Below are 111,469 nucleotides of genomic sequence, written 5' to 3' on the forward strand. Positions count from 1 at the left end.
CTCGTTCGGACGCGAGAGGCGGATGCCGCTGGGCAGCTTCTCGACGATCGCGCCGAACTTGCGGAGCGCATCCAGGTGGAAGTCGATCGGCCGGTCGCCGATGCGGCAGCCGCCGAGGTCCGGGATGAACGCCTGTCCGAGGCGATGCAGGAGCGGACCGCAGAACAGGATCGGGATCCGCGATGCACCTGCGTGCGCGTCGATCTCCTCGAAGTGGGCGGACTCCACGTCGCTCGGGTCGAAGACGAGAGCACCGGGCTCGTCGCCCTCGCTCACGCGGACGCCGTGCACCTCGAGCAGCGAGCGCACGACCGCGACGTCACTGATGGCCGGGACGTCGCGCAGCACGCTGACCGTCTCTCCGAGGAGAGAAGCGACCATCGCCTTCGTCGCCAGGTTCTTGGCGCCCTTGACATCGACGCGGCCGCGCAGCGGGCGTCCTCCTCGAATGCTGAGGACGTCTCCGGTGAGAGCAGGAACTCCATCCGGAAGAGCATCGCGCACGGGTGTCGTCATTCGGAGCCTCACTTCATTCCACGGATTGCGGCGGTCGCCGCGGGGCGGTCTGCCCCTGACTCACGACCCGGTCCGTGTCACTGCACGGGGAGGGTACGTGGCCGCCACGACTCGCGACGGGCCTCGAACTGCGCGATCTTGTCTTCGTTGCGCAGCGTGAGCCCGATGTCATCGAGCCCTTCGAGGAGCCGCCACCTAGTGTAATCGTCGATCCCGATGTCGGCCTGGATGCCACCGATCGTCGCCGTGCGTGCCTGCAGGTCCACGGTGATCTGCGCACCCGGATTCGCGTCGATCTCCGCCCAGATCCGCTCGAGATCCTCCTCGGAGATCGTCGCTGCGAGGAGACCCTGCTTGCCGGAGTTCCCGCGGAAGATGTCGGCGAAGCGCGGGCTGAGCACGACCTGGAACCCGAAGTCGCGCAGCGCCCAGACGGCGTGCTCGCGGCTGGAGCCGGTACCGAAGTCGGATCCGGCGACGAGTACCGAGGCGCCCTGGAACGGCTCCTGGTTGAGCACGAAGTCCGGATCCTGCCGCCAGGCATGGAAGAGTGCGTCCTCGAACCCCGTCTTGGTGACGCGCTTCAGGAAGACGGCGGGGATGATCTGGTCGGTGTCGACGTTGGACCGCTTCAGCGGTGCGGCGATGCCGGTGTGGGTGGTGAACTTCTCCATGATCAGGCCTCCAGATCGCTCGGGCTGGACAGGGTTCCGCGGATCGCGGTGGCGGCGGCGACGAGCGGCGACACCAGGTGCGTGCGACCGCCCTTGCCCTGGCGGCCCTCGAAGTTGCGGTTCGAGGTCGAGGCGCAGCGTTCGCCTGGGGCGAGCTGGTCGGGATTCATGCCGAGGCACATCGAGCACCCGGCGAAGCGCCACTCCGCACCGAAGTCGGTGATGATCTTGTCGAGCCCCTCGGCCTCGGCCTCCAGGCGTACACGCGCCGAACCGGGCACGACCATCACGCGCACGCCGTCGGCCTTCTTCTTGCCCTGGATGACGGACGCGAAGGCGCGCAGGTCCTCGATCCGGCTGTTGGTGCAGGAGCCCATGAACACGGCATCCACCGGCACGTCCTTGAGCGGGGTTCCCGGGGTCAACGCCATGTACTCGAGCGCCCGCTGTGCGGCCGCCCGCTCATTCGGGTCGGCGATGTCGGCCGGGTTCGGCACGGATGCCGACAGCGAGCTGCCCTGCCCCGGGTTGGTGCCCCAGGTCACGAACGGCTCGAGTTCATCGGCGTCGATGAACACCTCGGCATCGAAGACGGCACCGTCATCGGTCGGGAGAGTCCGCCAGTAAGCGACGGCGTCCTCCCAGTCCTGGCCCTTGGGCGCGTGCTGCCGACCTTCCAGATACGCGAATGTCGTCTCGTCCGGGGCGACCATCCCTGCGCGCGCACCCGCCTCGATCGACATGTTGCAGATCGTCATCCGTCCCTCCATCGAGAGCGCCCGGATGGCGCTCCCGCGGAACTCCAGGACGAAGCCCTGTCCCCCGCCGGTGCCGATCTTCGCGATCACGGCGAGGATGATGTCCTTCGCGGTGACGCCGGCGCGCAGTGTCCCGTCGACGTTGATCGCCATCGTCTTGAACGGCTTCAACGGCAGCGTCTGCGTCGCCATCACGTGCTCGACCTCGCTGGTGCCGATCCCGAAGGCCATCGCGCCGAAGGCGCCGTGGGTCGAGGTGTGCGAGTCGCCGCAGACGACGGTGATACCCGGCATCGTCAGCCCCAGCTGCGGGCCGACGACGTGCACGATGCCCTGCTCGGCGTCGCCCAGCGAGTGCAGACGCACACCGAACTCCGCGGCGTTGCGACGCAGCGTCTCGATCTGCGTGCGGCTGGTGAGGTCTGCGATGGGCTTGTCGATGTCCCACGTCGGGGTGTTGTGGTCTTCAGTGGCGATCGTGAGGTCGAGTCGGCGCAGCGGGCGTCCCTCAGAGCGCAGACCATCGAACGCCTGCGGGCTGGTGACCTCGTGCACGAGGTGCAGGTCGATGTAGATGAGATCGGGCTCGCCGTTCTCGCCCTTGACGACGAGATGGTCGTCCCAGACCTTCTCGGCAAGCGTGCGCGGACCGTGGAAAGTCTCGGTGGCGTCGGGGGTCATGATGTCGCTGTCTCCTGGGATCGAGGTTCGGCCCACGCTGAACTCCGCGACGAGAGAGGCCTAGATCGAGGTCTCGTCGCGGCCGCTAAGAAGGAGAACCACCCGCCGCATGCGGTCAGTTTACACCGCTGCGACGGGTGGTCCGTCCCTTCGTGAACGCTGTTACTCGACGATCGACGCCTTGTTCTCGGCGCGCTTCTCGCGAGAGGACGAGATGAGGCTGGCGATCGTCGCCACCGTCATGGACGCCAGGATCACGCCGAGCGAGACCATGTTGTCGATGTCCGGCACCCACTCGACGTGCTGCCCGCCGTTGATGAACGGCAGTTCGTTCTCGTGCAGGGCGTGCAGGATCAGCTTGACGCCGATGAAGCCGAGGATGACCGCGATGCCGTAGTGCAGGTACTTGAGGCGATCCAGCAGGTCGCCCAGCAGGAAGTAGAGCTGACGGAGCCCCATCAGCGCGAAGATGTTGGCCGCGAAGACGAGGAAGCCGTTGGTCGTGATCTCGAAGATGGCCGGGATCGAGTCGATCGCGAAGATGAGATCCGTCACGCCGATGGTGATGAACACGATGACCATCGGGGTGAACATGCGCTTGCCGTCGACCGTCGTGCGCAGCTTCGAGCCGTCGTACTCCTCGCTGATGTCGATGCGACGGCGCAGCAGCCGGACGATGAAGTTCTCGCGCTGCACCTCGCCCTCATGATCACCCTCTGGCATCGCCTGGCGGATCGCCGTCCAGATGAGGAACGCACCGAAGATGTAGAAGATCGGCGAGAAGTGCTCGATGATGGCGACGCCGACGAGGATGAAGGCGCCGCGCAGCACGAGCGCGATGATGATGCCGACCATCAGCACCTGCTGCTGCAGGCGGCGAGGCACGGCGAACTGCGCCATGATCAGCACGAAGACGAAGAGATTGTCGATGGAGAGGCTGTACTCCAGCGCCCAACCGGTGATGAAGTCTCCTGCGTTCTTCCACCCGCCGACGTTGCCGAGGAGCACGGCGAAGATCAGCGCAAGGCTGACATAGAAGAGGACCCACAGCGTCGACTCCTTGGTGGAGGGGATGTGCGGGCGGAGCCGGACGAGCAGAAGATCGGCGATCAGGATGATCGTGAGCACGACCATCGAGGTGATTTCGAACCAGACAGGAATTTCCAAGGGCGCACTGCACCTTTCGAGGGAGGGTCGGAAATGAGCCGAAAGTCTCTCCCCCGCACAGAGTGCGTCGCGCGCCCGGAGCAGCGAAGATGATGCTCGTGATGACGATGCGCGCGGAAATGGGATACTCCCTCTCGCACGACAATGCTACCGGAGCATCCCGAACATGATGAAATGGTCGTCGTGACACAGACTTCGCATGAACACGTCGAACACGGCATCGCTCCCCTCGAGACCCCGGCCCAGAATTCATGGGCCCGCGCCATCGGCTCTCTCATCTTCGTCAGCCGCTGGTTGCAGGCTCCCCTCTACCTCGGACTGATCGTCGCCCAGATCGTCTACGTCATCGTCTTCATGGTCGAGCTCTGGCACCTGATCGCAGAGGATGTCTTCAGCGACATCACCCACATCAACGAAGCAACGATCATGCTGGCGGTCCTCGGACTCATCGACGTGGTGATGATCGCGAACCTGCTCATCATGGTCATCATCGGCGGCTACGAGACCTTCGTGTCGCGCATCAACACCGAAGGACACCCCGATCAGCCGGAGTGGCTCTCGCACGTGAACGCCAACGTGCTCAAGGTGAAGCTTGCGATGGCGATCATCGGCATCTCCTCGATCCACTTGCTGAAGACCTTCATCGCCGTCGGCAACATGGATGCGGACGGTGTCTCCTCCTCCGAGGTGGATGGCCTCGGCAGCTATACCCCCACCGGCGTGCTCTGGCAGGTCGTCATCCACATGGTGTTCATCCTCTCTGCCATCGCCCTCGCGTGGATCGACCGGATGTCCCAGCAGACGCTGGCCAAGGCTCACGCGCAGCCGGCGCACTGATCCGGACGTCTTCTGAGACGATGGGGCATCCGTCGACACTTTCAGGGTGAGAGACACCGAACGGAACAGGATGCCCCGTGCAGACGACTGATCAGAGATGGGCGGCACAGGCCGCGGCGGGTGACGAGAGCGCCTTCCGGGAGCTGTACCGAGCCCACGTGCGTCCGGTCTACTGGATCGCCCACGGCATCCTCGGCTCGCCCGCCGATGCCGAGGACGTCACCCAGGAGACCTTCGTGGTCGCATGGCGCAAGCTGCCCGACTTCGAGTTGCAGGGGGAATCGATCCTCCCGTGGCTGGCGACCATCTGCCGATTCCAGGCAGCGAATCGTCTTCGGCAGCGCCGTCGCGACCAGGCGCACACCACGGATGCCGCTGATGAGACGCTGCCGGACACGGTCAGCGTCGAGGAGCAGGTCATCACCGCCGCACTCGCCGCACGGATCGCCGAGGAGGTCGGTTCGCTGAGCGAACTCGACCAGGAGATCTTCCGGCTGTGCGCTTCGGAGGGATACGCCTATCAGGCGGCCGCCGAAGAGCTGGGGGTCAGTCATGCGGTCGTTCGGAACCGTCTCTCCCGAGTGCGCACTCAGTTGCGCGGCGCCGTGAAGGAAGCGAGAGACGCATGAACGACCAGACCACCACCGAGACACTGCCGCCGCTGTCGGATGCGACCATCGACCGCATCGAGAACGCGGTTTTCACGGAGATCGCAGCACAGCGGCCGTCGGCGCGCCCGTCTGTCGACCGTGCCCGTACCCGACGCCGACGCTGGCTCACCGGCGGCGGAATCGCCGCGGCGTTCGTGGTCGGCGTGCTCGTCACGCCCCCGATCCTCGGCATCGTCGGCTCCGGAGGAGCCACGAGTACCGCTGACGGCTGGAGCACCGGGACGGAGTACGACAGCGGCGCACAGGACCTTTCCGCCGAAAGCGCGCCCAAGTCCGACGCCGACAGCTCAGGCGGAGCGACCGAGATGGTCCCGCTGGCGGCGGACGAAGCATCCGCCCGCGAGATCATCGCCAACGCGAACGCCACCGTCCAGGTGAAGGACATCGCGAAAGCGGCGGCAGCGATCTCCACTCTCGCCGAGGAGCACGGCGGATACGTGGAGAGCACCGACATCGGCAAGTCGCTCGCGACCGTCGACACGTCGATGCCCGCTCCCCCGAACGCCGGATACGGATGGATCAGCATCCGCGTTCCGTCTGCCGACCTCACCGCCGTGATCGAAGCTCTCAAGAACTCCGGAGACGTGCTCTCCACGTCGATCTCCAAGCAGGACGTGACGTCGACAGCCATCGATCTGCGGGCACGGGTGGAGGCCACCCGGGCATCGGTGGTGCGCCTGACCGAGCTGATGTCGCAGTCGGGCAGTGTCTCTGAGCTCATCGAGGCAGAGGTCGCGCTGACCGACCGTCAGGCCCAGCTGGAGTCGTACGAACAGCAGCTCGCTGCTCTGGAGGACCAGGTCGCCATGTCGACGCTGCAGGTGCAACTCACGGAGACCGCGGCGCCGACGACGGCGGACCCCGCCGGTTTCGGCGATGGACTGCTCGCCGGCTGGAACGGCCTCGTCGTGTCGCTCAATGCCCTGGTGATCGCGCTCGGATTCGTCCTCCCCTGGCTGGGCGTCGTCGGCATCATCGTGCTCGTGATCTGGCTGATCCGAAGGGCTCGCCGTCATCGCAGGGCGGCGGCGACCGCCTCCGATGAGAGCTGAGACGGAACACTGACGAAAAGTCGCTCCCGAGTTCATCTCGGGAGCGACTTTTCATTGATTTTCCGGGGTATACAAGAAGTCTTGTGCTCTTGATCGTCCGTGCATAGCGTTGTCGACGTGGAAGACATCTCCGTGATCACCGCCGTGCACCACCCGCTCCGACGCCGCATCTTCGATTACCTGCTGCTCTACGGGACGTCTCAGGTGACGGCGATCTCGCGCGCGCTCGACAGCCAGGTCGGCAGCATCAGCCACCATCTGCGGATGCTCGAGCGGGCGGGCGTGGTCGAACGCGCGGAAGACCCCGACGGTGACCGTCGGACCAGTTGGTGGGTGCTGTCCCGGCACAGCTTCACCTGGTCGGCCGATGACTACGCCGACGCGCCGGCGGATGCGCTGCTTGCGCGCGAGGCGGAGCGGAACGGCATCCGCGGGCAGATCGATCGACTGCAGCGCTGGCGCCGACGCCATCGCGCGCGTGAGCTGCCGGACTACGACGGTTTCAACATCGAGACACTCGGGTGGGCGACCCCCGCCGAGCTGCAGGATCTCTCCGAGCGGCTGGGCCGCACCCTCGCCGACTGGCGCACATCGATCGACAGGGCCGACGGTCGCGAGCGAACGCCCGTCTTCTTCTTCGCCCACGCCTTCCCGACGGAGCCGTGATGACCGCCACCGAACCACTTCAGCTGCGCGAACCACCGGTGTTTCGTCGCGACATCGCGGTGCACGCCTGGATCGGCGTGAAGGCGCTCTCCGACGCCGGCGACGCTCTCTGGACGATCGCGCTCGCCTGGACGGCCGTGCAGATCACCTCCCCCGCTGTCGCCGGTCTCATCATCGCCGCCGGAACGGTGCCACGCGCGGTGATCCTGCTCTTCGGTGGAGTCATCGCCGATCGGGCGGATGCGAGGCGCGTCATGATGCTGTTCAACGCTCTCCGCGTGGTCGTGCTGGTGACAGTCGCGCTGTGGGTACTCGCCACACCGCCGTCCGTCGCCGTCCTGCTGTTCGCGGCGATCGCGTTCGGGGTCTGCGACGCATTCTACGAACCGTCCGCGGGCACGATCGCCCGGCAACTGGTGCGCCCTTCCGACCTGCCCTCGTACAGCGCCGTCTCGCAGACCGCGTCGCGACTCGGCAGTATGGCCGGCGCGGCGATCGGCGGCATCCTGGTCGCGCATGTCGGACTCAGTGGCAGTGCCTCCGTGAACGCCCTGACGTTCACTCTGGTGGTCGCGTTCATCGCGATCTGGCTGCGGCCTCGGTTCGCCCTCGCGCGTGCCGACCGGGAGTCGGCGCTGCGCGGCATCGCCCGCGGCTTCGCCCATCTGCGTGAAGCACCGACGACCCGAACGCTCGTCATCGCCCTGTCCGGTCTGAATCTCGCCGTGGGCCCGGCAGTCGGAATCGGTCTGGCATTGCGGGCACACGACCAGGATTGGGGCGCGCAGGCACTCGGGCTGTTCGAAGCGCTCCTCGGCCTCGGCGCGGCACTCGGCGCTGTCTCAGTCGCCCGGTGGCGACCCCGGCGCGAGGCCTACGCCGGATTCTGGGCGCTTGTCGTTCAGGGCGCCGGCATCGTGGCGCTGGGTCTCGGGCCGCTCTGGAGCGTCGCCGCCTCCTCATTCCTCATCGGCGCGACCGCGGGCTACGCATCCGTGCTGCTGAGTTCGACCTTCGCGGCCACCGTCGACACCGCCTACCTCGGACGGATGGGGTCGATCACGCGGCTCGGAGACGACTGCCTGATGCCGCTCGCGATGGCCTGCTTCGGCGCGCTCGCAACGGCGACGGCGCTGTGGGTTCCGTTCGCGCTCTACGGAGCAGCCATGGCGGCGATCATGATCGTTCCGCTGCGCAACCGGACGTTCCGCGAGCTGTCCCTCCGTCAGCCGCCAGTCGCTCCGCGCGAGACCGCGGAAACCCGCTGAGCCCCCTCGAACGACCCGATCACACCCCGCTAGAGTCATCGGCATGAGCAGCGCCGCCACTGATTCGAAGGTTCGCACCGTGCCCGCCGGGCGAGATCTGACGCTCGATCTCACCCGGGTCGCGTGCGTGGCGCTCGTCGTGTTCGTGCACATCCTGTTCACCGGCGTCGGCCACCGCCCGGATGGATCTCTCCTCATCGAGCGCACCGTCGAGCTCCAGGCCTGGTTCACCCCGGCGTCCTGGATCGCGAACATCATGCCGCTGTTCTTCGTTGTCGGCGGATACGCTGCGCGGGCCGGCTGGCGCTCCGCCGTCGCCCGCGGGGAGACCGCCGACCGGTTCATCCGGATTCGTCTGGCGCGCCTCGCGCGACCGGCACTCCCCCTGTTCGCGTTCTTCACACTGGTGCTCGCCGCCACGCGGATCATCGACCTCGACCCGGCGCTCGTCGACACGATCGCGATCGGCGTGGGCTCTCCCCTGTGGTTCCTGGCCGCGTACATGATCGTGCAGGCGCTCTCGCCGACCATGATGCGCCTGCACGAGCGCTACCGCGGATGGGTCCCGCTCGCCTTGATCATCGCGGCGGTCCTGGTGGACGCCGTCCGATATGTCCTCGTGATGGGCGTGCTCGGCGTCGGCCCGGTTCCGTCGGCGGGCTATGGATTCGGCGACGAGCTCGTCGGGGTCCCCAACGTCGTCTTCGTGTGGCTGTTCGCTCAGCAGGTCGGATTCTTCCTGTTCGACGGCTGGTTCGCGAAGCGCCGCTGGTGGCAGCTCGCCCTGCTGATGGTCGCGGGTTATGCGCTGCTGTTCGGAATGGTTTCGATCGGCGGCTACTCGTGGAGCATGCTGGGCAATCAGTGGCCGCCGACCGCGACGATGGCGGTGCTCGCCGTCGTACAGGCATCCGGTCTCACGCTCCTGCACGCTCCACTCACCGCGCTCATGCGCACCCGGCCCGCGCGGGCCGTGGTGTTCCTGCTCGGTTCCCGCCTGATGACGATCTACCTCTGGCACCTACCGATGATCATGGTGCTCACCGGCATTCAGCTGCTGCTGCCGCTTCCGATGCCCTCGCCGGGGAGTCCCGCCTGGTGGTGGACGCGTCCGGTGTTCCTGGTCGTCGTGCTGGGCGCCGTATGGTTGCTCTCGCTGTGGCTGGTGCGGTTCGAGGAAGCCCCGGCGTCCGGAACCCCGCGCTTCTCCGCCCCTTCCACGACCGTGGTCGCTGTCGTGCTGTTCGTGGTTCCGGTGCTGGCGATCACGGCCTATGGGCTCGATCTGCTGCTCGCAGCCGTCGCCCTCGTCGGGACGTGGGTGGCGCTGTGGATGACAGGTTCTCGGTGGACTCGCACGGTGGCCTGAAATGACGAAAGCCCTCGGCGAACCGAGGGCTTTCGTGTTGTGTGACCCCAGCGGGATTCGAACCCGCGTTACCGCCGTGAGAGGGCAGCGTACTAGGCCGCTATACGATGGGGCCGTCTGGCGGAACGTTTCCGTGCCGCGACAACCGTTCAAGTATGCCATGCCGATTCTCCCTCCGCAAAATCGTGGCGGCACCGACCGGATGCCCGGGCGTGGCGCGAACGGGAACGGGTTTGCCCCGGGCGCGGGGACGGAGTTGACTCGTCTCATGCGCGTCACGAAATTCGAACACGCCTGCCTCCGGATCGACGAGGCCGGAGGGACCCTGCTGATCGACCCGGGTTCGTTCACGACCCCGCTGAATGATCTCACCGCCCTCGTGGGCGTCGTGATCACGCACGAGCATCCGGATCACTGGACGCCGGAGCATCTCGACCGCATCCTGCGCGTGGCGCCCGGCACGCCGATCTTCGCGCCCGCAGGTGTTGCACGCGCCGCCGAAGGCTACGAGATCACGGTCGTCGCACCGGGTGACACGGTCGAGGCGGGCGACTTCACGTTGCGCTTCTTCGGCGGTGAGCACGCGGTCATCCACTCCTCGCTTCCCACGATCGAGAACCTGGGCGTTCTGGTGAACGACAAGCTCTACTACCCCGGCGACTCCTACGCGGTGCCCGTCGATGTCGAAGTGGACACGCTCGCCGCGCCCCTGGGGGCGCCCTGGCTGCGAATCGGCGACGCGATGGATTTCGTTCTCGCCGTGCAGCCGCGCCGGGCTTTCGGTACCCACGATATGACGCTGTCCGTCATCGGCAAAGGCATGCACCGTCAGCGCCTACAATGGGCGACGGAACAGGGAGCCGGCGAGTTCTTCGCGCTGGAACCCGGCGAAGCGATCGACCTCTGATGCCGGTCCGCCGGCTTCTTCCCGCACCCACCGCACGGCTTCGATTCCGGGAGATGGTGCCGGAGGATCTGGACGCGATGGCCGCGATGCTCGGCGACCCTGAGGTCATGGCCTTCTATCCCGCACCGAAGACGCGGGACGAGAGCGCCGACTGGATCGCTCGGAACCAGCAGCGCTACGCCGAAGACGGTCACGGCTTATGGATCATCGAGACGCACGATGGCGAGTTCGTCGGAGGCTGCGGCGTCACCTGGCAGTCCGCCAATGGCGTCCCTCTCCTCGAGGTCGGGTATCAAGTGCGCGCAGCGATGCAGCGTCGCGGCTTCGCGACCGAGGCGGCTCGCGCCTGTGTCGACCTGGTTCGGCGCGAATTCGCGCCCACCCTGCTGACCGCGATCATCCATCCCGACAACGACGCGTCCCGCGGGGTCGCCGAGAAGCTCGGCATGACGCACATCGCCGACGACCACGCCCATCCCTGGATCGTGCGCACGGTCATGGGCATGCAAGTCGATGCCGCTCCGGCATCCAGCGTCAGTGCGCCGCCCGCACCCTGAGATCGCGCGCCAGGTGATCGCGTTGCTCGATGACCAGGCGACGCAGGGCGGCCGGAGCTGAGGCGTTGCCCTCGAGCCAGGCATCGACGAGTTCCAGCGAGTCCGCAGCCGGGAACATCCCGACCACGAGGCGCTGGGCCAGTTCGATACTGCGCGAGCGCCAGGCCTCGGCGATCAGCGAGAAGTAGGCCTCGTCGAATCCCGCGATCAGGTCCCGGCGCCCACCGGCACGGAACCCCGCGATCTCCGCGTCCAGGTGATCGTTACTCAGAGTGAGGTCGTTCCACGCCGCATCCCACGCGGCCGCGCGGATGGCGGCCACCGGGCGTGCAGCGAGAGCGCGCCGCGCGGCCGTGCGCCCGGTTGCCGTGTCGTCGCGCATCTGCTCGTCCGAGATGTCTTCCGCCGTGGCATTCCCCGTGGTCGCGAGTGCAGTGAGCAGCTGCCAGCGCAGATCGGGATCGACGGTGAGGCCGTCGGGCACGCTCCCGTCGAGGAGGGCGCGCACCTCACCGCTGTGCGTGCCGTCGTACGCGGATGCGGAGGCATATGCGCGTGCCCACGACAGTTGAGCGTCGCTCCTGGCCTCGGCACCCTGCAGTGCGGCCCAGGCCGCCGCCGTCCAAGCCTGCTGTTCGTCGGCGCGCGCATCGTCGGCGACGAAGTGGCGGACAGCGAACGCCGCGTTGGCGAGGATTCCGACGAGCAGACCGATGCTGGATTCACGCGGAGCGTGGTTGCGCACGACGGCGAGATACCGTCTGGCCGACAGCTCCCCGTCGCGAGTGGCGTTCCACAGCGACGACCAGACCAAGGCACGCGCCAGCGGGTCTTCGATGTCGGAGAGGGACTCTTCCACGCACGCCAGCGAACGCTCGTCGAGGCGCACCTTCGCGTAGGTCAGGTCGTCATCGTTGACGATGACGAGGTCCGCCTCGGGGAGATCGACCGGGGTCCGTTCCTCGGCGATGTCGATGGAGATCTGTTCGCGCCGCACGACGCGCCCGTCGGTCCGCTCGTACATTCCGACGCGCAGCCGGTGTGGTCGCGGATCGCTCTGCACGATCGTCCGCTGCCCTGCCGCATCCGTCTCCAGCCGGATCGTGGACATTCCCGTCGTCTCCAGCCACGCGCGAGACCAGGCGCGCATGTCCCGCCCGGATACGGCGTTCAGCTCCGTGAGCAGGTCTTCCAACGTGGTGTTTCCGAATGCGTGGGTCGCGAAGTAGCGTCTGGCACCCTCGAAGAAGGCATCGTCGCCGACGAAGGCGACGAGCTGCTTCAGCACGGCAGCGCCCTTGGCGTAGGTGATGCCGTCGAAATTGAGCTTCGCAGCTTCGAGGTCGATGATGTCGGCGACGATCGGATGCGTCGTCGGGAGCTGGTCCTGCTGATAGGCCCACGCCTTGCGGTTCGCGGCGAACTTCGCCCAGGCATCGGTGTAGCGGGTGGCGGCTGCCGAGGCGTGCGATCCCATGTAATCGGCGAAGGACTCCTTCAGCCACAGGTCGTCCCACCAGCGCATCGTGACGAGATCGCCGAACCACATGTGCGCCATCTCGTGCAGGATCGTGTTCGCCCGGCCGGCGCGCTGCGCGTCGGTCGCCGCGCCTCGGGACAGGTAGGCCTCGGTGAAAGTGACGAGGCCTGGATTCTCCATCGCGCCCAGGTTGTACTCGGGAACGAAGATCTGATCGTACTTCCCCCACGGGTACGGGTAGGCGAAGGCATCCGTGAAGAAGTCGAGACCCTGCCCGGTGACCTCGAGGATCTCGTCCGCCTCGAGGTGCTGCGCCAGCGATCGCCGTGCGAAGACGCCGAGCGCGATGTGCTGTTCGTCACGGCGCCACTCCCCCTCGACCCGGACGTACGGCCCGGCGGCGACGGCGGTGATGTAGCTGGAGATCGGAAGGGTGGGCGCGAACTCGACGCGCTGCACTCCGACGCCGCGATCGACTGTCGCCGGCGACTGGTTGGAAAGCACCTCCCATCCTGCGGGGGCATCGACCACGAAGGTGTACGACGCCTTCAGATCGGGCTGCTCGAAGCAGGCCATGACCCGCCGTGAGTCCGCCGGCTCGTACTGCGTGTAGAGGTAGGTCGCGTCGTCGGCCGGGTCGTGAAAGCGGTGCAGGCCTTCGCCGGAGCGGCTGTACGCCCCGATCGCCTCGACGCGCACGATGTTGCGCTGTTCGAGGCCGGTCAGTGCGATGCGCGCGCCGTCGTAGTCGATGCTCTGATCGACGCCGTTGACGCTGACACGGTCGACGCTCTCGCCGATGAAGTCGAGCCAGGTTGCAGCAACGGTGCTGTCGAACTCGAGCGTGGTCGTCGTCGGGAAGCCGGTGCGGGATCGCTCCGGGGCTCCGGTCAGGTCCAGTTCGACCCGGATGCTGCGCAGGGTGACCGCTGCGGATCGCGCCGCGGTCTCTTCCCTGGTGAGGTTCGCTGAGTTCATGCCTCCATCGTTTCACGGCGGAGGGATCGACTCGGACTGCTGCGCGTATCCGGCGTCCGTCTCACTCGCCTTCGAAGAGCCGGCGGATCGCGGTCTCCGGCGAGACGGTCAGATCGAGCATCCGTCCGCGGGCGTACAGACGGAAGACCCGCGGATCGATGTAGCTGCCGCGGGCGACCGCCGTGGTGTTGCCGAGCGCTGCAGCTGTCGCCTGAACGGCCATCCGCTCCGCCTGCCGACGTTCGCGCGCCGAGTCGAGTGCGCCGATGCGGGCCAACGCGTCGGCAGCGAGGATCGTGCCGTGCAGGGTGCGGAAATCCTTCGCGGTGAACGAGCCTCCGGTCACTTCGCGGAGATAGGCGTTGACCTCACCGGGTGTGATCCGGACGCGGCGGCGCCCTCGCCTGTAAGCGAGCAGGGGGGCTCGCCCAGGACCGGCGGCAAGGTCGGTGAGCGCGTCGGCGAGAACAGAATCGGTGATCTCGATGGCGGCGCGTCGCCCGCTCTTCGCAGGAAACGAGAGTGCGACCGTCGATCCGTCGACCATCACATCTCGCCGCCGCAATGTCGTCAGTCCCCTGCTCCCGTGCCGCACGAGATAGCGCTCCGAGCCGATGCGGAGAGCCGCATCGTCCAGCAACCGGAATGCCGTCGCGAGCACCCGGTCCCGGGATGCCTCCTCGTCTCGCAACCCCCGGGTGACCCGGGCACGCGCTGCCGGCAACGCCTTCGCGAGGGCGAGCGCGCGACTGAACTTGCGTCGATCGCGACGGGCGCGCCAGAGCGGATGGTAGAGGTATTGGCGACGTCCGGCCTCGTCGGTTCCGACCGCCTGGATGTGCGCGAGCGGTTCTGCGGCGATCCAGACGTCCTCCCACGCAGGGGGAATCACCAGATCGCGGATGCGCTCGCGATCGCCGTCCCCGACGGGGGCTCCTGTCTCGTCGAGATAGCGGAATCCGCTGCCCGCCCGGACCCGACGAAATCCCGACTGCTCGCCGGGAACCACACGGATCAGCGATGCCATCCCTCAGCCTCCAAGTTCGCGCGTCAGCAGCCCGCCGACGCGTCGCCTCAGGATGTGGGAGTCGCGCTCTCCTGCGGAAGGGGGTGGCACTCCTTCGCAGCCGGTGATAGAAGCGGGATGCCCTATACCCGGGAGAGCCTGTTGTCCAGGGACTTCTCGCTTGTCGTCGAAAGGACGATGCTCGGATGGAATTCTGGGGAAGGAGACCGATCATGGTTCGGGGTCCCGTGCGGAGCCGCGTCGGCGATTCGGCGGACGACCCGTCGCGCGTGCGAAATCAGCCGGCTCTGCGCACGTCGTCGGGAGCGATCTGGCTCATCGTGGGTGCGGTCTTCACCGCGATCTGCCTGATCCCCCTTGTCGGCATCGTGGCGACCGGACGTTCTGCGGGCATGGTCGCGATCGCGACGATCGTGCTCATGGTCGCCTTGTACGCGGCGATGGTCACTGTGCGTCTCGCTGCGTCGCCCGGACCACAGCGGTTGCAGCGGATGGCCTTCTGCTTCCTGAGCATGGCCGCAGTCACGCTGGTCGGCATGATCGCCTGCGTGCTCCTCCAGTGGGGCGCGCCGGGTTCTCTGTAGTCTCCGTGGACTCACCGACCACCCGCCGCTCCAGGAATCGTGATGAGGCCCCCTTGTCCCGTCAATGAATCCGGAGCAGTCTGAATTCATCAGTTTCGCCGAAATCGCGGAGGCGAGGATCATGAAGGCAAAGGCAGGCGATCGTCTGATCGTGGAGGGCCACACGGACTCCGAGCACCGCCGTGAGGCTGAGGTGCTCGACGTTCGAGGAGAAGACGGCGCACCGCCGTATCTGGTGCGCTGGACCGACGGCCACGAGGGCCTGGTATACCCGGGCACCGATGCCAGGGTGGTCCCGGCTTAGCCCCGACGTCTACATCTCCTGGTCGACCGCGATCGGCGTTGTCTCCGGCTCGGCGCCGTTCGCCGACGCCGGAACGACGCGCTCGAGCACGATCGCGAGCACGCCGACTCCTAGAGCGCCGGCGACCATGACAGCGATGAACCAGCCATCCAGCCCCGCCCCCAGGAGCAAGCCGGCCGCGAGGGGACCGGTGATGGCACCGCCCTGGAACGCCGCCGAGTTGATGGCGTTGTACCGGCCGCGCGTGCGGTCGGAGGCGAGATCGTTGTAGATCGCGGGCACGGTCGGCTGCAGCATGGTCTCGCCGAACGCGAAGACACCCATGAACGCGAGGACTCCGATCGCCGCCGCCAGGGAATCCGGGAGGAAGCCGGTCGCACCGAGCAGCAGCCACGACAGGGCCCAGATCAGGGCCATCACCTGCATGACTCGGGTGCGGCGCTTACCGGTGATGAACCGGAGCACGGCGAACTGCAGCAGCACGATGACCGCGGTGTTCACCGCGAACGACAGTCCGACCACGCGCGTCGAGACCTCTGACACCTGACGTGCGAAGGCGGGGAATCCGGCCTCCATCTGCCCATAGCCGATGAAGACGGCGAGGAACGTCAGAACGGTCAGCCACAGCACCACCGGACGCCGAAGTATCTCGCGGTAGCCGCCAGCGGGTGGGGCGCCCTCTTCGACGTCCGACTCCGTGCGGACGTGGCGCAGCGGCCCGAGAAGCAGAGCCAGCGGGATGAGACAGCTCACGGCGTCGATGAGGAAGATCGTGGTGAAAGTACCCGGATCGGTCACATCGACGAAGAATCCGCCGATCACGCCGCCGACACCGATTCCGAGGTTCACGAGCGCGAAGTTGACGCCGAAGTACTGCTGGCGAACCTCTCCGTCGACCACGGTGGCGATGAGGGCATTGAAGCCGGGCCAGGACACCCCGAAGTTGACGCCGATGAGGATGACGGCGATGGCCGCGACCGCCGGATGCGATGCGAAGGCCAGCAGTGCGCATCCAGCGATCATCGCCACGAGACCCGCGAGCAGCACTCTGCGGGCACCATAACGGTCGATGAGGGTCCCGCCCGGACCGGTGACGATGAGGCCGGTGATCGCGATGAGGCTCATCAGCGCGCCCGAGAGCCCGAGGTCGAAGCCGCGGACCTCATGGAAGTAGATGATCGTGAACGGGAGGGTCATCCCCCGGCCGAGCGTCTGAATCGCGACCGTCGACAGCAGCCATCGCCCTTCAGTGGGCAGGGCATTCCAGAACGTCTTCATACCGGTCACCCGATCATTCTTCCGGATGCCACCGACATCAGGGTCGTGCGGGCAGCCTCGACGTCAGCGGCTCTCCTCGAACACGGTGATCTGCAAGTCCCCCGGCGCGTCGAGCCGAGCATTGAGCGAATCCCACGGCGTGCGCGTCGGCGGCGCGATCACCTCGGCCCCCGCCGCCTCCATGTCTGCGGTCATCGCGGCCGCATCGACGACCTCGAATGCCACGCGCAGACGCGGGCTCACCCGGCGCCCGACCTCGACATCGTCGATGAGGTCGACCTGCTCCGGGGTGCTCAGCTCGAGCGTTGCCCGTCCGACATCCAAGATCGTCACACGAGCGCCGTCCCCGCTGTCGACGAACAGCTCCTCCGGTGCGCCGAGCACGTCACGATAGAAGGCGACGGCCTCGTCGTAATCCGCCGCCTCGACCACCAGCCGCATCTGCAGCACCCGTTCGTTCATCTGAGCCCACCCTCCGGAATTGATCGTTACCGCCCGCTTCTGAGATCATCTCGAGTATGCCGGTGTCATTCAACGAGTTCCATGCCGCTCTGCTGCACGCCGAGACGAGGGACGCGTTGGGCATCTGGATGTCGGATGCCCAGGCGCAGCACGTCCATGCGGATGCGCAGCTTTCCCAGGCGCACTACGCGCACTGGCTCGCCTCGAATCCGGAACCGGTCTTTGCGGCTGCAGGAGCCCACGATTTCTTTCCGACCATGCCGCTGCCGACGCCGTTCGTCAATGCTGCACCGGCGACGATCGTGAACGCCGCACCGGCGCCGGTCTCGACTCCTGCGGCCGGATCCACCCCCGGGAAGAAGAACACCGGGCTCTGGGTACTGCTGTCGATACTCGGAGCTTTGATCCTGATCGCCGTGATCGTCGTCGTCGCCGCGTTCGCGACGGCTCGGCATTGGACGAAGATCGACATTCCTGAGCAGCCGGAGACATTCCACAGCGAGGAGTACGAGACCGGACTGTACGACGTCACCATGGACACCGTGAACCCGTGCTGGGTGGACCAGGGCTGGGCGGACTGCACCAATGCGATGGTCGTCCAGTACAACGCGGCGTGCGCGGATGTCGATCTCACGGCGACCGCAACGGCTCTCTGCGACGACTATCTCTCGTCCATCGACGAGATGAAGGCCGCCGGCGCTGACGGCGTCGTCGCCACGCTCGGCACGTACGGCCATCTGCATCGGACGGCAGAGGTATCGACGCGCGAGGTATCGAACAACGACGCCCGCCCCGCCGTCACGCACGAAGCCGTCTGCTATCTCGGTTTCATCGGCGAGTGCGAGTAGTGCCTCCGACCGGAGCTACTTCTTCGGAGTCACCTCGACGGTGAAGGCGACCTCATCGCCCGAGGCATCGTTGGAGAGGACCACGTCGGTCTCGCCGACCTTCTTCGCGGTCAGGCCCGGATTGAACTGGGCGGAGCCGTCATCCTTGCCGGGTGTGAACGAGACGATGGCCTCGTCGTCGATCTCGGCCTTCCAGTCGAGGTAGTCTTCGTCGTCACCGACGAGATCGATGACGTTTCCTTCGACGACCGTCACCGTCGTGCCGTCGATCTTCGTCAGATCGGCGATGACCGGCGGCAGCGCATTGCCACCGCCGTCGCCACTGGTCGGTGCCGCGCATCCGGTGAGTGCCAGACCGACAGCGAGAAACCCGGCCGCGAGCATCGAGGGACGACGAGTCGAGGGCGACGACGCGAACCACTTCACGGGATACCTCCAGACCGCGTCCGCCGTGCGCAGTCGCTCAGTGCGAATGTAGCGCGTCGACGGGTCCGCGCACAGGGGCGACTTGGACGAGGGCGTTCCCACCGCGACCAGCGAGCACCGCGGGTCATGCCTTCGGTTTCCACAACGAGAGCGCGTTGATCCAGTTGGGGTCACCGACGCCCTGGTAACTCTGCTGGCAGACGAGCTGGAGGCCGTTGTACGTCACGACGTCGCCTTTCGTGTACGTGCCTGTAGGGCTCCACACCGGCACCGTCGGGCCTGTCTCCGTCGCAGTTGTCACCGAGAACACCGCGCTTGCTGGTGACGCGTGGCCTGCGGCATCCACCGCACTCACCCGATAGCGGTACGAAGTCGACGGCGACAGCCCTGTGTCGATGTGGCTGGTGCCCGCGACCTGAACGATCTGCTGGAAGGCTCCGTTGCCGAGTGATCGCTCGATGCGGTAGCCCACGACGCCACGATTGTCGCTCGAGGCTGTCCACATCAGGTCGATACTCGTCGACTTCGTCGCCATGCTGTGCAACCCGGTCGGTGTCGTCGGTGCCGTGACGTCGGGCCCGTTTGTCGGCGTGGGGCGCGGTGTCGGCGTGGGAGTCGGCGTAGGCGTCGGGGTGGGCGTCGGGGTGGGCGTCGGGGTGGGCGTGGTCCCACTGCCCGAAATATTGACGTCGATGACGTTGTAGAAGGCGTTGGCCGTGTCAGCGACCTCCCACACCGCGAGGATGACGTGGTAACCGGTGTGGTCGGACGGGATCGTGATCGTGTGCGCGGGGTTCGTGTTCGCTGCTGTGCCGTTGTGCGGGACCACCGTGAGAAGTTCGAAGTCGCCACGGTCGAGCGGAGCGTTCGGGTTCCAGCCGACCTTCGTGATGTAGTAGCGCCATTCCGCCGCCGGGTGCGGCGCCGTGTAAGCCCAGCCGAACACGTGCGGGCCGGGCGTGACGTTGTTCTTCGCCCATCGCGTCGCGCTCTGAGCGTCGAGCTCTCCGAAGCGCGAATTGCCCGCTGAAGCGATCTGACCATCGGCCGGTCCGGTCACCGGGAACCCACCGGTCCCCTCGAGGCTCTGCGGCTCGTACTGAACCGCGCCGAGGTTCGTGTTCGCGGTGAATGCGGCACGCGCCGTGAGCTCGCTGCCGGCTCCACCGACCCACCCGTGCGCCTGCGCGGCGGAGGTGCCGCCGATGACGAGCGCACCTGCGACCAGGAGTGCGACGACGCTCTTCGCCGTGCTTCTCCTGTGAATCGGATTTCGGGTCTTCGCAGCACTCATGGTGGATTCCCTTTCTCGAGGACGCCGCCACTCGAACGGCATCTCTGGATCGGAGGTGACGCTACTCCACGCCGGGGTACGCCGACATTGTGGATAACCACGTCATCCGAGATGAAGGGATCCGAGAACAAGAAAACCCCCGCCTGAGCGGGGGTTTCAATCTTGCTGGGGTACCTGGACTCGAACCAAGAACAACGGAACCAGAAACCGCCGTGTTGCCAATTACACCATACCCCAAGGGCGAAACCAGGGCCTCGCACCAAGAGTCAAGCTTACCCGAGCGGCGGCCGGAACACCAAAACAGCCCGGTCGGCAGCCCGCTCGGGCGCGTCGTCAGTCCTTTCGGAGCTCCGCGAGGGCCCGGAGGCGTCGCAGTGACTCGTCCTTGCCGATCAGCTCCATCGACTCGAAGAGCGGCGGCGAGATACGGCGCCCCGTGATCGCCACACGCGGCGGACCGTAGGCGACGCGAGGCTTGAGCTCGAGCTTCTCGACCAGTGCGCTGGCGAGAGCATCCTGGATCGCCGCCGGCGTGAAGTCCGTCAAAGGCTCGAGGGCGGCGACGCACGCTTCCAGCACCTCCGCGGCGTTCGCCGGCAGTCCCTTCAGGGCATCCGCCTCGTACGAGATCTCGTCGGTGAAGAGGAAGCCGAGCATCCCCGGCACCTCGCCGAGAAGCTGTACGCGCTCCTGCACCAGCGGTGCGGCACGGAAGGCGAGAACCAGCTGCTCATGGGTCGGCTCATCGAACAGGCCGGCCGCAGCAAGGTACGGGATGCTCCGTTCGGCGAAGTCCTTCACATCGAGCATCCGGATGTGGTCCCCGTTGATCGACTCGGCCTTCTTCTGGTCGAAGCGCGCCGGATTCGGGTTCACGTTCTCGATGTCGAACGCGGCAGTGAACTCCTCGAGCGAGAAGACGTCGCGGTCGTGGCCGATCGACCAGCCCAGCAGCGCCAGGTAGTTCAGCAGGCCCTCGTGGATGAAGCCGCGCTCGCGGTGCAGGAAGAGGTCGGCCTGCGGGTCGCGCTTGGAGAGCTTCTTGTTGCCGGTCTCCCCCAGCACCAGCGGCATGTGGGCGAAGCGCGGCACGAAAGTGGTGACGTCGGCGTCGATCAGCGCAGCGTACAGCGCGAGCTGGCGGGCGGTCGACGGCATCAGATCCTCGCCGCGCAGCACGTGCGTGATGCCCATCAGCGCATCGTCGACGGGGTTGACGAAGGTGTACAGCGGCACGCCGTTCGGGCGGACGACGACAAAATCGGGGAACGATCCTGCCGGGAATGTCACCTCGCCGCGAATGAGGTCGACGTACGTCAAGTCCTCGTCGGGCACCCGCAGTCGCAGCGCGGGCTGACGCCCATCGGCGCGGAACGCTGCCTTCTGCTCATCGGTGAGGTCGCGGTCGAAGTTGTCGTAGCCGAGCTGCTTGGCCCGCCCGTTCGCTTCGTTGCGGGCGTCGATCTCTTCCGCGTTCGAGTAGCTCTCGTACAGAGCACCCGACGCGACGAGCTTGTCGATCACGCCCTGGTAGATATCGTGGCGCTGCGACTGCCGGTACGGCGCATGCGGGCCGCCGATCTCGACGCCCTCATCCCAGTCGATCTTGAGCCAGGTGAGCGCATCGACGAGCTGGCGGAAGCTCTCTTCGCTGTCGCGGGCGGCATCGGTGTCCTCGATGCGGAAGATCATCTTGCCGCCGTTGTGACGGGCGTAGGCCCAGTTGTACAGAGCGGTGCGCACCATGCCGACGTGCGGCAGGCCGGTCGGCGAAGGGCAGAAGCGAACGCGGACGTCAGCGCCGCTTGCGGTCGTGGTGAGGGGGTGAGGGGTAGCCATAGCCCTCCAATCCTACGGCGCGCTGATACCGCGCCGATCCGTCACTGCCCCGTCCGCCTCAGCCGCGCCGGCCGGACGCGATGGCGGCAGTATGTGGGAGGGCGAGGACCCCGTCGACGGAGCGATCGGCACACACTCCATCGAAAGCACGACGGAAGTCGTCACGACCTGCCTCGTCAAGACTCAGGTAGAACGCGCCGGCAGACGCCACACCGCCTTCGGCCGACGCCCACAGCGCGGCCGGTTCGGCGTGCCACGTCCAGCTGAGCTCCGACACGAGGACGTCGCGCCAACCGGCGTCGCGGAGCATTCCGGCGAACCCCTCCGCGGTGCGCTCGAAATCCTTGTCCGGCGCGAGCCGCTCCCCCGCGACAGGTTCAAGGCCGGCACGCGCACAGACCTCGAGCCACAACCAGGATGGCGAAACCAGCCAGATCGTCGCCGCCACCCGGTCCGCACTCACTCGCGCGAGTTCTCGTGCCGACTGTCGTGGATCGTGGACATGGTTGAGGACGAAGTTCGCGATGACGGCGTCGAAGGCGGCCTCGTCGAGCGGCAGGTCAGGGAGGGATCCGGCGACGACGGAGAGTTTCGGATGCTCTCGTGCGGCGACCGCACGCATCGTCGCTTCCGGTTCGCAACCGGTCACGTCCCACCCGTCCGCCGCGAAGCGCGCGGCGACCATTCCGGTTCCTGAGCCGACGTCCAGCAGCGAACGGCCGGATGCCGGTCCGAGTTCTGCTGCGAGAGCATCCGTGGTTCCGGCGCAGAGTGCCGCATATGACGACGCGTACGCCTCACCGACGCCCGCCCACGGCTTCATCGCATGCCCCTCCGAGCGAGCGGCGAAAGGGCGACGATCGCGATCACGATCGCGAAGGCCGCCGTGCCGAGTCCGGCGTACTGGAAGTTGGAGAGGATCACACCGGCGAGCACCGCTCCGGCCGCGGCGGACAGGCTCATCAGCGAGTCACTGCGCCCCTGGCGTGCCGTGCGCACGTCCGGCGCGCTCGCTTCGGTCAGCAGCGCCGCGCCGGCGACGGTAGCGGCACTCCAGCCGAGCCCGAGCAGGACGAGCGCGATCATCACGCCGGCCGGCGAAGAGTTCGCGAAGATCGCGAAGCCCAGCGCGCCGGCCAGCAACACCTGACCGAAGAGCACCACGCGCAGGCGACCCCACCGGTCGGCGAGGATGCCGAACACCGGCGAGAGCGCATACATACCGGCGACGTGCATCGCGATCGTCACACCCACGAGCAGCGAGACGTCTGCCGACGAGGCATGCCCGCCCTGCGCGCCGTGCGCCATATGCGCCAGATGCACCGGCGTCATCGCCATCACCGACGCCATCACGACGTGCGATCCGGCGACGGCGAAGATGGCATAGCGCGCGGCGAGAGGGCGGTCGGCGCGCTCCTGGCCGGTGGCCTCGGCTGCGGCCTTCGCGATGCGCTGAGCCGCCAGGAGCGGGTCCGGGCGCAACGCGATGATGTAAAGCAGCAGGGCGGCGCACTGCGCCACGAACGAGAACACGTACGACCCGGTCAGCGGCGGCATCCCGATCGCCTTACCCACGATCTCGCCCGGCCCGAGCAGCAGCGGACCCGCGACGCCACCGACCGTCGTCGCCCACACCACGACCGACAGGTCCCTGCCTCGATGCACGGGTGCCGCGAGGTCTGTGGCGGCGAAGCGCGACTGGAGGTTTCCGGCGTTGCCGGCGCCGATCAGCAGGATGCCGACGAGCAGCAATGGGAACACGCGCAGGCCCGCTGCGAGGATCACGACGGCGATTCCGACGAGCGCGAAGACGTTCCCGAGCGTGAGCGCACGGCGGCGCCCGACGCGGGCGGCAAGCTTCGCCAACGGAATTGCGCACAGCGCCGCTCCGAGAGTCACCGACGCTGTGGCCAACCCGGACAACGCGTCATCGCCCGAGATATCCGCGGCCAGGAGCGCGCCCAGCGAGACGGTGGCGCCGAAGGCGATGCCGCCGAGCACCTGGCCCATGGACAGCACCAGCACCGTGCGGCGCTGCACGGCCGCCTGCTGCTGTGCCGTCAGCGCGACGACGGTCATGACGCGGGAAGCGCGTCGCGCACGGAATTGCGCAGGATGCCCAGGCCGGTGATCTCGACCTCGACGGTATCGCCCGCATCGAAAATACCCACACCTGCGGGCGTTCCGGTGAGGATGACATCGCCGGGAAGCAGGGTGAAGACGGCCGAGGCGTACTCGATGATCGCCGGAATCGAGTGGATCATGTCGGTGAGCGGCGCGTGCTGGCGCACTTCACCGTTCACCCTGGTCTCGATCGTGGCGGATGCCGGATCGAAGTCGGTCTCGATCACGGGGCCGAGCGGGCAGAACGTGTCGAAGCCCTTCGCCCGCGACCACTGGCCGTCTTTGCGCTGGAGGTCGCGCGCCGTCACGTCGTTGCCGATCGTGTAGCCGAGCACGTAGTCCAGGGCATCCGCCGCCTTGACGTTCTTGGCGATGCGTCCGATCACCACCGCGAGCTCACCCTCGTACTCGGTGCGCTCGGAGAGGGTCGGGCGCACGATGGTGTCGCCGGGGCCGATCACCGCGGTGTTCGGCTTGAGGAACAGCAGCGGTTCCTCCGGCGCCACTCCCCCCATCTCGGCGGCGTGGTCGTGATAGTTCTTGCCGACGCAGACGACCTTCGACCGAGGGATGACCGGTGCGAGCAGCACCGCGTCCGCGAGCGGCACGCGTTCGCCCGTCGTCTCATATCCGGCGAACAGGGGGTCGCCGGCGAGGACGACCAGATCCTTCTCGTCGAGGATTCCGTAGGTGATGGCGTCATTGTGGCTGAACCGAGCGATCTTCACCCGTCCAGCCTAGAACCTCAGGCGTCCAGACGGACCAGCCAGCCGTGCCGGTCCTCGCGGCGGCCGTACTGGATGTCGGTGAGCTCTTCGCGCAGCGAGAGAGCGAGCTCGCCGATCGGCTGCACATCCTCGAAGTCATCGTTCACCAGCGCGCCGATCGGGGTGACCACGGCGGCCGTGCCGCAGGCGAACACCTCGACGATGTCGCCCGATGCCACGCCCTGACGCCACTCGTCGATCGAGATCGGCCGGCGCTCGACCGTGTATCCGCGGTCCTCGGCGAGCTGCAGGAGCGAGTCGCGCGTGATGCCCTCGAGGATGCTGTCGGACTGCGGCGTCACGACGCGACCGTCCTTGAACACGAACACGACATTCATGCCGCCGAGCTCTTCGACATTGCGCTCCTCGTTGAGGAACACCACCTGGTCGCAGCCCTTCGCGCTCGCCTCGGCCTGCGGCAGCAGACTGGACGCGTAGTTGCCGCCGGTCTTGGCCTTGCCTGTGCCACCGCGGCCGGCACGGGCATAGTCCTCGGAGAGCCAGATGCGCACGGGCTTGATGCCGCCGGAGAAGTACGCGCCGGCCGGGCTGGCGATCACGTAGTAGGCGACCTTCTGAGCGGCGCGAACACCGAGGAAGGCCTCTTTCGCGAACATGAAGGGCCGCAGGTACAGGCTCTGGTCAGCGCCGGAAGGCACCCAGCGACCGTCGACGGCGATGAGCTCGCGCAGCGACTGGATGAAGTACTCGGTCGGCAGCTCGGGCAGAGCCAGACGACGCGCGCTCGCCTGCAGCCGAGCCGCGTTCCGGTCAGGGCGGAACGTGTGGATCGAGCCGTCGGCGTGACGGTAGGCCTTGATGCCCTCGAAGATCTCCTGCGCGTAGTGGAGCACGGATGCGGCGGGATCGAGCGCGATCGGGCCGTACGGCTGCACTCGCGGACGGTGCCATCCCCCCTTGGTGGACCAGCAGATGTCGACCATGTGATCGGTGAAGTTGACGCCGAAGCCCGGATTCTCCAGCACCTCAGCGAGACGTGCAGGCGCCGCTGCCTGCAGGTTCTTCATCACAGTGAACTCCAGCGGGGCCACGGCCGCCTCTGCGTCGATGGTCGTCATGTCGTCATCCATTCCTTGTGGGTGGGCGCTCCGTCGCGCCGTTTCAGCCTACGCCCGAACCGCGGATGCGCGCCGCCGTTCAGAACCAGTTGGTCAGAGCAGAGAAGTGATCGCGGAACCGATGTCCGCCGTGGTGCGCGGCGCGCCGTCGCGTGCGGCGATATCGGCCTCGACGGCCTCGCTGACCCGCAGAGACTCCTCCACGAGACCGAGGTGGTCGAGCAGCAGCGCGACCGAGAGGATCGCCGCCGTCGGGTCCGCCTTCTGCTGTCCCGCGATGTCGGGGGCCGAACCGTGCACGGGCTCGAACATCGACGGGAACGCGCCGTCGGGGTTGATGTTCCCGGAGGCAGCGAGGCCGATGCCTCCGGTGACCGCTCCGGCGAGGTCCGTGAGGATGTCGCCGAACAGGTTGTCCGTGACGATGACGTCGAACCGAGAGGGGTCGGTCACGAGGAAGATCGTCGCCGCATCCACATGCAGGTAGTCGACCGTGACATCCGGATGCTCGGCGGCGACCTCGTTCACGACGCGCTGCCAGATGCCACCGGCGTGCACCAGGACGTTGGTCTTGTGCACGAGGGTGATCTTCTTGCGTCGACGCTCGGCGAGGTCGAACGCGTAGCGGACGACCCGCTCGACGCCGAATGCCGTGTTCACCGAGGTCTCGTTCGCGACCTCATGGGGCGTTCCCTTGCGGATCGCGCCCCCGTTGCCGACATACGGTCCTTCTGTGCCCTCCCGGACGACGACGAAATCGATCGCTCCGGGGTTCGCGAGGGGCCCGGGAGCCCCGGGGAACAGCTTCGAAGGACGCAGATTCACATAGTGGTCGAGCGTGAAGCGCAGCTTCAGAAGCAGGCCGCGCTCGATGTTGGCGTCCTTCAGCCGGGGGTCGCCCGGGGTGCCGCCGACGGCGCCCAGCAGGATCGCGTCGTGCGCGGCGATGGCCTCGAGATCAACGTCCGTCAGAGTGTCGCCAGTCTCGAGGAAGCGCGCAGCGCCCAGCGAGAAGCGGGTCTTGTCGAAGCTGACGCCGCTGCCTGCGGTGACGGCATCGAGCACCTTCTCGGCTTCGGCGACGACCTCGGGGCCGATGCCGTCACCCGGGATGACGGCCAGCTTCACGACACGCGACATGACACTCCTTGCATCGGGATCGCCCGCGATCCGACTCGGCGCGGGCGTGCATCCAGCGTACTGGTCAGTGCATACGCCCCGAGCGCAGTGTGACGGCGGCGATCACGCCGGCTGCCACGACGAGCCCGGCCCCGATCAGCGACGTCACAGTCACTCCGGATACGAACGCCGCGGCTGCCGCGTTCCAGAGGGAGTCGCCGAGCTGCCCCGGGAGTTCCTGAGCGGCCGTGTACGCGCCGGCGAGCGTCTCCCGCGCGGCATCCACCGCATCCTGCGGCAGACCATCGGGGATCACCAGCGCTCCACGGTAGAACGCGGTGATGATCCCGCCGAGCACGGCCGTGCCGAGGACAGCGCCGAGCTCGTACGCCGTCTCGGAGACGGCGCTCGCGGCTCCCGCCTTCTCGGCAGGCGCACTGGAGAGGATCAACTCGTTCGAGATGGTCTCCGCGGCGCCGATCCCGATCCCGAGCACCACGAAGGCCACGACGAGGGGCAGCACGCCGTGCTCGTGAGTGGTGAACGCGACGATCAGATATCCGGCGACCGAGAACACCAGCGCCGACGGGACGAGCACATGCGGGGGCACCCGACGTGAGATGGGCACGACGGAGAGCCCTGCGATGATCATGGCGACCATCCCGGGCACGAGCGCGAAGCCCGCCGTCATGGGCGACAGACCCAGCACGAGCTGCAGGTGCTGGGAGACGAAGTAGAGGAAGCCGACCAGGGCGACGACACTGAGCAGATTCACCAGGATCGCGCCGGAGAACGAGCCCCGGCGGAACAGAGCCATGTCGAGCATCGGAACGTCCGTGCGCAGTTGGCGCCGCACGAACAGCGCGCCCAGCAGGATGCCGAGCAGCGTCCAGACGGCGGCGAGCACGGTCGGTCCCTCGACGGCGAGCGACTTGATCGCGTAGACGATCGGAATCATCGCGCCCATCGAGAGCAGGATGCTGATCGGATCGATCCGGCCCGGATTCGGGTCGCGGCTCTCGGGGACGAGCAGGGGTGCCGCGATGAGCAGCGGGATGAGCACGGGGACCGCGATGAGGAACACCGATCCCCAGCCGTAGTGCTCGAGAAGGAAGCCGCCGACGATCGGACCGAGCGCGGCACCGGCCGAGAACGCGGAAGCCCAGACGGCGATCGCCAGGCGGCGCTGATCGCGGTTCTTGAAGATCGAGCGCAGGAGGGAGAGCGTCGAGGGCATCAGCATCGCGCCGAAGAACCCGAGGAGGGCACGAGCAGCGATCAGCAACCCCGCTGTGGGGGCGAAGGCGGCAAGCGCAGACACGGCGGCGAAGCCGGTCGCGCCGATGAGCAGCATCCGTCGACGCCCGAACCTGTCGCCGAGCGTGCCCATCGTGACCAGGAGCCCTGCCAGCACGAGCGGGTAGGCGTCGATGATCCACAGCTGCTCGGCTCCGGTGGGTCCGAGCGCGATGGAGATCTCGGGCAGCGCGAAGCTCAGCACCGTGTTGTCCACCGAGACCAGCAGAACCGGCAGCATGAGGACGACGAGTGCCGCCCAGCCGCGCGCGCCGGCTCGCGGCGCATCCGTCTCGATATGGTTATCGATCGTGGGAATCGACGCTGTGCGCGTCATGGAACACCTCTCAGTATCTTTTGGACGACCCGTTACTAAACCGTCCAGCTGGTACAGTAACAGAATCGGCAGAATTTTTCCCGAGAACAGGACCCCGATGCCCCGACCGCCGCTCGCACGTGAACGTGTCCTCGATGCCTTCGAGGCGCTCGTCATCGCCGATGGAGAGCGCTCAGCCACACTGGATGCCACGGCCAAGGCAGCGGGTGTCTCCAAGGGCGGCCTGCTCTACCATTTCGGCTCGAAGGACGAACTCGTCGCCGGGATGCTCGAGCGCCTGGATGCACTGACGACGGCGGACCTGGAGCGCATGTCGTCCGCCGCAGAAGGCCCGGTCGCGTACTACGTGCGGACCTCGGTGATGGAGGATGACGCGCTCGATCGGGCCCTCATCGCCGCTTCTCGGCTGGCTCAGGCCGGATCATCGGCGGCAGCAGACGCACTCAGAGACGTCCGCAGACGTTGGGCGGATCAGATCCGGCCTCATGTGCGCGACGACGCGAGTCTTGATCTCGTGATGCTCGTCAGCGACGGTCTCTACTTCAACAACTCGCTCGACGTGCATGGGCCCGAGCGACTCATTCCGAACGGCGACGAGCTCCGAGACCTCATCGAGCTGGTGCTGCGGGCAACCGCCTGAGGCGCTCACCTCCCCCGCACGAGAACCCGTCTGGTTCGACGGAGCATCGACTGCACGATCAGCGGATGCAGCAGGCTCACCGGAGTGAAGTACAACCGCCCGCGCCACCCGTGCAGCCGGACCACCGTGGTCACCCTGACGATCCCGGAATGCACGTCCACTCCGACGGCGCATCGGAAATCCAGGTGTTCATCGTCGAACACCATCAGGGCTTCGTCGCCGACCACCTCGCGCACGTCGAAGACACCCGACGGAGCTGGTCGGAGGCCGAGCAGCGAAGCGAAGAGCATCCGCACGGCGAACAGTCCCTGCACGGCGCGCGGCACCGAGGACGGCGAGAACATCGTCTCCGCCCAGAGGCGAGGATCGCTCGGCGCCTGCGGCGGGATCGAGACGAAGAAGACGTCGCCGTGATCGAACCTGCCGTCACCGAAGGCGAGGCTGACGAAGGAGGGCTCGCGGTTCATATGCTCGCCCTCCCCCCGCGTCACGCCTCGGTGATCTCGATCTGACGGAACAGGTCGGCGTCGATCGCGCTCGAGACGTCGTCGAGCAGATCGTCGGAGACGGGCGAGTCCAAGGTGAGGATGCTGAGCGCCTGCGCACCGGCGGCCTGACGCGCGATCTGCATACCGGCGATGTTGATGCCGGCCTGGCCGAACTTCTGCCCGTAGACGGCGACGATTCCGGGGCGGTCCGTGTACAGCATCACGACGTGGTGCTTCTCGATCGGGAGTTCGACGGCGTGGTCGTTGATGCCGACGAGCTTCTCGATCTGCTTCGGTCCGGTCAGCGTGCCGGACACCGACAGCTGCGAGCCATCGGAGAGGGCGCCGCGCAGCGTGATGACGTTGCGGTACTCGTCGCTCACGTCGTCCTGGATGAGACGGACGGCGACGCCCCGCTGCTCAGCGAGCAGAGGTGCGTTCACGTACGAGACCGTCTCGCTGACGATGTTCGTGAAGACGCCCTTGAGTGCGGCGAGCTTGAGCACGCTGACGTCGTAGTCGTTGAGCTCACCGTGCACCTCGACGTCGAGGCTCGTCAGCGGCGAAGTCGCGAGAGCGGCGAAGATCTGACCGAGCTTGTCGACGAGGGAGATACCGGGGCGCACGTACGGGTCGATGACACCGCCGGCGACGTTCACGGCATCCGGCACCAGGTCTCCACCGAGCGCCAGGCGCACGGAGCGGGCGACCGAGACGCCGGCCTTCTCCTGCGCCTCCTCGGTGCTTGCGCCGAGGTGCGGGGTGACCACGACGTTCGGCAGATCGAGCAGTGCGCGCGCGGAGCCACCCTCGGCGGGGGGCTCTGAGGTGAAGACGTCGAGTCCGGCGCCGGCGATCTCGCCGGCGACCAGTGCCTCGTGCAGTGCGACCTCATCGATCAGGCCACCGCGGGCGACGTTCACGACGAACGCGGAGGGCTTCATCGCCTTGAACTGCTCAGCGCCGAGCATGCCGGTGGTCTCCGGGGTCTTCGGCATGTGGATCGTGATGAAGTCCGACTCCGCGACGAGCTCGTCCAGCGAGAGCAGCTGCACGCCGAGCTGCTGGGCGCGTGCGGAGGTGACATAGGGGTCGTAGGCGACGACGCGCATGTCGAAGGCGGCGAGGCGGGCGGCGACAAGGGCGCCGATGCGGCCGAGGCCGATGATGCCGACGGTCTTCTCGAAGAGTTCGGCGCCGGTGAAGGAGCTGCGCTTCCAGGCCCCGGCCGACAGCGATGCGTGCGCCGCGGGAATGCGGCGGGCGAGGCTGAGGATGTGGCCGACCGTGAGCTCGGCGGCGGAGACGATGTTCGAGGTCGGGGCGTTGACGACCATCACACCGGCAGTGGTGGCCGCCTTGATGTCGACGTTGTCGAGACCGACGCCGGCACGGGCGACGACCTTGAGCTTCGGCGCGTGGCTGAGAGCTTCTTCGTCGATCTTCGTCGCTGAGCGGACGAGCACCGCATCGGACTCTGCCAACGCGGAGAACAGCGCCGCGCGGTCGGTGCCGTCGACGTTGCGGACCTCGAAGTCCGGGCCCAGGGCCTCGATCGTGGCGGGAGAGAGTTCTTCGGCGATGAGCACAACGGGCTTCGGCACAGTGGATCCTTCGGGGCAGCGCGACAGGCGGGAGGGGCCGATGCGCCGCACACCGTGGGGGCGCGATCGGTTTCAACTGTACCGGAGCGGTTCAGCGCGCCCCGACGTGTGACGTTCGGCGTCAGCGCGAGACGGTCACCAGTTCGTCCATGTTCAGCACGCTGTATCCGAGAAGACTCAGCCAGAAAACGGCCACCACACCGAGTCCGGTGAGCAGGAGCAGCGCGAGCTCTCCGGCGTTGCGGCGGCGTCCGAGCGCGAGGGCGAGCACGAACACGATGATCGGGAACACCACACCGAACAGGAACGTCACCCAGCCGATCGCGGTGAGACCGCTCGGCAGGAACGAGACCAGATGCGCGACGGCGTTCCAGACGGCGTAGGCGTAGAACAATCCGGCTGCGCCGATGACGGTCCAGGTCAGCCAGCGCGGAGCCCCGTTCCCACCGACCGACTCCGGCACGGAATCTCCTGCAGCACTCACGATCCGATCACCCCCACCGTCACGAAGGGCCATGGCACCAGCAGCACCACGCCGACAAGAAGGACGAGCAGCCGGATCCACGTCGCGCGGCCACGCGTGAGGATCCAGGACGTCAGGAACCAGAGAGCGGGTGCGGCGATCGCCAGCACGAACCACGGCACGAACATCGCGTCCGCGACGATCAGGGCCGTCAGCGGCTTGAGCCGCAATCCTCCGATGACCCACCCGACGGTGTACAGCAGGTAGATGCCCCCGACGATGCCGAGCGTCACGAGCATCGCCGTACTCATCGGCGCGGGCGCATCCGCCGGCGTGACGGTCCCGTCCGCTTCGATCCGCCCTACCTTCGCGCTGCCCTTGCCCACGGCATTCCAGCCGCGCGGAAGCGAGGGGTCGCTCTTCGGCGATTGCTCGTCGCCCGCCCAGCCCAACGCGTCGTCGGAATCGGAGTCGGATGTCATGAGGACAGCGTAGGCCTTCCACTAAGCTCGGCGCTGTAACGATCGGGGAGGCACCGTGGCTGAGAGCAAGAAGAAGGTCGTCCGTGACGATCAGACCGTGTCGAGCGACGGCGGAGTCGTCGACCCGCCGGCGAACTGGAAGCCGACTCCGGAGGCGAAGTCGAAGGCGGTGACCTTCCGTTGGATCGCCGTGGTCCTGTGGGTCCTCGCGATCGCCGGAGAGGCCGTCGGCATCTTCTGGCTGCTGCGCCAGCGTGTCTTCGTCGGCGAGGACGGCGCGCTCGTCCGCGACCCCGACACCGGGCTCCTCGAGGAGCAGGGCGTCACCGCACAGTTCCCGCAGTGGGCGTTCATCGCTCTCCTCGTGCTGCTCGTCGTCATCGCCGCGCTGGCGATCACCGGGTCCTTCCTCTGGAAGAAGGCGCATCGCCTCGATCCCGCGAGAAAGTCCGACACCGTGCGGTTCTTCGTGCAGAACCAGCTCGGTGCGATCATCGCCATCATCGCGTTCGTGCCGCTCATCATCCTCATCTTCCTGAACAAGGACATGGACAAGGGGCAGAAGACGACGGCCGGCATCGTCGGTATCGTCCTGGCCGCTCTCGCCGTCGTGCTCGGGATCGACTTCAACCCGCCGTCGGTGGAGAAGTACACGGCAGACCAGTCCACCGTGATCCAGCTGCTCGGCAAGGACGAAGTCGTCTGGGTCGACGGCGGCGCCGTCTACCACGTGTGCGACGAGGTCTCGGACATCCAGACCGGCAGCGAGAAGCGCACCGGCACCACCGCTGAGGCGGTCGAAGCAGGCAAGACCCGCCTGACGCTCGAGTTCGCATCAGAGCTGAAGACCTGCGGACTGGCTGTGCCGGAGAACTCGAGCGAGATCGTCGAGGCGCTCCGCGCCATCCGCGACGGTTCGACCGACACGCTGCTGCCCGCGCCCGTCTGGGCGGACGCGGCCGACGCTCCGATCGAGGTCGAAGAGGCGCCGTCGGAGTGATCCGCTCCTGCCCAGCTGAGAACGGAGGAGGCCCGGTGCACGTGCACCGGGCCTCCTCCGTTCTCGCGGGCGTCAGATCCCGGATGCGGTGAGCACGGCGACCGGTTCTCCGCGCAGACCAGCGGGAACTTCGACGGACCGGATGCCGTGCGCGTCCCGCTCCGCGCGCGCGGGGGTTCCGTCCCGCCAGCGCATTTCGACATCTCCGAACTCCGCGGGCAGGGCAACCGTACCGACGCTCGGGTCGAGCGTGTGGAGATGCACCCCGTCTGCCGATCGGGTGTAGCGGACCGGCACGCCGGCCTGCTCCCCCATCCGGATCCACGGCCGCGTGCCGTAGATCGCGTCGCCGTTCACACGCAGCCACGCGCCGAGCTCGCGCATCGCATCGCGCTGCAGCTCCGGGATCGATCCGTCTGCAGCCGGTCCCACATTGATCAGCAGGTTTCCGTTCTTCGCGACGACATCCACGAGGAGACGCACCAGCGCTGCTCCGGAGAGCGAATGCCTGGCGTCCTCGTCCTGGTTGTACCCGAAGGAGTACCCGAGTCCTCGCGTGGACTCCCACGGCTCGGAGATGATGTCGGGGATGTCCGTGTATTCACGCGTGAGGAACCCGTGGTACGGCACTCCCCAGCGGTCGTTGACGACGCCGTCCGGCACCGCGTCGAAGTATCTCGACAGGAACGCGGCCACACCGTAGGCCTCCGGCCCTTTGCCGCCGTCCGGCCACTCGATGTCGTTCCACAGCAGATCCGGCGAGAAGCGCTCGACGAGCTCCTCGAGCTGCGCCGCCGAATAGCGGGCGAAATGCTCGTCGGTCCGGCGATATCGGAAGAGGTCCGTATCGGACTCGATGGCCGGGAAGTCACTCACGTGCCAGTCCAGGGCCCCTGAATAGTAGACGCCGAACTTCGCTCCCGCGCGCCGGGTGGCATCGTGGAACTCCGCGATCAGATCCCGGCGGGGACCACGGGCGACCGCATTGAATCCGGTCGTCCCGGTACCCCAGAGACAGAACCCCTCGTGGTGCTTCGTCGTCGGGACGATGTACTGCGCTCCGGCGTCCACCAGCTCGCCGACGAAGGCATCGGCGTCGAATGCCGAGGCGTCCCATCGATCGGCGAGATCCTCGTATGACGTACCGGGGCCGTACAGACGCTGGTGGCGCTCCCAGGTGGGGCTGCCTGCGATGCGGACGGTGTTGCCGTACCACTCCGCGTACTGATGCCAGGCGTACGCATCCTCAGTCGGGATGTTCACGCCGTCACCGTGCTGCACGGCCCAGGCGGGCACCGAGTACAGGCCCCAGTGCACGAAGAAGCCGAGCTTCGCGTCGCGGTACCAGTCCGGCACGCCGTTCGTCGGATAGGTCGGCGCGGCCGCGCCGAAGTCCGGACCGGTGCGCTTCTCGAAGTTCATCATGCTGTCTTCTTCTCCTCGTCGTGCATGCGAGCCGCGGACATCAGCGCCCGCCGAGTCCTGCCATCGCGATCCCCTTGACCAGGTGCTTCTGGAGCACGATCACCAGCACGGTCGTCGGGACCATCGAGATGATCGCAGCGGCCATCTGCAGGTCCCAGCGGGTGCCGGTGAGGCCGGAGAAACTGGCGAGGCCGATCGGCAGCGTGCCGTGCGCGTTGTAGTCCACGGTCACGATGAGCGGCCACAGATAGCTGTTCCAGAAAGACAGGAACGTGAAGACCGAGAGCACGGCGACGGCCGACTTGGCCAGCGGCAGGATGATCTGCACGAACGACCGGACCGGCCCCGCGCCGTCGACGCGTGCGGCTTCTTCGAGCTCGTACGGGATGCCACGGAAGAACTGACGCATCAGGAAGGTGCAGAACGCGGTGAATGCGAACGGGAAGATCAGCGCCTGATAGGTATCGACCCAGTCGAACCATTGCATGACCTGGAACATCGGGATCACGAGGACCTCGGCGGGCACCATGAGCGTCGCGAGGAACAGGACGAAGACGGCATCCCGCCCCTTCCATCGCAGCCGTCCGAAGGCATAACCGGCGGTGGTCGAGACGAACAGCACGACGAGCGTGCCGGCGATCGCGACGAAGAACGAATTGCCGATGTAGGTCAGGAACGGCCCGTAAGCGAACACGTCGAGGAAATTCGTCCAGCGCACCTCGGATGCGACCAGCGACGGCGGCATCGTGAACATCTCGGAGTTCGGCTTGAGCGCCGAGAAGAACGCGTACACGATCGGCGAGACGAAGATCGCCGCGGCGATATAGACGAGCACATGCGCGATGACGAGTCTGGTGCGCTCCGCTGCGCTCAGCGGCGCCCTGGTACGTCCCTTGCGGTCGACTTCGACGTGTTCGCCATCGCCGAGCACAACGGATGAGGTCTGCAGGTCAGTGCTCATAGTGCACCCACTTCTTCTGCGCGCCGAACTGCAGCGCCGTGATGACGATGATGAGAGCGAACAGGATCCACGCGCCCGCAGCGGCCAGGCCCAGCTCCTGGAATTTGAAGCCCTGGTTGTAGATGAACTGGACCAGCGGTTGCGTCGCATTTCCGGGTCCGCCACCGGTGAGCAGTTGCGGCTGCACGAACACCTGGAGCGCCGTGATCATCGTCATGATCGTGGCGAAGAACACCGCCGGGGAGATCATCGGGACGACGATGCTGAGCTGCATCCGCAATCCGCTCGCACCGTCGATCCTGGCGGCTTCCATCACCGACTCCGGCAACTGCTCGAGCGCAGCCGAGAAGATGAGCATGTTGTATCCGACGCCTTGCCAGACGCTCATGATGACGACCATGATCATCGCCCACTGCGGGTCGGCCAGGAAGTTCGGCAGCGTCACCCCGAACCAGCTCTCCGAAGCGCCGTTGAACAGGCCCTGTGGCTGCAGGAGCATCTTCCACACCAGCACGTTGGCGACCATCGGCGTCACCACGGGGATGAAGAACAGCACGCGGAGGGCGCCGCGACCGCGAATGCGCGGCCCCAGCGCCATCGCGAGGACGAGGGAGAGCCCGACGTTCAGCGGAACGTAGAGGATCGTGAAGACCGCGGTGTTCCGCATCGCCGGCCAGAAGTCCGGGCTGGCCGTGAACAGCCGGATGTAGTTGTCGATTCCGATGAAGGTCTTCTCGCCGAACGTCGGCCAGTCGAAGAAGCTCATCACGACGGAGAGCACGACAGGCACGATGGTGAACAGGGCGAGGCCCACCAGGGCCGGGGTTGCGAACCCCAGCGCCTGGCGGCCTTCGACCTTGGCGAGAGACCTGCGACGTGGCACGTTGGCGGTCATCTCTCTTCTTCCTCAGTTCGTCAGTTGGCGAACTGCTGCTGGGCGGATTCGAGGACCTTGGCCATCGTCTCCTGCCCGTTGTACACGCTCACGAGCTGCGGCTGGACGTAGGTGCCGACCTTCGACCAGTTGTCGCTGACGTACTGGCCCTGGACGTTCTCGAACGCTGCCGTGAAGACCTCTTCGACCTGCGCGCGGTACTTCTCATCGATCGACTCGAAGTAGAGCGGCTGGCTCTCGGCGCGCGCCGGGTAGCTGCGGCCGGAGGAGGCGATGTAGTCCTGAGCGTCGGCACTGAGAAGCGAGCCGAGCACCTTGAGGGCGTCTTCCTTGTTCTCGCAGGTCTTGGAGATGCCGAAGCCGGAACCGAGGATGAGGCTGAGCGATTCGCCACCCTCAGACGGAAGCGGCGCCATGCCTGCGGCGAAACCCGACTCGTTGTCGAGGTAGCTCACCGCGTTCCACGTGCCGTCCACTGCCATCGCCGCATTGCCACTCGAGTACTGGTTCTCTCCCCAGCCGGTGTCGGATGCGGACGCGACAGGGAGCGCCACCTTCTGTGCGGAGACGAGGTCCCCGTACCACGTGGCCGCCTCGACGAACTTCTTGTCGGTCAGCTGCAGCTCACCATCGGCGCTGACCGGCTGCAGGCCCGCCTTCGCGATCGGAAGAGCCTGCCACTGGAAGTCGCCCATTCCCACGGCGAAGCCCGCCTTGCCGTTGCTGGTGGCCGCCTTGGCCGTCGCTTCGAAGTCGTCGAAGGTCCAGCCGGGAGCAGGAGTCGCCGCGCCGGATGCAGCGAGCTGATCGGCGTTGAAGTAGACGAGCATCGTGGCGACGTCGAAGGGAAGGCCGTACATCGTGCCCTTGTTCTTCAGGATCTCGGTCGCGCCCGGTGCGAAATCGCTCTCGGCGAGTCCGGCGGTCTTGAGGTCGGCCGCGCTGAGCTCGGCGAAGCCGTCGGTGTAGCTGGACAGCATGCCGCTGTTCATACCGGTGACGCACGCCATGTTGCCGGACGCCATGTTGGTCGTGAGCTTCGTGAAGAAGTCACCCCATGGCGCCGTGCGCAGCTCGATCTTCAGGTCGGGGTTCTGCTCCTGGGCGATCTTGATCTGCGCCTCGAGGGCCTTCGTGTCGTCGGCAGAGCCGGCCCACATGTCGACGACGATCGTGCCGTCGTCACCAGAACCGGACGCTCCACCGGAGCCGGCACATCCCGTCATGGCGACGGCGACGCCGGCGATGGCGGCGACGGCGCCCATGCGTATCTTCTTCATTGAATTACTCCTTGGGAACGGGAAGGTTGTTCCTAAAATCGAAACAACCTAGGAGGGTTTCGTATGAAGTTACCGTTTCATACTTCAGGGGATGGCGCAAGCTGAACATCGGATGTCTGCGCCGAATTGGGGTCACCAAAGAGAGACGCCGCGGCAGCCGGTCCTCTGCACCCGCGTGATGGCTCGACGACGATCGGCGCGCTCCGAGGAGCGCGCCGATCTCAGAATGCCCGTCAGTCCGTCAGGGTGAGTTCGATCACCGGGATGAGGACATCGGGGCGCTGCACCGGGAGATGCACCGTCAGCGTGCCCTCTGCTTGACCGGCCGGCGTCATGAGGTCGGCTTCCTGCCCAGGATCGGACACACTCGTCCGCAGCCACGAGCCATCATTGAGAAGGCGTGCGTACGCGACCTTTCCGGCGAGCTCCGGGAGATGCACGAATCCCATCGGCCAGAAGAAGAGACTCAGGTACAGGCGATTGCCGCGACGCGTGTACACGCCTTCACGAGGCGGGACGAACGAGGAATGCCCGGCCCCGATGACGGCGTCTCGGTGCAACCGCATCCAGGTCCCGATCTCGGAGAGGGTCGCGGCATCACGAGGAACGATCGCTCCACGCCCGTCGGGTCCGATGTTGAGCAGCATGTTGCCGCCCATCGATACGGAATCGACGAGCATCTGAGCCAGCAAGGTCGCCGACTTCTGGTCGGTGTTGTCACGGTGATACCCCCACGAGCCGTTGAGGGTCTGACATGCCTCCCACACCAGCGGGATCCCGTCGCGCACGAGGGGCGCGGTCGGCTGGTACTGCTCCGGTGTGACGAAGTCTGCAGGGATGCCGAGCCGGTCGTTCACCAGCATGTTCGGCTGCAGCTCTCGACACAGCGCGAGCAACGCCTGCGCATCCCAGTCGTCCGGCCCTTTCCCCGGCCAGCCGTCTTTCTCGTCGGGGCTGGTGAAATCGAAGAACAGGTAGTCGATGTCGCCGTATTCGGTGAGCAGTTCACGCACCTGACCGTGCAGATACTCCCGATACACGGCCATGTCCCTGCCCGTGTCGAGGTCACGTGCGTCGTCGTCGTCGCGGCGCGGGTGGGTCCAGTCGAGGGTGAAATGCGGGTGATGCCAGTCGATCAGCGAATGATAGAGACCGACTTTGAGCCCCTCGGCGCGCAAGGCCTCGACGTACTCGCGGACGAGGTCCCGGTCGATGGCGACGGTGGAGGTGAAGTCGGTGAGTTTGGAATCCCAGAGGCAGAAGCCGTCATGGTGCTTCGTCGTCAGCACCACATAGCCCATTCCCGTCTCCTTCGCCGTGCGCGCGAGAGCACGGGCATCGAAGAGATCAGGGTCGAAATGCTCGAAGTACTGCCGGTAGTCGGCATCGGTGAGGCGCTCGAAGCTCTGCACCCACTCGTGTCGGGCCGCCGCGCTGTAGAGCCCGAAGTGGACGAACATGCCGAATCGGGCGTCACTGAACCAGTCCTGTCGCATGGCCTCATCCTAGCCAAAGACATCGGATGTATCCCAGTGAAGGGACGAGAAAGGGCGCCCCTCGCGGGACGCCCTTTCTTCGTGCTTCAGATCAGCGCGCAGCGCTGCCGTCGACGTAGTCTTCGTCCTGCTGCTTCCACGCGAACAGAGCGCGCAGCTCCTTGCCCGTCGCCTCGATCGGGTGCGTCTCTTCCTTCGCGCGGAGCGCGAGGAACTCTTCGCCGCCGTTGTCCTGGTCGTCGATGAAGCGCTTTGCGAAGGCACCCGACTGGATGTCGGAGAGGATCGCCTGCATCGACGCCTTGACCTCGGGAGTCACGACGCGCGGGCCGGAGACGTAGTCGCCGTACTCGGCCGTGTCGGAGACCGACCAGCGCTGCTTGGCGATGCCGCCCTCCCACATCAGGTCGACGATGAGCTTCAGCTCGTGCAGCACCTCGAAGTAGGCGATCTGCGGCTGGTAGCCCGCCTCGACCAGGGTCTCGAAGCCGGCCTGCACGAGGTGGCTGACGCCACCGCAGAGCACGGCCTGCTCACCGAACAAGTCGGTCTCGGTCTCTTCGGTGAAGGTCGTCTTGATGACACCGGCACGCGTGCCGCCGATCGCCTTCGCGTAGGAGAGCGCGAGGTCCCAGGCGTGGCCGGACGCGTCGCGCTCGACCGCGATGATGTCCGGGATGCCGCGGCCGGCGACGAACTCACGCCGCACCGTGTGGCCGGGCGCCTTCGGGGCGACGAGGATGACGTCGACGCCCTCGGGAGCGTCGATGTAGCCGAAGCGGATGTTGAATCCGTGTGCGAACGCGAGCGTCTTGCCCGGGGTCAGCTTGTCCTTGATGGACTCGTTGAAGATGGTGCGCTGGTACTGGTCCGGCGCGAGGATCATGATGACGTCAGCCCACTCGGCGGCATCCGCCACCGTCTTGACCGGGAAGCCGGCTTCTTCGGCCTTCGCGGCGGACTTCGAGCCCTCCTTGAGGGCGATCGCGACCTCGACACCCGAGTCGCGCAGGTTCTGCGCGTGGGCGTGGCCCTGCGATCCGTAGCCGACGATCGCGACCTTCTTGCCCTGGATCAGGGACAGGTCTGCGTCTGCGTCGTAGAAGATCTCGGTGCTCACTGTTTTTCTCCTTGGTAGTGGTTCGTGCGGGACACGGAGCCCCTGAAATTGTGAAAGTTGTCAGCCGCGCAGGACGCGCTCGGTGATGCTCTTGCCGCCACGGCCGATCGCGAGGAGGCCGGACTGGGCGATCTCCTTGATGCCGAAGGGCTCGAGCGCCCGCAGGATCGCTTCTACCTTGCCCTTGTCGCCGGTCACCTCGACGACCAGCGCGTCGGGGGCGTAGTCGACGACCGAGGCCCGGAACAGGTTCACGACCTCGATCACGTTCGAGCGGGTCGCGTTGTCGGTGCGCACCTTGACCAGCATGTGGTCGCGCTGCACGGAGGACGCCGGGTCGAGCTCGACGATCTTGATGACGTTGATCAGCTTGTTCAGCTGCTTGGTCACCTGTTCGAGCGGCAGGTCCTCGACGTCGACGACGACCGTGATGCGGGAGATCCCTGGCACCTCGGTCACGCCGACAGCGAGCGACTCGATGTTGAAGCCGCGACGGGCGAAGAGCCCGGCGACGCGTGTGAGGAGACCCGGCTTGTTCTCCACCAACAGACTCAGTACGTGGGTCGACATGGCTCAGATCTCCTCATCGAACTCGGGGGCGTGCTCCCGCGCGTACTGGACGTAGCTGTTGCTGACGCCCTGCGGCACCATCGGCCACACCATCGAGTCGGCGCTGACCACGAAGTCGATCACGACAGGACGGTCGTTGGTCTCGAGTGCCAGCTTGATCGCGGCATCCACTTCCTCTTCCTTCTCCACGCGGATCGCAAGGCACCCGTAGGCCTCCGACAGCTTGACGAAGTCGGGGATGCGGACCGTGCCGTGCCCGGTGTTCAGATCGGTGTTGGAGTGTCGGCCGTCATAGAACAGGGTCTGCCACTGGCGCACCATGCCCAGCGAGGAGTTGTTGATGATCGCGACCTTGATCGGGATGTTGTTGATCGTGCAGGTCGCGAGCTCCTGATTGGTCATCTGGAAGCAGCCGTCACCATCGATCGCCCAGACCACACGATCGGGTTCGGCGACCTTCGCACCCATCGCCGCCGGTACCGAGTAGCCCATGGTGCCTGCTCCCCCGGAGTTCAGCCAGGCGTTGGGACGCTCGTACTTGATGAACTGGGCAGCCCACATCTGGTGCTGTCCGACGCCCGCCGCGTATACGGCTTCGGGACCGGTGAGCTCGCCGATGCGCTGGATCACGTACTGCGGTGCGAGAAGTCCGTCGGTGGTCGGCGCGAAGCCGAGCGGGAACTCATCGCGCAGTCCGTCGAGATACGACCACCACTCCTCGGTGTCCGGCTTCGTGTCACCGACGGTGCCGCGATACGCCGCGTCGAGGTCGATCAGTACTTCGCGCACATCACCCACGATCGGCACGTCCGCGGTGCGGATCTTGGAGATCTCTGCCGGGTCGATGTCGACGTGGACGACCTTCGCGTTCGGTGCGAACAGCGCGGCCTTGCCGGTCACGCGGTCATCGAAGCGAGCTCCGAGCGAGATCAGCAGATCCGCTTCCTGCAGCGCCAGCACGGCGGGAACCGTGCCGTGCATCCCGGGCATGCCCAGGTGCTGCGCGTGCGAGTCAGGGAACGCGCCGCGTGCCATCAGGGTCGTCACGACGGGAGCGCCGGTCGATTCGGCGAACTCGAGCAGTTCCGCCGATGCGCGGCCGCGGATCACGCCGCCACCGACGTACAGGACCGGCTTCTTCGCCTCGGCCAGCAGTTTCGCTGCGGCCTGGATCTGCTTGCCGTGCGCCTTCGTCACCGGGCGATACCCGGGAAGATCGATCTTGGGCGGCCAGATGAACGGCGCGAATGCCTGCTGCGCGTCCTTGGTGATGTCGACCAGCACGGGACCGGGGCGGCCCGTGGAGGCGATCTCGAAGGCGGCGGCGAGGGCTCCTGGAACGTCCGCGGGGTCCTTCACGAGGAAGGAGTGCTTCGTCACGGGCATCGTGATGCCGACGATGTCGGCCTCCTGGAAGGCATCCGTCCCCATCAGCGTGGAGAACACCTGACCGGTGATCGCGACCAGCGGCACCGAGTCCATGTAGGCATCGGCGATCGCCGTGACGAGGTTCGTGGCGCCGGGACCGGAAGTCGCGATGCAGACCCCGACGCGGCCCGACGCCGAGGCGTAGCCCTCGGCGGCGTGGCCGGCGCCCTGCTCATGGCGCACCAGGATGTGGCGGAGTTGGGAGTCGCCCATCAACGTGTCGTAGAGCGGGAGGATCGCACCACCGGGCAGCCCGAAGACGTCGGTGACACCGAGCAGCTCCAGCGACCGGACGACGGCCTCGGCGCCCGAGAGCTCTGGGGCGGCGGATTGGCGGGCGGGTGGCCTCGGCACGGCCGAGACGGGATCAGCAGTCATGACATTCCTTCTGGTGGTCTGTGGACGACGTCGGATGCCGGAGGCGTGGCCGACGCGATTCAGCCGGTCGTCGCGCCTTCGGCGGCGGACCGCACGAGACGCGAGTACTTGGCAAGAACGCCACGGGTATAGCGCGGGGGAAGCGGCTCCCAGCCAGAGCGGCGGGAGGCGAGCTCTGCATCGTCGACGAGTAGGTCGAGGGTGCGAGCCGCGATATCGACCCGTATCAGATCACCATCGCGCACGAAGGCGATAGGACCTGCGTCCACCGCTTCGGGTGCTATGTGGCCGATGCACAGTCCGGTTGTGCCGCCTGAGAATCGACCGTCTGTCAAGAGTAGTACATCTTTTCCGAGCCCGGCGCCCTTGATGGCGGCGGTGATCGCGAGCATCTCGCGCATCCCGGGCCCGCCCTTAGGTCCTTCGTAGCGGATCACGATGACATCGCCCGCGTTGACCTCGCCGGCAGCGAGGGCGTCCATCGCCCCCCGCTCGCGCTCGAACACCCGGGCCGGCCCCTCGAACACGTCGGCGTCGAAGCCGGCGGACTTGACGACGGCGCCCTCGGGTGCGAGCGATCCGTGCAGGATCGTGATGCCGCCGGAAGCGTGGATCGGGTTGTCGAACGTGTGGATCACGTCGCCATCCACCGGGTCCGGATTCAGGTCGGCCAGGTTCTCGGCAACGGTCTTGCCGGTGACCGTGAGTGCATCGCCGTGGAGGAGCCCCTCGTCGAGCATCGCTTTCATGATGACCGGGATTCCGCCGTGGCGGTCGACGTCGTTCATGACGTACTGGCCGAACGGCTTCATGTCGGCGACGTGCGGGGTCTTGCTGCCGATGCGGTTGAAGTCGTGCAGACTCAGCTCGATCTCGGCCTCACGGGCGATGGCGAGGAGGTGCAGGACGACGTTGGTCGAGCCGCCCAGCGCCATGGCGAGGGCGATCGCGTTCTCGAAGGACTCCTTGGTCAGGATGTCCTTGGTGGTGATGCCCTGGCGGAGCAGGTTGACCACGGCTTCACCGGAGCGGTGCGCGTAATAGTCGCGACGACGGTCGGCTGCGGGCGGGGCGGCTGATCCAGGGAGGCTGAGGCCGAGGGCCTCGGCGACGGATGCCATGGTGTTGGCAGTGTACATGCCGCCGCATGCGCCCTCTCCCGGCGCGAAGGCGCACTCGATGCGCTTGAGGTCCTCCTCGCTCATCCGGCCCGCTCGGCAGGCGCCGACGCCCTCGAACGAGTCGATGATCGTGATCTCCTTCTCGGTGCCGTCCGAGAGTTTCACCCAGCCGGGCGCGATGGACCCGGCGTACAGGAACACGCTGGAGAGGCCGAGACGGGCGCTGGCCATCAGCATCCCGGGGATGGACTTGTCGCAACCCGCGAGGAGCACGGACCCGTCGAGCCGCTCCGCCATCATCACGGTCTCGACCGAGTCGGCGATGACCTCGCGCGACACGAGCGAGAAGTGCATGCCCTCGTGGCCCATCGAGATGCCGTCAGAAACCGAGATGGTGCCGAACTGCAGCGGGTATCCGCCGCCGGCGTGCACGCCCTCCTTCGCACCCTGAGCGAGACGGTCGAGGCTCAGGTTGCAAGGGGTGATCTCGTTCCAGCTGGACGCGATCCCGATCTGCGGCTTCTCCCAATCGGCATCTCCCATGCCGACGGCACGCAACATGCCACGAGAAGTCGTGGCTTCAATGCCGTCGGTGACGACTCGGCTGCGGGGCTTGATGTCGACGGTGCGGGAATCGGCGGGCGCGCTGGCAGAAGGATCATGCGGGGACATGACGGCAGTCTATTCCTGCCGCGCGGCCCGCTCGTCCGCGAGCGTCTCCAGAAGCTGGGCGATCTGTTGTGGGCTGTCCACACGCAGCGCCGCCGCGCTCTCCCCCGGCCCGACCCGCACCCCGAGATCGTCGTCCTGAAGTACGCGCATCGCGTCCTCGTCGGTGACATCATCGCCGGCGAACAGGATCCCGGTGGCATCGAAGTGTTCGCGGAGGGCGGCCATCGCGGCGTCCTTGCCCTCGGTGCGGGAGGAGAACTCGAGTACGCGGTGGCCGGCCCGACGTCGCAGACCCGGGAATCGCTCGGCGACGAGCGCGTCGATCTCGGCGAACACCTGAGCCTCGGTCTCGCGGTCAGCGCGACGGGTGTGCACTCCCATCCCGAAGGTCTTCGGCTCGAACTCAGCCCCCTCGTAACGGTCGATGATCGGCCGGGCTGCCTCCCAGAGTGCCTCGCGTGTCTCTCCAGCCGTCTGTTCGCTCCCGCTGTCGAGCTCACCGATGCCCGGATACCAGTACTGAGCGCCGTGCGAGCCGGCGAGAACTATCGGCGAGGCGTCGTCATGTTCGGTGATCTCACGAAGGTCGTGCAAGCTTCGCCCGGAGACGTAGGCGACGAGGGTGTCCGGCAACGACGCGAGTCGACTCGCCTGGGCGGCCACCTCGGGAAGGGCCCGTGCCGCCATCGGTTCGGCGACCAGAGGCGAAGCGACGCCGTCGAAGTCGAGCGCGACGACCAGTCGGGGCGTCCGGGCGATCGCCGAGAGGTCGGCATCCGGTGTTCCGGGGGTCCAGCTGCGGGTCACAGGGCATCTCCTTGTTCGGTATCCGTGCTCTGCCAGCCTCTCACGCAGGAGCGCGGCCGCACGCGGCGGTCAGCGTGCTTCGCGCGCCGCGGCGAGGGCGGCGAGGAACGAGTTCGACCAGGCGTTCACGTCGTTGTCGAGCACTCGGCGCCGGAGCGCACGCATCCGTCGTGTCTGTTCCCGCGGCGGCATCTCCACAGCGCGCATGATGGCTTCCTTGAGGCCCTCGATGTCATGAGGATTCACCAGGATCGCGTTGCCGAGCTCGTCGGCAGCACCGGCGAACTCGCTCAGCACGAGCACACCACGATTGTCGATTCGAGTGGCGACGTATTCCTTGGCCACGAGGTTCATGCCGTCACGGAGGGCGGTCACGAGCATCACGTCGGCGGCCAGGTACAGGGCCGCCATCTCCTCACGGGGGAATCCCTGGTGCAGGTACCGGATCGCGGTGTGCCCCATCGTGTCGGTGTCGCCGTTGATCCTGCCGACGGAGAGCTCGATCTCGTCGCGCAGGTTCGCGTAGGCATCCACGCGTTCGCGGCTCGGACTCGCGACCTGCACGAGTGTGACGTCCTCGACGGAGAGGTCTCCTGAGGCGAGCAGCTCACCGTATGCCTTGACGCGGTGACCGATGCCCTTGGTGTAGTCCAGGCGGTCGACTCCGAGCAGCACGTACTTCGGATTGCCGAGGTTCGCTCTGATCTCGGCTGCGCGCGCCTGGATGTCCGGGCGCCGGGCGAGCTCGATGTACGGCGCCGTGTCGATCGATATCGGGAAGGCCTTCACCAGCGCGCGGTGCGAATCGCCTCTGTCGTCGATCTCGCCGTTGCCCGACGGCACGGTGACGGTCGACGACTTGATCTCGTACTTCAACCGGCGGCGCACGGCGTTGAGGAAGTTCGTGGCATCGGTCGCCCGCTGGAATCCGATCACGTCCGCGCCGAGGAGCCCGCGCAGCACCTGGCCACGCCACGGCAGCTGCGCGTAGAGCCCGTGTGTCGGGAAGGGGATGTGATGGAAGTACCCGATGGTCACATCCGGTCGCAGCGCCCGCACCATCTGCGGAACGAGCTGCAGCTGGTAGTCGTGCACCCAGACGGTCCCGTCCTGCGCGACCGCGGCGGCAGCGGCGTCAGCGAAGCGCCGGTTCACCGCGACGTACGCGTCCCACCATTCGCGGTGGTACTGAGGAGGCGCGATCACATCGTGGTAGAGCGGCCAGATCGTGTCGTTGGAGAATCCCTCGTAGTACTCCGCGACCTCCTGCTCGCTCAGCGCGATCGGGATGAGTCGGATGCCACCGGATGCGAAGGGCTTCACCTCGAGGTCGGCCTGCCCCGGCCACCCCACCCAGGCGCCGTTGACGCTCTGCATCACGGGCTCGAGCGCAGCCACGAGTCCACCCGGCGACGTGCGCCAGACTTCTTCTCCGTCGGGCCCGGCAACACGGTCGACGGGCAGCCGGTTGGCCACGACGACGAAATCTGCGGCGGTCATGATGACTCCTCACGCCTGCGGTTCAGTGCCCCCAGGCTATCGAGGTTGCCGAGCCTCCGACGCCACGCCCGTCAGGCTGCGACGCGACGACGGCGCGGTCGGGTGCGGCTGAGGGACCAGTTCACTACTCCCGCGGCGAATGCGATGGACGCTGCGACCACCGGCAGCACGAGTGCGGGCGCCGTGCCGACGCTCTCGGCGATCGCACCCGTGACCGCGGCGCCGATCGACTGTCCGACGATGACGCCGGACCCGAGCATCGTCATCACGGTCGCCGAACGTCCGAGCGGACTGCGTGCGGCGCCGAAGCTGTATTGGGTGACGAGGGTCGGTCCGATACCGACGCCCATGATCGCCAATGCGAGCATCATCATCGCGGCGGAATCGACGAATCCGAGCAGCAGCGAGCCGGCCAGCAGGATGCCGGAGAACACCAGCCAGCGTGCGCGGAGCGAGAACGACGGCGGAAGCCAGGCGACGCCGAGGGCGAGCAGCGCCGACCCGACGCCCATCACGCCGTAGAGAAGACCAGCCTGTTCCGGAGCACCCCGATCGGCCATGAATGACGTGAGCGCCGTGAGCATCGCGCCGAAGAAGAGCCCGACACCGAGGATGCCCAGCACCACCACCAGCAGTTGCGGACGGAACAGATCAGCGACGGCAGACGGCGCCCGCCCTGACGCGTCACGGTCCAGCGAGACGTGGCGACCGCTCGGGTGCAGCGCGAACGCACCGACGAACAGGACGGTGAGCGCCGCCGCTCCGACCAACGGAGCCCACGGCGCGATGGCAGAGGCCAGGACGCCGACGAGGAACGGGCCGAACACGAACACCGTCTCATCCGCCGCCGATTCATAGGCCATCGTCCCCGAGAGCGTGCCGGCGCGCTGGGCTGGCGGCATCCGGTCCGCGATCATCGTGACCAATCGCGAGCGCGACATCGGCGCGACCTGGGGTGCGGTCGCGCCGATCCCGACGGCGGTGAGCAGCACGAGTGCGTCGGCGGCGGAGCTGTAGACGGTGGCGGTGAACAGCACCAGCATCGTGCCGTTCGCGATCGCCAGGGTCAGCAGGACGACCCGCTGCCCGAACCGGTCGGCGGCGGCGCCGAGGAACGGCCCGAAGCACGCCGTTCCGAGCCCGACGGATGCCGACGTGAGTCCGCCGAGGGAGATCGACCCGCGGGCGGCGACGACGACGGTGAGGACGCCGACCACCATCATCGCGAAAGGTAGCCGCGCGATGAAGGCGATCAGGAAATACGGGAGACCTGCGAGCTTGAGAAGGCTCTGCCGAGGTGCGATGTGTGTCTGTGCCATGGCTCTCACGCGTCGACGGACGCGGTGATCTGGTGCCGCCGCTGTCCGCCGGAATGCCGGCGGCCGGTAGTTACACGGTGTGCGGCCGCAGTCGAATTGCGGCGACTCCATGATACCGCGACACAGTGGCCGCGTGCGGAGAGCGGCGCCGCTATCCTGGGCGACACGCCCCAGGACGGAGAGACCGACATGACGTCAGCCGCGGACACCACCGACCGGATTCTCACCCTGCCGGGAAGATCGCAGCGCGCGGCCTCGGCGAAGACCTCACCGGTTCGTGATCTTCTCGCGCTCACCGAACGGCCGGAGGTCATCTCCTTCGCCGGCGGACTTCCTGCTCCCGAACTGTTCGACCTCGACGGGATCCGCGACTCCTTCGACAACGTGCTGCGCCAGCCGAACGTGCTGCAGTACTCCCCCTCCGATGGCAACCCCGCACTGCGAGAAGAGGTGGCTCGGCGCTACACCGTCGACGGTCTGGAGACTGCGGCATCCGATCTGATCATCACCACGGGATCGCAACAGGGCCTCGGCCTGCTCGCCACGGCGCTGCTCGATCCCGGCGATCGCATCCTGGTGGAGGAGCCCTGCTACCTCGCCGCCCTGCAGACGTTCGCGCTGGCCGGCGCTCATGTCATCGGCGTTCCGTATGCCGGGGATGAACTCGACCTCGACGCGCTGGAACGCCTCGCCGCCGAACACTCTCCGAAGTTCTTCTACACGGTGCCGACATTCCAGAACCCGACCGGGAGGACCCACGCGTTCCCTGCGCGCGAGAGGATCGCCGAAACGGCGATCCGGCACGGCTTCCGGATCATCGAGGACGAGCCGTACAAGCAGTTGCGCTACTCCGGCGACCCCCTCCCGTCTTTGTCGGCTTTCGCTCCCGACCACGTGCTCAGCCTCGGCAGCTTCTCGAAGGTGATCGCGCCGGGCCTGCGCATCGGCTGGATCCGGACGACCGCCAACGTTCGACCGACGGTCACGATCGCCAAGCAGGCCGCCGACCTGCACACCTCCACGGTCGACCAGGCGGCTGCGGCTCACTATCTGGACTCCGGTCGCGGCGAAGCCGCGCTGGAGCGAATCCGCTCCGCCTACGCCGAACGGCGCGATGCGATGCTCGACGCGCTTCCGTCCGCGCTGCCGGCCGGGAGCTCCTGGAACCGGCCAGACGGTGGAATGTTCGTCTGGGCTCGGCTGCCTGAGGGGCTGGATGCCACGTCTTTGCTCGCCTCGGCGCTGACGCACGACGTGGCTTACGTGCCCGGCGCGCCGTTCTTCGCCGGTCCGGCGGATCGTCGGGCTCTCCGCCTTTCATTCACCACCTACGCACCGGAGCGGATCCGGGACGGCTTGTCAAGGCTCGGCACCGCCTGGGGCGACGCCGGGTAGCGTAGGGGCATGCGCTACCTCTTCAGCACCGGACTCATCGCCGCGATCTCGGCAGGCGTCTCGCTCCTGCGCGGCACGCGCGAGGAACCCATCACCTGGCGGGCCGTGCTCTCCTGGTTGAGCTGGGGCATCACCATGGCACTCGCGGTCGGGGCCGTGGTCGACATGAACCGCGCAAGGCGCGGTGTTCTCGTGGACGCCGACTCCCCCCAGTCCGTGAAGAAGTCGAAGAAGGCGCAGCGACTGCAGTTCCGCTCGCAGAAGGCCATGGCCGACGCCCAGGGGCACGCCAAGGACCGACGCCGCTGACCACGGCTCAGCGTGTGAGGATCAGCGCCTCTCCCTGACCGCCGCCGCCGCACAGCCCCACTGCAGCGGTGCCGCTGCCCCGACGTGCCAGTTCGTGCGCGACATGCACGACGAGCCGGTTTCCGGATGCTCCGATCGGATGCCCGATGGCGATGCCACCGCCGTGGATGTTGACGATGTCGGAGGCCACGCCGAGTTCCTTCTGCGACCGCGCCACAACAGCACCGAAAGCTTCGTTGATCTCCACGAGATCGAGATCGACGGGGGTGATGCCCTGCTTCTCGCAGGCCCGCTCGATCGCGCGCGCCGGCTGCGCCTGCAGGGAGTTGTCGGGACCGGCGGTCTGACCGCTCGCTCCGACGGTCACCAGGATCGGCCAGCCCTTCGCCTCCGCGTTGGCGCGCGAGGTGACGATGACAGCAGACGCGCCGTCGGAGATCTGCGAGGAGTTCCCCGCGGTGATCGATCCGCCCTCGGCAAAGGCCGCGCGCAGCCCGGCGAGCGATTCCGCCGTGGTGTCCGGGCGAATGCCCTCGTCCTTCGTCACCCGTAGCGGTTCCCCGCGCCGCTGCGGAACGGAGATCTCGACGATCTCATCCGCGAAGACGCCCGCCTCCTGCGCCGAGGCGGCACGCTGGTGCGACAGCGCAGCGACCGCATCCTGAGCCTCGCGCGTGAGTTCGTAACGGGCGTTGTGCCGCTCGGTCGATGCGCCCATGCTCTCCTTGTCGTACGCGTCGGTGAGCCCGTCGAACGCCATGTGGTCGAGCACCTCGACGCTGCCGTAGGTCCACCCGTCGCGGGATCCCATCAGCAGGTGCGGCGCCCTCGTCATCGACTCCATCCCGGCGGCGACCACTACGGTCGCATCCCCGACGCGGATCATCCGCGCGGCGTCGATGATCGCGGTGAGACCCGACAGGCAGACCTTGTTCACGGAGTGCGCAGGCACATCCCACCCGATTCCGGCGCCGATGGCCGCCTGGCGTGCGGCGTTCTGCCCGGAACCTGCGGCGAGCACCTGCCCGACGATGACCGCGTCGACCTCGGCGGGATCCACGGAGGCCTGCTCCAGCGCACCGCGGATGGCGAACGATCCGAGCTGCGGCGCGGTGAACGACGCCAACTGCCCCTTCAGTCGCCCCTGCGGCGTACGGGCCGCTGCGACGATGACGATTTCCTTCTCAGTCATGACTGCTCCTTCAATGCTTCGGCCACGATCAGTTGCGGCTCGGTCGCGGCGATCACTTCGTCGACCGTGACACCCGGTGCCGTCTCGACCAGCACGAGCCCGGCCGGCGTCACGTCGATGACGGCGAGATCGGTGATGATCCGATCCACCACTCCGCGTCCGGTCAACGGCAGCGAGCACTCGTCGACGATCTTCGCAGAGCCGTCCTTCGCGACGTGCTCCATCAGCACGATGACGCGGGCCGCACCGTGCACGAGATCCATCGCTCCCCCGGGGCCCTTGACCATCTTTCCCGGAATCATCCAGTTCGCCAGGTCTCCCGCGGCCGACACCTGCATCGCCCCGAGGATCGCGGCGTCGATCTTTCCACCGCGGATCATCCCGAAGCTCATCGCCGAATCGAAGTACGCGGACCCCGCGAGAACCGTGACGGTCTCCTTCCCGGCGTTGATGAGGTCAGGGTCGACGGCGTCCTCCCGCGGGTACGGTCCGACGCCCAGAATTCCGTTCTCCGACTGGAGCACGACGGTGACACCGTCGGGCACATGGTTCGGCACGAGCGTCGGCAGACCGATGCCGAGATTGACGTAGGAGCCGTCCTGCAGCTCGGCCGCAGCGCGTGCGGCCATCTGGTCTCGGGTGAGTGTCATCTCACGCTCCTTCCGTGGCGTCTGCGGCAACCGCAACAGTGCGCCGTTCAATGCGCTTGGGGATGTCGGAGCCGACCTCGACGATGCGATGCACGAAGACTCCGGGGAGGTGGACACGATCGGGGTCGAGCTCGCCCGGCTCCACGAGTCGCTCGACCTGCGCGATGCAGACGCGCCCGGCCATCGCCGCCAGCGGATTGAAGTTCCTGGCGGCTTTGTTGAAGATGAGGTTGCCGTGACGGTCACCGACGAGGGCGTGCACGAGCGAGAAGTCGGTGGTGATCGCCTCTTCGAGGACGAACTCGCGCTGCTCACCCCGGACGTCGAAGGAGCGCACGTCCTTGGCCGGCGAGGCGACGGCGATCGAGCCGTCAGGGTCGTACCGCTGCGGGAGACCACCCTCGGCGACCTGCGTGCCCACTCCGGTCTGCGTGAAGAACGCGGCGATCCCGGAGCCGCCGGCGCGCAGCTTCTCTGCCAGGGTTCCCTGCGGGGTCAGTTCCAGCTCGAGCTCGCCCGTGAGGAACTGACGCTCGAACTCCTTGTTCTCCCCCACATACGACGAGGTCATCTTGCGGATGCGGTGCGCCGCGAGAAGAACGCCGAGCCCCCAGTCATCCACGCCGCAGTTGTTGCTCACGACGCTGAGATCCTTCGTCCCCTGGGCGAGAAGCGCCTCGATGAGGGCGATCGGGTTGCCGGAGAGCCCGAACCCGCCCACCGCCAGCGATGCACCGTCAGAGATATCGGCGACGGCTTCCGTCGCGGACGCCCATTGCTTGTCGATCACGCGTACTCCTTCGCATCGTGTCCTCCCTCCAGCATCCGCTTCGCACCGGCCTGAGGGAAGCCGGGTCTTGCGATGTGGCCGAAGTCGGAGATAGCGTCCATATTATGGAACAGGCTTCGAGAATCGTCCCCGGTGCACAGGCGATCGCTCGGGCGGCACTGCTGCTGCGTCTGGTGACCTCGAGCGGTGCGGACGGCGCCTCGCTGCAGGATCTCGCACGGTCAGCCGACCTGTCGCGCTCGACCGCGCACCGCCTTCTCACCGCCCTGCGCGCGGAGGGCCTCGTCGACCGCGACGGCGAGAGTACGCGCTGGATGCCGGGACCCGAGCTCTTCCTCATGGGATCAGTGGCTGCGGCACGCTACGACGTGACCGCACAGGCCAGGGACATCGTCCGGTCACTGGCCGTGAAGACCGAGGAGAGCGCCTTCTTCTCGGTGCGACGTGCTGACGAGACGGTCTGCCTGCTGCGCGAGGAGGGCTCGTTCCCGATCCGTTCGTTCGTGCTCAGCGAAGGGGTGCGTTTCCCCCTCGGCGTCGCTAGCGCCGGACTCGCGATCCTCGCCTTCCTCCCTGACCACGATGTGGATGCCTATCTGGATCGCCATCCCGACCTGGCGTCGCAGTGGGGGCGTCCGCACGGCCAGAAGCCGTTGCGCACTCGCCTCGCCGAGACGAAGGAGCGCGGCTACGCGATCAACCCCGGCCTCATCGTCGAGGGCAGCTGGGGCATCGGCGCTGCGGTGTTCGATCGCGCCGGTCGTCCGGAATGGGCGCTGAGTCTCACCGGGGTCGGATTCCGCTTCGGCCCGGACCGCATCGCCGATCTCGGGCGAACCCTCCTCGCGCACGCGCATCAGCTCTCCGCTCGGATCGCCGGCGCTCGACGCTGAAGCCATTCCATACCACCTGATATATACTGGATGGTATGAATCGCGACGACATCATCCCCTCACTCGTGCTTTCCGCACACGCCCTCGCCCGGATCGCCGCACAGGACGCCGGGAACGAGGCCCCAGCGGCCCAGTGGCGCGTCCTGAGCCGGCTCGAGCAGGGCGGCGGCCAGCGCGTCGGCGAACTCGCGTCTGCAGCGCGCACGACGCAGCCGGGGATGACCCGGCTGCTCGGCAGTCTCGAACGCGAAGGACTCGTGCGCCGTTCAGCGGACCCGGCCGATTCCCGAGCCGTGGTCGTCGACATCACCGCCGAGGGCGTGACCGCGCTGCGGTCCTGGCGTGAGGAGTTCCGGGACACACTCGCCCCACGCTTCGCTGATCTCGGCGACGACGACTGGAGTGTCCTGATGCGGGCAGCGAAGATCTTGACCGAGCACATCGGCAGCGCGAAGACAGGAGAAGCACGGTGAGCACTCCCGCCCCCTCTGTCTGGAAGCAGCCGGCGCAGGTCTGGGCCGTCGCCTTCGCGTGCGTCGTCGCCTTCATGGGGATCGGCCTCGTCGATCCGATCCTTCCGGCCATCGCCGAGTCGCTGAAAGCGACGCCTGTGGAGACCGAGCTGCTCTTCACCAGCTACCTGCTCGTCACGGGTCTCGCGATGCTCGTCACCAGCTGGATCTCCAGCCGGATCGGCGCGAAAGCGACGCTGCTGATCGGGCTCGGTCTGATCGTGGTCTTCGCCCTGCTGTGCGCGCTCAGCGGCAGCGTCGACGCCGTGATCGGCTTCCGCGCCGGCTGGGGCCTCGGCAATGCGCTCTTCATCTCCACAGCGCTCGCGACGATCGTCGGTGCCGCTTCCGGCGGCAGCAGCGCGGCCATCGTGCTCTACGAGGCCGCCCTGGGCCTCGGCATCGCGGTGGGTCCCCTGATCGGCGGCCTGCTCGGCGAGCAGAGCTGGCGTGGACCGTTCTTCGGCGTCGTCGCGCTGATGGCGATCGCGTTCATCGCGGTGCTCGCTCTCTTGCGCGGCCCGACCGAGACGCGCGAGCCGATACCGTTCACGGCCCCGTTCAAAGCCCTCGGCCACCCGGCACTCGCCGTACTGGCCGCCACCGCGCTGTTCTACAACATCGGGTTCTTCGTGCTGCTCGCCTTCTCGCCCTTCCCCCTGGGCTTCGGCGCAATGGGAATCGGCTTCACCTTCTTCGGGTGGGGCGTCGCGCTCGCCGTGACGAGTGTGTGGGTGGCCCCGGTTCTCATGCGCCGGATGCCGCGAACGCGGATCATCCTCGTGGTGCTGCCGATGCTCGCCCTCGATCTCATCGCCGCTGGGCTGGTCGTCACGAACGCTGCTGCCCTGGTCGTCTGCATCATCGTCGGCGGGCTCCTCCTCGGCATCATGAACACGGTGCTGACCGAAGCGGTCATGGAGGCCACGGATCTCCCGCGCTCCGTGGCATCATCGGCCTACTCCGCGGTTCGGTTCCTCGGTGGAGCAGCTGCCCCTCCCCTGGCAGCACTGCTCTGGCACGCCTTCGACGCCACGGTGCCGTATCTGTTCGCGGCAGCATCCATCGTGCTCGCCGCTCTCATCGTCTTCTTCGGTCGCCGAGTGCTCAATCGCATCGACGATCCCGTCGAGGATGCACTCGAGGACGCGGAGGCTATTCTCATCGGAGATGCCGCTTGATCGGCGGCTCTGAACACTTCTGATGAAAGGACGCCGTCGTGACCGCTGAACAGACCCTTCCGTCGCGGAGCCGCATCGTGCAGGAGCATCTCGCGGCGGCAGGGGTCGACACCAACGTGGTCGTCCTGCCGGATTCCGCCCGCACCGCAGCGGCCGCCGCTGCCGCCATCGGCTGCGACGTCGGTGCGATCGCGAACAGCCTCGTGCTCGTCGTCGACGGCGCGCCGGTGCTCGTCATGACGAGCGGCCGGCATCGGGTCGACTTCGCTGTGCTCGCCGACAGTGTCGGAGCGGATGCCGTCGACATGGCGTCGGCCGCGATCGTCCGCGACGTCACCGGGCAGGCGATCGGCGGAGTGGCCCCTGTCGGCCACCCGGCTCCGCTGCCCACATTCATCGACGAATCTCTCGAGGCCTACCCGCAGATCTGGACGGCGGGCGGCACCCCGCACACCGTGATGCCGCTGACATTCGCTCAGCTCGTCGGAATGACGAACGGTCAGATCGTGAAAGTCGCCGCCGGCTGACCGCCCGAGCGCACGCGGGCCGTGATCACTTGACCGTGACCGCGATCTTCGCCGTCTTCTGGTCCGAAGTCTCCTCAGGCACGGAGCCACGGAACTCGTACTCGAACTCGATGACGGTGGTTCCCGAGCCCACCGGAGCGAACCGGTACGAGAACTCGAGAGGCGCACCGGTCATCCCCTCCTCGCCGAGGTAGCGCGTCTCTTCGTCGCCGGGGCCGAGCACCGCTGCATCCGGCTCCTGCGTGATCACCCACGCATCTCCGACCGAGGGATTGATCTCCCCGAAGTCGACGACGAGCGTCTCCCCCGGTGCGAGGGTCACGGAGTCCACCGTGTAGTCGACGGTCTTCTCAGCGGCGCCTGCGCACCCCGCCAGCCCGAAGCCGACCACTGCGGCCGCTGCCAGTGACAGCACCGTGCGAGTCATCCTGTTCGCCATCTGCCCACCCCTCATGTCGAGGCTCACGGTATCGCACCGTGTCGGTGACGCATGGCATCCTGGGCGCGTGAATGAACTGTCTCTTCGCCGCTGGTCTGTCGACGACTTCGATCTTCTGCGCCTGGCCAACACCGCCGAGATGACGGCGCACCTCAACGGCCCGGAAACGGATGAGCAGCTGGTCGCGCGGCAAGAGCGCTATCTCCGACTCGGCGAGTCGGGTGAGGCATGGATGTTCGTGGTCATCGACGGCGATCGCCCGCTCGGCTCGATCGGATGCTGGCGGACGGACTGGCACGGCGAGGCCGTCTTCGAGACCGGCTGGTTCGTCACGCCGGAGGCTCAAGGGCACGGCGTGGCGTCCACGGCCCTGGCGCTTCTCATCGACGTCATGCGCGAGCACGGCTCCGAGCGGCGCCTCCTCACAGCCTTCCCGTCCGTGACGAACGGACCGTCCAATGCGGTGTGCCGCAAGGCCGGCTTCACGCACGTGGGAACCGTCACCGACGTGTTCCGCGATGCCGCGCTCACCTTCAACGAATGGGTGCTCGATCTGAGCGCTCCACCCGCCTGAGCGCAGCGTTCGGTTCGGAAAATGAAAAAGCCCCGAAGACTGGCGAGAGTCTTCGAGGCGATTCCGTGCACCCCCTCGGACTTGAACCGAGAACCCACTGATTAAGAGAGCGCGGGGATGGCTCCCGACAGCTCCCGCCGCCTGCCTCCTGGTCCCCGATTTCGGCGCAAACTCGTGGCACGACGGGGAACGGACGGCAACGCTCGGGAGCCGTCGTTTGACCTCACGCGCGCTGTTTTCGCGCTGTTCAAGGTCCATGTTTGACCGCCTTGCAAAGTCGTCAGAAGGTTGTCCCACGCCGCACTGAGCGGCACGATGAGAGGACAACACCATGGGCGCCAGGAACACCGACACCTTCACCGCACCCGGTCTCGCCGAGCAGATCGACCGCGAAGCCAGCGCCACCGCCTGGCGGATGCATGCCGCGATCCGCAACGGATTCAACCACCTCGATGCACGACCACCATTCGCCGAGTTCAAGTCGGTCGTGCTGGGGCGATTCGAGCGCAACATGACGGATCCGAACGTGCTCTGAACCACAGCACTGGGCGCTCACACACAAGAACGGCGCAGATGCCATGGTCTGGTGCCGGCCAACCCCTGCGCCGCAGTCAAGAAGCCGCGCGTCAGGATCGACAAACGCCGCGAGTTCCCACTGCACCCTGGCCACGTGATGAAGGTCTCGCGGCTGCTCGACAGCCACGCGCCCTATGGGCTACTGGTGCGGTTCGCGGCGCACACAGGCCTGCGGGAGGGCGAGCTGGCAGCACTCCGAATCGGAGACGTAACCTCGATGGGTGCTGTCGCGAGCGAGGTCCGTGTCGAGCGCAGCATCCGAAGCATCAAGGGCGGCTGGAAGATTGACACTCCGAAGACGGCTGCCGGACGGCGCACAACTCCCCTGCCGCGCGCCCTCCGCGAGGACTTGACGGACTACCTCGCCAAGCACCGCTACCACAACGACCCGTCCGCGCCGCTGTGGCCGGGACGTATCCCTGGTAGTGCATGCGACCCGCGGGGCGTGGACTTCGACCGGCAGTTCGATATCGGTTCAGTCATCCGGTACTACTTCAAGCCCGCACTGCGCGAGCTGGGTTTCGGCAACATCCGCTGGCACGACCTCAGGCACTACTACGCGACGGTGATGATTCCCAGATCGGCAAGGGCGCGCATTACACCCTGTACGAGGTGAGTCGCTGGATGGGCCACGCGAGCTACCAGACGACCGTCGACGTTTACGGTCACTTGCTCGAAACGAAGCCAAACGTGGATGTGCTGGATGACATAATGCGCGCAGCCGAGGCGGACGCCGCGAACGTCCCGCGGCTGCGCCGGTTGAGCTAGAGCTACCAATGCCGAGCCGATCATCCTTGTGACGATATTGTTTTGACAGCGTCGCTCAAGGGGGAATTGATGGTTCCGATTAACACCAAGGTCGAAGACATCCAGAAGCTTCTCGGGTATCTCGGGAAGCAGATCGGTTGGGTTGAGCAGTCCCGCGCCGAGAAGGCGCTGGGTTCGCTTGACGACCGCAAGACAGGGGCCATGGTCGAGTTCGGACTACTCCTCCGGGACGGCGGGAATCTGCGACCAACTGAGCGCGGGCAGCTGTTCAACGCCGATCAGCAAGCGGCATTGCGCGAAGTCCTGGCAGATGTGGAGCTCTACCGGGCGACACTCGAATGGATCCACTACGGCACGAAGTCGGAAGTCACCGTTGCCGAGATCGGTCAGTACTGGGAGTCCTCGCACGTTGACACGATCGGAGATCGGCGGGGATCGACGCTGCGCGAAGGTGCGGTGTGCTTCGGGCGCATGGTCGAGGGAGCCGCTGTTGGCACGTTCACTGTCGGACGCAGCGGCAAGGAAACCCGCGTCTCATTCGTGGCAGCCGAAGTCGACGCCCTCGTGAATGGCGCACCCGTGGTCCCCGTCGAAGAGTCCGCCGACCTCGAAGAGGCCGAAGCGCCTACGCCTACGCACACGTCCTCCGCCCCCGCTGTCGCCGCAGCGCCGACCGTTGGCACTCAGACGCTTTCTGCGCCTGCACCCACGCCAACGGTGTCCGTAGCCACGAGCCCCAGCGTGCATGTGAATGTCGAAATTCATATTGCCGCCGATGCGACCGCTGACACTGTGCGCGAGATCTTCAAGAATATGGCTCGCTACGTGCTCGACAGGCCCATCTCAGATGACGGCGACTGACGGCTGGGAACCAAGCTTCGACCGGCTCCGTGAGTTCCAGGAGGCATATCGACTTCCGGTTTCGGACATCGCCCGACAGGCGCCCGCGCAAGCCCTCCACTCTCTGCGTGATTCCGCGCAGCGCGCTCCGGCCAGCTATCGGCAGTACCTCGAAGAAGCCATCGACTGTTACGAGGCTGGCGCATATCGTGGCGCTGTTCTCATGGTGTGGGCAGCCACGATCGAGCACATGTACTCGGTGATCGCGGGCCACCAACAGGGTTTCAAACTGTTGCAGGCGGAGAACTTCAAGCGGTTCGAGAAGTCCAGCGGTTATCGAAAGATCGGCAAGAAGAACGACCTGTTGTACGTCAACGACGCGAACTTCTTCCTGCTCTGTGAGGACGCGGGCGTGTTCAACAAGAACGCGCGAAGCATCCTCGATGACGCACTGAAGACTCGCAATCGGTGCGGCCACCCGACCGGCTACACGGTTGGTCGCGAGGAGGTCGTCATCTTCATCGAGCGTCTGATCAACAACATCATCAGCGGCGCAATGATCGACTGGATTCCTGCCCGCGCCTAGCGACGCGCGATCGCGCCCGACGAGAACCACTGCACCAGCGGCACTGCTAGCATCACCGCCGCTTCGGCCTCGGCCTGCGTGTTGGGAGCCCAGTCCGGCTGACCCGCGTGACGACCCTGACCTGCCCAGAGCATCTGCACCATGCCCAGGAGCACAGCTGTGCTCGGGTAGTCCTTGTGCTGCTTCTTGATATCGAGCGCCCAGTCTTTCTGATCACGCATCACCGCGAAAACTTTGCCGAGGGTCGCGTTCGGGTCGGATGGAATCACGACCGGGATCGCAGCGGCCTCGACCGCGAGCACCGCTTGACGATAACCCGTCTCAGGCTTGGGGTTCACCCCGAAGACTGAGTGCCAAGCCTCCGACAGCAGCGGGCCAGCGTGCCCCGGTGTCGACATCGCCGTGTCTGCGGCCTCCTGCACTCCCTCTGGAACGCGCTTCTCGAGACCAGCCAATCCGGCGCGTATGCCGATTTTCCACTCTGACCCACAGTCGAGGAGAATCCGCTCCAAATTGCTGAGTGTGGAATCGTACTCAGCAGCCGTGAGCGTGTAGACCATGAAGTCCAGTAATTGGATGTACTCGCTCGGATAGTCGTTGAGGTGTGATTCGAACTGGCGGAACCCGTAGTCCTCCATCATTCCGCTGTACAGGACGCCGGGTATGCGCCGCTTCTGGTCAAAGACGCGCAACACCTTGGCTTCGCGTGAACCCGTCGGCGTGATGAGCGGTTCCAACCACCCGGCGAGCGGGCGACGCATCCACATCGGGATACCAGAGACAAGGGCCGCCTGATTCTCGGGAGTGCTGCCGATTGGATACCAAGCCATACGCCCATCCTGGCCGATGCCTCGGACCCTGCCCCACTGAGACACGCGCTGTTTTCGCGCTGCCGCCAAGGCAGCCGATATACCAGCATCAGGGCCACAAAATGAAAAAGCCCCGGTAGCTGGCGAGAGCTACCGAGGCGATTCCGTGCACCCCCTCGGACTTGAACCGAGAACCCACTGATTAAGAGTCAGTTGCTCTGCCGATTGAGCTAGAGGTGCGTGGCCCGGGATGACCCCGGCCGAGGAATTACATTACCAGTCGATCGGCGCCATGCGAAATCGAGGCCGACCCGCCGACGGAGACCCGGAATGGGAAGGCTATCCTGAGAAGGTGACCGCCTCCCCCGCTGCCGCCGACCTCCGCGACGACCTCGAGCTCGCCCTCCGACTGGCGGATGCTGCCGACGCACAGTCGCTGCCGCGCTTCGATGCGGCCGACCTCGAGATCTCGACGAAAGCCGACAATTCGCACGTCACGGACGCCGACCTCGCGACGGAGCGTGCGCTCCGCGAGATTCTGGCCGCCGAGCGCCCAGAGGATGGCATCTTCGGCGAGGAATTCGGCGCGCAGGGCGACACGCACCGCCAGTGGATCATCGATCCGATCGACGGCACGGCGAACTTCCTGCGCGGAGTCCCCCTCTGGGGCACGATGATCGCGCTCGCCATCGACGGCGTCCCTCAGGTCGGTGTCGTCAGCATGCCCGCACTCGGGCGTCGCTGGTGGGCGTCGACCGGCGGAGGATCCTGGACCGCGACCGACGCCGCACCGCGGAGGATCCGCGCGTCATCCGTGTCTTCCATCAACGACGCGAGCGTGAGCTTCCAGAGCATCACGCAATGGGCTGAGGCCGGCCAACTGCCCGCTCTGCTGAAGCTTGCGGACCACTCTTGGCGCGACCGAGCATACGGCGATGTGTTCGCCTACATGCTCGTTGCCGAGGGACGTCTCGAGATGGTCGCGGAGTTCGATGTGAAGGAATACGACATCGCCGCTGCGGTCCCGATCGTCCGCGAGGCCGGTGGCCGAATGACCTCGTTCGACGGCGTCGAGACGATCTCTGCCCGTTCGACACTCGCCAGTAACGGCATCCTGCACGGTGCCTTCCTCGACCTCTTGCACTGACTCCACCCCAGACACACGACAGGGCCCAGCGATGATCCCCCGCATCTCTACTGCCGCCGCCTCGGCGCTGCTCCTCGCGCTCGTTCTCACCGCGTGCGCCGGCGCGCCGACCGATACCGGGACGACCCCGACGCCCAAGGCGTCGGAGCCCGCCGCGGAGGCGAGCGCCGAACCGGTGACCACGCCGACCCCTGCAGCCACGAGCGCGGCTCCCACCTGCGAGACGATGGTCTCGCAGGGCACGGTCGAGGCGCTCACCGATGAAGGTTGGACCGCGGGGGTCAAGGAGTTCAACATCGGAGGCGTGCCCCTCCCGCAAGGGCTGCTCTGCTTCTGGGCGGACTACACCGTCGCCTCCGATCATGGTCAGCTCTATGGATGGTCCCAGATCAGCGCATCCGACGCTGACAAGGCGCAGGCTGCTCTGCTGGCCGACGGGTGGCAGCGCGAGGATTCATCGGAGGGCGTGTACATCACCGAGGATGCCGAGCACTCGATGGGTACCGACGAAGACGGTTACGGCATGACCTACCTCTTCGGCGATGGTTGGGTGAAATTCGCTGACACGAGGCAGGGACTGATCCTCATCGAGTGGGCCGGCTGATCCGCTGACGTTTCGGGATGCGGCTAGGCTTCGTCGGAACCACGCCCCCATTTCCTGAGGACCCCCATGGCATCACACGACTTCATCATCAACGGCGACCACACCGCCGCCAGGGCGACGATCGCCGCTGCTCTGCAGGCGGAAGGGTACGCGCTGAACGCGCTGCCGAACGGGACGACGATCGTCGCCGCGCGCGGCAGCAAGGCCGCGACACTCTGGATCGGCGCTCTGGCCGGGAAGAACTTCCATGTGTCCTTCGCTGTGGACTACGCGCAGGATGCTCAAGGGCGCCTCATCGCCCGCCTGAATCGCGATATGACCGCCGGCGCCCTCAAGGGCGGTGCGATCGGTGCTGCGAAGACCAAGACCGCATTCGAGGAAACCGCGAACGCCCTGCAGGCGGCGCTTGCGTCCACGGGGACGCTGGCTGCCTCCGTCGCGAACCCCTGAGGTCGGGATCGGCCCGTCTCCGGTTCTTGGAGAGTGCATTTCCCCTACAAACACAGAAAACCCCGACATCCGCGTGGTCACGCGGTTGTCGGGGTTCTCCTGTATGACAGCGGTTCGGTGGAGCTGGGGGGAATCGAACCCCCGTCCAACGCTGAGTCTCCACGCCTTCTCCGGGCGCAGTCTGTGCAGACGTTCTACTCGGCTCCGACCTTTGTCACAGACACCTAAGTCGACAAGCCCAGCCTGGGAAGAGTCCCGTATGACGTCCAGACGCCGTCATACAGCAAGATTCCTAGATGACGCCAGGATCCGTATCGGAATCACATACGGCCTGACGGACTATCGGGCTCGCTTATGCAGCGAGGGCGAAGTCAGTGCGCTTGGTTTCGGCACTTATAGTTTTGCAGGGAGCGTTCACGAGATAACCCTGCATCCTCGGCCCGCTTCTCGTGGATTCACAGGCGCTGTCGAAACCGATCAGCCCCGTGTTCCTTCTTGCGAAGGGACCGCTGTCACACTGTGTATTTTTCAACTCCGGATGCGATGCACCGGAGCATCACAGACTACAACGAAAGCGCGCCCCACGCTATTCCGCGCGGGCGTGGAGCAGTCGCGTAGAGTCGCAGCATGACCGACGTCACCATCACCGTCCGCGGCGAGAACGAGGCGCGCATCGCGCCGGAACGCGCCACGATCCACGTCACCGTACGTGCCGAGGGTGCGCAGCGCGCGCCCGTCGTCGACCTCGTGATGAGGCTCGCAGAACCCGTGCGCACGAGCATCGTCGACCGCAAGAATGCGAACAGCGTGGTGGAGTGGACGAGCAAGAGCCTTGCGGTGCGCGCCGAGCGGCCGTGGAACAGCGACGGCAAACGTCTCGCCCCCGTCTTCTACGGGAGCATTTCACTCACGGCCACGTTCGCCGAAGCATCCGAGCTGTCCATCTGGGTCTCCGAGGTCTCGGCGTGGGACGGCGTGGAGATCGGCTGGGTCGACTGGCAGCTGACGCCCGAGACACGCGGCCGTGTCGAGCGAGAGGTCGCCGCCGAGGCTGTCGGCGTCGCTGTCGCTCGCGCCCAGGCCTATGCCGGCGCTCTCGGGTTGACGGAGGTCACGCCGCTCGAGATCGCCGATGTCGGCCTGATGGCCCGCGCCGAGGCCGCCGCTCCCCCGGCGATGAAGATGCGCGGCGCCGCCTTCGCGGCGGCCGACTCCGGCGCGTCGATGGAATACGAACCGGAAGAGATCATCGTCTCCGCAACCGTCGAGGCGCGTTTCATCGCCCGCTGAGCCGCCGCTGCGTACCCGTGGATTCAGCGGGTGAAGGGAGCGAGCTCAGCGGCCAGCCGCTCTGAGACGTGCGCGTGCACGACAGTGCCGTGCTCGCCGTGCTCCGCCGACAACAGCATCCCGGTCTCGTGGATGGCTGCGACGAGGTCTCCACGGTCGTACGGCACGACGGCACGGATCTCGACGGCCGGCTTGGGCAGTGCCTCCTCAACGGCGGCGCGCAGCTCCTCGATGCCCTCTCCGGACCGGGAGGAGACGAAGTGCGCATTCGGCTCGAGGCCGCGCAGCACCAGACGATCGTCTTCGCTGAGAAGATCGGCCTTGTTGACGACGACGATCTCGGGGATGTCGCGCGCGCCGATGTCACCCATCACGTCGCGCACGGTCTGCAGCTGACCTGCGGGGTCGGGGTGCGAGCCGTCGACGACGTGCAGCACGACGTCGGCTTCGCCGACCTCTTCGAGGGTCGACCGGAACGCCTCGACCAGCTGATGCGGCAGATTGCGGACGAACCCGACGGTGTCCGTGAACGTGTAGACACGTCCGTCGGCTGTCTCGGTGCGGCGCACGGTCGCATCGAGCGTCGCGAACAGAGCGTTCTCGACGAGCACCCCGGCGCTGGTCAGCGCGTTGAGCAGACTCGACTTGCCGGCGTTCGTGTAGCCGGTGATCGCGACCGATGGGATCGTGTTGCGCTTGCGCTCCGCGCGCTTCGCCTCGCGGGCAGGGCCGAAATCGCGGATCTGGCGACGCAGCAGAGCCATCTTGGTGCGGATGCGGCGGCGGTCGAGTTCGATCTTCGTCTCACCCGGTCCGCGCGAGCCCATACCCGCCCCACCGGCGCCGACCTGGCCACCGGCCTGGCGGCTCATGGAGTCACCCCACCCGCGCAGTCGCGGCAGCAGGTACTCGAGCTGGGCGAGTTCGACCTGCGCCTTGCCCTCGCGGCTCTTCGCGTGCTGGCTGAAGATATCCAGGATCACGGTGGTGCGGTCGATGACCTTGACCTTGACGACGTCTTCCAGCGCTCGGCGCTGGCTGGGGGCGAGTTCGGTGTCGGCGATGACCGTGTCGGCACCGGTGGCCGCGACGATGTCCTTCAACTCCTGCGCCTTGCCACGGCCGATATACGTCGCCGCATCCGGGTGCGGTCGCCGCTGCAGCACTCCGTCGAGAACGACGGCACCGGCGGTCTCGGCAAGGGCGGCGAGTTCACGCAGCGAGTTCTCGGCGTCCGCCTGAGCGCCCTGGGGATACACGCCCACGAGCACCACGTTCTCGAGGCGCAGCTGGCGATACTCGACCTCGGTGACGTCCTGGAGCTCTGTGGAGAGGCCGCCGACACGCCGCAGCGCATGGCGATCCTCAAGATCCCACTGCGCGCCGTCGCTTGCCGCGTGCGCGGCCGTCGATTCATCCTGCAGCGCCTGCGCCGCTCCGAACACGCGGACCTCCGAGTGCTTCTCGGCGTTCGCGAGTACGCGGTCCAGCGCCTCGTCTCCGGTGGAGGGTGTCGAGGTCTGCGTCATCAGTTCCTAATCTCTAGCTTTGATTCGAGCCTTAACCTTAGCCCTCGGTGTCCGGTACGCTCACCGTATGGGGTCCGATCACTACTTCACTGCGGCCCCGGCAAGCCCCGCGAACCTGCGTGCAATCCGTGTGACGCTCGCAGGCCGAGAGCTGGATGTCACCACCGCAGGTGGCGTTTTCAGCCCGGATCGACTGGATGCCGGCACCGCAGTGCTCTTCGCCAATATGCCTCCGGTCCCGCCGGGAGGCGATCTCCTCGACCTCGGCAGCGGGTGGGGGCCCATCAGCTTGTCGATGGCTCTCGCCGCCCCGCACGCGACCGTGTGGGCGGTCGACGTGAACGAGCGGGCTCTCGATCTCGTGCGTCGCAACGCCAAGGCGCTGGGACTCACCAACATCAACGCCGCGCTGCCCGACGATGTTCCCGAGGGCGTGACTTTCCGCACGATCCGCTCGAACCCTCCGATCCGCGTGGGCAAGGATGAACTGCACGGACTCCTCGAGCGATGGATCCCGCGACTCGATGAGAGAAGCGATGCCTGGCTCGTCGTGCAGCGCAACCTCGGCGCAGACTCGCTCCAGCGGTGGATCGGCGCGACCTTCCAGCCCGGCTACAGCGTGTTCCGCACCGCGACGGGCAAGGGCTATCGCGTCCTGAAGGTGCGCAAGCACGGCACACCGCCGACCGAGCCGATCCTGCTCGCGGAGTAGCAGAACAGGGCTTATCCGCCCACGGTCATCCCGAGGAGCGCAGGCAACTCCGCCATGTCCTCGAAAACGGTCGTGCCCTCACCGGCCAACCATTCGGCCGGCGTCAGACCACCCGCGTATCCGAAGGCGTGCATGCCTGCCGCTCGCGCGGCCTCGACGCCGAACCGACTGTCCTCGATGACGACGCAACGCGACGGCGGCACACCCATGCACGAGGCCGCGCGCAGGAACAAGTCCGGAGCAGGCTTGCCGTTCTCCACCTCCGCGGCACTGAAGATCCTGCCGTCGAAACGGGGCAGCAGACCGGTCAGCCCGAGAGTCCTTCGGATCTTCTCGTGCGCACCGCTCGACGCGACGCACGTCGGTGCGCTGATCGTGTCGAGAGCGGTGACAACGCCAGGCACCGCCTGGAGATCGCGCACGAAGGCGTCGCTGTAACGGTGCTGATAGGGAGCTTCCCAATCATCCGGCAGCGCACGCCCGAGATAGGCCTCGATCTCGCTGCGGAAGTGCGCGGCCGAGCGTCCGACGAACCGGTGCACGATCTCCTCGATCGTCAACTCCCAGCCGAGATCCGACAACACCTCTCGGTCGATCTCGACCGACAGACGCTCGCTGTCGACCAAAACCCCGTCGCAGTCGAAGATGACCAGTTCAAGGCGCTCCGGAAGCGACATCAGATCAGGTCGATCTCTCCTCGGAACACGAGCTGGGCGGGTCCGGAGAGCGCGACGTGCTCTCCGTCCTCGGCTGCGAACATCCGCACACCCAGGGTCCCGCCTGGGACCTCCACACGCCAACTGTCGGGCGCCTGCTCCCCCGCCCAGTACCTGACGGCCAGGGCGGTGGCCGCGACCCCGGTACCGCAGCTCTGGGTCTCGCCGACGCCGCGCTCGAAGACGCGCATCCGCACGTGCCCGATGCCGTCGCGGACCAGCGGTTCGCCTGGCACCACGAACTCGACATTCGCTCCCGCCGGCGGCGCGGGCTCCAGCACGGGCGCGCGGTGCAGTTCGAGGGTGGCGAGCTCCTGATCAGAAGCGATCGCGACGACGACATGCGGGTTGCCGACGTCGATCCCGAGTCCCGGTCGGGTGACAGCGAGGCCCTCCACGTTCACGAGCGGATCGTCACCGGAGAGTCGCCAGCGACCGAGATCCACCTGATAACCGGTTTCGCTGCGGGTGACGTCACGCACACCTGCACGGGTGCCGATCGGGAGCGTCGAACCGGGCTCGATCGAGGCGAGGCCCGATCGCACCAGGTAATGCGCGAACACGCGGATGCCGTTGCCGCACATCTCCGCAATGGATCCGTCCGCGTTGCGATAGTCCATGAACCATTCGGCATCCGGCTCCTCGGCGAGAGCGGCAGCGCCGACGTCGATCGCCGAAGAACGGACCACCCGAAGAACGCCGTCGGCACCGATCCCGAAATTCCGATCGCAGAGCACCGCCACTTGCTCGGCGGTGAGGTCGAGCTCCCCGTCGGGGTCGGCGATGATCACGAAATCGTTGCCCGTGCCGTGTCCTTTGGTGAATGCGACCATGCGCCCAGTCTAGAGTTCGCGTCTATGCGTCAGCGATCAGCCGCTTGCCGGTGTTGGACACGGTGAACCGCTCGTACCCGAGCCGATCGTAGAACCCCAGCACCTCGTCGTTGCCGCCCCGGACCATCAACTGCACCTTCGGGCAGCCCATGGCAAGAAGAAGCCGTTCCGCCTCCGCGACGAGCCTTCGTGCGATCCCCTGCCCGCGATGAGCATCCGCGGTGGCGAGGTAGTACAGCCAGCCGCGATGACCGTCATAACCCGCCATCACCGTTCCGATGATGCGCTCGGCATCCGCGCTCTCCAGCGCCGCAATGCTGGCGACGAGAAAGAGCTCGGGCTGCACAGACATCTTGCGCTCGATGTCGAGGCGAGGATCATTCCACGGGCGGGTGAGGCCCGCTTCTTCCCACAGCGAGACCACGCCCTCTGTGTCCTGCGGTTGGAATGCGCGAATCCGCCAGTTCATCGTGGACCTTCCCGCCGGGCCTCGGATCCGGCGCATCCGAGTCTAGAGGCGCTTCGCGCACCCTTCAGTCGCGGACGACCCGGTATCTCCCGCACATGAAGTTGCGGTTGCGTGCCACTTCCAGAAGCTCGAGGTCGAGTGTTCGAGGAAGCAACGGCGCACCTGATCCCAGCGTCACCGGGGCGTACTGCACCCAGATCTCATCGATCAATCTCGCATCGGAGAACTGGCCGACCAGCTCTCCCCCACCGACGACCCAGAGATCTCGTTCACCGGCCGCAGCAGACATCTCGGCGTGCACCGCACGGACGTCGCCACGCACGAACCGGACGTCGGCGCCGTCGGGAACGGGCAACTCACGATGCGTGAACACCCAGGTCGGCTGCGCGTACCCCCAGGGCTCGCCTTCGGTGTGGCGAAGCACCCACTCGTAGGTGGACGCCCCCATCGCCAAGGCTCCGATGCTCTTCTCGAACTCGGCGTAGGCCATCGGTCCGTTCTGGTCGATGTCCTGCTTCAGCAGCCAGTCGAGGGAGTGCTCGGCGGTCGCGATGAATCCGTCGAGGCTGGACGCGGTGTAGTAGGAGGTGGTCATGGCTCCAGCGTCGCACCGGCGTCGGACATCCGCCAGGATCAGCGCGCGAGCAGCCCTGCCGGATCGACAGGATGCTCATGCCACTCGAGGTCGGGATAGCGCTTGAACCAGGACACCTGGCGCCTCGCGTAGCGGCGGGTGAGCGACTGTGTCTGCGCGATCGCCTCGGATTCGCTCATCGTTTCGTTGAGCTGTCCGAGGGCCTGCGCGTATCCGATGGCGCGACTGGCGGTCACGCCGTGCTCGAGGCCCTGCTCGCGGAGGGTGACGACCTCGTCGACGAGGCCCGTCGCCCACATACGGTCGACCCGTGCATCGAGTCGCTCGACGAGTTCCGCCCGATCGACACGGAGGCCGATCAGTCGGGTGCGCGGATGCCACACCACCGGCTTCTCAGGAAGGGCAGCGCCATGGGTCTGGGCCCCCTGTTCGATGACTTCGAGTGCGCGGATGATCCGTCGCCCGTTCTTCGGGTCGATCCGCGCGGCCGTCTCCGGATCGAGGACGCGAAGCCGCTCCAGCAGCACTGCTGTCCCGGCTTCCTCGAGCTCATTCTCCAGTCGCGCCCGGACCACCGCGTCACGCGGGGGAAAGCGGAAGTCGAAGACCACGCTGGACACGTACAGTCCGGAGCCGCCCACCAGGATCGCGTCACCGCCGCGAGCGTGGATGTCGGCGATCGCCGCCCGCGCGAGCGGCTGATACCAGGCGACGGCAGCCTCCTCGGTGACCTCGCGCACGTCGAAGAGATGATGCGGGATGCCTCGGCGCTCCTGCGGTGCCAGCTTCGCCGTGCCGATGTCCATGCCGCGATAGAGCTGCATGGCATCGGCGTTCACGACCTCGGCCGGATTGCCGTTCGCTCTGAGTGACTCGGCGAGATCGAGTGCAAGGTCGCTCTTGCCTGTTCCGGTCGCACCGACGATCGCCCAGAGACGCGGACCGTCGGCGGGCGAACCGATCCCTTCGACGGGGCTGGTCACCGAGGTGGAATCAGACACCGATGCGGAGCGTGGGCAGTCCGAGCACGACCGCGCGGGGAGCTCCGTCGCCGGACGGGGCGGGAACCGCGCAAGATTCGGACTGCGAGCGATCCCACGCGTCGCCGCCGCGCGTGCGGCGGATCTGCAGGGGCTTTCCGGTCGGGTCGTCAGCAAGCAGGTGGAACGGCGCGGCGTGGGTGATCGTCACGGTGACGACATCACCGGGACGAGGGAGGTCGGAGCCCGGAGTCACCTCGAAGTGCACGAGGCGGTTGTCCTCGGCCCGACCGGTGAGACGGTGCGTCTCCGCGTCCTTCTTGCCCTCGCCCGTCGACACCAGCACCCGGACCTCGCGACCGACCTGCTTCTGGTTCTCCTCGAGTGAGATGCGCTCCTGCAGGGCGATGAGCCGGTTGTAACGTTCCTGGACGATCTCCTTCGGCACCTGATCTTCCATCGTCGCCGCGGGGGTGCCCTCACGAATGGAGTACTGGAAGGTGAATGCCCCGGAGAACCGCGACTGTTCGACGACGCGCATGGTGTCTTCGAAGTCCTCGTCCGTCTCGCCGGGGAAGCCCACGATGATATCGGTGGTGATCGACGCCAGCGGGATGCGCTCGCGCACGCGGTCGAGGATGCCGAGGAACCGCTCGCTGCGGTACGAGCGGCGCATCGCCTTCAGGATGCGGTCGCTGCCCGATTGCAACGGCATGTGCAGTTGCGGCATCACGGCCTCGGTCTCGGCCATTGCGTCGATCACGTCGTCGGTGAAGGCCGCGGGATGCGGGCTCGTGAACCGGATGCGCTCCAGGCCGTCGATCTCGCCGGCGGCACGCAGGAGCTTTCCGAATGCGTGGCGGTCACCGAACTCGACGCCGTACGAGTTGACGTTCTGTCCGAGGAGGGTGACCTCGATCGCTCCGTCGTCGACGAGGAGGCGGATCTCGTTCAGGATGTCGCCAGGGCGGCGGTCCTTCTCCTTGCCACGCAGGCTCGGCACGATGCAGAACGTGCAGGTGTTGTTGCAGCCGACCGAGATCGACACCCAACCACTGTGCGCCGAGTCCCGCTTGGTCGGCAGCGTCGACGGGAAGACGTCGAGCGACTCCAGGATCTCGAGCTCGGCTTCACCGTTGTGGCGCGCGCGTTCGAGCAGGCCGGGAAGAGAACCCATGTTGTGGGTGCCGAAGACGACGTCGACCCATGGCGCCTTGTCGAGCACGGCCTGCTTGTCCATCTGAGCCAGACAGCCGCCCACAGCGATCTGCATGCCATCTTTGCGACGCTTGACCGACGCGAGGTGCCCGAGAGTGCCGTAGAGCTTGCCCGCAGCGTTGTCGCGCACCGCGCAGGTGTTGATGATGACGACATCGGCCTCGGCGCCGTCGACAGCGCGCACGTACCCAGCGCTCTCCAGGGATCCGGAGAGCCGCTCCGAGTCGTGCACGTTCATCTGGCACCCGAAGGTGCGCACTTCGTAGGATCGCTGTCGGCCGTCGACGTCAATGGCCGCCGACGAAGCGCTGATGATCGTCGGTTCGCTGCGCGGGATAGTCATGGTCATCCCATTGTACGAGCGCTCCGACGTAGAAGCCCTGCGAACGATGCCGCTCCGTGCGCGCCGACTGAATGAAAGGTGTTCAGTCCGAATCCACGAACCGCACACCGGAGGAGGGCTGCCCGAACGACGCCTCGGTCAGCGCGGTGCGTGCGGCCTTCATCGCGACCGAGCCGTTGTACCCCCGCCGGGACAGCTGCCCGACGAGCCGGCGAAGGGCGGTGTCATGATCGAGGCGCGACAATGACCGCGCCTTCGTACGGGCGAAGTCCAACGCGCGTTCGTCGTCATCGTCTGGAACCTCGTCGAGCGCCGCTGCGATGACGTCGCGCGGGATGCCCCGTTGCGCGAGTGCTCGAGACAGCGCCACCCGCCCCAATCCTTTCCGTTCGACACCGGAGATGACGAGGTGTCCGGCGAGGATCGCATCATCCAGGTACCCGCGCCGGCAGAAGTCGTCGATCACGTCGTCGATCTGCGAAGACTCGAGCGAATATCCCTTCAGCACAATTCGGGACTCGGAGACCGAGAGCGATCTGGTGCGCAGTTTTCGAACCAGCGCCTCCTCGGCGACCTTCCGGGTCTCCTCAGGATCAGGGGTCTGACTCTCCGCACCCTCGGCGTCGGATGTTCCCTCTCCCGAATCCGCGTGTGGGTGCAATGCCCGCAGACGCGGAGCCGTGTGCCGCTCTGCGGTGCCGCGAGCGGGATGCCGATCGCTCGGCGCGCCCTGGTCTCGCCCTCCGGAAGACGCCTCCGACGCTCTCTTCGCGCCGAAGAGCGGAATGACGGGGGCGAGACGATCCACGATTCCGCCCGCTTCGCCCCCGTTCTCACCGATCATGATCAGGCCGGTCGACGCTCTGCGAGCTCGTCTGCCGCAGCAGCAGCCGCCGGCGCCGCCGCACCGATACCGAGCTTCTGCTTGATCTGAGTCTCGATCGCCAGAGCGATGTCAGGGTTCTTGAGGAGGAACGTGCGCGCATTCTCCTTGCCCTGACCGAGCTGGTCGCCGTCGTATGTGTACCAGGAGCCCGACTTCTTCACGATGCCGTGCTCGACGCCGAAGTCGATCAGGCTTCCCTCACGGGAAATGCCGATGCCGTACAGGATGTCGAACTCGGCCTGCTTGAACGGCGGAGCCATCTTGTTCTTCACGACCTTGACCCTGGTGCGGTTTCCGACAGCGTCGGTGCCGTCCTTCAGAGTCTCGATACGACGGATGTCGAGCCGCACCGATGCGTAGAACTTCAGCGCCTTGCCGCCGGCAGTCGTCTCCGGCGATCCGAAGAAGACGCCGATCTTCTCACGCAGCTGGTTGATGAAGATCATGGTGGTGTTGGTCTGGTTCAGGCCACCGGTGAGCTTGCGCAGCGCCTGCGACATGAGGCGAGCCTGCAGACCCACGTGCGAGTCGCCCATCTCACCCTCGATCTCGGCACGAGGCACAAGCGCCGCCACGGAGTCGATGACGATGAGGTCGATGGCGCCGGAACGCACGAGCATGTCGGCGATCTCGAGCGCCTGCTCTCCGGTGTCGGGCTGCGAGACGAGAAGGGCATCGATGTCGACGCCGAGCTTCGCCGCGTAGTCGGGGTCGAGCGCGTGCTCGGCGTCGATGAAGGCGGCGATGCCGCCTGCGCGCTGCGCGTTGGCGATCGCGTGCAGCGTGAGCGTCGTCTTACCGGACGACTCAGGGCCGTAGATCTCGACGATGCGGCCACGCGGAAGGCCGCCCACTCCGAGGGCGACGTCGAGGGCGATGGAGCCGGTGGGGATGACGGCGACGGGTGCGCGGTCATCGCTGCCCAGCCGCATGACCGAGCCCTTTCCGAACTGCCGGTCGATCTGAGCGAGGGCTGTTTCCAGGGACTTCTCGCGGTCGGCGGGTGATGGCATGATGTGCTTCCTTCTGCTCGCGTGGTGCCGCCTGTAGGCTGTCGCGGCCGACCCGGCTGGGACGAACTCTCCGACAAGGCGTATGGCTCTGAGCCATGTCTTCACCGTAGGAGGGGCCTCCGACATCGTGTCGGCGAACCCGCGAACTGTGGAGAGACAAGTCTCGAAACCATCTGTGCAGAAGACTACGCCCGCTTCGAACAGATATTCGACGACACGCCGCAATCGGAACGTCGTCGCCCGCACGCATGGATCAGAACGAGATCGAGTCAGCGCTTGCGCGGCTCCAGACGGCCGGCGCCGTAGCGGCGCTCCGGCGGCACATCCATCTCCTCGCAAAGAGCGAGCCAGATGTCACGCGGTGGCAGCCCCAGATCGAGCGCTTCCAGGGCCGTCCGGCCACCGAGAGCGGTGAGCACCAGATCGTTCAGCAACGACGAAGCGCGCCCCGAGAACTCGCCTTCGACGGCGCGAAGAAACTCACTGCGACGCATCGAGGTTCCGGCGTCGACTCAGTGGAGGGAGAGCTGCGGCTCGATCGATGCAACGAGGTCGTCCGGGACGACGTCCGGGAAGACCTGGATTCCCTCAAGGACCGAGATGCGATCGCCTACTTCGCGCATGATCGTCGAGATCGGCACATCGAGTGCATCGGCGACGGACGCGAGGATCTCGCTGGACGCCTCTTTCTGCCCGCGCTCGACCTCACTGAGGTAACCGAGTGCTACCGAGGCTTTGCCCGCTACCTGACGAAGGGTACGGCCCTTCTGCAGGCGGAAGTCCCTGAGCACATCGCCGATTTCCTGTCGAACAAGAATCATCAGAACCCCCTCTCCATCGCCATCCCCGGAATCCTCCGAGGGATCGCCAGTCTAACCCGACCTGACTCCATTAAATCTACTGTTTCTCGCTGTGGTTTCGTTGTGAAGGACCTTGACAAGGGACGTGGTGTGAGCCGCACACCATCGACAACAGCGATCCGATGACTGCTATTCCCGGAGCACGGCCAACGCGGACGAGAGCGCGGCGTCGACCGACTGCTGGCGAACGGCCGCCCGGTCCCCCTCGAAGACGAACATTCGGGAGATCTTGATCCCGGGAGCGACGACGCCGATGTGCACCGTACCCACCGGTTGACCGTCCGGCGAATCCGGTCCGGCGATACCGGTGGTCGCGATGCCGACGTCCGCCGGAAACCCTGCGACCGAGAGCGCACGACGCACGCCGTCAGCCATCTGCAGCGCCACTTGGGGATGCACCGGTCCATGCTCCTCGAGCAGCTCGGCGTCGACCCCGAGCAGCGTGTGCTTGACCGGAGTGGCGTAGGCCACGATGCCTCCGCGGAAGACATCGGAAGCGCCGGGCACGGACACGATCTCCGCCGCGATCGCGCCACCCGTCAGGGACTCGGCGACGCCGAGACTCAGCGCGCGCGCCCGCAGCACCTCGAGAAGCGCAGCGGCGTTCGCCGTCGTCATGAGGTCTGCTGGTCCTGGCGACCACCGCGGACCTGCGCGACGATGTAGTCGACACCGCTGGCCACCGTCAGGACCAGCACGGCGGCCATCAGCACCGCCGTGATGAGAACCCAGATGTCGAGGCCGATCAGCACGTGCAGCGGGAGCAGCGCCCACGACAGCGCGACGCCCTGCACCGCGGTCTTGAGCTTGCCCATCCACGCTGCGGCGACGATGTGCTGTTTCGCCACCATGAAGCGATGGATCGTGATGCCCCACTCCCGGACGAGGATGATCACGACGAACCACCAGCCGAACTCACCGAGCTCGCCGAGCACCGCGAGGCCGATGAATCCGGCACCGGTGAGCAGCTTGTCGGCGATCGGGTCCCACAGCTTGCCGAAGTCGCTGACGATGTCGTACTTGCGCGCCAGGTAGCCGTCGACCCAGTCGGTCGAGATCGCGACGATGAAGAGGACCGCCGCCGTCCACCGAAGGGCGAGATCGGGGATGCCGTACGTGCCGCCGAGAAGGAGCAGGACGAAGAAGACGACCGCAAGGGGGATGCGGGCGATCGTGATCGCGTTCGGCAGCTGCCGGGGAATCGCCATCAGTCGCGACCCGTCAGGCCCCAGGCGTCTTCGTCGCCGTCGCCCTCGGATTCGACGACCGGCAGGCCTGCGAACTGCGCTTCGACAGGATCGACTTCCCGGAAGCCTGAGGCAGGAGCCGGAACAGCGGGTGCAGGAGCAGACGGCGCGTCGTCGCCGCGGAGCTTGGCCATGACATCCGCCAACTGCTCGGCTGTCACCAGCACATCTCGGGCCTTCGACCCTTCGGACGGGCCGACGATCTCTCTGGATTCGAGCAGATCCATCAGGCGTCCGGCCTTGGCGAAGCCGACCCGGAGCTTGCGCTGCAGCATCGAGGTCGAGCCGAACTGCGTCGAGACGATGAGTTCTGCGGCGGCGAGCAGCAGTTCGAGATCGTCGCCGATGTCCTCGTCGACGTCCTTCTTCTTGTGCTCGACGGTCTCCTGCACGTCGGAGCGGTACTCCGGCCGCGCCTGGCGGGTGACGTGTTTGACGACCGCTTCGATCTCTTTCTCATCGACCCAGGCGCCCTGGAGGCGGAACGGCTTGGACGACCCCATCGGCGAGAAGAGCGCGTCGCCCTGCCCGATGAGCTTGTCTGCGCCGGGGCTGTCGAGGATGACACGGCTGTCGGTGACGCTGGTCACGGCGAACGCGAGTCGAGAGGGCACGTTGGCCTTGATCAGACCGGTGACGACGTCGACGCTCGGTCGCTGCGTGGCGAGGACGAGGTGGATGCCGCTGGCACGGGCGAGCTGGGTGATACGGACGATCGAGTCCTCGACATCACGAGGAGCGACCATCATCAGGTCGGCGAGCTCGTCGACGACGACCAGCAGATACGGGTACGGCTTGAGTACACGCTCACTGCCGACCGGCACCTCCACCTCGCCGGCGCGCACCGCGCGGTTGAAGTCGTCGATATGGCGGAAGCCGAACGACGCGAGGTCGTCGTACCGCATGTCCATCTCCTTCACGACCCATTGCAGCGCTTCGGCGGCCTTCTTGGGGTTCGTGATGATGGGCGTGATCAGGTGCGGCACACCGGCGTAGCTGGTGAGCTCGACGCGCTTGGGGTCGATCAGCACCATGCGCACATCCGTCGGCCGGGCGCGCATCAACAGGCTCGTGATCATCGAGTTCACGAAGCTGGACTTTCCCGAGCCGGTGGAACCGGCGACCAGGAGGTGCGGCATCTTGGCGAGGTTCGCGATGACGATGTTTCCGCCGACATCCTTGCCGACGCCGATCGTCATCGGATGCGTGCTCTTCTGCGCCGCCGGGGATCGCAGGACGTCGCCGAGCGCGACCATCTCCTTGTCGGCGTTCGGGATCTCGATGCCGATCGCGCTCTTGCCGGGGATCGGCGAGAGGATGCGCACATCGTTCGAGGCCACCGCATACGCGAAGTTGTTGCTCAGCTGGAGGATCTTCTCGACCTTGACGCCGTGGCCGACCTCGACCTCGTACTGCGTCACCGTCGGACCGCGCGAGAAGCCGGTGACCTTGGCGTCGACCTTGAACTGGGTGAGCACGTTCGTGATCTGCTCGATGACCTTGTCGGTCGCCTCGGAACGCACCACAGAGGGCGGCCCTTCGCTGAGCACACCTGGCGAGGGCAGGATGTAGGGGGCGACCGGTGCCTGTGGACCCCGCTCCCCCGGTCCCGCGGTGCCGAAGCCGTCGAGACCAGGAAGCTCAGGCTGTTCGCCGGTGTCAGAGGCGTCGTCGAGCAGAGCCGTCGTCTGCTGCTCGGCGAGGGCATCAGTGACGGAGCGCACGTCCGAGAGCACTTCGGTGGCGGCGTCGTAAGGATCGGCGACGATCACGGCCTGGTCGTACGCCGGAGTGACGTCCGTGGTGGAGAGCAGTGCCGTGATGTCGTCGGAGCCGAGGGTTCCCTCGTCGGGATCCTCTTCACGACCGGTCTTGTTCCGGCGCCACCACGGCAGCACATCCGGATCGTCGACCTTGTCATCTTCATCGATCGCCGCCGCGTTCTTCGCGGGTTTCTCGGGGCGCTCGGCGTCGAACATCCAGGCGTACAGGTCGCCGAGACGGGTGCCGATGCGATTCGGGGGCGTCTTGGTGAGGATCAGCACGCTCAGTACGGCGAGCAGCGACAGCACGATGTAGGCGACGACCGGGCTCAGGAAGGCGAGCGGCTCACCCAGCATCCATCCGAAGAGCCCGCCGGACTCGCTGATGGCGAGCATCCCCTCCTTGGGCTGGGGACGGGCGCCTGCGACGTGGCAGAAGCCCGCAAGCGAAAGGATGAAGAGCCCGAATCCGATCCCGATGCGCCCGTTGTCGTGCACGGAGGACGGATGCCGGAACAGCCAGCCGGCGAGCAGGAGCAGCAGCACCGGCATCACGAACGCGGCACGGCCGATGAGTGCACCGACCGAGAAGGCGCTGATGTTCGCCGCGACCTCGTTGCCGATGAAGAACCACTCGTTCACCGCGCCGGCGGCCGCCAGCAGCACGAGCAGGAAGGGGAAGCCGTCGCGACGGTCGTCCTTCTCGAGGTTTTCCGGTCCGAACGCGCGGAACAGCCCGCCCACGCCGTGGGCGAGCCCGATCCACGCGCGTACAGCCACCGGAGGCTTGTCGATCGCGTCGATGTACTTCTTGGGCGCGGCTTGAGCCTTCGGAGCCGCCTGCCGCTTCGGGCGAGGCGATGCGCTCGTAGACGCGCGCTCGGATTTCGTGGTGCTCCTGGCCATGCACTCACGCTACGTCCCGGCACCGACGTTTCCGCGTAATGACGCGGCTTTCCGCGGATTCTCCGCTCAACCGAGGCGCTTCACCATGATGTCGCGGACCGGACCGCTCTCGGTCACGGCAAAACCCTCGGAACGATACAGGGCTGCGGCATGGTTGCCTTGCTGCACGCTCAGGCTGATCAGGCGATAGCCGGCCGCACGAGCGTGAACGCCGACCTCGCGGATCAGAGCACGCCCGACTCCCCTGGCTCGCCAGATCGGCCGCACCCCGATGATGAGCTCGGGAATCCCGGTGCCGACGTATCCGAAGCCGGGATCGCTGCGCGGCAGGGTCCGATACCACGCCGCCCCGATGGGCTCTTCGAACTCGTCCACCGCGAGGAAGCCGGCATCTCCAGGGCGCATCCATCCCGAGAGATATCGGCGGTACTCTGCGCTGGCGATCACCTCATGCCTCGGGCGGACGTCGTCGAGCTGCCAGTTGGCAGCCTCGACGACCATCTCGGCGAGGAACCCGCCATCGGACACCGCTGCTGGACGAACGCGGAACGCGGACATGCGGCGAGTGTAGCGACCTCGTGTTACGCCTCGATGACGAGCGGCACGATCATCGGCCGACGACGCAGCTTCTGGTTCACCCAGCGACCGATCGTGCGCCGGATGATCTGCGACAGCGCATGCGTGTCGTGCACGCCGTTGCCGGATGCCTCCTTGAGCGCCGCGATGATCTTCGGTGTGATGTCATCGAACACCGAGTCGTCCTCGGCGACGCCGCGTGCATGAATCTCCGGTCCGGAGATGATTCGGCCGGTGCTGGCGTCGACCACGACGATCACAGAGATGAATCCCTCTTCACCCAGGATCCGGCGATCCTTCAGGTCGGCATCCGTGATCTCACCGACGGTGGAGCCGTCGACGTACACGAAGCCGATGTCCAGCTGGCCGGCCACCCTGGCTTCGCCGTCCTTGAGGTCGATCACCGTGCCGTTGGCGGCGATGAACGTGCGCTCTTCCGGGATCCCGGTCTCCTGCGCGAGCTTCGCGTTGGCGTAGAGGTGCCGGGACTCGCCGTGCACGGGGAGAACGTTCTTCGGCTTGAGGATGTTGTAGCAATAGATCAGCTCGCCCGCGGCGGCGTGGCCGGAGACGTGGACCTTGGCATTGGCCTTGTGCACCACGTTGGCGCCGAGTCGCGTGAGACCGTCGATGACGCGGTAGACCGCGTTCTCGTTGCCGGGGATCAGGCTGGACGCCAGGATGACCGTGTCACCCTCGCCCACCTCGATCGCGTGATCGCGATTCGCCATGCGGCTGAGCACCGCCATCGGCTCGCCCTGCGATCCCGTCGACATGAAGACGATCTTGTCGTCCGGGAGGTCGCGCGCCTTCTTGTAGTCGATCAGGACGCCGTCCGGCACTGTCAGGTACCCGAGGTCTGCGGCGATCGTCATGTTCCGGACCATGCTCCGCCCGAGCAGCGCGACCCGGCGACCGTGCGCGGCTGCAGCATCGAGCACCTGCTGCACGCGGTGGATGTGGCTGGAGAAGCTCGCCACGATCACACGGCGAGGAGCCTTGCCGATCACCTGATCGAGCACCGGTCCGATCGAGCGCTCCGTGGGGGTGAAGCCTGGCACGTCGGCATTCGTGGAGTCGACCAGGAACAGATCGACTCCCTCCTCACCGAGGCGGGCGAATGCGCGAAGGTCGGTGATCCGTCCGTCCAGCGGGAGCTGGTCCATCTTGAAGTCGCCGGTGGCGAGCACGAGACCGGCCGGCGTTCGGATGGCGATCGCCAGAGCATCCGGAATCGAGTGGTTGACCGCGACGAACTCGAGGTCGAACGGACCGACCTGCTCGCGCTCCCCCTCCTTGACGGTGAGGGTGAAGGCCTTGATCCGATGCTCCTTGAGCTTCGCCTCGACGAGGGCGAGCGTGAGCCCGGATCCGATCAGCGGAATGTCGCTCTTCAGACGCAGCAGGTACGGGACGGCGCCGATGTGGTCTTCGTGGCCGTGCGTGAGGACGACCCCGACGATGTCGTCGAGGCGATCCCGGATCGGCTCGAAGTCGGGCAGGATCAGATCGACACCGGGCTGGTGCTCCTCGGGGAACAGCACGCCGCAGTCGACGATCAGGATCTTGCCGTCGTATTCGAAGACGGTCATGTTGCGGCCGATCTCGCCGAGCCCACCGATCGGGATGACGCGCAACGTCCCTTCTGCGAGCGGTGCGGGTTCTGCGACGGGGATGGACATGCTGTCTCCTCTTTCGGACGCTGTGCGCGTCCGTTCGTTCATGAGGGCGCGTCTCAGCGCCCGATGTCTCAGCGCGTGGTGCCGTGCACCTTCGGAAGTGCGCCGCCCGCAGCCGCGTTGCGGTCGGGGCGGAAGTTGGAGAAGTCGGCACCGGGCACATCGTTCACGAGGTCGAGTTCGTCCTCGATGAGCGCGGCTTCCCACTCCTCCGGCCCCACGAGAGGCAGGCGGACGCGCGGGCTGGAGATGCGGCCGAGGCCGTGCAGGATGTACTTCGCAGCCACGGTGCCCGGAACGTGGGTCATGACCGCACGGACGAGCGGCTCGAGGCGCTTGTGCTCGGCCGTGGCGGCGGCCAGGTCTCCACGGTTCACCGCGTCGACGATGGCACGGTACGGGGCCGCGGCGACGTTCGCTGTGACGCCGATGAGACCGGCTGCGCCGATCGAGAGGTGCGGAAGCACGTTGGCGTCGTCACCCGAGAAGTACATCAGGTCGGTCTGATTGAGCACGCGGCTGACCTCGGAGAAGTCCCCCTTGGCGTCCTTCACGGCGAGGATGTTGGGGTGCTTGGCCAGGCGCATGATCGTCTCGTACTTGATCGGAACACCGGTGCGACCCGGGATGTCGTAGAGGATCACCGGCAGGTCGGTCGCGTCCGCGACCATGCGGAAGTGCGTCAGGATGCCGGCCTGGGTGGGCTTGTTGTAGTACGGCGTGACGATCATGATGCCGTCCGCGCCGGCCTTCTCGCTGGCCTTGTAGAGCTCGATCGCGTGGGCCGTCTCGTTCGACCCGCCCCCGGTGATGATCTTCGCGCGTCCGGCGGCGACGGACTTGCCGACCTCGACGAGCTTGAGCTTCTCAGGGTCGGTCAGGGTCGAGGTCTCGCCGGTCGTTCCCGTCACGACGATGCCGTCCGCACCCGCGGTGATGACGTCATCGATGTGCTTCTCGACCGCGGGCCAGTCGACTTCGCCGTCGGCCGTCATCGGAGTGACGAGCGCGACGAGAACCTGTCCGAATGGATTACCCGAGTGCGTCATGGTCCCAGCGTATCGTTTCGGATGCCGCTCACCCAGACGGAACGACCCTGATCACGTCACCGCGCGCGACGCTGACCTTCCCGCTCAGCACAAGCCCGGCATTCACGCCCTCGGATGCTTCGCTCGACCGCTTGCCGAAGAGCTCTACGGCCGCGATGCGGGAAACCGCGTGCTCGGCGCCGCGGCGAAGGATGACGACGGTGTCGTCGACGCGGACGGTGCCAGCGGAGACTGTTCCGGTCGCGACGATTCCTCGGCCCGTGATCGTGAACACATCCTCGACCGCCAGTTCCCCTCCGGACGTGTATTGCGACGGGGAGAACACCGGACTCGCTGGTCTCGCCTCGACGGCGACGCCCTCCACCATGGCCGTCAGTCGAGCGGCCTCCGCCTCGTTGTAGCGGCGGAGAATCTCGCCGGCATCCTGTGGATCGCGCTTCTTCCCGAACAACCAGCCCATGCGGTCGATCCTAGGGAATGCCCCGCCTCGACCGCTCGCCCTGCTCGAGCTCAGAAGCGACCGCGGCGGCCGGCGCCGGCGAGCAACGACGCCGGGAGCACTCGGGTGAGGGCGACGATCGCCTTGTAGCGCCACGACGGCACCGACACCGATCGTCCGAGCGCAGCGTCGCGGAGCCCCTGTCGCACCACTGCTCGAGCATCCAGCCACATCCACGAGGGAACCCCCTCCTGGCCCGGCGGCAGCCCCATCTGCTCGTGGAACGAGGTGTGCGTGAAGCCAGGGCACAGCGCGGTGACGGTGACTCCGTCACGCGCGTATTCGACATTCGCCCAGCGGCTGAAGCCGACGAGCCATGCCTTGCATGCGGAATAGGTCGAACGCGGGATGAATGCGGCCACGGACGCCACGTTCACGATCCGACCTCCGCGACCACGCATTCCTTGCAGCGCGGCGTGCGTGAGGCGCATCGGCGCCTCGACGTGGAGACGCAGGTGACGCACTTCATCGGCGAGATCATTGTCGGCGAACCGCAACGACAGCCCGAAGCCAGCGTTGTTGATGAGCAGATCCACTGGCGCGTCGGCATCCGTCAGCAGCGATGCCACCCGCTCGAGCTCCGCCTCGTCAGTGAGATCGGCCGGCACCACTTCCACCGCGACACCGTGCGCACTGCGCAACTCGGAAGCCAGCGATTCCAGGTTCTCGGCCGAGCGTGCCACGAGGATCAGATCCGCCTGACGACGCGCGAGCTGACGGGCGAACTCCGCCCCGAGCCCTGCGCTCGCCCCGGTGATCAGTGCGGTGGGCATCAGCGCTCGTACCCCAGGAAGCGGTAGCGGACGCCGGTGCGGGAGGTCTGCCACTCCCCCTCGTCAACGAGTCGCCATCCGGCCTTCGATGGCGCGTACGCATCGCCGGCGACCTGGAGTTCGAGTTCGGTGACCTCAAGCCGATCGGCATCGCCGATCACCTGTCGGAAGATCTCGGCTCCACCGATGATCCACACACGATCCTGTCCGCGTACGGCCTCCGTGACGGTCGCCGCGCGACGCGCTCCGTCCGCTGCCCAATCCTGCTGGCGCGTGATCACGATGTTCTCCCGGCCGGCCAGCGGCCGGAAGCGCTCGGGCAGCGAATCCCAGGTCTTCCGCCCCATCACGACCGGGGCGCCGAGGGTGACCTCTTTGAAATGGGCGAGATCCTCCGGCACATGCCACGGCATACCGCCCTCGGCGCCGATGACCCCGCCGTCCGCCTCGGCCCAGACCAGGCCGACCCAGGTCATACGGCGACCGCCGCTCGGATCGGCGCGTGGTGCTGATAGTCCTCCACCACGAAGTCATCGAAGCGGTAGTCGGAGATCGACTCCGGGGTGCGGGCGAACCGCAGCTTCGGGTAGGGGTATGCGTCGCGGGTGAGCTGCTCGCGCACCTGATCGACGTGGTTGTCGTAGATGTGGCAGTCGCCGCCGGTCCAGACGAAGTCGCCGGGTTCGAGACCGACCTGCTGGGCGATCATCATCGTGAGCAGCGCGTAGGAGGCGATGTTGAACGGAACGCCGAGGAAGAGATCGGCGCTGCGCTGATACAGCTGGCAGGAGAGCTTGCCGTCGGCGACGTAGAACTGGAACAGTGCGTGGCACGGGGCGAGCGCCATGTCCGGGATATCGGCCGGGTTCCAGGCGGAGACGATCAGCCGACGCGAGTCCGGAGTGCGACGGATCTGCTCGATGACGTCGGAGAGCTGATCGATGCTCTCTCCGTCGGGCGTCGGCCATGAGCGCCATTGGACGCCGTAGACCGGGCCCAGGTCGCCGGAGGCATCCGCCCACTCATCCCAGATCGTGACGCCGTTCTCCTGCAGCCAGCGCACATTCGAATCGCCGCGGAGGAACCAGAGCAGTTCGTACGCGATTGACTTGAAATGCACGCGCTTCGTCGTGATCAGCGGGAACCCCTGCGCGAGGTCGAAGCGGATCTGCCGGCCGAAGACGCTCGTGGTCCCGGTGCCGGTGCGATCCGACTTGTGCGTGCCGGACTCCAGCACGTCGCGGAGCAGGTCTTCATACGGCGTCGGGACGGCTGCGCTCATGACTGCCACGATACCCGCACCCGTGTGGAGGAGGGGCACGGGGCGCGCGATCGTCATGGTCGGAAACAACGGCCCGCACCTGCCGATCCGCGTCGTACTCTCGATCCATGTCGCCGGAAATCGCACTCGCGGTCGCGGGAGCACTCCTCGTGCTCACCGTGCTCCTCGGTGTGGTGCTGCGCCGCCGCGAAGGACGACGGGTGGATGCAGGGGAACTGCGGTTGCACCCGGCCGACGTCTCCGAATCCGAGCGCGGCTCGAGGGCGACGCTCGTGCAGTTCAGCACCGAGATGTGCACGCGGTGCCCCCATGTGCGGCGGATGCTGCACAGCTATGCCGAGCACCACGACGGCCTCCGGCACGTCGAGGTGGACCTCACGCACCGCCCCGACCTGTCGGCGCGGTACAAGGTGCTGCAGACGCCGACCACGTTCCTCGTGGACGATGCCGGGCGCGTCCGCGCCCGTTTCCACGGCGTGCCGCACCGGCACGCACTCACCGAGGCCCTCGCCGCCGTCTGAGGCGCGCAGACAGGAGCAGAGATGACCACTCCCGCAGGCATCGACCCGCGCGGTCCGCGCTTCGCCGCGAGCGTCACGGCAGCATTGCTGCTTCTCGCGACATTCCTCGGACTGATCGGGATCTCGACCGCCAGAGGGCCGGCCGCGTTCGGCTGGTTCGCCTATCAACCGAACGCCGACGCCACGTTCGTACCCGGTGGCGACTGGGCGATCCAGGCGGCCGGCATCGGCCAGCGCGCCCTCGATCCAGGCTTCCTGCTCACCCTCGTGATCGCGCTCCTCTTCCTGTGGAGCGTCGTCTCCCCGACGACGGCGCCGTGGGGCGTGCTGTTCCGTCGCGCCATCCGCCCCCGTCTCTCGCCGCCGAGCGAGCTGGAGGACCCGCGTCCCCCACGGTTCGCGCAGGGCGTCGGCCTCTTCGTGGTCGGTATCGGGCTGGTTCTGCATCTGGCCGGGGTGCCCTGGGCACTGCCGATCGCCACAGCCGCAGCCTTCATCGCCGCATTCTTCAACGCCGCGTTCGCCTTCTGCCTCGGCTGCCAGATCTATCTGCTGCTGCAGCGCGCCGGAGTCGTCGGCCGCGCACCATCTGCCGCCTGAATCCGGTTCCCTCCCCTGTGCTCGCTCGATAGGCTGGCGAGACAGCGCTACCGCCCATGGGAGCGCGAGAACCGGAGGAATCATGCCCGTCACCAGTGAAGCCGCCGCCACCTGGACCGGATCTCTCTTCGAGGGGTCGGGCACCGTCGCGTTCTCGTCGTCGAAGCTCGGCACTTTCCCGATCGACTGGAAGGCCCGCAGCGAGGGCAGCGACACCACGACCACGCCGGAAGAGCTGATCGCCGCCGCACACGCGTCCTGCTTCAGCATGGCGTTCTCCAACATGCTGGCTGAGAACGGCACCCCGCCGGAGCGTCTCAACACCACGGCCTCCGTGACGTTCAAGCCGGGTACCGGGATCACCGGCAGTCACCTCAACGTGAACGCCGTGGTCGCCGGGATCACCCCGGAGAAGTTCCAGGAGCTTGCGAACGGCGCGAAGGCCGGTTGCCCGGTCTCTCAGGCACTCGCGGCGATCGAGATCACCCTCGAGGCGACTCTGGCCTGATCTACCGGGCGATCCGCTCCAAGCGGATCGCCGAGCGGATGCTGGCCCGGGCGTCCTTGCGATGCCCGGCAGCATCCTGCACCACGCCCAGACGGTAGCGGGCGCGCCATTCCTCCGGCGCAGCGTCCGCCTCGGCTGTGTAGCGGGCCAGCAGCGGCTCCGCATCCGCCCGAGCCACGCGACCACTGGGAGTGAGTTCCGTCTCCGCCTCCGGCATCCCGCCCTCGGCGTCGAGCGTCCGTCCGAGCCGGTCCGCGGCGAATCCGAACTGCATCTCACGGATCAGAGCCCAGGCGCCCAGTGGCGCCAGGACGACGAGCGCGATACCCATCCCGATAGACACCGGCGTTCCGACCGCGATGAACATCACCGCGAGCCAAACCGCGACCGCGAGGTAGAGCAGCAGGGCGGCGCCCATCAGGCCCACGCCGATGCGCGACATCACGAGCGGATGCCGATGTCGATCATGTTCTCCAGGCCCACCACGACGCCGGTGGCGTTCAGAGCGAACGGCACGGCGAGGCGGATGCCGGGCGCATAGGCCAGCGCCGGCTCGATCGTGTCATGCGTGAACGTCAGCGACTCCCCCGGGCCGGAGAGGATCACGTCCTGCTTGGCAACGACGCCCGGGCGCCTCAGCGAGTGGATGGGCACGGTGCCGACCTGCTGTCCACGGGCACGCTGGTCGGCATGCGGGGCGCTCACCGGCCCCTGCTCCGCGCGGGCTGCAGCGATGAGCTCAGCGGTTCGGACCGCGGTACCGCTGGGAGAGTCGATCTTCGTCTCCCGATGCGCCTCGACGATCTCGGCCGAGTCGAAGAACGGCGCAGCTGCGGCAGCGAGTGCCGACCCCAGCACCGAGCCGAGGGAGAAGTTCGGGATGAAGACAGCACCGGTGCCGGCGGCCTCCACGAGGGGACGGATCAGGGCGATCCGCTCCGACGACCAGCCGGAGGTCGCGACCAGCACGTTGATGCCGCGTTCGACCGACGCGCGGACGATGTCGATGCTCACCTGCGGGGTGGACGCATCGACGACAAGATCCGCACCGTCGAGCTCGGAGAGGTCACTCGCGGAAGTCAGGACACGGCTGACCTCGAAACCCTCGAGTTCGTCGATCACGCCGTTGATGATCGTGCCGAGCTTCCCTGTTCCGCCGACGAGTGCTACCTGCGTGGTCATGCGTCCAGTCTATTTCGCTGCATGCTTCGCCGTCCGCGCGGCGCGGCGGCATCGCACGAGTCTCTGAATCAGACCGGCATCGCGTCAGGGACACCGGTGCGCAGTTCGACCGGGAGATGACCGGTGTCGTTGTGGGTCAGCAGCGTCCACGGGCGCCCCTGCTTCTGCGCGATCACGGTGAGGCCACAATGTGCCTGGTTCAGCGTCATCCACCGCCACTCCGGCGTTCCCAACACCTCGCGCACGAACCACGAGATCACGAAGTTGTGGGTGATGAGCACCTCGTGGACTTCTCCGGTCTTGCGCACCAGGAACTCGTTCACCGCGTCGGCCATCTGCGCGCGACCCGCCTCGATCTCGGCCTCGGTGATCGACCCGAAGAACGGCTCGAAAGCCGCAGGGGTCTCCTCCGTCATGCCGGTGGGAACGCAGTCGAACAGCAGCGCCGTCGGCTCCGGGTCGACAGAGGGCAGCCGCGCGGCGATGGCTCTCGCCGTCTCGTTCGCCCGCAGCAACGGGGAATGCCATACGGCGTCGAGCGGGAGCCCGGAGAGCCGGTCGGCGATCAATTCCGCCTGACGCTGCCCCCGTGGCGAAAGAGGTCCATCGGTGAGGCCGTGCTCGGCATCCTGATGTTCACCATGTCTGACCAGATATATATAGTGCGTCACAACTCGCTCGCTTCGTCGCCCGCATTCGCTGGACGTCGTTCCACCATATGCCACGCATATGACAAGCGTGTGACGCGACGTCAGTTCCCGACGCGGTTGAGATCGGCGACCTGCGCGCGTGACAGGGTGACGCCCGCGCCTTGCATCAGCTCGTCGACATGGTCGGTCGCGAAGGTGTTCACGATGGGTGCGACGATCGTCCGCTGCGCGAGCAGCCAGGCGATCGAGACGGCGGCCACGGGCACGCCGAGGTCGCCCGCGACCTGGTCGAGCGCGCGCAGGATGCGGATACCGCGCCGATTCAGTTGTTCACGCAGCTGCTCTCCTCTGACCCCCTGCGATGTCATGCCCTTACGGCGGTGACGCCCGGAGAGGAAGCCGTGCTCGAGCGCGTGCGACGGGGTGACCGCGAGATTCTGCGCACCGGCGACGAGACGGAGGTCTCCTTCGAAGGGCTGGCGGCGCACCAGGTTGTATGGCGCGTCAATCACCTCGATGCGCGGGTAGCCCGCGGCGGCCAGGATGCGCGCCTCGACCAATCGCTCCGGCGCGAAACCGAAGGCGCCGATGGCGCCGATCTTTCCGGCATCCACGAGCCACTCCACGGTCGCGAGGGTGTCCTCGAGGTTCGTGGTCGCGTCGAGCGTCGCGTCGAGGTAGAGCACATCGATGCGCTCGACACCGAGCCGCGTGAGCGACCCCTCGACGGCCCGGACCAGGTTCACCGAGCCGAGGCCCGGATTGTCGGCGTGCGCGCCGATGCGCACGCTGAGGAGCGTGCGATCACGGTGGCCGCGCGATCGCAGCCACTGACCGATGATGTGCTCGCTGCGTCCGCCGGAGAAGCCGTCGGCCGTGTGGATGGCGTTGCCGCCGAACTCGATGTAGCGATCGAGGATGCCGTGGCTGGTCTCCAGATCGACGTTCCAGCCGAACTCCGCGGCGCCCAGCATCATCGGGAAAGTCTCGAAACCGGTCTCGCCCAGAGGGACGCGAATGGTCTCACCGATGCCCGGACCGACCACCGGAATCGGGGCCGAGGGATGTTCGGAGAGCTGCTCCGGTGCGCGCTCGGTGGAGGCTCCTGGGCCTGCACTGAACAACCGCATACTCTTCACCCCCGCGTCAGCCGGGTCTCACCCCGGCTTGCGTACTACCGAATGCACCCCCCGGTGCGTACTTCGAGGGTAAGCGAGATCGGCGAACGTCCCGTCCAATCCGGGGAACGGCGCGAAAACTTCCGATAACGGTTTGATCACATCAGATACGACGAAGACCCGGGTTTCGGCCGTTGCCGACCGAAACCCGGGTCTGTGGAACGTCAGTGCTTACTCGGCAGACGCCTCAGCCGGAGCATCCTCAGCAGGTGCAGCATCCGCCGCAGGAGCCTCGTCGATGACGGGCTCGAGGGACAGCTTGCCGCGGTCGTCGATCTTCGTGATCTTCACGAGGATCTTCTGACCGACCGAGAGGACGTCGTCGACGTTCTCCACACGCTTGCCACCGGCGAGCTTGCGCACCTCGGTGACGTGGAGCAGGCCATCCTTGCCCGGAAGCAGGGAGACGAACGCACCGAAGGTGGCGATCTTGACGACCGTACCCAGGAACTGCTCACCGATCTCGGGGTTGGTCGGGTTCGCGATCGCGTTGACCTGCGCACGCGCGGCCTCGGCCGACGGACCATCGGTCGCGCCGATGTAGACGGTGCCGTCCTCCTCGATGGAGATCTGCGCGCCGGTCTCGTCCTGGATCGCGTTGATCGTCTTGCCCTTCGGACCGATCAGCTCACCGATCTTGTCGACCGGGATCTGCACGCTGATGACGCGCGGCGCGGTGGGCGCCATCTCGTCAGGAGCGTCGATCGCGGAGTTCAGGACGTTGAGGATCGTCAGACGCGCATCGCGCGCCTGCGTCAGCGCACCGGCGAGAACAGACGTCGGGATGCCGTCGAGCTTCGTGTCGAGCTGGATGGCGGTGATGAACTCACCGGTACCCGCGACCTTGAAGTCCATGTCACCGAGAGCGTCTTCCGCACCCAGGATGTCGGTCAGCGCCGCGTAGCGGGTCTCACCGTCGACCTCGTCGGAGACGAGGCCCATGGCGATACCGGCGACGGGAGCGCGCAGCGGCACACCCGCGTTCAGCAGCGACAGAGTCGACGCGCAGACCGAGCCCATCGACGTCGAACCGTTGGAGCTGAGAGCCTCAGACACCTGACGGATCGCGTACGGGAACTCTTCGCGGCTGGGCAGCACCGGCACGAGGGCGCGCTCGGCGAGGAAGCCGTGCCCGATCTCGCGACGCTTCGGCGAACCGACTCGGCCGGTCTCACCGGTCGAGTAGGGCGGGAAGTTGTAGTGGTGCATGTAGCGCTTGCTCGTTGTCGGCGACAGCGAGTCGATCTGCTGCTCCATCTTGAGCATGTTCAGCGTGGTGACACCCATGATCTGGGTCTCGCCGCGCTGGAAGATCGCGGAGCCGTGCACGCGCGGGATGACCTGCACCTCGGCGTCGAGCGGACGGATGTCCGCCAGACCGCGGCCGTCGATGCGGACGCTCTCGGTGAGGATGCGCCCACGGACGATCTTCTTCGTGACCGACTTGTACGCGGCGGAGAACTCCAGCGGAGCCGCAGCAGGCAGGTTGCCGGCCTCGGTCGCCTCGATCAGCTCGGCGCGAACGCGGTCCTTGATCGCGTCATCCGCGTTCTGGCGCTCCTTCTTGTCGGCGATCTGGTAGACGCCGACCAGGTCGTCGTAGGAACGCTCGGCGACGAAGTTGTAGACCTCTTCGCTGTACGGCAGGAAGACCGGGTAGACACCCGGCTCCTTCGACGCCGTTGCCGCCAGTTCGGCCTGAGCCTTGACGAGCTGCGCGATGAACGGCTTCGAGGCCTCGAGGCCCTGAGCGACAATCTCTTCGTTCGGCTTGGTGGCGCCGGCCTTGATCAGGTTCCAGCTGCCCTCGGTGGCCTCAGCCTCGACCATCATGATCGCGACGTCTTCGGTGCCATCGGCCTTCGTGACGACGCGACCGGCGACGATCAGGTCGAACACGGCCTCGGAGACCTGTGCAGCGGTCGGGAACGCGACCCACTGATCGGCGTGCTCGCCCTGACCGGCGATGAACGCCAGACGAACGCCGGCGACGGGGCCGGAGAACGGCAGACCGGAGATCTGCGTCGATGCCGAAGCCGCGTTGATCGCGAGCGCGTCGTAGAACTCGCCCGGAGCGATCGAGAGAACCGTGATGACGATCTGGACCTCGTTGCGGAGGCCGTCGACGAACGACGGACGCAGCGGACGGTCGATCAGACGGCAGACCAGGATCGCCTCGGTGGAGGGACGGCCCTCACGGCGGAAGAACGAGCCGGGGATCTTGCCGGCTGCGTAGGAGCGCTCCTCGACGTCGACCGTCAGCGGGAAGAAGTCGAAGCCCTCGCGCGGGTGCTTGCCTGCGCTGGTGGCCGAGAGGAGCATGGTTTCGTCGTCGAGGTACGCGGCGACGGCGCCCTGAGCCTGCTGCGCGAGGCGGCCGGTCTCGAAGCGGATGGTGCGGGTGCCGAAGCGGCCGTTGTCGAGAACGGCCTCGGTGGCGGTGATTTCAGGACCTTCCAAGAGGTCTCTCCTTCTTTGTTTAGACTCGCGAGTCCGTGTGACGCGCGAGCGTGTTCGAGAAGGAGCGGAAACGGACAGATATGGGCGCGCGGGCAGTCCCGCGAATCTCGCCTGCGCTGGCCACCAGTAGAAAGCCACCCGACACCGTTTGCCGAGGAACCCACCACAGGGGACCAGCTTCTCCGCCGTCCGCTCCGTAAGTCGATATGAAGTTGGACGGCTGCCCGAAGGCAACCGCATCCACCCTACCAGCGGGATCCCGAGATCCTGCTGTCGGGCGCTGGCGGAGTGGTCAGCGCACGCCGACGCCCTCCCGCGCGGGCGAGCGGCCGAGATACACATAGTCGTCGTGCTTGGAGACCCGCCCGTCTCCGGCGGCGCGCCCGTGCAGCCGACGCCACACCCAGGGCAGCGCGTGGCGTCGCCACCACAGGCCGGTGCTGAGCGTCTCGTGCTCGTGCAGCACCGCGTCGAGCGCCCCGAGCGCGTCGGCGTGCGGGACTCCGAGCACCTCACCGGCTCGATAGGCGAGGAACCGGTGCCCACGGCTGCTGAGGTGCACGAGATCCTCGCCCCAGTTCGGCCGATCCCCCAACGACGGATGCAGGTCTGTATCGATGAGGATCGCACCGGTGCGCGCGGCGATCCCCGTGAGCAGGGTCGCGAAGGCGGCGAAGCGCGCGGTGTAGATCGAGGCGGCACGACGCCCCGGCAGGAACGGCGTCACCAGCACGACATCGGCGCCGATCGCGCGGAGTCTGGACACCGCGTCCTCGAGGCGTGCGGCGAGTGCAGTGATGTCGACGCGATACTTCACCAGATCGTTGGCACCGATCAGGATCGAGACGAGATCAGGGCGCAACTCGAGCGCGCGCTCGAGTTGGGAACCGCAGACGTCCGAGACCCGCTTCGATCGGATGGCGAGATTGGCGTAGTGCAGACCGCCGCGCGCCGCCAGCAGCAGGGCGAGGCGATCCGCCCATCCGCGCAACGCCCCGTCGGGCGCCGGATCGCACAAGCCCTCGGTCAGCGAATCACCGAGTGCGACGTAGCGCCGCCACCGTGTCGGTACGGCCGCCGTCGCCAGCTCCGGACGTACTCCGCGGCGAGCGCGAAGGCCGGTGTCCACTCGTCGCAATGCACGAGCCTCCTCGAAATGCCCGATCAACTGATCGCACACGCTCGCCCACGACCGCCCCTGCACGGCGATGCGGCCCGCTTCACCGAATGCCCGCCGCTTCCGCGCATCGCCGACGAGGTCAGTCACCCGCATCCGCAGATCATCGAGGTCTCCGGGGCGATACAGCCATCCGTCGATCCCCATGCGCACAAGGTCGAGCGGGCCGCCGCGGCCCGTCGCCACCACCGGGACACCGCTCGCGTGCGCTTCCTGGAGTGTCTGTCCGAAAGTCTCGCTCTCCCCCGGGTGCACGAAGACGTCGAACGACGCCATCGCTGCGGCGAGCGCATCGCCGTCGAGGTGGCCGAGGAAGCGGGCGTGCGGCAGAAGGCCTTCGAGCTGCGCTCGTGCCGGTCCGTCACCGACGATGACGAGGCGCACCCCGGGGATCCCCTGCAGCGCAGCGAGATCCTGCACCTGTTTCTCCGGAGCGAGCCGGCCGACGTAGCCGACGACCACTTCGGCATCCCATTGCGATCGCAGCGCGCCGGAGCGTCGGCTCGGCTGGAACCGTTCGGCATCGACGCCGCGCCCCCAGCGGCGCATGCGATCGATACCGAGCCGTTCCAGTTGCTGCGCGGACTCCCCCGATGGCACCAGGGTGAGCGTCGCCCGGCGATGCAGCCGCGCGATATGGGTCTGCGCGATGCCGGTGGTCGCCGCTATCCGATATCGCTCGGTGTACGCGGCGACGTCGGTCTGATACGCCGCCACGGACGCCACCTGGAGTCGCTCAGCGGCCAGGACACCGCGCCACCCGAGCGCGAACGGCGATGCCAGATGGACGACGTCCGGCTGGAAGCGGCGCAGCGAAGCGGCCACGCGGTGCGCGGGCGATGTGCCGACACGGACATTGCGGTACCCGGGCAGTGCGAGGCTCGGAATCGGCTCGATCTCCGCCCCGCTCACCTCAGTGGGGATGCCGGCGGCGACCGGCGCGATCACGTGGGCGTCGTGACCGGTGCGTTCGAGGTGCCGCAGGATCTGCAGCACCGAACCGGTGACGCCATTCATGTGGGGAAGGAAGGACTCTGTCACGATCGCGACTCTCACATCCTCAGGATGCGGGTGCCGCGCCGCCGAGACCGTCGGAATCGGCCCCCACCACCAGATGTTCACCGGATGCTGGAGCGCCGGTCACCGGCTATCCCCTCTTTGGTTCCCGTTCACCCGAAACCCGCACAGTTGACGATGTGCCGACCGATGCGCTCGCCGAACTGATGACCGGACCCTGGGCGCTCGCCCTGATGAGCGTCCTCGTTCTCGGCGATGCCTTCTTCGTCGTCATCCCCGGCGAGATCGCCGTCACCGCGCTCGGCGCCCTGTCCGTGACGAACGGAGCGCCGCCGTTGCCTGCGGTGATCGCCTGCGCCGCCGTCGCCGCCGCGCTCGGCGATGTCGCGTGCTATCTGATCGGACGTGCAGTCGGTACCGAGCGCTGGCGGTGGATGCGAGTGCCGCGCGTGCAGCAGGCTCTGGACTGGGCCAGGCGCCGCCTGGACTCCGGTACGGCAACGGTGCTCTTCACCGCGCGGTTCGTGCCGTTCGCCCGGCTGGCGATCAATCTCGTCGCGGGGGCGTCACGGATCCACCCACCGCGTTATCTGGCTCTCGTCGCGCTCGCCGCGACCGGCTGGGCCGTCTATCAGGCATCGGTCGGCGCAGCCGTCGCCGCGGTCATCCCCGGCGGGCCCCTCGTGGCGGTGCCCGCATCGATCGTCGTCGCCGTCGGAATCGGCCTCCTGATCGATGTGTTCGTCCGGCGGATGCGGAAGTGATCTCCCCTCCGGCCGCTGCGGTGACATAGGCTGACGAGCATGAGCACCGAAGAAAGCGCCTCCTCCTCTGAGGACATGAAGCGCAAGTTCAAGGAAGCGCTCGAGAAGAAGAACGCGCACCACCGGCAGGGCGAGGCTCACCTCGACGGCGATTCCGCCGTGCACGGTGGGCCCGCCGCCCCGCAGACGCGGCGCGAGTTCCGACGCAAGAGCGGTTGACCGCATGAAGGATGCGGGAGCAGGCGTCCGCCTGCTCCCGCATCCTTCACCACATCGGTGAGCGCTGCTCAGTTCCCAGAGACTCGCTGCCGCGCCCGCTGTTCCTTCGCCGCCATCTCCGCCAGTGCGGATTCGCTGAGTTCCTGTGTGCCCACGGCCTGACGCTCGTCCGACATACCGTGTTCGTCGACGCCGTCGAGCGACGACTCGTCGAACGGAATCTCTCCGCTCAGCACCTGCCGTACCCGATCACGGTCGATCTGCTTCGTCCACGTGCCGATGAGCAGCGTGGCGACCGCGTTGCCGGTGAAGTTCGTCAGCGCGCGCCCCTCGGACATGAAGCGGTCGATGCCGACGATCACTCCGACGCCGTCCACGAGGTCGGGTCGGTAGGCCTGGAGACCTCCGGCAAGAGTGGCAAGCCCCGCACCCGTGACGCCGGCTGCACCCTTGCTCGCGATGATCATGAACACCAGCAGGCCGATCTGCTCGCCGATCGACATCGGCTGGCCCATCCCGGTGGCGATGAAGAGCGAAGCCATCGTGAGGTAGATCGCCGTGCCGTCCAGGTTGAACGAGTACCCCGTGGGGACCGTGATTCCGACGACCGGCTTCGAGACCCCGATGTGCTCCATCTTCGCGATGAGTCGAGGAAGCGCCGACTCCGACGACGAGGTGCCGACGATCAGCAGGTACTCCCGCGCGAGGTACTTCATGAGGCTGAGGATGTTGACGCGCGTCACGACCCAGAGCAGGGTTCCGAGGACGACGGCGATGAAGAGGATGCAGGTGACGTAGAACGCCACCATGAGGATGCCGAGGCTCCAGATCGCCGCGATACCGGTCTTCCCGACGACGGCGGCGATGGCGCCGAAGGCGCCGAGGGGCGCCAGCCAGAGGATCATCCCGAGGATGCGGAACACCAGCTTCTGCAGGTTCTTCACCGCGTCCATGATCGGGGCGCCGCGATCGCCGAGTCCCTGCAGAGCGAAGCCGGCGAGCAGAGCGATGAACAGCACCTGGAGCACGCTCTCCCCCGTGAACGCGGAGAAGAAAGTGGTGGGGATGATGCCGAGGATGAACTCCTGAGTGGTCTTCGCCTCTCCCGTCACCGCCTCGTAACTGGAGGAGGTCATGTCGAGTCCTGCGCCGGGGTGGATGATGTTGCCCACCAGCAGGCCGATGGCGAGCGCGAAAGTCGACATCACCATGAAGTACAGCAGCGCGAGGCCGCCGATCTTCCCGACGGTCGCGGCCTTGGCGATCGAGCCGACCCCGACGACGATCGTGCAGAAGATGATCGGCGCGATCATCATCTTGATCAGCGCGACGAAGCCCTTGCCGATGGGCTCGAGGCTCTGGCCGACCTCGGGCCAGATGAGTCCCACCGCCGCGCCGAGCACGACGGCGATGATCACGGAGACGTACAGCCAGGTATGCCGATCCCAGGCCTGCTTGCCGCGCCGCGAGTTGTACCCGGGGAGAGAGAATCCCGTCGTGATGGCCATCGTGTCCTCCTTGAACATGAACTTCTTCGTCACATGACCGCCTGCGGCATCGCTGACGGTAGACAACAGCGTCACGGGCTTCACACAGAGACACCATTTGTGGTCGTATTGGTCACTACCGAACCGCCACGACCCGAAGGAGATGCGATGGCACGCGCCTTCGAGGCTCGCAGCGCCGCGTCTCGCGTGTTCATCGTCCTGCTTCTCGTCGGGGTGCTGGTGGGCGCCCTGGTGGCCGTTTTCCTGGTGATCGAGGCGCAGCGTGCGACGCACGCCGAGGCCGAACGCGTCACGAGTGCGACGGCCATCGCGATCGCGGAATCACCCGCCGCGATCGACGCGCTCGCCGCCGGGGACCTCGATGCGGCGACGCGCGCGCTCGAACCGTACGTCCTGGACGTGGCAGACACCGCCGGCCTCGACTTCATCACGGTGATGACGCCGGACGGGGTGCGCGTCACGCACCCGGACCCCGACCAGATCGGCGGTCAGTACCTGGGAACGATCCCCGCAGCCCCCGCGTCGCGCACGGAGGTGTTCACCGGCACCCTCGGACCCTCTGTGCGGACGATCGTGCCGATCCTGTCCCCGGAGGGCGGAGATCTGCTCGGCTGGGTCGCGGCCGGCGTGACCGTGGAAACGATCGCCGAGACCCTGGTGCGGCGCCTGCCGCTGTCGCTCGGCATCGCTGTGTCGGTGCTCGCGGTCGGAGTGATCGGTGCGTGGCTCGCCCGCCGCTTCACGCGGCGCATCGCCGGCGACCTCCCGCCCGGACAGCTGCGGGATGCCGTCTCGTCCTACGAGTCCATCCGGACGCTCGGTGAGGCGTTGCGCGCGCAGACCCATGAGCATGGCAATCGGATGCACACGGCCGTCGCGCTGCTGGAGCTCGGCCGCACCGAGGAAGCGATCGAGATCCTCACCGAGACGTCCCGTCAGAGCCAGTCCCTCGTCGACCAGGTCACCGCTCGCCGCCACGGCGACCCGGCCGTCGGCGCACTTCTGCTCGGCAAGGCGTCTCAGGCCAAGGAGCGGGGCATCGACTGGCGTGCGCAGATCGCGCCGGACGCCCCGCGTTCATCGCTCTCCACGGTCGACAGCGTCTCGGTGCTGGGCAACCTCATCGACAACGCCATGGATGCCGCCGCCGAGGCCTCCGATCGGTGGGTGGAGGTGTCCCTGAGTCGTACCGAAGAGGGCTCGTTGCTGATCGGAGTCTCCGACAGCGGCGCCGGAGTGCCCGAGGGTCTCCGCGACCAGATCTTCACCCACGGTTTCTCCACGAAACCGTCCGGCGTGCAGGGACGCGGCGTCGGACTCGCGCTCGTCCGATCGGTCGTCACGGAGGCGGGCGGGTCTGTGCGGATCACCGACGATCCGACCACGTTCCTGATCTCGCTGCCCGCCGCCTCGTCCGGACGGAGGAAGGCATGATCCGCACCCTGCTCGTCGACGACGATCTCCTGACCCTGGAACTTCACCGCGACTACATCGGACGCCTCGAGGGGTTCGCCGTGGTCGGCGAGTGCACAGGCGCCAGAGCGGCGCTGACGGCCGTGCTCGACCACTCGGCCGGCCGTCCGGTCGATCTCGTCCTCCTGGATATGACGATGCCGGACGGGTCAGGCCTGGACGTTCTCCGCACACTGCGTGCCCGCTCGGCCGCGGTGGACGTCATCGCCATCACCGGGGTGAGAGATGCCGAAGTCGTGCGTCAGATGGCGGCTCTCGGCGTCTTCCAGTACCTGGTGAAGCCCTTCACCTTCGCGACGTTCCGAGAGCGCCTCGAGCAGTATCGCGTCTACCGGACTCAGTCGCAGTCGACCGATGGAGAGGCGACTCAGGCCGAGATCGACGCTCTCCTCGGCGCAGCCAGGCCGACCGGATCGATCCCGATCCCGAAAGGCCTGTCCCCTGGTTCTCTGGAGAGCATCACTGCCGCGATGCGGTCCTCCGACGCGCTCTCGGCGAGTGAGGTCGGCGAGATGCTCGGCATGTCGCGCGTCGCGGCGCGACGCTACCTCGAGCACCTTGTCGCCGAGGGGACACTGGCACGCTCGGCACGCTACGGCGCCCGCGGGCGCCCGGAGACCGAGTACCGATGGAATCGGAGCAGTGGTCCGGCGCACTAGAACGGCACTGGTAATCTCGTGCCGTATGTCCTCAGGGCGGGGTGAGATTCCCCACCGGCGGTGACGCGGCTCGTCCGCGAAGCCCGCGAGCGGACTCCATGGTGGAGCCTGCAGACCTGGTGCGATTCCGGGGCCGACGGTCAGAGTCCGGATGGAAGAGGACGAAAGGAACGATCATCATGTCCAGAATCGCCATCGTCGCTGCCGAATGGCACGCAGAGATCGTGGAGCAGGCCGTTGCATCCTTCGGCGCTCGGCTCGCGTCGCTCGGCTTCGAAGACGTCCGGGTGATCCGCGTCCCCGGCGCTTTCGAGATACCCCTGCACGTGCAGCGGCTGGCTCGAAGCGGAGACTACGACGCCATCGCGACCTGCGCTCTCGTGGTGGACGGCGGCATCTACCGTCACGACTTCGTCGCGTCCGCGGTCGTCGACTCCCTGATGCGCGTGCAGCTGGAGACGGATGTCCCCGTGTTCTCGGGTGTCCTCACACCGCACAACTTTCATGAGCACCAGGAGCATCGGGACTACTTCGCCCGGCATTTCGACCTGAAGGGCCGCGAACTGGCGGATGCCGTCGCGAAGACCCTCGCGAGCCTGTCCTCGATCGGCTGACGCCGGCCGATCGATGCGGGCGGCTCACACACCGTCGCAGTGATCAGCGCTGCGGCTGCGAGGCGAGCCAGTCCGAGAACGTCACCGATCCCCGGTCGGCATCATCATCGGGAAGCAGACTGCCGTCTCGCATCGCACGTCCGAACGCGCCGGGAAGGGCGATCGCCGGCATCCACCCGGTGAGGCCGGTGTGGCGCGCCCACGACCTCATCATCTCGACGAGATCCTCCTCACGCGGGCCGGCGAGGTCGCGCGCGCGACCCGCCGGTGCCGCTTCAGCGAGGTCCACGAGCCGCTGCGCGACCTCGATGACCGAAACGGGCTGCGTGCGCATCCGCACCGCGAGATGCAGCGGCCCGACAGCGGCGCGTCGGTGCATCTGTGCCGCGAAGTCGTGGAACTGCGTCGCCCGCAGAATCGTCCAGGGCGTCTGGCCGGATTGCACGGCCTGTTCCTGCGCGAGCTTGCCTGCGTAGTACGCGTGGGGTGCACGATCGACGCCGACGATCGAGAGGGCCACGTGATGCCCGACCCCTGCGCGCTGTCCGGCGGCCAACAGCTTCGCCGTCGTGGCGGTGAAGAAATCCGTCGACGTCCTGGCGCTCTGCGTGACGACGCTGAGCGCGTCGACCACGACATCCGTGCCCTCGAGCGCCGCGTCGAGGCCCGACCCGCTGCGCACGTCGACGCGGTTGCCCCTGGTCAGCACACGGACGCGGTGGCCGCGTTGCTGCGCCACCCTCACGACCTCCGTGCCGATGATGCCCGTGCCGCCTGCGACTGCGATCTCCATGCGTCTCCGATCGATGTGGGTACTCGGTCCATTCTGAACCCGTACCGAGCATGATCTGTACCGAGCGCGTCAGGAAATCGCAGTCGACAGACTCACTCCCCTGCGAGACCGCCGAGCATGTGTCCGAACGAGCGACCTTCGCCGAGGTAGGTCGACGGATCGTAAGGATCCACGACCACGCTCGGCTGTCGACGTGCGATCGCGTCGGCGAGTTCTCGTGCACCCTTCTCGACGCGCTTCGCGAGCGGTGCGACGTCGTCGCCCGCGCCGCCCCAGTCGCTGGACGCCGCGAACACACCGGTCGAGACGGGCTCGGCGTGCAGATATGCGAACAGCGGACGGATCGCGTAGTCGATCGCGAGGGAATGACGTGCGGTCCCGGCATTCGCGCCGATCAGCACCGGCTTGCCGACGAGGGAGTCCGGATCGAGCACGTCGATGAACGACTTGAACAGGCCCGAGTAGCTCGTCGAGAAGATCGGCGTGACTGCGATCAGCGCATCCGCGGAGATCACGGTGTTGATCGCGGTCTCCAGTGCGGGCGGCGCGAAACCGGTGAGCATGTTGTTCGTGATGTCGTGCGCGTAATCGCGCAACTCGATCACGTCCACGCTCGCCTCGATGTTCTGAGCGGCGAGGGCCTTCAACGTCTCCGCGGCCAGCCGATCCGCCAGCATCCTGGTGGACGACGGGTTGGAGAGCCCCGCCGAGACGACGGCAATACGACGAGTGGTCATCAGGCGTCCTTCCGGCCGAGGCCGAACGCCGCACCGGCCGGCGCCGGGGTGTCCTGATAGGGCGAGTCGCCGGTGAGGTTGTCCCCGCGGTTCGCACCGGGGCGCGCCTGACGGGTCGGTCCGTCGCCGAACTCCGCCTTGACGCGGGCGGCATGGGTCGGAGCATCCGGAACGTTCGCCGGGCGGTCCTTCGCGAGCTCCTTGCGCAGCACCGGAACGACCTCGGATCCGAGGATGTCGAGCTGCTCGAGCACCGTCTTCAGCGGGAGGCCCGCGTGGTCGATGAGGAACAGCTGCCGCTGGTAGTCGCCATAGTGCTCGCGCATCGCGGCGTAACGGTCGATGACCTGCTGCGGCGACCCCACCGTCAGCGGAGTCATCTCGGTGAAGTCCTCCATGCTCGGGCCGTGACCGTACACCGGCGCATTGTCGAAGAACGGCCGGAACTGGTTCACCGCATCCTGAGATTTCGCACTCATGAACACCTGGCCGCCGAGGCCGACGATCGCCTGTTCTGGCGTTCCATGGCCGTAGTGCGCGTAGCGCTGACGGTAGAGCTCGATGAGGCGCTGGTAATGCTCCTTCGGCCAGAAGATGTTGTTGGCGAAGAAGCCGTCACCGTAGTACGCGGCCTGCTCTGCGATCTCCGGGGTGCGGATGGATCCGTGCCAGACGAACGGCGCGATGCCGTCGAGCGGACGCGGGGTCGACGTGAAGCCCTGGAGCGAGGTACGGAACTTGCCCTCCCAATCCACGACGTCCTCACGCCACAGCTTGTGCAGCAGCGCGTAGTTCTCGATGGCGAGCGGAAGGCCCTGGCGGATGTCCTGACCGAACCAGGGGTACACCGGGCCGGTGTTCCCGCGGCCGAGCATGAGATCCATCCTGCCGTCGGAGACGTGCTGCAGCATCGAGTACTCTTCCGCGATGCGCACCGGGTCATTCGTCGTGATGAGCGTCGTCGACGTGGAGACGATGAGCCGCTCGGTCTGCGCCGCGAGTGCAGCGAGGAACGTCGAAGGGCTGGACGACCAGAACGGCGGGTTGTGATGCTCACCGATGGCGAAGACGTCGAGACCCACATCTTCGCTGTGCTTGGCGATGGCCATCGTGGCCTTGATCCGCTCCTGCTCGCTCGGCGTCACGCCGGTCACGGGGTCGCGGGTGATGTCGCTGACCGACATGATGCCGAACTGCATCGCGTGTGCGCCCGACTGCTCGCTCATGATTACTCCATCTTTCCCGAAGCGGATGACTCGGCATCCGTTTCTATTCACTTGAATGTATCTGTGACAACGCGATCCTGGCAACTTTATTCCCGGGCGGTAGCCTCGAAGGATGAGCAGCGCTGACGCAGACTCCGGTCGTCCGATCACCGGATCGATCCAGAAGCCGCGACGCCGGGTGCCTTTCTGGGACAACGCCCGCTACGCCTGCATCGTTCTCGTGGTTCTCGGCCATGCCGTCCAACGGCTGATCTACGACTCGGACATCGCTTTCGCGTTCTACCTCACGTTGTACGCATTCCACATGCCGGCATTCGCGATCATCTCCGGATACTTCTCCAAGTCCACGTCTCCGACCAAGACCCAGATGGCCAGGGTGATCACGGACATCCTCGTGCCCTACCTCATCTTCGAATTGCTCTGGACCCTCACGAAGTGGCTCGTCGAGGGGCAGGCCGACCCGAACATCACGCAGCCTTCCTGGACGCTGTGGTTCCTGCTCGCGCTGGGGATCTTCCGCCTGGTCCTCCCCTATCTCGCGCTCCTGCGCTGGCCGTTGGTGTGGACGGTCGCCATCTCGATCGGCGTCGGGTACCTGCCCAATGTCGACAGCACCTTCTCGCTCTCGCGCACCCTCGGCCTCCTTCCCTTCTTCGCCTTCGGCTGGTGGCTGCGCGAGCACGACATCGTGGCCAGGATGCGGCTGCTGGATTTCCGCCCCTGGTGGGTGCGTGTCGCCGCAGTCGCCGTGCTCGCTGCGACCGGCTGGGCGGCGTGGACGTGGCTTCCGCTCTGGCAGACGATCGACCTGCGGCACTGGCTCTTCTACGAGGACTCGTACGCGGATCTCGGCGGCGAGCAGTGGTGGGCCGGTGGCCTGCGCATCGCGCTGATGCTCCTCGCCGTCGTCCTCAGCGCGGCGTTCTTCGCCCTGATTCCGCGCGGAACACACTGGTGGACGCCGTTCGGGCAGTACACGATGTACGTCTTCCTGCTGCACTCCTTCGTGCTGTACCCGTTCCGCGAAACCGGGATCCTGCGCGACCTCGACCCGACCTGGATCTGGTTGCCGGTGGTCGCACTCCTCTCGGTGCTGATCGCCCTGGCCCTCGCCACGAGACCGGTGCGGTGGCTGTTCCGGCCTCTCGTGGAGCCGCGCCCCACATGGCTCTTCTCGGATCCGCGGCTCGCCTCGCGCGAGGGACGCCGAAACGACCCGACCGGTTCCCGTCGCCCTGCTCCGCCTCAGTCGAAGAGCTCGGCTCCGACGTAGGATCCCGGTTTCGCGCCGGCTGGGACGGCCCAGATCCCCGAGCCGACGTGTCGGATGTACTCGTTCAGCACGTCTGTCGACAGTCGCCGCTGGAGCGACACGAACTGCGACGGATCCCGCTGGTAGGAGAGGAAGAACAGCCCCGCGTCGAGCCGGCCGAGGTTGTTGTTCCCGTCGACGTAGTTGTAGCCGCGGCGAAGGATGCGGATGCCGTCGTTCTGCTCAGGATGAGCGAGCCGGACGTGGCTGTTCGCGTCGATCGCCGTTCCGCTGAAGTCGGGCGCGGTGAACTCGCCTCCGCCGGACAGCGGTGCTCCTGCGCCCTTGTCGCGGCCGATGATGGAGTGCTGCTCGGCGAGTCGAACCCGGTCCCACGTCTCGATCAGCATCGCGATCTTCCGGGCGACGAGATACGAACCACCGGCCATCCAGGCGGGTTCGTCAGATTCGGCGACCCAGACGTGATCCTCGAGCGCCGCAGCGTCATCCGCGAGGATGTTCGCCGTGCCGTCCTTGAAGCCGAAGAGATTGCGGGGTGTCGCCTGCGCCGACGTCGTGCGCGAGGTCTTGCCGAAGCCGAGCTGCGACCAGCGCAACCGCGCCCGCCCGAAGGCGATACGGCTGAGGTTGCGGATCGCGTGCACGGCCACCTGCGGGTCGTCGGCACACGCTTGGATGCAGAGATCGCCGTTCGACAGCTCGGGGTCGAGGTCGTCACCGAGGAACGGCGGCAACTTCTCAAGAGTCGCCGGGCGCTGGGCGGCGATGCCGTAGCGATCGCCGTCCGCGTTCTCGAACAGACCCGGGCCGAAGCCGAAGGTGATGGTCAGCCCGGCCGCGGGCAGCCCCAGCGCCTCGCCGGTATCCTCAGGCGGCTGCTCGGCGGGACCGCCGACCGCACCCGTGGCGCTGACCTCGAGACCCTGCGTCATCCTCGATGCCGCATAGGTCCAGTCCTGCAGCAGCGACTTGAGGTCGTCGCTGTCGCTTCGCGGCATCATGTCGAACGCCGCGAAATGCAGGTGGTCCTGCACCGGCGTGGTGATGCCCGCCTGATGCGCGCCGAAGAAGTCGAACGCGCTCTGCGCATCGGCGCTCTCCCGCGCGCGTCCGAGGGCGACTCCGCCGGCGAGACCCGCCCCCGTTCCGATCGCAAGACCGGCGACGCCCCCGCCGATCGCGAGGCCGAGCAGGCCGCGCCTGCTCAGGCCCGAGGGTGCGGATGCTGCGGTGTCGTCGCCGACGGAGGCCGGCACCGCCGCCGCATCCGCTTCTGACTCAGTCATGGGGGTATCCCGGATCAGGACAGCACCGTGCCGGTCAGCTGCGACAGCGGCTCGGCGAGGGCGTTGATCAGATCGGTGAACTGGCGCTTGTCGGCGTCGGTGAGTTCGGCGTACCCGACGAAGCCCTCCGCCAGCGAGCCGTGGGCTGCGAGCGCCGCTTCGAGCTGCGCGTAGCCGGCCTCGATCTTCTCGACCAGCGCCGCACCGTCGTCGCCCTGCGCGGCGGCGAAGTCCTGCACCAGCGAGAACGCCATCTTGGACCCCTCGACGTTCGCCGCGAAGTCGTAGAGGTCGGTGCCGGACCACCAGTCCTCCTCGCCCGAGATCTTTCCCGTCGCGACCTCGTCGAGCAGCGCGATCGCGCCGTTCGAGATTCCTGCGATGCCCTGATCATCCAGCGCGGTGGTGAAGTCGTCGGAGTGGACGTAGGAGAAGAGCTCCTGCACGTCGGCGAGAAGCAGGTCACCGAACTCGGAGCGCTGCTCCGGAGTCGACGGCGTCCAATCCTGCCACGCCGGTGTCTCTCCATCGGCGTTCAGCGCGTCCTGCGCCGGCACCCACAGGTCCTTCTCGATGCGGTGGAAGCCGGTCCAATCGAGCTCCTCCGCGACCGCGTCCACCTCGCGGTAGTCGATTCGCGGGTCGAGGTCGCCGAGCGCCTCAGCGACGGGCTCGATGCGCTCGTAGAACGCGCGGGTCTGCGGGAAGAGTGCGCGTGCGGTCTCATCGTCGCCGGCCACGTAGGCGGCGACGAAATCCTCGACCGTGGGCACGAGCTGCCCGACCTGGTCCTTGACGAACGCCGCGTAGAGGTCGACCGCCTGCTGCTTCAGCTCGGCATCCGGTCCGTCGACGGCGACGCGGTCCCCGGTGACGGTGAACGACGCCTTGCCGACGCCCTCCCCGATCATGCCGGGCTTGCAGAGGGTGAAGTACTCCCCCGGCTGCGCGACGACGGTGAGCGTACGGGATGCCGACGGTGCGATGTTCTCGACCTCGCCGACGATACGCAGGCCGTCCTCGGCGAGCAGGTAGAACTCCGAGATCTTGCTGCTGTCGTTGGAGACCTCGAAGGTCAGGGTGCCGCTCTTCGCCGTCGCCGCGGAGACCGCGCACTCACCATCGGTGGAGGACACCGTGAAGGCTGCTGCGGCATCGACGTCGCTCTTCGCGACGCATCCGCTCAGAACGAGCGCTCCGGCGCCGGCGACCGCGAGTGCACCGATGATTCGGCGTGAAGAGATCATGCTGCTCCTTGTTGTGAAAGATGAAGGGTCTCGTCCTGGCGTGGTTCCGCCACCGGACGCGAGCGGGATGGACGCCGCCCGCGGAGACCACGAATGTAGAAGAATCCGACGATGCCGACGTAGAGCGCCCAGGCGATGACCTGCAGCCAGGTCATCGCGGGCATGAACCCGACCGTCGCCTGCAGGATCGCAGCCCATGCGCTGTCAGGTGCGATGGTCGAAGCGACATCGAAAGACCAGCCGAACGGGATCGCCGACCACCCGACGGCGACCGCTCCCGTCGTCGGATCCAGCGGCGCGATGGCCGTGAAGGGACCGGGAAGTGCGCCGGCCTCCTGCAGATCCATCACAGCGTAGGCGAGGACTCCCGCGGCGACGATGACCAGGAATCCGCCGGTCCAGGAGAAGAACCGGCGCAGGTCCAGTCGCACGGCGCCGCGCGTGATCAACCAACCGGCGATGACCGCGGTGGCGAGGCCGAGCAGCGCACCGAGCAATGCTGTCGGTGCGTCTCCGAAAGACTGCACCATGGACCACAGCAACAGCGTCGTCTCGATGCCCTCCCTCGCGACCGAGACGAAGCCGATCGCAATGAGAGCCCACAGGCCGCCCCGGGTGAGGGCGCGGTCGATGCCGCCCTCGAGCGTCGCCTTCATGGTGCGGCCGGCGCGCTGCATCCAGAAGATCATCCAGGTGACCATGCCGACGGCGAGCAGCGAGAGACCTCCGCCGACGAGCTCCTGGGCCTCGAACGTCAGTGCGTAGTCGCCGAAGGTGAGCACGGCACCGATCCCGAGCGCCAGGGCGACGGCGAGGCCGATGCCGATCCACAACCGCGGGAGCGCATCGGCGCGGCCGAGTCGACGGAGGTAGGCGATGAGGATGCCGACGACGAGCGCGGCTTCCAAGCCTTCGCGAAGGCCGATCAGGAATGTGGCGAGCACGGAAAGGATGACTCTCAGTCTATGAACAGAGGTAAGGCATCCCTTACCTCTGAGACTTTATCACCCTGCCGGTAACGCGACGCAACACTGTTCGCGGCATCCCCCAACCGGATCTAACCTCGGGTCATGTCTGAACTCTCGCTCCCCATCCTCGACCTGTCCCAGCTCGACGAAGGCCCGGAAGCGGCCGCCCGCTTCCGTCAGGATCTGCGGACAGCGACCCATGACGTCGGCTTCTTCTATCTCACGGGTACCGGCATCTCCCCCGAGCTGGAGACACGACTGCACCGCGCAGCGCTCGACTTCTTCGCCCTCCCGGAATCCGAGAAGCTCGCGATCGAGAACGTGAAGAGCCCCCACTTCCGCGGCTACACCCGTATCGGCGGCGAGCGCACGCAGGGGAAGGTCGATTGGCGCGAACAGATCGACATCGGCTCAGAGCGCGAGCCCGTCAGCGACGGACCCGCGTTCAACCGGCTGATCGGGCCGAACCTCTGGCCGGCGGCGCAGCCCGAGCTGCGCGAGATCGTCGACGAATGGCACGAGACTCTCTCCGAAGTCGCCCGCAAACTTCTCCGAGCCTGGGCACTCGCTCTGGGAGCTGCGGAGTCGTACTTCGACGAGCACTTCGGCGAACCCTCCACCCTCATCAAGATCGTGCGCTACCCCGGAACCGAGGCGCCCGAACCGCGGCAGGGCGTCGGCGCGCACAAGGACTCGGGCGTGCTGACCCTGCTCTGGGTCGAGCCGGGCAAGGGCGGGCTCCAGGTCGAGCGCGATGGCACCTGGGTGGATGCGCCGCCCGTTCCCGGCGCGTTCGTGGTGAACATCGGGGAGCTGCTCGAATACGCCACCGGCGGCTATCTCAAGGCGACGAACCATCGGGTCGTCTCGCCCCAGGCACCGGATGAGCGCATCTCGATCCCGTTCTTCTTCAACCCGGCGCTGGATCAGCGTCTCCCACTCATCGAGCTGCCGGCCGACCTCGCCGCGGACGCGAACGGGGTCACCCAGGATCCGAGCAACCCCATCCACTCGCTCTACGGCGAGAACGCCCTGAAGTCGCGCCTGCGTGCGCATCCGGACGTTGCGGCCATCCACCACGCGGATCTCGTCGGCGTGGTGTCCTGACCCACTGGCGGAACTCTTCGGCCAACGGCACGAGGTCGCTCGCCCTTTCGCTCGGCCGACGGGGTGCGGCAATAGAGTGACCTTGTGGATGCATCCCGTCCGCGGCGACCGACGCTGGCCGATGTCGCCGCTCTCGCAGGAACTTCGACCGCCGTCGTCAGCTATGTCGTCAACGACGGTCCCCGCGCGGTCTCCGCCGTGACGAAGGAGCGCGTCGAGCAGGCCATCGCCGAGCTCGGCTATCGACGCAATGCCCTGGCCGGTGCGCTCAGCGCCGGACGCGCCGACCTCATCGGGCTGCTCGTTCCGGACTCGGCCAACGCGTTCTTCAGCGAGCTCGCCCGGCATCTGGAGGGTGCGGCTCGACAGCGAGGGCTGCTCACACTCCTCGGAAACACCGGCTACAGCGTCAGCGCGGAGCGCGACTATCTCCACACCTTCTCCGACCTGCGCCCGCGCGGCATCGTGATCGCGACCATCTCCGACTCCCCCGAGCTCGCCATCGACTGCCCCCGTGTGTACGTGCACTCGGCCCCGGCGGAGACGGCGAGCCCGAGTGTCGTCATCGACGATGAAGATTCCGCGGCCGTCGCGGTGAGGCATCTCATCGACCACGGGCACACAGCGGTGCATTGCATCACAGGTCCGACCGATTTCGGGCCGGCCGGACGCCGAGAAGCAGGCTGGCGTCGAGCGATGCGTGCGGCGGGGTATGACACGACCGGTCTCGTTCACCCGATGCCGTTCGACCGTCTCGGCGCCGAAGAGGCGACGACCGCCCTCTTCAACAGCCCTTCGCCGCCGAGCGCGATCTTCGCCGCCACGGACGAGCAGGCGATCGGTGTACTGCGGGCCGCGGCGCTGTGCGGGCTGCGAGTCCCGGAAGACGTCGCGATCATCGGCTTCGACGGCATCAGGGAAGCACTGGCCGGAAGCACTCGCCTCACCACGGTCGCCGTGCCGCTCGCAGAGCTCGCGGCCGTCGTCGTCGACGCGCTCGATGGCGGCGCGCCGGCGGCCCATGTGCTGCACGCGACGCTGTCGATCGGCGAGACCTGCGGGTCGCATGCGGACGACGGATCTCCGATCGCGCGCCCGACGTCAGGCTGAGGCGCGGAAGACCTCTCGCCCACCGGCGACGGTGAGGACGCAGCTTCCCGCGCCGTCGGCGACGAGTGCCTCGTGCACCTCGGTCCCCTCGACGGCGATGTCGAACAGCGCCAGGTCAGCGGGACCGCCGACTGACAGCCCTCCGTAGCCGTCGTCCGCGAGACCCATGGCCTTGGCGCCGCCCAGCGTCGCTGCGCGCACCAGTCGCTCCGCGAGGTCGGAATCCGTGTATCCCTGCTTCCTGGCGATCGCTGCGAGTTCTCTCACGTCTTCCATGAGATCGAGCGATGGAGAGGATGCGAGCGAATCCGTCCCGACGGAGATCTCATGCCCCTCCGCCAGGTAAGCGGCGACGGGCGCCTCGGCGAGACCGATGACCCGGTTCGATCTCGGGCAGAGGGCGACCTGCGTTCCCCTGGCCAGAAGCAGGTCGCGTTCCGCCCGGTCCAGGTAGATCGCATGGGCGACGTGGGTGGTCTCGCTCAGCAGTCCGATGGCATCCGCATATTCGCCGGTCGTGTGACCGACGCCGCCCTTGCGGACCAGTTCGAACTCGTCACGGAGGTCGCCGTAAGCACCGAGGACAGTCCTGTCGCCGTGACGATAGAAGTCGGCCTCGGCGAAGGACTCGCCGAGATGGGAGTGCACGCGGAGACCGCGATCGGCCGCGATGCGCACCAGATCGGTGACCACGGATCCGTCCAGACTGTATGCCGCGTGCGGAGAGATCCCGCGACGGGCATCTGTCGGCTCCTCGAGCCACGCCAGGAAATCGGCTCGGCCCCCCTCCCGCCAGATGCGATCGAACTGGCCGATCGCCTCGAGGTACTCGATGCCGCCGACGCCGCATTCCGGCAGTGCCCCGCGCGCCGGGGTGTCGGTGACGATCTCGGCGAACACGGTCGTGCCGGACGCGATCGCCAGACGTGCGCCTTCCCGTGCGGCCTCGTGCCACGACGCGGGCTCCACCGCGTCGTAGAGTTCGCCGAACACGAACGACCACTCCTCGAAGCTCGTGTAGCTCCCGGCGCCGATCTCTCGGAATCCGGTGTACTGCAGATGCGTGTGCGCGTTGACGAGACCGGGCACGATCACGCCGCGCTGACGCGGAGCATCCGTCCACCGGCGCGGAAGGTCGGCCTGCGGACCGATCCAGGCGATGCGCCCGTCCTCGACGACGACGGCGCCGTCACGTATCGGAGCAGCGACGACCGGCACCACCCAGTCCGCCGCGTAGACCTCACTTGTCACTGACTCCTCCGAAGCCCTTCGCCAGCGCCTTCTGCGCGACGGCGAAGACGACCAGTGTCGGCAGGAGCGCTACGAGCGCCGCAGCGGCCTGCCCCTGCAGATTGACGTCTTCCCGAGTGGACAGCGAGGTGGCTGCGAGCGGGATCGGGTACACCGAAGGATCTCCCTGAAGAAGCGTGGCGGATACGAGCAGGTCGCCGAACGTCCAGACGAACACGAGCGCCACCACCGACGCGATGGCCGGAAGCGCCAACGGCACCGCGATGGAGCGGAAGATGCGTCCGAGTCCGGCTCCGTCGAGCGTCGCAGCCTCGAACAGCTCCGGTGTGAGCACCTGACGGAAGAACGTGTGCACGAGGTAGAGCGCGAACGGCAGACTGGCGACGCCGTTGATGAGCCCGGCGACGACCAGGTTGTCGGTGGCCCCGCCACCCGCGAGGATCACGAACACCGGGATCAGCCAGGCGATCATCGGAATCGCGTAGGCGGAGACCAGCAGCCAGCGCAGGCCGTCGGCGACGCGACCCTGATGCACGCGGAACCAGAACGCGCCGGCGAGGGCGGTCGTCGTACAGACGGTGCACGCGACCAGACACACCAGCAGCGAGTTCAGGAGCGCCCTGCCGAGATCGGCTTCGAACCATGCCTCGATGATGTTGTCGAGGGTGAACGCCTTCGGGATGCCGCCAGGGGCGGCGATGTAGTCCTCGCGCGTGCGCAGGGCAGTGCCGATCAGGAAAACGAACGGCACGATGAACGGAATCGTGATGAGCGCGGCGATGGTCGTCCTGACGCGGCGCTGGGTACGGATGCTCATGCCGTCGCCTTCTGCCCGATGACGCGCCGGATCAACTTCGGCACGAGGATGCCGAGCACCGGTACGAGCACGATCATCAGCACCAGCACGACGGATTCCGCCGCTGCGGAGCCGAAGAAGCCGAAGCGCATGAACTTCTGGTAGATCGCGAAGTCGAGCGTCGTGCTGGCGAGGCCCGGTCCGCCTCCCGTGAGCACGTAGATCCAGGAGAACATGAACAGGAAGATCGAGATCACCTGGAACATGGTCCACAGCACCACGGTCGGTCGGATGGCAGGAGCTGCGATGTGCCAGAACTCCTGCCAGAACCCGGCGCCGTCCAGGCGCGAGGCCTCGAAGATCTCCTGCGGCACGGCGCCGAGCGCGGCGGAGAAGATGAGCACTCCCGTTCCGAACCCTGCCCACAGTACGAGAACGATGATGACGGGCTTGACGAGGTCCTGGTCCGTGAGCCACGGGAGCGCCAGAGCGTGCCAGCCGATATCGGTGAGGAAGCTGTCGAGCGGCCCTTTGGTGGACAGCAGCGATCGGAAGACCAGACCGACGATCGCCGGAGACATCACCGCGGGCAGGAAGTAGATCGATCGCCACAGACCGGGTCGGGCGACGTGTTCACGCAGCAGGTAGGCCACGACGAGCGGGGCGATCACCCACAGCGGAAGTCCGAGGAGATAGAACAGCTGATTGCCGACCACCTGCCAGAACTCGGGATCGGCGAAGAGCTCCGTGTAATTGCCGACGCCGATGAACGTCGACACTCCTCCCGGCTGCCAGTCGTAGAAGGACCGAAAGGCGAGGTAGATCAGCGGGGCGAAGAACACCCCGACCTCGAGCGCGAGCACCGGCAGCAGGAACAGCAGGTTTCCGCTGAGAATCGGGGTGCCTCGCCGCGCACGGGCGCGCGTCGATCGGGAAGGGCGCGTGATGGCGCCCTCCCCGATCTGCGAAGCGGGGTTCGTCATTTGCTCTTGTCGTAGGCGGACTGCGCCTGCTCGGTGAATTCGTCGATCGTCAGGTCGCCGCCGATCAGCGGGGCAGCGTTGCGCTCGTAGACGGCGAGCACGCTCAGCGGGAACGATGCGAAGCCGGTGTGATTCTCGTCGGCCTGCATCAGGGGCAGGTAGGCCTTCTGGATGTCGGTGGTGCCCTCGACCTCGAGGTTCTTCACGTTCGGCGGCACGCCGACGGCGTTCCACAGGATCTCCTGCGCTTCGGCGCTGGCGAGGAAGTTCACGAAGGCTGCGGATGCTTCAGGGCTCTTCGTCCATTTGGTGACGGCCCAGCCTGCCTCGGCGCCCGCGTCGATGAGCTCCTCGTACTGCGAGTCGGGCACCTGCGGAAGGCGCATCACCGTCGTGCTCGGAACCGTCTCGCTCGCCGTGCTCGCGGTGGAGAGCGACCCCATCGCGAACATCGCAGCGGTACCCGCGTAGTACTGGTTGAACGCGTCGTCGTACATGTTCACGCCGAGGTTCTCGTCGCCGCCGAAGCATCCGGCGTCGTTCATGTCGAGGATGTACTGCGTGCCCTTGGTGAAGAGCTCGTCGTCGACCGGAACATCGCCGGCGACCCAGCTGTCCAGCGTCTCCTTGTCCATGAGCTGGCTGGAGATCATGTACATGAACGTCTCGAACATGTAGCCGTCCTTCC

General features: G+C 66.8%; 116 protein-coding genes, 3 tRNA genes, 1 other RNA gene and 1 riboswitch (2 of these 121 cut by a window edge). Of the genes, 40 read left to right on the top strand and 80 right to left on the bottom strand.

The features are described from left to right. The 4 genes from murA to LTA6_RS16825 all read right to left on the bottom strand — a co-directional run. Positions 1-516, bottom strand: partial view of a UDP-N-acetylglucosamine 1-carboxyvinyltransferase gene (murA, locus tag LTA6_RS16810; protein WP_363546360.1) — the 5' portion only. It extends 852 nt beyond the left edge of the window; the window shows 516 of its 1,368 coding nt (coding positions 1-516); its start codon is at positions 514-516; its stop codon lies off the left edge, out of view. A 77-nt stretch (positions 517-593) separates the two neighbouring features. Continuing rightward, complete coding sequence (gene leuD / locus LTA6_RS16815; RefSeq protein WP_341975009.1) at positions 594-1,190, bottom strand: 3-isopropylmalate dehydratase small subunit; 597 nt, start codon at positions 1,188-1,190, stop codon at positions 594-596. 2 nt (positions 1,191-1,192) lie between these two features. Next, a complete protein-coding gene (gene leuC / locus LTA6_RS16820) occupies positions 1,193-2,629 on the bottom strand; it encodes a 3-isopropylmalate dehydratase large subunit (RefSeq protein ID WP_363546356.1) in 1,437 nt (478 codons plus the stop codon). 162 nt (positions 2,630-2,791) lie between these two features. Further along, positions 2,792-3,796: a TerC/Alx family metal homeostasis membrane protein gene (locus LTA6_RS16825; protein ID WP_341975012.1), complete on the bottom strand. Its 1,005-nt coding sequence runs from the start codon at positions 3,794-3,796 to the stop codon at positions 2,792-2,794. Positions 3,797-3,970: 174 nt separating this feature from the next. Here LTA6_RS16825 and LTA6_RS16830 point away from each other — a divergent pair, with 174 nt between their 5' ends. From LTA6_RS16830 to LTA6_RS16855, 6 genes are all read left to right on the top strand, one after another. Beyond that, positions 3,971-4,633, top strand: coding sequence for a TIGR00645 family protein (locus tag LTA6_RS16830; protein WP_363546352.1), 663 nt, complete (start codon positions 3,971-3,973; stop codon positions 4,631-4,633). Between the two features lie 77 nt (positions 4,634-4,710). After that, positions 4,711-5,262: a sigma-70 family RNA polymerase sigma factor gene (locus LTA6_RS16835; RefSeq protein ID WP_341975014.1), complete on the top strand. Its 552-nt coding sequence runs from the start codon at positions 4,711-4,713 to the stop codon at positions 5,260-5,262. Further along, positions 5,259-6,356 carry a DUF4349 domain-containing protein gene (locus LTA6_RS16840; protein WP_363546349.1) on the top strand — a complete coding sequence of 366 codons (1,098 nt, stop codon included), beginning with the start codon at positions 5,259-5,261 and terminating at the stop codon, positions 6,354-6,356. The genes LTA6_RS16835 and LTA6_RS16840 overlap by 4 nt, the downstream gene beginning before the upstream one ends. 117 nt (positions 6,357-6,473) lie before the next feature. Further along, positions 6,474-7,022 carry a helix-turn-helix domain-containing protein gene (locus tag LTA6_RS16845; protein WP_341975016.1) on the top strand — a complete coding sequence of 183 codons (549 nt, stop codon included), beginning with the start codon at positions 6,474-6,476 and terminating at the stop codon, positions 7,020-7,022. After that, positions 7,022-8,290 carry an MFS transporter gene (locus LTA6_RS16850; protein ID WP_363546343.1) on the top strand — a complete coding sequence of 423 codons (1,269 nt, stop codon included), beginning with the start codon at positions 7,022-7,024 and terminating at the stop codon, positions 8,288-8,290. The genes LTA6_RS16845 and LTA6_RS16850 overlap by 1 nt, the downstream gene beginning before the upstream one ends. A gap of 43 nt (positions 8,291-8,333) precedes the next feature. Beyond that, positions 8,334-9,659 (top strand): acyltransferase family protein, encoded by a 1,326-nt coding sequence (locus LTA6_RS16855; protein ID WP_407358297.1) that lies wholly within the window; start codon positions 8,334-8,336, stop codon positions 9,657-9,659. Positions 9,660-9,701: 42 nt separating this feature from the next. Here LTA6_RS16855 and LTA6_RS16860 read toward each other — a convergent pair. Next, a tRNA-Glu gene (locus LTA6_RS16860) sits at positions 9,702-9,774 on the bottom strand. A gap of 153 nt (positions 9,775-9,927) precedes the next feature. Here LTA6_RS16860 and LTA6_RS16865 point away from each other — a divergent pair. Next, a complete protein-coding gene (locus LTA6_RS16865; RefSeq protein ID WP_341975019.1) occupies positions 9,928-10,566 on the top strand; it encodes an MBL fold metallo-hydrolase in 639 nt (212 codons plus the stop codon). Next, positions 10,566-11,123, top strand: a complete 558-nt coding sequence (locus LTA6_RS16870; protein ID WP_341975020.1) for a GNAT family N-acetyltransferase — start codon at positions 10,566-10,568, stop codon at positions 11,121-11,123. Before LTA6_RS16865 ends, LTA6_RS16870 begins: the two co-directional genes overlap by 1 nt. On the opposite strand, the gene pepN is transcribed toward LTA6_RS16870, so the two are convergent. Together pepN and LTA6_RS16880 are read right to left on the bottom strand one after the other, a co-directional pair. Continuing rightward, positions 11,101-13,581: an aminopeptidase N gene (gene pepN / locus LTA6_RS16875; RefSeq protein WP_363546337.1), complete on the bottom strand. Its 2,481-nt coding sequence runs from the start codon at positions 13,579-13,581 to the stop codon at positions 11,101-11,103. The two genes, LTA6_RS16870 and pepN, sit on opposite strands and share 23 nt — an antisense overlap. A 61-nt stretch (positions 13,582-13,642) precedes the next feature. Next, positions 13,643-14,608, bottom strand: a complete 966-nt coding sequence (locus LTA6_RS16880) for a DNA topoisomerase IB (protein ID WP_341975022.1) — start codon at positions 14,606-14,608, stop codon at positions 13,643-13,645. Between the two features lie 212 nt (positions 14,609-14,820). Between LTA6_RS16880 and LTA6_RS16885 the strand changes: the two genes are divergently transcribed. Together LTA6_RS16885 and LTA6_RS16890 are read left to right on the top strand one after the other, a co-directional pair. Further along, complete coding sequence (locus LTA6_RS16885; protein WP_341975023.1) at positions 14,821-15,192, top strand: hypothetical protein; 372 nt, start codon at positions 14,821-14,823, stop codon at positions 15,190-15,192. 121 nt (positions 15,193-15,313) lie between these two features. Next, the gene (locus LTA6_RS16890) at positions 15,314-15,496 is read left to right on the top strand and encodes a DUF1918 domain-containing protein (protein WP_341975024.1); all 183 of its coding nucleotides are present in this window, start codon (positions 15,314-15,316) and stop codon (positions 15,494-15,496) included. 9 nt (positions 15,497-15,505) lie between these two features. On the opposite strand, the gene LTA6_RS16895 is transcribed toward LTA6_RS16890, so the two are convergent. Together LTA6_RS16895 and LTA6_RS16900 are read right to left on the bottom strand one after the other, a co-directional pair. After that, complete coding sequence (locus tag LTA6_RS16895) at positions 15,506-16,774, bottom strand: MFS transporter (RefSeq protein WP_407359296.1); 1,269 nt, start codon at positions 16,772-16,774, stop codon at positions 15,506-15,508. Positions 16,775-16,837: 63 nt separating this feature from the next. Continuing rightward, complete coding sequence (locus LTA6_RS16900; RefSeq protein WP_341975025.1) at positions 16,838-17,236, bottom strand: VOC family protein; 399 nt, start codon at positions 17,234-17,236, stop codon at positions 16,838-16,840. Between the two features lie 56 nt (positions 17,237-17,292). On the opposite strand from LTA6_RS16900, the gene LTA6_RS16905 reads away from it, so the two are divergent. Beyond that, the gene (locus LTA6_RS16905) at positions 17,293-18,084 is read left to right on the top strand and encodes a hypothetical protein (RefSeq protein ID WP_363546330.1); all 792 of its coding nucleotides are present in this window, start codon (positions 17,293-17,295) and stop codon (positions 18,082-18,084) included. Between the two features lie 15 nt (positions 18,085-18,099). Here LTA6_RS16905 and LTA6_RS16910 read toward each other — a convergent pair whose 3' ends face one another. The 10 genes from LTA6_RS16910 to LTA6_RS16955 all read right to left on the bottom strand — a co-directional run bounded on the left by LTA6_RS16910 (position 18,100) and on the right by LTA6_RS16955 (position 28,365). Further along, positions 18,100-18,510 (bottom strand): hypothetical protein, encoded by a 411-nt coding sequence (locus tag LTA6_RS16910; RefSeq protein ID WP_341975027.1) that lies wholly within the window; start codon positions 18,508-18,510, stop codon positions 18,100-18,102. A 124-nt stretch (positions 18,511-18,634) separates the two neighbouring features. Further along, complete coding sequence (locus LTA6_RS16915; protein ID WP_363546327.1) at positions 18,635-19,804, bottom strand: lytic polysaccharide monooxygenase; 1,170 nt, start codon at positions 19,802-19,804, stop codon at positions 18,635-18,637. A gap of 165 nt (positions 19,805-19,969) precedes the next feature. Next, positions 19,970-20,041: transfer RNA gene (locus LTA6_RS16920), tRNA-Gln, on the bottom strand. Between the two features lie 96 nt (positions 20,042-20,137). After that, positions 20,138-21,643, bottom strand: a complete 1,506-nt coding sequence (gltX, locus tag LTA6_RS16925) for a glutamate--tRNA ligase (protein ID WP_407358298.1) — start codon at positions 21,641-21,643, stop codon at positions 20,138-20,140. Between the two features lie 58 nt (positions 21,644-21,701). Further along, positions 21,702-22,466, bottom strand: coding sequence for a class I SAM-dependent methyltransferase (locus tag LTA6_RS16930; protein WP_407358299.1), 765 nt, complete (start codon positions 22,464-22,466; stop codon positions 21,702-21,704). Continuing rightward, positions 22,463-23,722 carry an MFS transporter gene (locus LTA6_RS16935; RefSeq protein ID WP_341975031.1) on the bottom strand — a complete coding sequence of 420 codons (1,260 nt, stop codon included), beginning with the start codon at positions 23,720-23,722 and terminating at the stop codon, positions 22,463-22,465. Before LTA6_RS16935 ends, LTA6_RS16930 begins: the two co-directional genes overlap by 4 nt. Next, positions 23,719-24,495 (bottom strand): fumarylacetoacetate hydrolase family protein, encoded by a 777-nt coding sequence (locus LTA6_RS16940; RefSeq protein WP_407358300.1) that lies wholly within the window; start codon positions 24,493-24,495, stop codon positions 23,719-23,721. Before LTA6_RS16940 ends, LTA6_RS16935 begins: the two co-directional genes overlap by 4 nt. Before the next feature lie 17 nt (positions 24,496-24,512). Further along, positions 24,513-25,613 carry a branched-chain amino acid aminotransferase gene (locus tag LTA6_RS16945; protein ID WP_363546317.1) on the bottom strand — a complete coding sequence of 367 codons (1,101 nt, stop codon included), beginning with the start codon at positions 25,611-25,613 and terminating at the stop codon, positions 24,513-24,515. A gap of 93 nt (positions 25,614-25,706) precedes the next feature. Then, positions 25,707-26,753 carry a 3-isopropylmalate dehydrogenase gene (locus tag LTA6_RS16950; RefSeq protein WP_407358301.1) on the bottom strand — a complete coding sequence of 349 codons (1,047 nt, stop codon included), beginning with the start codon at positions 26,751-26,753 and terminating at the stop codon, positions 25,707-25,709. 64 nt (positions 26,754-26,817) lie between these two features. Then, the gene (locus LTA6_RS16955) at positions 26,818-28,365 is read right to left on the bottom strand and encodes an MFS transporter (RefSeq protein WP_407358302.1); all 1,548 of its coding nucleotides are present in this window, start codon (positions 28,363-28,365) and stop codon (positions 26,818-26,820) included. Positions 28,366-28,462: 97 nt separating this feature from the next. Between LTA6_RS16955 and LTA6_RS16960 the strand changes: the two genes are divergently transcribed. After that, positions 28,463-29,005: a TetR/AcrR family transcriptional regulator gene (locus LTA6_RS16960; RefSeq protein WP_363546309.1), complete on the top strand. Its 543-nt coding sequence runs from the start codon at positions 28,463-28,465 to the stop codon at positions 29,003-29,005. 5 nt (positions 29,006-29,010) lie between these two features. On the opposite strand, the gene LTA6_RS16965 is transcribed toward LTA6_RS16960, so the two are convergent. The 4 genes from LTA6_RS16965 to LTA6_RS16980 form a co-directional block, all read right to left on the bottom strand. Further along, complete coding sequence (locus LTA6_RS16965; protein ID WP_407358303.1) at positions 29,011-29,472, bottom strand: DUF2867 domain-containing protein; 462 nt, start codon at positions 29,470-29,472, stop codon at positions 29,011-29,013. A 20-nt stretch (positions 29,473-29,492) separates the two neighbouring features. After that, entirely contained in the window at positions 29,493-31,097 is a 1,605-nt protein-coding gene (gene serA / locus LTA6_RS16970; protein WP_341975038.1) for a phosphoglycerate dehydrogenase, read from the bottom strand. Positions 31,098-31,218: 121 nt separating this feature from the next. Beyond that, positions 31,219-31,581 (bottom strand): hypothetical protein, encoded by a 363-nt coding sequence (locus LTA6_RS16975; RefSeq protein WP_407358304.1) that lies wholly within the window; start codon positions 31,579-31,581, stop codon positions 31,219-31,221. After that, positions 31,578-32,042: a hypothetical protein gene (locus LTA6_RS16980; RefSeq protein ID WP_407358305.1), complete on the bottom strand. Its 465-nt coding sequence runs from the start codon at positions 32,040-32,042 to the stop codon at positions 31,578-31,580. The genes LTA6_RS16975 and LTA6_RS16980 overlap by 4 nt, the downstream gene beginning before the upstream one ends. Before the next feature lie 55 nt (positions 32,043-32,097). On the opposite strand from LTA6_RS16980, the gene LTA6_RS16985 reads away from it, so the two are divergent. Further along, positions 32,098-33,042 carry a hypothetical protein gene (locus LTA6_RS16985; RefSeq protein WP_407358306.1) on the top strand — a complete coding sequence of 315 codons (945 nt, stop codon included), beginning with the start codon at positions 32,098-32,100 and terminating at the stop codon, positions 33,040-33,042. Positions 33,043-33,114: 72 nt separating this feature from the next. On the opposite strand, the gene LTA6_RS16990 is transcribed toward LTA6_RS16985, so the two are convergent. The 12 genes from LTA6_RS16990 to LTA6_RS17045 all read right to left on the bottom strand — a co-directional run bounded on the left by LTA6_RS16990 (position 33,115) and on the right by LTA6_RS17045 (position 48,014). After that, complete coding sequence (locus LTA6_RS16990) at positions 33,115-34,467, bottom strand: alpha-L-fucosidase (protein WP_407358307.1); 1,353 nt, start codon at positions 34,465-34,467, stop codon at positions 33,115-33,117. A 40-nt stretch (positions 34,468-34,507) separates the two neighbouring features. Continuing rightward, positions 34,508-35,428, bottom strand: coding sequence for a carbohydrate ABC transporter permease (locus LTA6_RS16995; RefSeq protein ID WP_407358308.1), 921 nt, complete (start codon positions 35,426-35,428; stop codon positions 34,508-34,510). Beyond that, positions 35,418-36,323 (bottom strand): sugar ABC transporter permease, encoded by a 906-nt coding sequence (locus LTA6_RS17000; protein WP_341975044.1) that lies wholly within the window; start codon positions 36,321-36,323, stop codon positions 35,418-35,420. Before LTA6_RS17000 ends, LTA6_RS16995 begins: the two co-directional genes overlap by 11 nt. A 20-nt stretch (positions 36,324-36,343) precedes the next feature. Next, a complete protein-coding gene (locus LTA6_RS17005; protein ID WP_407358309.1) occupies positions 36,344-37,603 on the bottom strand; it encodes an ABC transporter substrate-binding protein in 1,260 nt (419 codons plus the stop codon). Between the two features lie 233 nt (positions 37,604-37,836). Then, complete coding sequence (locus LTA6_RS17010; protein WP_407358310.1) at positions 37,837-39,099, bottom strand: alpha-L-fucosidase; 1,263 nt, start codon at positions 39,097-39,099, stop codon at positions 37,837-37,839. A gap of 91 nt (positions 39,100-39,190) precedes the next feature. Continuing rightward, positions 39,191-40,219, bottom strand: a complete 1,029-nt coding sequence (ilvC, locus tag LTA6_RS17015) for a ketol-acid reductoisomerase (RefSeq protein ID WP_341975047.1) — start codon at positions 40,217-40,219, stop codon at positions 39,191-39,193. A 60-nt stretch (positions 40,220-40,279) separates the two neighbouring features. Then, on the bottom strand, positions 40,280-40,789 hold the full coding sequence (gene ilvN, locus LTA6_RS17020) for an acetolactate synthase small subunit (RefSeq protein ID WP_102191937.1): 510 nt from the start codon (positions 40,787-40,789) through the stop codon (positions 40,280-40,282). Positions 40,790-40,792: 3 nt separating this feature from the next. Continuing rightward, complete coding sequence (locus LTA6_RS17025; protein WP_341975048.1) at positions 40,793-42,595, bottom strand: acetolactate synthase large subunit; 1,803 nt, start codon at positions 42,593-42,595, stop codon at positions 40,793-40,795. Between the two features lie 59 nt (positions 42,596-42,654). Beyond that, positions 42,655-44,388 (bottom strand): dihydroxy-acid dehydratase, encoded by a 1,734-nt coding sequence (ilvD, locus tag LTA6_RS17030; protein WP_341975049.1) that lies wholly within the window; start codon positions 44,386-44,388, stop codon positions 42,655-42,657. Positions 44,389-44,397: 9 nt separating this feature from the next. Further along, complete coding sequence (gene otsB, locus LTA6_RS17035) at positions 44,398-45,195, bottom strand: trehalose-phosphatase (protein WP_407358311.1); 798 nt, start codon at positions 45,193-45,195, stop codon at positions 44,398-44,400. Positions 45,196-45,264: 69 nt separating this feature from the next. Beyond that, complete coding sequence (locus tag LTA6_RS17040) at positions 45,265-46,695, bottom strand: trehalose-6-phosphate synthase (RefSeq protein WP_341975051.1); 1,431 nt, start codon at positions 46,693-46,695, stop codon at positions 45,265-45,267. A 71-nt stretch (positions 46,696-46,766) separates the two neighbouring features. Next, complete coding sequence (locus LTA6_RS17045; RefSeq protein WP_407358312.1) at positions 46,767-48,014, bottom strand: MFS transporter; 1,248 nt, start codon at positions 48,012-48,014, stop codon at positions 46,767-46,769. Between the two features lie 189 nt (positions 48,015-48,203). Between LTA6_RS17045 and LTA6_RS17050 the strand changes: the two genes are divergently transcribed. Together LTA6_RS17050 and LTA6_RS17055 are read left to right on the top strand one after the other, a co-directional pair. Then, the gene (locus LTA6_RS17050) at positions 48,204-49,409 is read left to right on the top strand and encodes a PLP-dependent aminotransferase family protein (protein ID WP_363546276.1); all 1,206 of its coding nucleotides are present in this window, start codon (positions 48,204-48,206) and stop codon (positions 49,407-49,409) included. A 9-nt stretch (positions 49,410-49,418) separates the two neighbouring features. Then, entirely contained in the window at positions 49,419-49,718 is a 300-nt protein-coding gene (locus LTA6_RS17055) for a hypothetical protein (RefSeq protein ID WP_341975054.1), read from the top strand. 7 nt (positions 49,719-49,725) lie between these two features. On the opposite strand, the gene LTA6_RS17060 is transcribed toward LTA6_RS17055, so the two are convergent. From LTA6_RS17060 to LTA6_RS17070, 3 genes are read right to left on the bottom strand one after another with little or no spacing between them, the layout of a single operon-like run. After that, positions 49,726-50,910: an acetyl-CoA C-acetyltransferase gene (locus LTA6_RS17060; protein ID WP_363546273.1), complete on the bottom strand. Its 1,185-nt coding sequence runs from the start codon at positions 50,908-50,910 to the stop codon at positions 49,726-49,728. Next, positions 50,907-51,560 carry a CoA transferase subunit B gene (locus LTA6_RS17065; RefSeq protein WP_363546270.1) on the bottom strand — a complete coding sequence of 218 codons (654 nt, stop codon included), beginning with the start codon at positions 51,558-51,560 and terminating at the stop codon, positions 50,907-50,909. The genes LTA6_RS17060 and LTA6_RS17065 overlap by 4 nt, the downstream gene beginning before the upstream one ends. Position 51,561: 1 nt before the next feature. Next, a complete protein-coding gene (locus tag LTA6_RS17070; RefSeq protein ID WP_363546268.1) occupies positions 51,562-52,350 on the bottom strand; it encodes a CoA transferase subunit A in 789 nt (262 codons plus the stop codon). 104 nt (positions 52,351-52,454) lie between these two features. Between LTA6_RS17070 and LTA6_RS17075 the strand changes: the two genes are divergently transcribed. The 4 genes from LTA6_RS17075 to LTA6_RS17090 are packed head-to-tail and all read left to right on the top strand — an operon-like array spanning position 52,455 to position 55,463. Beyond that, positions 52,455-53,243, top strand: a complete 789-nt coding sequence (locus LTA6_RS17075; RefSeq protein WP_363546266.1) for an IclR family transcriptional regulator — start codon at positions 52,455-52,457, stop codon at positions 53,241-53,243. A 35-nt stretch (positions 53,244-53,278) separates the two neighbouring features. Further along, positions 53,279-53,716 (top strand): MarR family transcriptional regulator, encoded by a 438-nt coding sequence (locus tag LTA6_RS17080; protein ID WP_363546264.1) that lies wholly within the window; start codon positions 53,279-53,281, stop codon positions 53,714-53,716. Further along, entirely contained in the window at positions 53,713-54,936 is a 1,224-nt protein-coding gene (locus LTA6_RS17085; protein WP_407358313.1) for an MFS transporter, read from the top strand. Before LTA6_RS17080 ends, LTA6_RS17085 begins: the two co-directional genes overlap by 4 nt. A 38-nt stretch (positions 54,937-54,974) precedes the next feature. Continuing rightward, a complete protein-coding gene (locus LTA6_RS17090) occupies positions 54,975-55,463 on the top strand; it encodes a YbaK/EbsC family protein (RefSeq protein WP_407358314.1) in 489 nt (162 codons plus the stop codon). A 25-nt stretch (positions 55,464-55,488) separates the two neighbouring features. On the opposite strand, the gene LTA6_RS17095 is transcribed toward LTA6_RS17090, so the two are convergent. Beyond that, positions 55,489-55,890 carry a protease inhibitor I42 family protein gene (locus LTA6_RS17095; protein ID WP_341975062.1) on the bottom strand — a complete coding sequence of 134 codons (402 nt, stop codon included), beginning with the start codon at positions 55,888-55,890 and terminating at the stop codon, positions 55,489-55,491. A 79-nt stretch (positions 55,891-55,969) separates the two neighbouring features. Here LTA6_RS17095 and LTA6_RS17100 point away from each other — a divergent pair, with 79 nt between their 5' ends. From LTA6_RS17100 to LTA6_RS17120, 5 genes are all read left to right on the top strand, one after another. Continuing rightward, positions 55,970-56,476 (top strand): GNAT family N-acetyltransferase, encoded by a 507-nt coding sequence (locus LTA6_RS17100; RefSeq protein WP_407358315.1) that lies wholly within the window; start codon positions 55,970-55,972, stop codon positions 56,474-56,476. Positions 56,477-56,807: 331 nt separating this feature from the next. Then, complete coding sequence (locus LTA6_RS17105) at positions 56,808-57,011, top strand: hypothetical protein (RefSeq protein WP_407358316.1); 204 nt, start codon at positions 56,808-56,810, stop codon at positions 57,009-57,011. Positions 57,012-57,149: 138 nt separating this feature from the next. Then, positions 57,150-57,668, top strand: coding sequence for a tyrosine-type recombinase/integrase (locus LTA6_RS17110; protein ID WP_407359297.1), 519 nt, complete (start codon positions 57,150-57,152; stop codon positions 57,666-57,668). Between the two features lie 194 nt (positions 57,669-57,862). After that, the gene (locus LTA6_RS17115; RefSeq protein WP_407358317.1) at positions 57,863-58,681 is read left to right on the top strand and encodes a hypothetical protein; all 819 of its coding nucleotides are present in this window, start codon (positions 57,863-57,865) and stop codon (positions 58,679-58,681) included. Further along, positions 58,668-59,246 carry a hypothetical protein gene (locus tag LTA6_RS17120; protein ID WP_407358318.1) on the top strand — a complete coding sequence of 193 codons (579 nt, stop codon included), beginning with the start codon at positions 58,668-58,670 and terminating at the stop codon, positions 59,244-59,246. The genes LTA6_RS17115 and LTA6_RS17120 overlap by 14 nt, the downstream gene beginning before the upstream one ends. On the opposite strand, the gene LTA6_RS17125 is transcribed toward LTA6_RS17120, so the two are convergent. Together LTA6_RS17125 and LTA6_RS17130 are read right to left on the bottom strand one after the other, a co-directional pair. Beyond that, positions 59,243-60,076, bottom strand: coding sequence for a hypothetical protein (locus LTA6_RS17125; protein WP_407358319.1), 834 nt, complete (start codon positions 60,074-60,076; stop codon positions 59,243-59,245). The genes LTA6_RS17120 and LTA6_RS17125 overlap by 4 nt on opposite strands. Positions 60,077-60,222: 146 nt before the next feature. Next, a tRNA-Lys gene (locus tag LTA6_RS17130) sits at positions 60,223-60,295 on the bottom strand. A gap of 112 nt (positions 60,296-60,407) precedes the next feature. On the opposite strand from LTA6_RS17130, the gene LTA6_RS17135 reads away from it, so the two are divergent. From LTA6_RS17135 to LTA6_RS17145, 3 genes are all read left to right on the top strand, one after another. Next, positions 60,408-61,202, top strand: a complete 795-nt coding sequence (locus LTA6_RS17135; RefSeq protein WP_407358320.1) for an inositol monophosphatase family protein — start codon at positions 60,408-60,410, stop codon at positions 61,200-61,202. A 31-nt stretch (positions 61,203-61,233) separates the two neighbouring features. Beyond that, a complete protein-coding gene (locus tag LTA6_RS17140) occupies positions 61,234-61,806 on the top strand; it encodes a hypothetical protein (protein WP_407358321.1) in 573 nt (190 codons plus the stop codon). A gap of 66 nt (positions 61,807-61,872) precedes the next feature. Beyond that, a complete protein-coding gene (locus LTA6_RS17145) occupies positions 61,873-62,256 on the top strand; it encodes a hypothetical protein (protein WP_341975066.1) in 384 nt (127 codons plus the stop codon). A 115-nt stretch (positions 62,257-62,371) separates the two neighbouring features. On the opposite strand, the gene ssrA is transcribed toward LTA6_RS17145, so the two are convergent. Then, positions 62,372-62,741: a transfer-messenger RNA gene (ssrA, locus tag LTA6_RS17150) on the bottom strand. A gap of 142 nt (positions 62,742-62,883) precedes the next feature. On the opposite strand from ssrA, the gene LTA6_RS17155 reads away from it, so the two are divergent. Continuing rightward, positions 62,884-63,546 carry an SIMPL domain-containing protein gene (locus LTA6_RS17155; RefSeq protein WP_341975074.1) on the top strand — a complete coding sequence of 221 codons (663 nt, stop codon included), beginning with the start codon at positions 62,884-62,886 and terminating at the stop codon, positions 63,544-63,546. Between the two features lie 23 nt (positions 63,547-63,569). Here LTA6_RS17155 and hflX read toward each other — a convergent pair whose 3' ends face one another. Next, the gene (hflX, locus tag LTA6_RS17160; protein WP_407358322.1) at positions 63,570-65,075 is read right to left on the bottom strand and encodes a GTPase HflX; all 1,506 of its coding nucleotides are present in this window, start codon (positions 65,073-65,075) and stop codon (positions 63,570-63,572) included. Positions 65,076-65,142: 67 nt separating this feature from the next. Here hflX and LTA6_RS17165 point away from each other — a divergent pair, with 67 nt between their 5' ends. Continuing rightward, positions 65,143-65,787, top strand: coding sequence for a methyltransferase (locus tag LTA6_RS17165; protein ID WP_341975076.1), 645 nt, complete (start codon positions 65,143-65,145; stop codon positions 65,785-65,787). Between the two features lie 11 nt (positions 65,788-65,798). Here the strand turns inward: LTA6_RS17165 and LTA6_RS17170 are convergent, their stop codons facing one another. The 20 genes from LTA6_RS17170 to LTA6_RS17265 all read right to left on the bottom strand — a co-directional run bounded on the left by LTA6_RS17170 (position 65,799) and on the right by LTA6_RS17265 (position 83,474). Beyond that, positions 65,799-66,464 carry an HAD family hydrolase gene (locus LTA6_RS17170; RefSeq protein WP_341975077.1) on the bottom strand — a complete coding sequence of 222 codons (666 nt, stop codon included), beginning with the start codon at positions 66,462-66,464 and terminating at the stop codon, positions 65,799-65,801. Then, complete coding sequence (gene dapF, locus LTA6_RS17175) at positions 66,464-67,336, bottom strand: diaminopimelate epimerase (protein WP_341975078.1); 873 nt, start codon at positions 67,334-67,336, stop codon at positions 66,464-66,466. The genes LTA6_RS17170 and dapF overlap by 1 nt, the downstream gene beginning before the upstream one ends. 22 nt (positions 67,337-67,358) lie before the next feature. Then, the gene (locus tag LTA6_RS17180) at positions 67,359-67,805 is read right to left on the bottom strand and encodes a GNAT family acetyltransferase (RefSeq protein ID WP_407358323.1); all 447 of its coding nucleotides are present in this window, start codon (positions 67,803-67,805) and stop codon (positions 67,359-67,361) included. Between the two features lie 64 nt (positions 67,806-67,869). After that, a complete protein-coding gene (locus tag LTA6_RS17185; RefSeq protein ID WP_341975080.1) occupies positions 67,870-68,400 on the bottom strand; it encodes a dihydrofolate reductase family protein in 531 nt (176 codons plus the stop codon). Positions 68,401-68,438: 38 nt separating this feature from the next. Then, positions 68,439-69,362: a tRNA (adenosine(37)-N6)-dimethylallyltransferase MiaA gene (gene miaA / locus LTA6_RS17190; RefSeq protein WP_341978443.1), complete on the bottom strand. Its 924-nt coding sequence runs from the start codon at positions 69,360-69,362 to the stop codon at positions 68,439-68,441. A 31-nt stretch (positions 69,363-69,393) separates the two neighbouring features. Further along, a complete protein-coding gene (miaB, locus tag LTA6_RS17195; protein ID WP_341978445.1) occupies positions 69,394-70,941 on the bottom strand; it encodes a tRNA (N6-isopentenyl adenosine(37)-C2)-methylthiotransferase MiaB in 1,548 nt (515 codons plus the stop codon). 82 nt (positions 70,942-71,023) lie between these two features. Further along, positions 71,024-71,785 carry a regulatory protein RecX gene (locus LTA6_RS17200; RefSeq protein ID WP_341975081.1) on the bottom strand — a complete coding sequence of 254 codons (762 nt, stop codon included), beginning with the start codon at positions 71,783-71,785 and terminating at the stop codon, positions 71,024-71,026. A 2-nt stretch (positions 71,786-71,787) separates the two neighbouring features. Continuing rightward, positions 71,788-72,840: a recombinase RecA gene (gene recA, locus LTA6_RS17205; RefSeq protein ID WP_341975082.1), complete on the bottom strand. Its 1,053-nt coding sequence runs from the start codon at positions 72,838-72,840 to the stop codon at positions 71,788-71,790. A 269-nt stretch (positions 72,841-73,109) separates the two neighbouring features. Continuing rightward, entirely contained in the window at positions 73,110-73,334 is a 225-nt protein-coding gene (locus tag LTA6_RS17210; protein WP_341975083.1) for a DUF3046 domain-containing protein, read from the bottom strand. An 18-nt stretch (positions 73,335-73,352) separates the two neighbouring features. Further along, complete coding sequence (locus LTA6_RS17215; protein ID WP_102191905.1) at positions 73,353-73,661, bottom strand: helix-turn-helix domain-containing protein; 309 nt, start codon at positions 73,659-73,661, stop codon at positions 73,353-73,355. A gap of 168 nt (positions 73,662-73,829) precedes the next feature. Further along, positions 73,830-74,318, bottom strand: a complete 489-nt coding sequence (locus tag LTA6_RS17220) for a CinA family protein (protein WP_341975084.1) — start codon at positions 74,316-74,318, stop codon at positions 73,830-73,832. Beyond that, on the bottom strand, positions 74,315-74,908 hold the full coding sequence (gene pgsA, locus LTA6_RS17225; RefSeq protein ID WP_341975085.1) for a CDP-diacylglycerol--glycerol-3-phosphate 3-phosphatidyltransferase: 594 nt from the start codon (positions 74,906-74,908) through the stop codon (positions 74,315-74,317). The genes LTA6_RS17220 and pgsA overlap by 4 nt, the downstream gene beginning before the upstream one ends. Continuing rightward, a complete protein-coding gene (locus LTA6_RS17230) occupies positions 74,908-77,616 on the bottom strand; it encodes a DNA translocase FtsK (RefSeq protein ID WP_341975086.1) in 2,709 nt (902 codons plus the stop codon). Before LTA6_RS17230 ends, pgsA begins: the two co-directional genes overlap by 1 nt. A gap of 66 nt (positions 77,617-77,682) precedes the next feature. Then, positions 77,683-78,174 (bottom strand): GNAT family N-acetyltransferase, encoded by a 492-nt coding sequence (locus LTA6_RS17235; RefSeq protein ID WP_341975087.1) that lies wholly within the window; start codon positions 78,172-78,174, stop codon positions 77,683-77,685. Positions 78,175-78,197: 23 nt separating this feature from the next. Further along, complete coding sequence (locus LTA6_RS17240) at positions 78,198-79,874, bottom strand: ribonuclease J (RefSeq protein ID WP_341975088.1); 1,677 nt, start codon at positions 79,872-79,874, stop codon at positions 78,198-78,200. A gap of 68 nt (positions 79,875-79,942) precedes the next feature. After that, entirely contained in the window at positions 79,943-80,920 is a 978-nt protein-coding gene (dapA, locus tag LTA6_RS17245) for a 4-hydroxy-tetrahydrodipicolinate synthase (RefSeq protein WP_341975089.1), read from the bottom strand. A 28-nt stretch (positions 80,921-80,948) separates the two neighbouring features. Further along, positions 80,949-81,380 carry an EF-Tu/IF-2/RF-3 family GTPase gene (locus tag LTA6_RS17250; RefSeq protein WP_341975090.1) on the bottom strand — a complete coding sequence of 144 codons (432 nt, stop codon included), beginning with the start codon at positions 81,378-81,380 and terminating at the stop codon, positions 80,949-80,951. Between the two features lie 50 nt (positions 81,381-81,430). Continuing rightward, entirely contained in the window at positions 81,431-82,192 is a 762-nt protein-coding gene (locus tag LTA6_RS17255) for an SDR family oxidoreductase (RefSeq protein ID WP_341975091.1), read from the bottom strand. Further along, on the bottom strand, positions 82,192-82,668 hold the full coding sequence (locus LTA6_RS17260) for a dihydrofolate reductase (RefSeq protein WP_341975092.1): 477 nt from the start codon (positions 82,666-82,668) through the stop codon (positions 82,192-82,194). The genes LTA6_RS17255 and LTA6_RS17260 overlap by 1 nt, the downstream gene beginning before the upstream one ends. Beyond that, on the bottom strand, positions 82,665-83,474 hold the full coding sequence (locus LTA6_RS17265; protein ID WP_341975093.1) for a thymidylate synthase: 810 nt from the start codon (positions 83,472-83,474) through the stop codon (positions 82,665-82,667). The genes LTA6_RS17260 and LTA6_RS17265 overlap by 4 nt, the downstream gene beginning before the upstream one ends. A gap of 107 nt (positions 83,475-83,581) precedes the next feature. Between LTA6_RS17265 and LTA6_RS17270 the strand changes: the two genes are divergently transcribed. From LTA6_RS17270 to LTA6_RS17280, 3 genes are all read left to right on the top strand, one after another. Beyond that, positions 83,582-83,995, top strand: a complete 414-nt coding sequence (locus LTA6_RS17270; RefSeq protein WP_341975094.1) for a thioredoxin family protein — start codon at positions 83,582-83,584, stop codon at positions 83,993-83,995. A 21-nt stretch (positions 83,996-84,016) separates the two neighbouring features. Next, positions 84,017-84,595 (top strand): DUF4395 domain-containing protein, encoded by a 579-nt coding sequence (locus LTA6_RS17275; protein ID WP_341975095.1) that lies wholly within the window; start codon positions 84,017-84,019, stop codon positions 84,593-84,595. Positions 84,596-84,677: 82 nt separating this feature from the next. Beyond that, positions 84,678-85,103, top strand: a complete 426-nt coding sequence (locus LTA6_RS17280; RefSeq protein ID WP_341975096.1) for an OsmC family peroxiredoxin — start codon at positions 84,678-84,680, stop codon at positions 85,101-85,103. 1 nt (position 85,104) lies between these two features. Here the strand turns inward: LTA6_RS17280 and LTA6_RS17285 are convergent, their stop codons facing one another. From LTA6_RS17285 to LTA6_RS17310, 6 genes are all read right to left on the bottom strand, one after another. Next, positions 85,105-85,545, bottom strand: a complete 441-nt coding sequence (locus tag LTA6_RS17285) for a hypothetical protein (protein WP_341978448.1) — start codon at positions 85,543-85,545, stop codon at positions 85,105-85,107. Continuing rightward, a complete protein-coding gene (gene dapB, locus LTA6_RS17290) occupies positions 85,545-86,285 on the bottom strand; it encodes a 4-hydroxy-tetrahydrodipicolinate reductase (RefSeq protein WP_341975097.1) in 741 nt (246 codons plus the stop codon). The genes LTA6_RS17285 and dapB overlap by 1 nt, the downstream gene beginning before the upstream one ends. Before the next feature lie 68 nt (positions 86,286-86,353). After that, a complete protein-coding gene (locus LTA6_RS17295; RefSeq protein ID WP_341975098.1) occupies positions 86,354-86,956 on the bottom strand; it encodes a histidine phosphatase family protein in 603 nt (200 codons plus the stop codon). Between the two features lie 80 nt (positions 86,957-87,036). Beyond that, complete coding sequence (locus LTA6_RS17300) at positions 87,037-88,065, bottom strand: aldo/keto reductase (protein WP_341975099.1); 1,029 nt, start codon at positions 88,063-88,065, stop codon at positions 87,037-87,039. 219 nt (positions 88,066-88,284) lie between these two features. Further along, positions 88,285-90,573: a polyribonucleotide nucleotidyltransferase gene (locus LTA6_RS17305; RefSeq protein WP_341975100.1), complete on the bottom strand. Its 2,289-nt coding sequence runs from the start codon at positions 90,571-90,573 to the stop codon at positions 88,285-88,287. A 292-nt stretch (positions 90,574-90,865) separates the two neighbouring features. Further along, a complete protein-coding gene (locus tag LTA6_RS17310) occupies positions 90,866-92,791 on the bottom strand; it encodes a GDSL-type esterase/lipase family protein (RefSeq protein ID WP_341975101.1) in 1,926 nt (641 codons plus the stop codon). 155 nt (positions 92,792-92,946) lie between these two features. Here LTA6_RS17310 and LTA6_RS17315 point away from each other — a divergent pair, with 155 nt between their 5' ends. Together LTA6_RS17315 and LTA6_RS17320 are read left to right on the top strand one after the other, a co-directional pair. After that, positions 92,947-93,531 carry a VTT domain-containing protein gene (locus LTA6_RS17315; protein ID WP_341975102.1) on the top strand — a complete coding sequence of 195 codons (585 nt, stop codon included), beginning with the start codon at positions 92,947-92,949 and terminating at the stop codon, positions 93,529-93,531. Between the two features lie 39 nt (positions 93,532-93,570). After that, positions 93,571-93,750 carry a DUF5302 domain-containing protein gene (locus LTA6_RS17320; protein ID WP_102191886.1) on the top strand — a complete coding sequence of 60 codons (180 nt, stop codon included), beginning with the start codon at positions 93,571-93,573 and terminating at the stop codon, positions 93,748-93,750. A gap of 68 nt (positions 93,751-93,818) precedes the next feature. Here LTA6_RS17320 and LTA6_RS17325 read toward each other — a convergent pair whose 3' ends face one another. Beyond that, the gene (locus LTA6_RS17325; RefSeq protein WP_341978450.1) at positions 93,819-95,258 is read right to left on the bottom strand and encodes a cation:dicarboxylate symporter family transporter; all 1,440 of its coding nucleotides are present in this window, start codon (positions 95,256-95,258) and stop codon (positions 93,819-93,821) included. Between the two features lie 147 nt (positions 95,259-95,405). Here LTA6_RS17325 and LTA6_RS17330 point away from each other — a divergent pair, with 147 nt between their 5' ends. The 3 genes from LTA6_RS17330 (at position 95,406) to LTA6_RS17340 (ending at position 98,004) form a co-directional block, all read left to right on the top strand. Continuing rightward, on the top strand, positions 95,406-96,692 hold the full coding sequence (locus LTA6_RS17330) for an ATP-binding protein (RefSeq protein ID WP_341975103.1): 1,287 nt from the start codon (positions 95,406-95,408) through the stop codon (positions 96,690-96,692). After that, complete coding sequence (locus LTA6_RS17335) at positions 96,689-97,390, top strand: response regulator (RefSeq protein ID WP_341975104.1); 702 nt, start codon at positions 96,689-96,691, stop codon at positions 97,388-97,390. The genes LTA6_RS17330 and LTA6_RS17335 overlap by 4 nt, the downstream gene beginning before the upstream one ends. A gap of 23 nt (positions 97,391-97,413) precedes the next feature. Beyond that, positions 97,414-97,557: riboswitch (FMN riboswitch) on the top strand. Between the two features lie 12 nt (positions 97,558-97,569). Beyond that, positions 97,570-98,004 (top strand): 6,7-dimethyl-8-ribityllumazine synthase, encoded by a 435-nt coding sequence (locus LTA6_RS17340; RefSeq protein WP_341975105.1) that lies wholly within the window; start codon positions 97,570-97,572, stop codon positions 98,002-98,004. 43 nt (positions 98,005-98,047) lie between these two features. Here the strand turns inward: LTA6_RS17340 and LTA6_RS17345 are convergent, their stop codons facing one another. The 3 genes from LTA6_RS17345 to LTA6_RS17355 form a co-directional block, all read right to left on the bottom strand. Next, positions 98,048-98,797 (bottom strand): NAD(P)H-binding protein, encoded by a 750-nt coding sequence (locus LTA6_RS17345; protein WP_341975106.1) that lies wholly within the window; start codon positions 98,795-98,797, stop codon positions 98,048-98,050. Positions 98,798-98,889: 92 nt separating this feature from the next. Continuing rightward, positions 98,890-99,534, bottom strand: a complete 645-nt coding sequence (locus tag LTA6_RS17350) for an FMN reductase (RefSeq protein WP_341975107.1) — start codon at positions 99,532-99,534, stop codon at positions 98,890-98,892. Beyond that, complete coding sequence (locus LTA6_RS17355; RefSeq protein ID WP_407358324.1) at positions 99,534-100,760, bottom strand: LLM class flavin-dependent oxidoreductase; 1,227 nt, start codon at positions 100,758-100,760, stop codon at positions 99,534-99,536. The genes LTA6_RS17350 and LTA6_RS17355 overlap by 1 nt, the downstream gene beginning before the upstream one ends. A 112-nt stretch (positions 100,761-100,872) precedes the next feature. Between LTA6_RS17355 and LTA6_RS17360 the strand changes: the two genes are divergently transcribed. Further along, positions 100,873-102,033: an acyltransferase family protein gene (locus LTA6_RS17360; protein ID WP_407358325.1), complete on the top strand. Its 1,161-nt coding sequence runs from the start codon at positions 100,873-100,875 to the stop codon at positions 102,031-102,033. Here LTA6_RS17360 and efeB read toward each other — a convergent pair. From efeB to efeU, 3 genes are read right to left on the bottom strand one after another with little or no spacing between them, the layout of a single operon-like run. Further along, entirely contained in the window at positions 102,006-103,319 is a 1,314-nt protein-coding gene (gene efeB / locus LTA6_RS17365) for an iron uptake transporter deferrochelatase/peroxidase subunit (protein ID WP_407358326.1), read from the bottom strand. The genes LTA6_RS17360 and efeB overlap by 28 nt on opposite strands. Positions 103,320-103,333: 14 nt before the next feature. Then, the gene (efeO, locus tag LTA6_RS17370; RefSeq protein WP_407358327.1) at positions 103,334-104,566 is read right to left on the bottom strand and encodes an iron uptake system protein EfeO; all 1,233 of its coding nucleotides are present in this window, start codon (positions 104,564-104,566) and stop codon (positions 103,334-103,336) included. Continuing rightward, positions 104,563-105,510, bottom strand: coding sequence for an iron uptake transporter permease EfeU (gene efeU / locus LTA6_RS17375; RefSeq protein ID WP_407358328.1), 948 nt, complete (start codon positions 105,508-105,510; stop codon positions 104,563-104,565). Before efeU ends, efeO begins: the two co-directional genes overlap by 4 nt. A 126-nt stretch (positions 105,511-105,636) precedes the next feature. Between efeU and LTA6_RS17380 the strand changes: the two genes are divergently transcribed. Together LTA6_RS17380 and LTA6_RS17385 are read left to right on the top strand one after the other, a co-directional pair. Next, positions 105,637-106,641, top strand: coding sequence for a 2-oxoglutarate and iron-dependent oxygenase domain-containing protein (locus LTA6_RS17380; RefSeq protein WP_341975113.1), 1,005 nt, complete (start codon positions 105,637-105,639; stop codon positions 106,639-106,641). A gap of 84 nt (positions 106,642-106,725) precedes the next feature. After that, entirely contained in the window at positions 106,726-107,751 is a 1,026-nt protein-coding gene (locus tag LTA6_RS17385) for a LacI family DNA-binding transcriptional regulator (RefSeq protein WP_341975114.1), read from the top strand. Here the strand turns inward: LTA6_RS17385 and LTA6_RS17390 are convergent. The 4 genes in view from LTA6_RS17390 to LTA6_RS17405 are tightly spaced (each overlapping or abutting the next) and all read right to left on the bottom strand, a layout consistent with a single transcriptional unit that may run on beyond the window. Beyond that, positions 107,743-109,002, bottom strand: a complete 1,260-nt coding sequence (locus tag LTA6_RS17390) for an amidohydrolase family protein (protein WP_341975115.1) — start codon at positions 109,000-109,002, stop codon at positions 107,743-107,745. The two genes, LTA6_RS17385 and LTA6_RS17390, sit on opposite strands and share 9 nt — an antisense overlap. Next, the gene (locus tag LTA6_RS17395; RefSeq protein WP_341975116.1) at positions 108,992-109,819 is read right to left on the bottom strand and encodes a carbohydrate ABC transporter permease; all 828 of its coding nucleotides are present in this window, start codon (positions 109,817-109,819) and stop codon (positions 108,992-108,994) included. The genes LTA6_RS17390 and LTA6_RS17395 overlap by 11 nt, the downstream gene beginning before the upstream one ends. Further along, complete coding sequence (locus tag LTA6_RS17400) at positions 109,816-110,781, bottom strand: sugar ABC transporter permease (protein ID WP_341975117.1); 966 nt, start codon at positions 110,779-110,781, stop codon at positions 109,816-109,818. Before LTA6_RS17400 ends, LTA6_RS17395 begins: the two co-directional genes overlap by 4 nt. Further along, on the bottom strand, positions 110,778-111,469 hold the 3' portion of the coding sequence (locus LTA6_RS17405) for an extracellular solute-binding protein (protein ID WP_341975118.1). It continues 613 nt past the right edge of the window; only the last 692 of its 1,305 coding nucleotides appear in the window; its start codon lies off the right edge, out of view — the gene reads right to left on this strand; it ends in the stop codon at positions 110,778-110,780. The genes LTA6_RS17400 and LTA6_RS17405 overlap by 4 nt, the downstream gene beginning before the upstream one ends.

The organism is Microbacterium sp. LTA6, from assembly GCF_045690355.1.
Taxonomy (GTDB): domain Bacteria; phylum Actinomycetota; class Actinomycetes; order Actinomycetales; family Microbacteriaceae; genus Microbacterium.

Excerpts from the sequence above, each read along its gene's own strand:
- LTA6_RS17055 (WP_341975054.1), top strand. The coding sequence starts at position 49,419 with ATGCGCTACCTCTTCAGCACCGGACTCATCGCCGCGATCTCGGCAGGC.
- hflX (WP_407358322.1), bottom strand. The coding sequence starts at position 65,075 with ATGACGCAGACCTCGACACCCTCCACCGGAGACGAGGCGCTGGACCGC.
- LTA6_RS17240 (WP_341975088.1), bottom strand. The coding sequence starts at position 79,874 with ATGTCCATCCCCGTCGCAGAACCCGCACCGCTCGCAGAAGGGACGTTG.
- LTA6_RS17230 (WP_341975086.1), bottom strand. The coding sequence starts at position 77,616 with ATGGCCAGGAGCACCACGAAATCCGAGCGCGCGTCTACGAGCGCATCG.
- LTA6_RS17360 (WP_407358325.1), top strand. The coding sequence starts at position 100,873 with ATGAGCAGCGCTGACGCAGACTCCGGTCGTCCGATCACCGGATCGATC.
- LTA6_RS17080 (WP_363546264.1), top strand. The coding sequence starts at position 53,279 with ATGAATCGCGACGACATCATCCCCTCACTCGTGCTTTCCGCACACGCC.
- LTA6_RS17000 (WP_341975044.1), bottom strand. The coding sequence starts at position 36,323 with ATGACCGCCAACGTGCCACGTCGCAGGTCTCTCGCCAAGGTCGAAGGC.
- LTA6_RS17275 (WP_341975095.1), top strand. The coding sequence starts at position 84,017 with ATGACCACTCCCGCAGGCATCGACCCGCGCGGTCCGCGCTTCGCCGCG.
- LTA6_RS16930 (WP_407358299.1), bottom strand. The coding sequence starts at position 22,466 with ATGAAGCCGTGGGCGGGCGTCGGTGAGGCGTACGCGTCGTCATATGCG.
- LTA6_RS16995 (WP_407358308.1), bottom strand. The coding sequence starts at position 35,428 with ATGAGCACTGACCTGCAGACCTCATCCGTTGTGCTCGGCGATGGCGAA.
- LTA6_RS16965 (WP_407358303.1), bottom strand. The coding sequence starts at position 29,472 with ATGAACCGCGAGCCCTCCTTCGTCAGCCTCGCCTTCGGTGACGGCAGG.
- LTA6_RS17355 (WP_407358324.1), bottom strand. The coding sequence starts at position 100,760 with ATGAGCGAGCAGTCGGGCGCACACGCGATGCAGTTCGGCATCATGTCG.
- miaB (WP_341978445.1), bottom strand. The coding sequence starts at position 70,941 with ATGACTATCCCGCGCAGCGAACCGACGATCATCAGCGCTTCGTCGGCG.
- LTA6_RS17220 (WP_341975084.1), bottom strand. The coding sequence starts at position 74,318 with ATGACGACGGCGAACGCCGCTGCGCTTCTCGAGGTGCTGCGGGCGCGC.
- LTA6_RS16945 (WP_363546317.1), bottom strand. The coding sequence starts at position 25,613 with ATGACGACCATCGACGCAGAGGCGGCCGTGGCCCCGCTGGAGTTCACT.
- LTA6_RS17005 (WP_407358309.1), bottom strand. The coding sequence starts at position 37,603 with ATGAAGAAGATACGCATGGGCGCCGTCGCCGCCATCGCCGGCGTCGCC.
- LTA6_RS17140 (WP_407358321.1), top strand. The coding sequence starts at position 61,234 with ATGATCCCCCGCATCTCTACTGCCGCCGCCTCGGCGCTGCTCCTCGCG.
- LTA6_RS17380 (WP_341975113.1), top strand. The coding sequence starts at position 105,637 with ATGTCTGAACTCTCGCTCCCCATCCTCGACCTGTCCCAGCTCGACGAA.
- LTA6_RS17235 (WP_341975087.1), bottom strand. The coding sequence starts at position 78,174 with ATGTCCGCGTTCCGCGTTCGTCCAGCAGCGGTGTCCGATGGCGGGTTC.
- LTA6_RS17255 (WP_341975091.1), bottom strand. The coding sequence starts at position 82,192 with ATGCCCACCGCACTGATCACCGGGGCGAGCGCAGGGCTCGGGGCGGAG.
- LTA6_RS17075 (WP_363546266.1), top strand. The coding sequence starts at position 52,455 with ATGGAACAGGCTTCGAGAATCGTCCCCGGTGCACAGGCGATCGCTCGG.
- LTA6_RS17345 (WP_341975106.1), bottom strand. The coding sequence starts at position 98,797 with ATGGAGATCGCAGTCGCAGGCGGCACGGGCATCATCGGCACGGAGGTC.
- LTA6_RS16885 (WP_341975023.1), top strand. The coding sequence starts at position 14,821 with ATGGTTCGGGGTCCCGTGCGGAGCCGCGTCGGCGATTCGGCGGACGAC.
- LTA6_RS16865 (WP_341975019.1), top strand. The coding sequence starts at position 9,928 with ATGCGCGTCACGAAATTCGAACACGCCTGCCTCCGGATCGACGAGGCC.
- LTA6_RS16880 (WP_341975022.1), bottom strand. The coding sequence starts at position 14,608 with ATGGCATCGCTGATCCGTGTGGTTCCCGGCGAGCAGTCGGGATTTCGT.
- pepN (WP_363546337.1), bottom strand. The coding sequence starts at position 13,581 with ATGAACTCAGCGAACCTCACCAGGGAAGAGACCGCGGCGCGATCCGCA.
- LTA6_RS17040 (WP_341975051.1), bottom strand. The coding sequence starts at position 46,695 with ATGACCGCCGCAGATTTCGTCGTCGTGGCCAACCGGCTGCCCGTCGAC.
- LTA6_RS17045 (WP_407358312.1), bottom strand. The coding sequence starts at position 48,014 with ATGGCACAGACACACATCGCACCTCGGCAGAGCCTTCTCAAGCTCGCA.
- LTA6_RS17300 (WP_341975099.1), bottom strand. The coding sequence starts at position 88,065 with ATGCGGTTGTTCAGTGCAGGCCCAGGAGCCTCCACCGAGCGCGCACCG.
- dapA (WP_341975089.1), bottom strand. The coding sequence starts at position 80,920 with ATGACGCACTCGGGTAATCCATTCGGACAGGTTCTCGTCGCGCTCGTC.
- LTA6_RS17185 (WP_341975080.1), bottom strand. The coding sequence starts at position 68,400 with ATGACCACCTCCTACTACACCGCGTCCAGCCTCGACGGATTCATCGCG.
- LTA6_RS16890 (WP_341975024.1), top strand. The coding sequence starts at position 15,314 with ATGAAGGCAAAGGCAGGCGATCGTCTGATCGTGGAGGGCCACACGGAC.
- LTA6_RS16905 (WP_363546330.1), top strand. The coding sequence starts at position 17,293 with ATGCCGGTGTCATTCAACGAGTTCCATGCCGCTCTGCTGCACGCCGAG.
- LTA6_RS16870 (WP_341975020.1), top strand. The coding sequence starts at position 10,566 with ATGCCGGTCCGCCGGCTTCTTCCCGCACCCACCGCACGGCTTCGATTC.
- LTA6_RS17105 (WP_407358316.1), top strand. The coding sequence starts at position 56,808 with ATGGGCGCCAGGAACACCGACACCTTCACCGCACCCGGTCTCGCCGAG.
- LTA6_RS17285 (WP_341978448.1), bottom strand. The coding sequence starts at position 85,545 with ATGTCGCGCATCGGCGTGGGCCTGATGGGCGCCGCCCTGCTGCTCTAC.
- LTA6_RS17210 (WP_341975083.1), bottom strand. The coding sequence starts at position 73,334 with ATGCGTCGCAGTGAGTTTCTTCGCGCCGTCGAAGGCGAGTTCTCGGGG.
- LTA6_RS17395 (WP_341975116.1), bottom strand. The coding sequence starts at position 109,819 with ATGAGCATCCGTACCCAGCGCCGCGTCAGGACGACCATCGCCGCGCTC.
- LTA6_RS17050 (WP_363546276.1), top strand. The coding sequence starts at position 48,204 with ATGACGTCAGCCGCGGACACCACCGACCGGATTCTCACCCTGCCGGGA.
- LTA6_RS17330 (WP_341975103.1), top strand. The coding sequence starts at position 95,406 with ATGGCACGCGCCTTCGAGGCTCGCAGCGCCGCGTCTCGCGTGTTCATC.
- LTA6_RS17320 (WP_102191886.1), top strand. The coding sequence starts at position 93,571 with ATGAGCACCGAAGAAAGCGCCTCCTCCTCTGAGGACATGAAGCGCAAG.
- LTA6_RS17120 (WP_407358318.1), top strand. The coding sequence starts at position 58,668 with ATGACGGCGACTGACGGCTGGGAACCAAGCTTCGACCGGCTCCGTGAG.
- LTA6_RS17350 (WP_341975107.1), bottom strand. The coding sequence starts at position 99,534 with ATGACCACTCGTCGTATTGCCGTCGTCTCGGCGGGGCTCTCCAACCCG.
- LTA6_RS17065 (WP_363546270.1), bottom strand. The coding sequence starts at position 51,560 with ATGACACTCACCCGAGACCAGATGGCCGCACGCGCTGCGGCCGAGCTG.
- LTA6_RS16990 (WP_407358307.1), bottom strand. The coding sequence starts at position 34,467 with ATGATGAACTTCGAGAAGCGCACCGGTCCGGACTTCGGCGCGGCCGCG.
- LTA6_RS16850 (WP_363546343.1), top strand. The coding sequence starts at position 7,022 with ATGACCGCCACCGAACCACTTCAGCTGCGCGAACCACCGGTGTTTCGT.
- ilvD (WP_341975049.1), bottom strand. The coding sequence starts at position 44,388 with ATGTCCCCGCATGATCCTTCTGCCAGCGCGCCCGCCGATTCCCGCACC.
- LTA6_RS16950 (WP_407358301.1), bottom strand. The coding sequence starts at position 26,753 with ATGTCGCGTGTCGTGAAGCTGGCCGTCATCCCGGGTGACGGCATCGGC.
- LTA6_RS17265 (WP_341975093.1), bottom strand. The coding sequence starts at position 83,474 with ATGAGCGCAGCCGTCCCGACGCCGTATGAAGACCTGCTCCGCGACGTG.
- LTA6_RS16935 (WP_341975031.1), bottom strand. The coding sequence starts at position 23,722 with ATGACCGTCGTCGCGCTGACGGCACAGCAGCAGGCGGCCGTGCAGCGC.
- LTA6_RS17180 (WP_407358323.1), bottom strand. The coding sequence starts at position 67,805 with ATGAACTGGCGGATTCGCGCATTCCAACCGCAGGACACAGAGGGCGTG.
- LTA6_RS17260 (WP_341975092.1), bottom strand. The coding sequence starts at position 82,668 with ATGACCTGGGTCGGCCTGGTCTGGGCCGAGGCGGACGGCGGGGTCATC.
- LTA6_RS16980 (WP_407358305.1), bottom strand. The coding sequence starts at position 32,042 with ATGACATCCGACTCCGATTCCGACGACGCGTTGGGCTGGGCGGGCGAC.
- leuC (WP_363546356.1), bottom strand. The coding sequence starts at position 2,629 with ATGACCCCCGACGCCACCGAGACTTTCCACGGTCCGCGCACGCTTGCC.
- LTA6_RS17270 (WP_341975094.1), top strand. The coding sequence starts at position 83,582 with ATGTCGCCGGAAATCGCACTCGCGGTCGCGGGAGCACTCCTCGTGCTC.
- LTA6_RS16895 (WP_407359296.1), bottom strand. The coding sequence starts at position 16,774 with ATGAAGACGTTCTGGAATGCCCTGCCCACTGAAGGGCGATGGCTGCTG.
- LTA6_RS17250 (WP_341975090.1), bottom strand. The coding sequence starts at position 81,380 with ATGGGCTGGTTGTTCGGGAAGAAGCGCGATCCACAGGATGCCGGCGAG.
- efeO (WP_407358327.1), bottom strand. The coding sequence starts at position 104,566 with ATGATCTCTTCACGCCGAATCATCGGTGCACTCGCGGTCGCCGGCGCC.
- LTA6_RS16830 (WP_363546352.1), top strand. The coding sequence starts at position 3,971 with ATGGTCGTCGTGACACAGACTTCGCATGAACACGTCGAACACGGCATC.
- LTA6_RS17200 (WP_341975081.1), bottom strand. The coding sequence starts at position 71,785 with ATGATCGGTGAGAACGGGGGCGAAGCGGGCGGAATCGTGGATCGTCTC.
- ilvN (WP_102191937.1), bottom strand. The coding sequence starts at position 40,789 with ATGTCGACCCACGTACTGAGTCTGTTGGTGGAGAACAAGCCGGGTCTC.
- LTA6_RS16955 (WP_407358302.1), bottom strand. The coding sequence starts at position 28,365 with ATGACGCGCACAGCGTCGATTCCCACGATCGATAACCATATCGAGACG.
- pgsA (WP_341975085.1), bottom strand. The coding sequence starts at position 74,908 with ATGGCGATTCCCCGGCAGCTGCCGAACGCGATCACGATCGCCCGCATC.
- LTA6_RS17280 (WP_341975096.1), top strand. The coding sequence starts at position 84,678 with ATGCCCGTCACCAGTGAAGCCGCCGCCACCTGGACCGGATCTCTCTTC.
- LTA6_RS16915 (WP_363546327.1), bottom strand. The coding sequence starts at position 19,804 with ATGAGTGCTGCGAAGACCCGAAATCCGATTCACAGGAGAAGCACGGCG.
- LTA6_RS17325 (WP_341978450.1), bottom strand. The coding sequence starts at position 95,258 with ATGGCCATCACGACGGGATTCTCTCTCCCCGGGTACAACTCGCGGCGC.
- LTA6_RS17155 (WP_341975074.1), top strand. The coding sequence starts at position 62,884 with ATGACCGACGTCACCATCACCGTCCGCGGCGAGAACGAGGCGCGCATC.
- LTA6_RS17215 (WP_102191905.1), bottom strand. The coding sequence starts at position 73,661 with ATGATTCTTGTTCGACAGGAAATCGGCGATGTGCTCAGGGACTTCCGC.
- LTA6_RS17340 (WP_341975105.1), top strand. The coding sequence starts at position 97,570 with ATGTCCAGAATCGCCATCGTCGCTGCCGAATGGCACGCAGAGATCGTG.
- LTA6_RS17110 (WP_407359297.1), top strand. The coding sequence starts at position 57,150 with ATGAAGGTCTCGCGGCTGCTCGACAGCCACGCGCCCTATGGGCTACTG.
- LTA6_RS16900 (WP_341975025.1), bottom strand. The coding sequence starts at position 17,236 with ATGAACGAACGGGTGCTGCAGATGCGGCTGGTGGTCGAGGCGGCGGAT.
- dapB (WP_341975097.1), bottom strand. The coding sequence starts at position 86,285 with ATGACCACGCAGGTAGCACTCGTCGGCGGAACAGGGAAGCTCGGCACG.
- LTA6_RS17025 (WP_341975048.1), bottom strand. The coding sequence starts at position 42,595 with ATGACTGCTGATCCCGTCTCGGCCGTGCCGAGGCCACCCGCCCGCCAA.
- LTA6_RS17400 (WP_341975117.1), bottom strand. The coding sequence starts at position 110,781 with ATGACGAACCCCGCTTCGCAGATCGGGGAGGGCGCCATCACGCGCCCT.
- LTA6_RS17170 (WP_341975077.1), bottom strand. The coding sequence starts at position 66,464 with ATGTCGCTTCCGGAGCGCCTTGAACTGGTCATCTTCGACTGCGACGGG.
- LTA6_RS17335 (WP_341975104.1), top strand. The coding sequence starts at position 96,689 with ATGATCCGCACCCTGCTCGTCGACGACGATCTCCTGACCCTGGAACTT.
- LTA6_RS17060 (WP_363546273.1), bottom strand. The coding sequence starts at position 50,910 with ATGACTGAGAAGGAAATCGTCATCGTCGCAGCGGCCCGTACGCCGCAG.
- LTA6_RS16960 (WP_363546309.1), top strand. The coding sequence starts at position 28,463 with ATGCCCCGACCGCCGCTCGCACGTGAACGTGTCCTCGATGCCTTCGAG.
- leuD (WP_341975009.1), bottom strand. The coding sequence starts at position 1,190 with ATGGAGAAGTTCACCACCCACACCGGCATCGCCGCACCGCTGAAGCGG.
- LTA6_RS17145 (WP_341975066.1), top strand. The coding sequence starts at position 61,873 with ATGGCATCACACGACTTCATCATCAACGGCGACCACACCGCCGCCAGG.
- LTA6_RS17125 (WP_407358319.1), bottom strand. The coding sequence starts at position 60,076 with ATGGCTTGGTATCCAATCGGCAGCACTCCCGAGAATCAGGCGGCCCTT.
- recA (WP_341975082.1), bottom strand. The coding sequence starts at position 72,840 with ATGCCATCACCCGCCGACCGCGAGAAGTCCCTGGAAACAGCCCTCGCT.
- LTA6_RS16840 (WP_363546349.1), top strand. The coding sequence starts at position 5,259 with ATGAACGACCAGACCACCACCGAGACACTGCCGCCGCTGTCGGATGCG.
- LTA6_RS17165 (WP_341975076.1), top strand. The coding sequence starts at position 65,143 with ATGGGGTCCGATCACTACTTCACTGCGGCCCCGGCAAGCCCCGCGAAC.
- LTA6_RS17095 (WP_341975062.1), bottom strand. The coding sequence starts at position 55,890 with ATGACTCGCACGGTGCTGTCACTGGCAGCGGCCGCAGTGGTCGGCTTC.
- LTA6_RS17010 (WP_407358310.1), bottom strand. The coding sequence starts at position 39,099 with ATGCGACAGGACTGGTTCAGTGACGCCCGATTCGGCATGTTCGTCCAC.
- gltX (WP_407358298.1), bottom strand. The coding sequence starts at position 21,643 with ATGGCTACCCCTCACCCCCTCACCACGACCGCAAGCGGCGCTGACGTC.
- LTA6_RS16855 (WP_407358297.1), top strand. The coding sequence starts at position 8,334 with ATGAGCAGCGCCGCCACTGATTCGAAGGTTCGCACCGTGCCCGCCGGG.
- efeB (WP_407358326.1), bottom strand. The coding sequence starts at position 103,319 with ATGACTGAGTCAGAAGCGGATGCGGCGGCGGTGCCGGCCTCCGTCGGC.
- dapF (WP_341975078.1), bottom strand. The coding sequence starts at position 67,336 with ATGGTCGCATTCACCAAAGGACACGGCACGGGCAACGATTTCGTGATC.